Annotated in this window: 93 protein-coding genes (1 of these 93 only partly in view); 35 read left to right on the top strand and 58 right to left on the bottom strand. The window is 62.1% G+C overall.

The annotated features are described in order from the left end of the window. Positions 1–42 precede the first annotated feature (42 nt). On the top strand, positions 43–951 hold the full coding sequence (locus ACQY47_RS27635) for a MurR/RpiR family transcriptional regulator (RefSeq protein WP_017136418.1): 909 nt from the start codon (positions 43–45) through the stop codon (positions 949–951). An 84-nt stretch (positions 952–1,035) separates the two neighbouring features. Here the strand turns inward: ACQY47_RS27635 and ACQY47_RS27630 are convergent, their stop codons facing one another. From ACQY47_RS27630 to ACQY47_RS27610, 5 genes are all read right to left on the bottom strand, one after another. Then, positions 1,036–4,146 (bottom strand): efflux RND transporter permease subunit, encoded by a 3,111-nt coding sequence (locus tag ACQY47_RS27630; RefSeq protein ID WP_428553647.1) that lies wholly within the window; start codon positions 4,144–4,146, stop codon positions 1,036–1,038. After that, complete coding sequence (locus tag ACQY47_RS27625) at positions 4,143–5,372, bottom strand: efflux RND transporter periplasmic adaptor subunit (RefSeq protein ID WP_428553644.1); 1,230 nt, start codon at positions 5,370–5,372, stop codon at positions 4,143–4,145. Before ACQY47_RS27625 ends, ACQY47_RS27630 begins: the two co-directional genes overlap by 4 nt. Next, positions 5,365–6,603 carry a TolC family protein gene (locus ACQY47_RS27620; protein WP_169987713.1) on the bottom strand — a complete coding sequence of 413 codons (1,239 nt, stop codon included), beginning with the start codon at positions 6,601–6,603 and terminating at the stop codon, positions 5,365–5,367. The genes ACQY47_RS27625 and ACQY47_RS27620 overlap by 8 nt, the downstream gene beginning before the upstream one ends. A gap of 96 nt (positions 6,604–6,699) precedes the next feature. After that, positions 6,700–7,038 (bottom strand): hypothetical protein, encoded by a 339-nt coding sequence (locus tag ACQY47_RS27615; protein WP_428553641.1) that lies wholly within the window; start codon positions 7,036–7,038, stop codon positions 6,700–6,702. Between the two features lie 26 nt (positions 7,039–7,064). Further along, a complete protein-coding gene (locus ACQY47_RS27610) occupies positions 7,065–8,486 on the bottom strand; it encodes a PLP-dependent aminotransferase family protein (RefSeq protein WP_428553638.1) in 1,422 nt (473 codons plus the stop codon). Between the two features lie 94 nt (positions 8,487–8,580). On the opposite strand from ACQY47_RS27610, the gene ACQY47_RS27605 reads away from it, so the two are divergent. Next, a complete protein-coding gene (locus ACQY47_RS27605) occupies positions 8,581–9,807 on the top strand; it encodes a multidrug effflux MFS transporter (RefSeq protein ID WP_428553635.1) in 1,227 nt (408 codons plus the stop codon). A 146-nt stretch (positions 9,808–9,953) separates the two neighbouring features. On the opposite strand, the gene ACQY47_RS27600 is transcribed toward ACQY47_RS27605, so the two are convergent. Continuing rightward, a complete protein-coding gene (locus ACQY47_RS27600) occupies positions 9,954–10,859 on the bottom strand; it encodes a hypothetical protein (RefSeq protein WP_017136412.1) in 906 nt (301 codons plus the stop codon). A 411-nt stretch (positions 10,860–11,270) separates the two neighbouring features. Here ACQY47_RS27600 and ACQY47_RS27595 point away from each other — a divergent pair, with 411 nt between their 5' ends. Further along, a complete protein-coding gene (locus tag ACQY47_RS27595; protein ID WP_003219726.1) occupies positions 11,271–11,954 on the top strand; it encodes a response regulator transcription factor in 684 nt (227 codons plus the stop codon). Beyond that, a complete protein-coding gene (locus ACQY47_RS27590; RefSeq protein WP_017135358.1) occupies positions 11,932–13,323 on the top strand; it encodes a sensor histidine kinase in 1,392 nt (463 codons plus the stop codon). Before ACQY47_RS27595 ends, ACQY47_RS27590 begins: the two co-directional genes overlap by 23 nt. Positions 13,324–13,453: 130 nt before the next feature. Here ACQY47_RS27590 and ACQY47_RS27585 read toward each other — a convergent pair whose 3' ends face one another. From ACQY47_RS27585 to ACQY47_RS27575, 3 genes are read right to left on the bottom strand one after another with little or no spacing between them, the layout of a single operon-like run. Next, complete coding sequence (locus tag ACQY47_RS27585; protein ID WP_170040134.1) at positions 13,454–13,864, bottom strand: SRPBCC family protein; 411 nt, start codon at positions 13,862–13,864, stop codon at positions 13,454–13,456. A gap of 27 nt (positions 13,865–13,891) precedes the next feature. Then, positions 13,892–14,689 (bottom strand): SDR family NAD(P)-dependent oxidoreductase, encoded by a 798-nt coding sequence (locus ACQY47_RS27580; RefSeq protein WP_017135356.1) that lies wholly within the window; start codon positions 14,687–14,689, stop codon positions 13,892–13,894. A gap of 17 nt (positions 14,690–14,706) precedes the next feature. Then, complete coding sequence (locus ACQY47_RS27575; protein WP_428553628.1) at positions 14,707–15,711, bottom strand: aldo/keto reductase; 1,005 nt, start codon at positions 15,709–15,711, stop codon at positions 14,707–14,709. A 114-nt stretch (positions 15,712–15,825) separates the two neighbouring features. On the opposite strand from ACQY47_RS27575, the gene ACQY47_RS27570 reads away from it, so the two are divergent. Next, positions 15,826–16,716, top strand: a complete 891-nt coding sequence (locus tag ACQY47_RS27570) for a LysR substrate-binding domain-containing protein (RefSeq protein ID WP_017135354.1) — start codon at positions 15,826–15,828, stop codon at positions 16,714–16,716. A gap of 116 nt (positions 16,717–16,832) precedes the next feature. Here ACQY47_RS27570 and ACQY47_RS27565 read toward each other — a convergent pair whose 3' ends face one another. Genes ACQY47_RS27565 through ACQY47_RS27555 form a run of 3 tightly spaced genes read right to left on the bottom strand, consistent with a single transcriptional unit; the run spans position 16,833 to position 20,592 of the window. After that, on the bottom strand, positions 16,833–18,125 hold the full coding sequence (locus ACQY47_RS27565; RefSeq protein WP_428553624.1) for an NAD(P)/FAD-dependent oxidoreductase: 1,293 nt from the start codon (positions 18,123–18,125) through the stop codon (positions 16,833–16,835). Then, a complete protein-coding gene (locus ACQY47_RS27560; RefSeq protein WP_169987705.1) occupies positions 18,122–19,210 on the bottom strand; it encodes a polyamine ABC transporter substrate-binding protein in 1,089 nt (362 codons plus the stop codon). Before ACQY47_RS27560 ends, ACQY47_RS27565 begins: the two co-directional genes overlap by 4 nt. Before the next feature lie 23 nt (positions 19,211–19,233). Further along, positions 19,234–20,592, bottom strand: a complete 1,359-nt coding sequence (locus tag ACQY47_RS27555; RefSeq protein ID WP_017135352.1) for a glutamine synthetase family protein — start codon at positions 20,590–20,592, stop codon at positions 19,234–19,236. A gap of 139 nt (positions 20,593–20,731) precedes the next feature. On the opposite strand from ACQY47_RS27555, the gene ACQY47_RS27550 reads away from it, so the two are divergent. Continuing rightward, on the top strand, positions 20,732–21,628 hold the full coding sequence (locus tag ACQY47_RS27550) for a helix-turn-helix domain-containing protein (protein WP_099550140.1): 897 nt from the start codon (positions 20,732–20,734) through the stop codon (positions 21,626–21,628). Positions 21,629–22,140: 512 nt separating this feature from the next. Here ACQY47_RS27550 and ACQY47_RS27545 read toward each other — a convergent pair. The 9 genes from ACQY47_RS27545 to gspG form a co-directional block, all read right to left on the bottom strand. Continuing rightward, positions 22,141–34,758, bottom strand: a complete 12,618-nt coding sequence (locus ACQY47_RS27545; protein WP_428553619.1) for a filamentous haemagglutinin family protein — start codon at positions 34,756–34,758, stop codon at positions 22,141–22,143. Positions 34,759–34,985: 227 nt separating this feature from the next. Beyond that, complete coding sequence (locus ACQY47_RS27540; RefSeq protein ID WP_017139649.1) at positions 34,986–36,158, bottom strand: substrate-binding domain-containing protein; 1,173 nt, start codon at positions 36,156–36,158, stop codon at positions 34,986–34,988. 471 nt (positions 36,159–36,629) lie between these two features. After that, positions 36,630–37,841 carry a type II secretion system inner membrane protein GspF gene (gene gspF, locus ACQY47_RS27535; protein WP_017139650.1) on the bottom strand — a complete coding sequence of 404 codons (1,212 nt, stop codon included), beginning with the start codon at positions 37,839–37,841 and terminating at the stop codon, positions 36,630–36,632. After that, the gene (gspE, locus tag ACQY47_RS27530) at positions 37,841–39,259 is read right to left on the bottom strand and encodes a type II secretion system ATPase GspE (RefSeq protein WP_428553615.1); all 1,419 of its coding nucleotides are present in this window, start codon (positions 39,257–39,259) and stop codon (positions 37,841–37,843) included. The genes gspF and gspE overlap by 1 nt, the downstream gene beginning before the upstream one ends. Before the next feature lie 127 nt (positions 39,260–39,386). Next, entirely contained in the window at positions 39,387–41,711 is a 2,325-nt protein-coding gene (gene gspD, locus ACQY47_RS27525) for a type II secretion system secretin GspD (RefSeq protein WP_428553612.1), read from the bottom strand. Then, the gene (gspM, locus tag ACQY47_RS27520; protein WP_428553609.1) at positions 41,708–42,220 is read right to left on the bottom strand and encodes a type II secretion system protein GspM; all 513 of its coding nucleotides are present in this window, start codon (positions 42,218–42,220) and stop codon (positions 41,708–41,710) included. Before gspM ends, gspD begins: the two co-directional genes overlap by 4 nt. Then, positions 42,213–43,298 carry a type II secretion system protein GspL gene (gspL, locus tag ACQY47_RS27515; protein WP_428553606.1) on the bottom strand — a complete coding sequence of 362 codons (1,086 nt, stop codon included), beginning with the start codon at positions 43,296–43,298 and terminating at the stop codon, positions 42,213–42,215. Before gspL ends, gspM begins: the two co-directional genes overlap by 8 nt. After that, positions 43,295–44,200, bottom strand: coding sequence for a type II secretion system minor pseudopilin GspK (gene gspK / locus ACQY47_RS27510; RefSeq protein ID WP_395600951.1), 906 nt, complete (start codon positions 44,198–44,200; stop codon positions 43,295–43,297). The genes gspL and gspK overlap by 4 nt, the downstream gene beginning before the upstream one ends. Positions 44,201–44,208: 8 nt before the next feature. Then, positions 44,209–44,658, bottom strand: a complete 450-nt coding sequence (gene gspG, locus ACQY47_RS27505) for a type II secretion system major pseudopilin GspG (RefSeq protein ID WP_017139656.1) — start codon at positions 44,656–44,658, stop codon at positions 44,209–44,211. A 148-nt stretch (positions 44,659–44,806) separates the two neighbouring features. Here gspG and gspI point away from each other — a divergent pair, with 148 nt between their 5' ends. Continuing rightward, on the top strand, positions 44,807–45,172 hold the full coding sequence (gspI, locus tag ACQY47_RS27500; protein ID WP_017139657.1) for a type II secretion system minor pseudopilin GspI: 366 nt from the start codon (positions 44,807–44,809) through the stop codon (positions 45,170–45,172). Here gspI and ACQY47_RS27495 read toward each other — a convergent pair. Further along, positions 45,159–45,590 (bottom strand): type II secretion system protein N, encoded by a 432-nt coding sequence (locus tag ACQY47_RS27495; RefSeq protein WP_017139658.1) that lies wholly within the window; start codon positions 45,588–45,590, stop codon positions 45,159–45,161. The genes gspI and ACQY47_RS27495 overlap by 14 nt on opposite strands. A 93-nt stretch (positions 45,591–45,683) precedes the next feature. On the opposite strand from ACQY47_RS27495, the gene gspH reads away from it, so the two are divergent. Both gspH and ACQY47_RS27485 read left to right on the top strand, forming a co-directional pair. Next, entirely contained in the window at positions 45,684–46,136 is a 453-nt protein-coding gene (gspH, locus tag ACQY47_RS27490; protein ID WP_026013888.1) for a type II secretion system minor pseudopilin GspH, read from the top strand. Beyond that, a complete protein-coding gene (locus ACQY47_RS27485; RefSeq protein ID WP_017139660.1) occupies positions 46,133–46,744 on the top strand; it encodes a prepilin-type N-terminal cleavage/methylation domain-containing protein in 612 nt (203 codons plus the stop codon). The genes gspH and ACQY47_RS27485 overlap by 4 nt, the downstream gene beginning before the upstream one ends. Before the next feature lie 904 nt (positions 46,745–47,648). Here the strand turns inward: ACQY47_RS27485 and ACQY47_RS27480 are convergent. The 4 genes from ACQY47_RS27480 to ACQY47_RS27465 all read right to left on the bottom strand — a co-directional run bounded on the left by ACQY47_RS27480 (position 47,649) and on the right by ACQY47_RS27465 (position 50,186). After that, on the bottom strand, positions 47,649–47,906 hold the full coding sequence (locus tag ACQY47_RS27480) for a hypothetical protein (protein ID WP_428553600.1): 258 nt from the start codon (positions 47,904–47,906) through the stop codon (positions 47,649–47,651). Between the two features lie 117 nt (positions 47,907–48,023). Beyond that, a complete protein-coding gene (locus ACQY47_RS27475; RefSeq protein WP_428553597.1) occupies positions 48,024–48,950 on the bottom strand; it encodes a FecR family protein in 927 nt (308 codons plus the stop codon). 37 nt (positions 48,951–48,987) lie between these two features. Then, positions 48,988–49,533: an RNA polymerase sigma factor gene (locus tag ACQY47_RS27470; RefSeq protein ID WP_428553594.1), complete on the bottom strand. Its 546-nt coding sequence runs from the start codon at positions 49,531–49,533 to the stop codon at positions 48,988–48,990. Continuing rightward, the gene (locus ACQY47_RS27465; protein ID WP_428553592.1) at positions 49,530–50,186 is read right to left on the bottom strand and encodes a secretin and TonB N-terminal domain-containing protein; all 657 of its coding nucleotides are present in this window, start codon (positions 50,184–50,186) and stop codon (positions 49,530–49,532) included. Before ACQY47_RS27465 ends, ACQY47_RS27470 begins: the two co-directional genes overlap by 4 nt. Positions 50,187–50,388: 202 nt before the next feature. Here ACQY47_RS27465 and ACQY47_RS27460 point away from each other — a divergent pair, with 202 nt between their 5' ends. Beyond that, positions 50,389–50,700: a hypothetical protein gene (locus ACQY47_RS27460; protein WP_428553589.1), complete on the top strand. Its 312-nt coding sequence runs from the start codon at positions 50,389–50,391 to the stop codon at positions 50,698–50,700. Positions 50,701–50,704: 4 nt separating this feature from the next. Here the strand turns inward: ACQY47_RS27460 and ACQY47_RS27455 are convergent, their stop codons facing one another. From ACQY47_RS27455 to ACQY47_RS27445, 3 genes are read right to left on the bottom strand one after another with little or no spacing between them, the layout of a single operon-like run. Next, positions 50,705–52,027, bottom strand: a complete 1,323-nt coding sequence (locus ACQY47_RS27455; protein ID WP_099549187.1) for an MFS transporter — start codon at positions 52,025–52,027, stop codon at positions 50,705–50,707. A gap of 38 nt (positions 52,028–52,065) precedes the next feature. Further along, positions 52,066–53,601 carry a class I adenylate-forming enzyme family protein gene (locus ACQY47_RS27450; RefSeq protein ID WP_428553586.1) on the bottom strand — a complete coding sequence of 512 codons (1,536 nt, stop codon included), beginning with the start codon at positions 53,599–53,601 and terminating at the stop codon, positions 52,066–52,068. A 3-nt stretch (positions 53,602–53,604) separates the two neighbouring features. Further along, positions 53,605–54,783, bottom strand: a complete 1,179-nt coding sequence (locus ACQY47_RS27445) for an acetyl-CoA acetyltransferase (protein WP_428553583.1) — start codon at positions 54,781–54,783, stop codon at positions 53,605–53,607. 130 nt (positions 54,784–54,913) lie between these two features. On the opposite strand from ACQY47_RS27445, the gene ACQY47_RS27440 reads away from it, so the two are divergent. The 4 genes from ACQY47_RS27440 to ACQY47_RS27425 all read left to right on the top strand — a co-directional run bounded on the left by ACQY47_RS27440 (position 54,914) and on the right by ACQY47_RS27425 (position 58,860). After that, a complete protein-coding gene (locus ACQY47_RS27440) occupies positions 54,914–55,486 on the top strand; it encodes a LuxR C-terminal-related transcriptional regulator (protein ID WP_138453870.1) in 573 nt (190 codons plus the stop codon). 185 nt (positions 55,487–55,671) lie between these two features. Then, positions 55,672–56,565 carry a VOC family protein gene (locus ACQY47_RS27435; protein WP_169988373.1) on the top strand — a complete coding sequence of 298 codons (894 nt, stop codon included), beginning with the start codon at positions 55,672–55,674 and terminating at the stop codon, positions 56,563–56,565. Next, positions 56,562–57,953, top strand: coding sequence for an alginate export family protein (locus tag ACQY47_RS27430; RefSeq protein WP_428553579.1), 1,392 nt, complete (start codon positions 56,562–56,564; stop codon positions 57,951–57,953). Before ACQY47_RS27435 ends, ACQY47_RS27430 begins: the two co-directional genes overlap by 4 nt. An 88-nt stretch (positions 57,954–58,041) precedes the next feature. Further along, a complete protein-coding gene (locus ACQY47_RS27425; RefSeq protein ID WP_170040793.1) occupies positions 58,042–58,860 on the top strand; it encodes an alpha/beta fold hydrolase in 819 nt (272 codons plus the stop codon). A 61-nt stretch (positions 58,861–58,921) separates the two neighbouring features. Here ACQY47_RS27425 and ACQY47_RS27420 read toward each other — a convergent pair whose 3' ends face one another. Beyond that, complete coding sequence (locus ACQY47_RS27420) at positions 58,922–59,302, bottom strand: DoxX family protein (RefSeq protein WP_170040794.1); 381 nt, start codon at positions 59,300–59,302, stop codon at positions 58,922–58,924. A 186-nt stretch (positions 59,303–59,488) separates the two neighbouring features. On the opposite strand from ACQY47_RS27420, the gene ACQY47_RS27415 reads away from it, so the two are divergent. Then, positions 59,489–60,487 carry an NAD(P)H-quinone oxidoreductase gene (locus ACQY47_RS27415; RefSeq protein WP_169988369.1) on the top strand — a complete coding sequence of 333 codons (999 nt, stop codon included), beginning with the start codon at positions 59,489–59,491 and terminating at the stop codon, positions 60,485–60,487. 1,216 nt (positions 60,488–61,703) lie between these two features. Here ACQY47_RS27415 and ACQY47_RS27410 read toward each other — a convergent pair. The 3 genes from ACQY47_RS27410 to ACQY47_RS27400 all read right to left on the bottom strand — a co-directional run bounded on the left by ACQY47_RS27410 (position 61,704) and on the right by ACQY47_RS27400 (position 64,190). After that, complete coding sequence (locus ACQY47_RS27410) at positions 61,704–62,828, bottom strand: alkene reductase (RefSeq protein WP_428553573.1); 1,125 nt, start codon at positions 62,826–62,828, stop codon at positions 61,704–61,706. Positions 62,829–62,907: 79 nt separating this feature from the next. Continuing rightward, positions 62,908–63,585: a type 1 glutamine amidotransferase domain-containing protein gene (locus ACQY47_RS27405; protein ID WP_236462206.1), complete on the bottom strand. Its 678-nt coding sequence runs from the start codon at positions 63,583–63,585 to the stop codon at positions 62,908–62,910. Beyond that, positions 63,582–64,190 carry a TetR/AcrR family transcriptional regulator gene (locus ACQY47_RS27400; RefSeq protein WP_428553569.1) on the bottom strand — a complete coding sequence of 203 codons (609 nt, stop codon included), beginning with the start codon at positions 64,188–64,190 and terminating at the stop codon, positions 63,582–63,584. The genes ACQY47_RS27405 and ACQY47_RS27400 overlap by 4 nt, the downstream gene beginning before the upstream one ends. Before the next feature lie 186 nt (positions 64,191–64,376). Between ACQY47_RS27400 and ACQY47_RS27395 the strand changes: the two genes are divergently transcribed. After that, positions 64,377–65,321: a GlxA family transcriptional regulator gene (locus ACQY47_RS27395; protein WP_017134588.1), complete on the top strand. Its 945-nt coding sequence runs from the start codon at positions 64,377–64,379 to the stop codon at positions 65,319–65,321. Here the strand turns inward: ACQY47_RS27395 and ACQY47_RS27390 are convergent. After that, complete coding sequence (locus ACQY47_RS27390) at positions 65,299–65,805, bottom strand: GNAT family N-acetyltransferase (protein WP_026013489.1); 507 nt, start codon at positions 65,803–65,805, stop codon at positions 65,299–65,301. The two genes, ACQY47_RS27395 and ACQY47_RS27390, sit on opposite strands and share 23 nt — an antisense overlap. 178 nt (positions 65,806–65,983) lie before the next feature. Between ACQY47_RS27390 and ACQY47_RS27385 the strand changes: the two genes are divergently transcribed. Then, positions 65,984–66,856 (top strand): undecaprenyl-diphosphate phosphatase, encoded by an 873-nt coding sequence (locus ACQY47_RS27385; protein ID WP_428553565.1) that lies wholly within the window; start codon positions 65,984–65,986, stop codon positions 66,854–66,856. Here the strand turns inward: ACQY47_RS27385 and ACQY47_RS27380 are convergent. The 5 genes from ACQY47_RS27380 to ACQY47_RS27360 form a co-directional block, all read right to left on the bottom strand. Then, the gene (locus ACQY47_RS27380; RefSeq protein ID WP_428553562.1) at positions 66,853–67,815 is read right to left on the bottom strand and encodes a Dyp-type peroxidase; all 963 of its coding nucleotides are present in this window, start codon (positions 67,813–67,815) and stop codon (positions 66,853–66,855) included. The genes ACQY47_RS27385 and ACQY47_RS27380 overlap by 4 nt on opposite strands. 50 nt (positions 67,816–67,865) lie before the next feature. Then, entirely contained in the window at positions 67,866–68,684 is an 819-nt protein-coding gene (locus tag ACQY47_RS27375) for a sugar phosphate isomerase/epimerase family protein (protein ID WP_428553559.1), read from the bottom strand. A 1-nt stretch (position 68,685) separates the two neighbouring features. Next, positions 68,686–69,885 (bottom strand): NAD(P)/FAD-dependent oxidoreductase, encoded by a 1,200-nt coding sequence (locus tag ACQY47_RS27370; RefSeq protein WP_428553556.1) that lies wholly within the window; start codon positions 69,883–69,885, stop codon positions 68,686–68,688. 2 nt (positions 69,886–69,887) lie between these two features. Next, positions 69,888–70,208, bottom strand: a complete 321-nt coding sequence (locus ACQY47_RS27365; RefSeq protein ID WP_017134582.1) for a MocE family 2Fe-2S type ferredoxin — start codon at positions 70,206–70,208, stop codon at positions 69,888–69,890. A gap of 115 nt (positions 70,209–70,323) precedes the next feature. Next, the gene (locus ACQY47_RS27360) at positions 70,324–71,409 is read right to left on the bottom strand and encodes a fatty acid desaturase family protein (protein ID WP_428553553.1); all 1,086 of its coding nucleotides are present in this window, start codon (positions 71,407–71,409) and stop codon (positions 70,324–70,326) included. A gap of 161 nt (positions 71,410–71,570) precedes the next feature. Here ACQY47_RS27360 and ACQY47_RS27355 point away from each other — a divergent pair, with 161 nt between their 5' ends. Continuing rightward, positions 71,571–72,620, top strand: coding sequence for a LacI family DNA-binding transcriptional regulator (locus ACQY47_RS27355; RefSeq protein ID WP_099549164.1), 1,050 nt, complete (start codon positions 71,571–71,573; stop codon positions 72,618–72,620). Between the two features lie 131 nt (positions 72,621–72,751). Here ACQY47_RS27355 and ACQY47_RS27350 read toward each other — a convergent pair whose 3' ends face one another. Further along, the gene (locus ACQY47_RS27350; protein WP_428553549.1) at positions 72,752–74,734 is read right to left on the bottom strand and encodes a sigma-54 interaction domain-containing protein; all 1,983 of its coding nucleotides are present in this window, start codon (positions 74,732–74,734) and stop codon (positions 72,752–72,754) included. Positions 74,735–74,918: 184 nt separating this feature from the next. Here ACQY47_RS27350 and ACQY47_RS27345 point away from each other — a divergent pair, with 184 nt between their 5' ends. Genes ACQY47_RS27345 through ACQY47_RS27335 form a run of 3 tightly spaced genes read left to right on the top strand, consistent with a single transcriptional unit; the run spans position 74,919 to position 77,660 of the window. After that, positions 74,919–75,938, top strand: coding sequence for a Gfo/Idh/MocA family oxidoreductase (locus ACQY47_RS27345; RefSeq protein ID WP_428553546.1), 1,020 nt, complete (start codon positions 74,919–74,921; stop codon positions 75,936–75,938). Next, a complete protein-coding gene (locus ACQY47_RS27340; RefSeq protein WP_428553543.1) occupies positions 75,935–76,714 on the top strand; it encodes a TIM barrel protein in 780 nt (259 codons plus the stop codon). Before ACQY47_RS27345 ends, ACQY47_RS27340 begins: the two co-directional genes overlap by 4 nt. A 19-nt stretch (positions 76,715–76,733) precedes the next feature. Next, the gene (locus ACQY47_RS27335) at positions 76,734–77,660 is read left to right on the top strand and encodes a sugar ABC transporter substrate-binding protein (RefSeq protein ID WP_307418478.1); all 927 of its coding nucleotides are present in this window, start codon (positions 76,734–76,736) and stop codon (positions 77,658–77,660) included. 120 nt (positions 77,661–77,780) lie between these two features. Here ACQY47_RS27335 and yghU read toward each other — a convergent pair whose 3' ends face one another. The 4 genes from yghU to ACQY47_RS27315 are packed head-to-tail and all read right to left on the bottom strand — an operon-like array spanning position 77,781 to position 84,408. Then, on the bottom strand, positions 77,781–78,617 hold the full coding sequence (gene yghU, locus ACQY47_RS27330) for a glutathione-dependent disulfide-bond oxidoreductase (RefSeq protein WP_428553538.1): 837 nt from the start codon (positions 78,615–78,617) through the stop codon (positions 77,781–77,783). A gap of 2 nt (positions 78,618–78,619) precedes the next feature. After that, positions 78,620–80,065: an efflux transporter outer membrane subunit gene (locus tag ACQY47_RS27325; RefSeq protein ID WP_428553535.1), complete on the bottom strand. Its 1,446-nt coding sequence runs from the start codon at positions 80,063–80,065 to the stop codon at positions 78,620–78,622. Then, positions 80,058–81,227, bottom strand: a complete 1,170-nt coding sequence (locus tag ACQY47_RS27320) for an efflux RND transporter periplasmic adaptor subunit (RefSeq protein WP_176992597.1) — start codon at positions 81,225–81,227, stop codon at positions 80,058–80,060. Before ACQY47_RS27320 ends, ACQY47_RS27325 begins: the two co-directional genes overlap by 8 nt. A gap of 1 nt (position 81,228) precedes the next feature. Continuing rightward, the gene (locus tag ACQY47_RS27315) at positions 81,229–84,408 is read right to left on the bottom strand and encodes an efflux RND transporter permease subunit (protein ID WP_428553532.1); all 3,180 of its coding nucleotides are present in this window, start codon (positions 84,406–84,408) and stop codon (positions 81,229–81,231) included. Between the two features lie 275 nt (positions 84,409–84,683). Here ACQY47_RS27315 and ACQY47_RS27310 point away from each other — a divergent pair, with 275 nt between their 5' ends. Continuing rightward, entirely contained in the window at positions 84,684–85,154 is a 471-nt protein-coding gene (locus tag ACQY47_RS27310; RefSeq protein ID WP_178111042.1) for a MarR family winged helix-turn-helix transcriptional regulator, read from the top strand. Here the strand turns inward: ACQY47_RS27310 and ACQY47_RS27305 are convergent. Genes ACQY47_RS27305 through ACQY47_RS27290 form a run of 4 tightly spaced genes read right to left on the bottom strand, consistent with a single transcriptional unit; the run spans position 85,151 to position 89,277 of the window. After that, entirely contained in the window at positions 85,151–86,251 is a 1,101-nt protein-coding gene (locus ACQY47_RS27305) for an agmatine deiminase family protein (protein WP_099549157.1), read from the bottom strand. The two genes, ACQY47_RS27310 and ACQY47_RS27305, sit on opposite strands and share 4 nt — an antisense overlap. Positions 86,252–86,259: 8 nt before the next feature. Beyond that, on the bottom strand, positions 86,260–87,342 hold the full coding sequence (locus ACQY47_RS27300; RefSeq protein ID WP_428553527.1) for an extracellular solute-binding protein: 1,083 nt from the start codon (positions 87,340–87,342) through the stop codon (positions 86,260–86,262). After that, the gene (aguB, locus tag ACQY47_RS27295) at positions 87,339–88,220 is read right to left on the bottom strand and encodes an N-carbamoylputrescine amidase (protein WP_017134572.1); all 882 of its coding nucleotides are present in this window, start codon (positions 88,218–88,220) and stop codon (positions 87,339–87,341) included. Before aguB ends, ACQY47_RS27300 begins: the two co-directional genes overlap by 4 nt. 4 nt (positions 88,221–88,224) lie before the next feature. After that, on the bottom strand, positions 88,225–89,277 hold the full coding sequence (locus tag ACQY47_RS27290) for an agmatine deiminase family protein (protein WP_017134571.1): 1,053 nt from the start codon (positions 89,275–89,277) through the stop codon (positions 88,225–88,227). Between the two features lie 134 nt (positions 89,278–89,411). Here ACQY47_RS27290 and ACQY47_RS27285 point away from each other — a divergent pair, with 134 nt between their 5' ends. From ACQY47_RS27285 to ACQY47_RS27275, 3 genes are read left to right on the top strand one after another with little or no spacing between them, the layout of a single operon-like run. Beyond that, positions 89,412–90,278, top strand: a complete 867-nt coding sequence (locus ACQY47_RS27285) for a LysR substrate-binding domain-containing protein (protein ID WP_099549155.1) — start codon at positions 89,412–89,414, stop codon at positions 90,276–90,278. Further along, the gene (gene mug, locus ACQY47_RS27280) at positions 90,275–90,808 is read left to right on the top strand and encodes a G/U mismatch-specific DNA glycosylase (protein WP_428553522.1); all 534 of its coding nucleotides are present in this window, start codon (positions 90,275–90,277) and stop codon (positions 90,806–90,808) included. Before ACQY47_RS27285 ends, mug begins: the two co-directional genes overlap by 4 nt. A gap of 29 nt (positions 90,809–90,837) precedes the next feature. Next, positions 90,838–91,440, top strand: a complete 603-nt coding sequence (locus ACQY47_RS27275; RefSeq protein ID WP_017134568.1) for a glutathione S-transferase family protein — start codon at positions 90,838–90,840, stop codon at positions 91,438–91,440. A gap of 5 nt (positions 91,441–91,445) precedes the next feature. Here ACQY47_RS27275 and ACQY47_RS27270 read toward each other — a convergent pair whose 3' ends face one another. Next, positions 91,446–92,213 (bottom strand): SDR family NAD(P)-dependent oxidoreductase, encoded by a 768-nt coding sequence (locus ACQY47_RS27270; protein WP_017134567.1) that lies wholly within the window; start codon positions 92,211–92,213, stop codon positions 91,446–91,448. A 138-nt stretch (positions 92,214–92,351) separates the two neighbouring features. Here ACQY47_RS27270 and ACQY47_RS27265 point away from each other — a divergent pair, with 138 nt between their 5' ends. Beyond that, positions 92,352–93,500, top strand: a complete 1,149-nt coding sequence (locus tag ACQY47_RS27265) for an aldose epimerase family protein (RefSeq protein WP_428553517.1) — start codon at positions 92,352–92,354, stop codon at positions 93,498–93,500. Between the two features lie 403 nt (positions 93,501–93,903). On the opposite strand, the gene ACQY47_RS27260 is transcribed toward ACQY47_RS27265, so the two are convergent. From ACQY47_RS27260 to ACQY47_RS27235, 6 genes are all read right to left on the bottom strand, one after another. Then, on the bottom strand, positions 93,904–94,047 hold the full coding sequence (locus tag ACQY47_RS27260) for a hypothetical protein (protein ID WP_428553514.1): 144 nt from the start codon (positions 94,045–94,047) through the stop codon (positions 93,904–93,906). 503 nt (positions 94,048–94,550) lie between these two features. Then, complete coding sequence (locus ACQY47_RS27255) at positions 94,551–95,555, bottom strand: substrate-binding domain-containing protein (RefSeq protein ID WP_017136516.1); 1,005 nt, start codon at positions 95,553–95,555, stop codon at positions 94,551–94,553. 37 nt (positions 95,556–95,592) lie between these two features. Continuing rightward, positions 95,593–96,456, bottom strand: a complete 864-nt coding sequence (locus ACQY47_RS27250) for an SMP-30/gluconolactonase/LRE family protein (RefSeq protein WP_428553511.1) — start codon at positions 96,454–96,456, stop codon at positions 95,593–95,595. A gap of 14 nt (positions 96,457–96,470) precedes the next feature. Beyond that, positions 96,471–98,051 (bottom strand): aldehyde dehydrogenase (NADP(+)), encoded by a 1,581-nt coding sequence (locus ACQY47_RS27245; RefSeq protein WP_428553508.1) that lies wholly within the window; start codon positions 98,049–98,051, stop codon positions 96,471–96,473. Between the two features lie 10 nt (positions 98,052–98,061). Beyond that, on the bottom strand, positions 98,062–99,051 hold the full coding sequence (gene araD1, locus ACQY47_RS27240; protein ID WP_170040157.1) for an AraD1 family protein: 990 nt from the start codon (positions 99,049–99,051) through the stop codon (positions 98,062–98,064). 15 nt (positions 99,052–99,066) lie between these two features. After that, positions 99,067–100,389 carry an MFS transporter gene (locus ACQY47_RS27235; protein WP_099547906.1) on the bottom strand — a complete coding sequence of 441 codons (1,323 nt, stop codon included), beginning with the start codon at positions 100,387–100,389 and terminating at the stop codon, positions 99,067–99,069. A 192-nt stretch (positions 100,390–100,581) separates the two neighbouring features. Here ACQY47_RS27235 and ACQY47_RS27230 point away from each other — a divergent pair, with 192 nt between their 5' ends. From ACQY47_RS27230 to ACQY47_RS27220, 3 genes are read left to right on the top strand one after another with little or no spacing between them, the layout of a single operon-like run. Further along, positions 100,582–102,318 (top strand): IlvD/Edd family dehydratase, encoded by a 1,737-nt coding sequence (locus tag ACQY47_RS27230; protein WP_017136520.1) that lies wholly within the window; start codon positions 100,582–100,584, stop codon positions 102,316–102,318. Between the two features lie 48 nt (positions 102,319–102,366). Continuing rightward, on the top strand, positions 102,367–103,089 hold the full coding sequence (locus ACQY47_RS27225; protein ID WP_017136521.1) for a FadR/GntR family transcriptional regulator: 723 nt from the start codon (positions 102,367–102,369) through the stop codon (positions 103,087–103,089). Between the two features lie 42 nt (positions 103,090–103,131). Next, on the top strand, positions 103,132–103,809 hold the full coding sequence (locus ACQY47_RS27220) for an SOS response-associated peptidase family protein (protein ID WP_428553503.1): 678 nt from the start codon (positions 103,132–103,134) through the stop codon (positions 103,807–103,809). A gap of 4 nt (positions 103,810–103,813) precedes the next feature. On the opposite strand, the gene ACQY47_RS27215 is transcribed toward ACQY47_RS27220, so the two are convergent. Both ACQY47_RS27215 and ACQY47_RS27210 read right to left on the bottom strand, forming a co-directional pair. Next, positions 103,814–104,854, bottom strand: coding sequence for a GGDEF domain-containing protein (locus tag ACQY47_RS27215; RefSeq protein ID WP_428553500.1), 1,041 nt, complete (start codon positions 104,852–104,854; stop codon positions 103,814–103,816). Then, positions 104,844–105,734, bottom strand: coding sequence for a hypothetical protein (locus ACQY47_RS27210; protein WP_017136524.1), 891 nt, complete (start codon positions 105,732–105,734; stop codon positions 104,844–104,846). The genes ACQY47_RS27215 and ACQY47_RS27210 overlap by 11 nt, the downstream gene beginning before the upstream one ends. Before the next feature lie 324 nt (positions 105,735–106,058). Here ACQY47_RS27210 and ACQY47_RS27205 point away from each other — a divergent pair, with 324 nt between their 5' ends. From ACQY47_RS27205 to ACQY47_RS27190, 4 genes are all read left to right on the top strand, one after another. Continuing rightward, complete coding sequence (locus ACQY47_RS27205) at positions 106,059–106,934, top strand: bestrophin family protein (RefSeq protein ID WP_236447563.1); 876 nt, start codon at positions 106,059–106,061, stop codon at positions 106,932–106,934. A gap of 101 nt (positions 106,935–107,035) precedes the next feature. Further along, entirely contained in the window at positions 107,036–107,926 is an 891-nt protein-coding gene (locus tag ACQY47_RS27200) for a proline iminopeptidase-family hydrolase (RefSeq protein WP_428553495.1), read from the top strand. A gap of 312 nt (positions 107,927–108,238) precedes the next feature. Next, positions 108,239–110,647: a glucose/quinate/shikimate family membrane-bound PQQ-dependent dehydrogenase gene (locus ACQY47_RS27195; protein ID WP_236462288.1), complete on the top strand. Its 2,409-nt coding sequence runs from the start codon at positions 108,239–108,241 to the stop codon at positions 110,645–110,647. Between the two features lie 72 nt (positions 110,648–110,719). After that, entirely contained in the window at positions 110,720–111,985 is a 1,266-nt protein-coding gene (locus tag ACQY47_RS27190; RefSeq protein WP_428553491.1) for a carbohydrate porin, read from the top strand. A gap of 131 nt (positions 111,986–112,116) precedes the next feature. Here the strand turns inward: ACQY47_RS27190 and ACQY47_RS27185 are convergent, their stop codons facing one another. Beyond that, the gene (locus ACQY47_RS27185) at positions 112,117–113,298 is read right to left on the bottom strand and encodes a XylR family transcriptional regulator (protein ID WP_428553488.1); all 1,182 of its coding nucleotides are present in this window, start codon (positions 113,296–113,298) and stop codon (positions 112,117–112,119) included. Between the two features lie 139 nt (positions 113,299–113,437). On the opposite strand from ACQY47_RS27185, the gene xylA reads away from it, so the two are divergent. Together xylA and xylF are read left to right on the top strand one after the other, a co-directional pair. Then, positions 113,438–114,754 (top strand): xylose isomerase, encoded by a 1,317-nt coding sequence (gene xylA / locus ACQY47_RS27180; RefSeq protein ID WP_428553485.1) that lies wholly within the window; start codon positions 113,438–113,440, stop codon positions 114,752–114,754. Between the two features lie 242 nt (positions 114,755–114,996). Continuing rightward, positions 114,997–115,343, top strand: partial view of a D-xylose ABC transporter substrate-binding protein gene (xylF, locus tag ACQY47_RS27175; protein WP_428553482.1) — the beginning only. It continues 655 nt past the right edge of the window; only the first 347 of its 1,002 coding nucleotides appear in the window; its start codon is at positions 114,997–114,999; its stop codon lies off the right edge, out of view.

Here is a 115,343-nt window from a genome sequence, read left to right as displayed (position 1 = left end):
CACTCATCAGCGCATCAGACGAACACGCCAGAAGGATTGCCCATGTCCCGCACCGATCCCGAGACCACCCTGGAAGATACGATCGCCAGCCCTCCGATCAATGCCGAACGCCTGTTGCAGCTGATCACGGACGAATACGAAAGCCTGCCGCGCCAGCTCAAACGCATTGCCAGCTACATGAGCCAGCAGAGCGACCGCATCATGGTCGACCGCATCAGCGACATCGCCCGCGAATGCGAAGTACACCCTTCTGCCATCGTGCGGTTTTCCCAGCGCTTCGGTTTCAGTGGGTTCAGCGAGATGCAGGCGCTGTTTCGCGAGGCCTACACCCACAAAACCACGCCGGTGCAGAACTACCAGCAGCGCATCCGCAGCATGATCGCCAACAAGTCGCAGAAGGCCAGTGGCGGCGACCTGGCGCGTGAGTGCGTGAATGCCACCCTCTCCGGCATCGAGCGCCTGGGGCTGGAACTGGATGATGTGGCGTTTGAGAAGGCGGTGGACCTGGTGGTCAACGCCGACAATATCTACGTGGTCGGCGTGCGCCGCTCGTTTGCCGTGGCCGATTACCTGGTCTACAACCTGCAGCACACCAACAAGCGCATCCACCTGATCTCGGGCCTGGGCGGCAGTTATCGCGAACAGATGCGCAGCGTGCGGGCCAACGACCTGGTGATTGCGATCAGCTTTACGCCCTACGGCAAAGAGACCCAGCATTGCCTGCGCATCGCCCAGCATCATCAGGCCAAGACCTTGATCATCACCGACAGCAACCTGTCGCCCCTGGCCAAGCGGGCGAACGCGGTGTTGTTGGTGAATGAGGGTTCGTCGTTTGCCTTCCGCTCCTTGAGCGCCACGTTGTGCCTGTGCCAGGCGTTGTTTATTGCCGTGGCGTATCGGTTGGAATTGAAGGTGGATGAGATTCATGAGCAGGTCGGGTTTGACGACTGACGTGCCGATACTGAACGATCACACTCGGTGTGTCTGATACATCGAGCTGATGCTATCGCAGGCAAGCCAGCTCCCACATTTTGTTCAGCGCTTGGCTTTTGGGCGGCGCATCAGTTGGTAGGCTGCCGGAATCACAAACAGCGACAGCAACGGCGCCGTCAACATCCCACCAATCATCGGCGCAGCAATGCGGCTCATGACTTCGCTGCCAGTCCCACCTCCAAGCAGAATCGGCAACAACCCGGCGATGATAACGGCCACGGTCATCGCCTTGGGCCTCACCCGCAACACCGCCCCCTCAGTAATGGCCGCCAGCAAATCACCATCCTTACGCTCAGCCCAGGCGTTTTTCAGATACAACAGCATGATCACCCCAAACTCAGCCGACACCCCCGCCAGCGCAATAAACCCCACGCCCGTGGCCACCGACAAATTGAAGCCCAGCCAGTAGAGCAACCACACACCGCCAGTCAGTGCGAACGGTAAGGTGCCCAGAATCAGCACCGCCTCATCCACGCGGCGAAAGGTCAGGTACAGCAGCACAAAGATGATCAGCAAGGTAGCCGGCACCACCAGCTTCAAGCGCTCATTGGCCCGCTCCAGAAACTCGAACTGCCCCGAATAACTGAGGCTCATGCCCGGCTGCAAGTGCACCTGCTGCTCAATCGCCGCACGCAAGTCCTTCACCACTGAAGCCAGGTCACGGTCACGCACGTCGATATACACCCAGCCGGAAGGCCGTGCGTTTTCGCTTTTGAGCATCGGCGGGCCGTCACTGATCTTGAGCCTGGCCACCGTGCCGAGGGTGATCTGGCTGCCCTGCGGCGTGTAGATCGGCAGGCTGCCCAGCGCCTGCAGCGAGTCGCGCCACGCCTTGGGGTAACGCAGGCTGATGGGGAACCGCGCCAGGCCTTCGACCGTTTCGCCAATGGTTTCACCGCCAATCGCGCCCGCCACAATCGACTGCACATCGGCGATATTCAGCCCATATTGCGCAGCGGCCGAACGGTCGATATCCACGTCGATATAGCGCCCGCCGGTCAACCGCTCAGCCAGTGCCGAACTCACACCGGGCACGGTCCTGGCAACCTTCTCCACAGCCTGGGTCACCGCGTCGATCTGCATCAGGCTGGCGCCCGCGACCTTCACACCAATCGGGCTTTTGACGCCGGTGGCGAGCATGTCGATACGGTTGCGGATCGGCGGGATCCAGATATTGGTCAGGCCCGGCACCTGCACCACACGGTCCAGCTCCTTCACCAGTTTTTCCGGGGTCATGCCGGGGCGCCATTGGTCCTTGGGCTTGAACTCAATCGTGGTTTCAAACATCTCCAGCGGTGCCGGGTCGGTGGCGGTTTCGGCGCGACCGGCCTTGCCGAACACGTGCGCCACTTCCGGTACGGTCTTGATCAGCCGGTCAGTACGTTGCAGCAACTCACCGGCGGTTTGCGTCGACAGCCCCGGCAGCGCCGACGGCATGTAGAGCAAGTCGCCCTCGTCCAGCGGCGGCAGGAACTCACCCCCAAGTTTCGTCACCGGCCACAGCGCGCTCGCCACCATCAGCAGCGCCACCAGCAAGGTCAGGCGCGGCCAGCGCAGCACCGCATCAAGGGCCGGCTGGTAGAGTTTGATCAAGCCACGATTGAGCGGGTTGCGCTGCTCATCGGGAATGCGCCCGCGAATCCAGTAGCCCATCAACACCGGGACCAAGGTCACCGACAACCCGGCCGCTGCCGCCATGGCGTAGGTCTTGGTGTAAGCCAACGGGCCGAACAGCCGGCCTTCCTGGGCTTGCAACGTGAACACCGGAATAAACGACAACGTGATGATCAGCAGGCAGAAAAACAGCGCAGGCCCTACTTCCACCGCCGCGTCGGTCATGACCCTCCAGTGGTCCTCACCTTTCAGTTCCCGGCCAGGATTGGCGTGGTGCCAGGCCTCGATTTTCTTGTGGGCGTTTTCAATCATCACCACCGCCGCATCCACCATTGCGCCGATGGCAATCGCGATGCCGCCGAGCGACATGATGTTGGCGTTGATGCCCTGAAAGCGCATGACGATAAAGGCGATCAATACGCCCACCGGCAGCGAAATAATCGCCACCAGAGATGAACGCAGATGCCAGAGAAAAATCCCGCACACCAGCGCCACCACCAAAAACTCCTCCAACAGCTTGTGGCTGAGGTTATCCACGGCGCGGTCGATCAACTTGCTGCGATCGTAGGTGGTGACAATATCCACGCCGGGCGGCAGGCTGCTTTTCAGTTGTTCCAGCTTGGTCTTGACCGCTGCAATGGCCTCACGCGCATTTTTGCCGCTGCGCAGGATCACCACGCCGCCGACGGCTTCGCCCTCGCCGTCCAGCTCACTGATGCCCCGACGCAGGTCCGGGCCAAGTTGAATGTTTGCCACGTCGCCAAGGCTCACCGGCACGTTGTTGGTGCCGAGCCGCAGGGGAATCGCGCGAAAATCCGCCAGGCTTTTCAGGTAGCCGGAGGCGCGCACCACGTATTCGGACTCGCCCATGTTCAGCACCGAGCCGCCGGTTTCCTGGTTGGCCTTGTCGATAGCCTCTTTAACCTGCGCCTGGGTAACGCCGCGACTCGCCATGGCCAGCGGGTCGAGCTGTACCTGGTACTGCTTGACCTGGCCGCCGATGGTCGCCACTTCGGCCACATTCGGCAGGGTCTTGAGTTCGAACTTGAGGAACCAGTCCTGCAGCGCACGCAGTTGCGCCAAGTCCTGCTGGCCGCTGCGGTCCACCAAGGCGTACTGGTAGATCCAGCCCACCCCGGTGGCGTCCGGCCCCAACGATGGCTTGGCCGATGCGGGCAGCCGCGCCTGCAATTGGCTGAGGTATTCCAGCACCCGCGAGCGCGCCCAATACAGGTCAGTGCCTTCGTCGAACAGCACGTACACATAGCTGTCGCCGAAGAACGAAAAACCGCGCACGGTCTTGGCGCCCGGTACCGACAGCATGGTGGTGGTCATCGAGTAAGTGACCTGGTTTTCGACAATTTGCGGCGCCTGGCCCGGGTACGGCGTGCGGATGATCACCTGCACATCCGAGAGGTCCGGCAAGGCATCCACCGGCGTATTTTGCACCGCCCACACGCCCCACGCGGTGATGAACAAGGTCGCGAGCAGCACCAGAAACCGGTTGGCCACCGACCAGCGAATCAGCAAGGCGATCATGGCTGGGCTCCTGGCTGCATGCTCATGCCCGACATGTCGGATGTTGGCGCGGTTATGCCGCTTAAACTGGCTTCGGAATCGAGCAGGAATTGGCCGGAGGCGACCACCTGCTGGCCTTCTTGCAAGCCGCCGAGGATCACGGTTTGGTCCTGATTTTCTACGCCCACTTCAACCTCTACCGGGCGATAGCGCCCGCCCTCCTCGGCCAGCATCACCAGCACGCGCTTGCCGGTGCGGATCAAGGCTTCGCTGGGCACTTGCAACACCGCTTGCCCGCTGGTTTGCGCCAGGCGCACCTGCGCGGTCATGCCGGGACGCAGGTTGCCGTCGGGGTTGGGCAACTCGACACGCACTTGCACAGTACGGCTGTCCATGGCGGTGGCCGGCAAAATCGCGCTGATGGTGCCGTCGACGGTTTTGCCCGGCAAACCGACAAAACGGCTCTGCACGGTTTGCCCCACGGCCAAGGTCGAGCCTTGGGCTTCGGGCACGGCAACCTGCAGCCACACCTGATCCAGGCCATTGATACGCGCCAGGGTCTGCCCTGCCGCCAGCGTCATGCCTTCGCGCACCTCCAAACTTTGCAGGGCGCCGCTCAACGGGCTGGTGACGGTCAACACCGACTGCACCCGGCCGCTGCGCTCCATCTGCTGGATCAACCCGGTCGGCATGCCGCTCAGACGCAACCGTTGCCGGGCTGCCGCGATCAACCCACTGTCGCCGCTGTGGCGCAGGCTCAGAAATTCTTCCTGGGCTGGCGCCCATTCGGGGATCAACAGGTCTGCCAACGGCGCGCCGGCCTTGAGCACATCACCCGGTGCCCGCGCATAGACGCGCTCGACGAACCCGGCAGCCCGCGCCTGCACCACCGCCACGTCACGGTCGTTGAACGCGAGGATGCCCGACAGCTCCAGGGTCGACGTCAGCACACCCCGGCTGACGCTCGCCAGGCGCACGCCGATGTTCTGGGTTTGCCGTGGGTCAATCTGCACTGCCGGCGTATCCGCAGCCGCCGTGCCTTCGGCATAACGCGGCACCAGTTGCATGTCCATAAACGGTGACTTGCCGGGTTTATCGAACTTCTGCTGCGGGTACATCGGGTCGTACCAGTACAGCGCCGGTTTGTCGTCCCTGGGTGCAACAGACGCCACCGAGTGAAATTGCGCCAGCCCATAGCCCGCGCCCAGACCCAGCAGCACCAGTGCTGCGACAATTGGATTATTCATGGCTGGGTTCCCCGTAAGCGAAATACAGCTGGGCGCCGATCAGGGCGCGCTGTTCGATGGCATCAATCTGTTTGAAGCGGGCCTCGACCAGCTCACGGCGAGCGCCGACCACCGTGAGCAAATCGCCCTTGCCGGCGCGGTAACCGGCCAGGCTGAGTGTGACTTTTTCTTCGGCCAGCGGCACCAGGCTGTCCTGGCTGCGCTGCACGGCGCGGTCCAGGCGCTGGTAAACCGCCAGGTCGTCGTCGAGCATCTGCGTGTGTTCGCGGGTGGCGGCTTCGCGTTCGGCGTCGAGTTGGTCCAACTCGGCCTGCTTGGCCGCGATGCCTGGGTTTTGTCGGCGACCGGGAAAGATCGGCAGGTCAAAACTCAATTGCAGCGTGACCATGTCGCCGTACTCACGGCTGCGGTGCCCGTAGTCGACTTCCCAGCTCCAGTCCGAGGTCTTTTGCGCCTTGGCCTCCTGCACGCGCGCCTGCGCCTCGCGGGTGCGCGGCACGAAGGCTTGCAGTTCGGGGTGTTGATGCAGGTTGTGGCTGTAGCCGTGGCTGTCGATGCTCCAATTGGGTAACTGGCCGCTGGGGGCTTGATTGGCGGCGGCGCCGATCCAGCGCTTGAGGGCGGCGCGGGCCTGGGCACGTTGCTGGGTCAGCTCGTCCTCACGGCCCGCCAATTCGGCGGCTTCCTGTTTGGGAATCACCGCATCGGACGCCTGGCCGCGCCCGCCGGCCAACTGCGCGCGCACGCTGTCTTGCAGCAGGCGGTTCTGCTGATAGAAGTCTTTGAACAAGGCCTCTTTGCGCTCCACCGCGTAAGCACGGATCCACGCCTGGGCGGTGGCCTGGCGCACGTTAAGGCGCTCGATGCGCCCTTCGGCGGCGGTGCGTTCTATGGTTGCATCAGCCAGCTCGACCCGGGCTTTGCGCTTGTCGCGGCTGGGCACCTGTTGCTGCAGGCCGATCATTTGTTGCGTCATGTCATCGCCATACAACGTGCCGCGATTCGGCCCGCCGATGGGAAAATTCTGCAGGCCCACCAGCAGTTTCGGGTCGGGCAATTCGCCGGCCGGAATCGCCGCGTGTGTCGCGGCTTGCAGCTTGGCGGACTCGGCCACCAGCGAAGGCGCGTTGTTCTGCGCCAGGCGCAGGGCCTCATCCAGGGTCAGCGCCGAGGCGAGCGCAGGCCACACCAGCACGCCCACCACCAGGGCGCGCACATAGAGGGAATTCATCGTAAAGATTCCTGATCTGTTCCACTGCTCGCCGCGTTATGCGGCCCACAGCAAGGCCATCCCGCAGTAGGGATGGATGTTCAGATGCAACAGGAATCAGCTACGCGGCGGGCGCCAGACGCCGGAGGGCGTGCGGTCGGGGATAAAATCAGATATGTGGCCGATGGCCAAAGGATGAGCGCGTGCCAGCGGTGCCTTGAGCACCGCCAGGGACAATTGCAGCAGGCCGCCGGTCTTGCATTCCTGGCCCGGCTTGCAGACTTTGCCGTGATCAAAGCCGTCCTGGCAGCAGTCGGGGCTCATGTCGGTCATCACCTGCATGTCTGCCATCTTCATCGGGCACGGCTCGGTGCTCGACGGCACTCCCGCCATCCCGGTCAGGGGAAGCGTGAGGCTTAACAGCATGACCAGGATTAAACGCAGGAGGCGGCTCATGGGGCGCGAGTCTAGCCAAGGGGCGGTTAAGCCGCCATTAACAATTTCGTGAGAACTCGGCCGTGAAAACGAATCTGCGCCAGGGTCAGCGCGGTGTAGCCGATGATCACCGCAGGCGACAGGCTGGCCTCGTCACAGAACTTGCCCAACGGCTGCAAAGTCAGGCCGACGGCGGCAGCGCGGCTACAAAAATCCGCCTCGCAGACGCCTGCCGGCAACCACAGCACAAAATGCAACCCGGCCTGCTGGCCGCTGACCGTGCAGCCGTCCGGCAGGCAGGCGAGCAATGCATCGCGGCGCGCCTGATAGGCTTGGCGTGAAGCGCGCAAATGCCGCACAAACGCCCCACTGCCCAGGAATTCGACCAGGCCCAATTGATCCGTGGCGCCCACCGAATGCCCGGTCCATTGTGAAGTGTGCAATAACGCGGGCCGCAGCGCCCTGGGCACCACCATGAAACCCACACGCAAGCCGGGAAACAGGTTCTTGTTGAAGCTGCCGCAATAGATTACCCGGTCGCCGGAATCGAGGGATTTGAGCGCGGCCAGCGGAGCGCTGTTGTAGTTGTATTCGCTGTCGTAATCGTCTTCGACCACCCAGGCGTCAGCGCGTGCGGCCCAGTCCAGCAATGCCAGGCGGCGCGAGACCGACAAGGTCATGCCCAAGGGCGCCTGGTGGGCAGGCGACACGTAAGCCAACCGCGCCGTGGCTGGGAGTTGGTCGGTGTCGAGGCCTTCGGCGGTGACCGGGATCGATTGAACCTGCGCGCCAGCCAGGCTGAACAGGCGCCGCGCAGGCTTATAGCCTGGGTCTTCGACGCATGCCGTGTCGCCGGGTTTGAGCAGCGTGCGCGCGATCAGGTCGAGGGCGTGACGAATGCCCGTGGTGACAATCACCTCATCCGCCTCACAGTGCATGCCGCGGTAACTGCGCAGGTAGTCGGCGATTTGCTCGCGCAACGCCGGTAACCCGGCCGGGTGCGCGGCCTCCAGCGCACCCGGCCCCGCCAACAGCAAGCCACGGGAAATACAGCGTGCCCAGGTTTTCAAGTCGAACAGACTGGCATCCGGGCGCCGGGCCACAAAAGGCACGTGGCTTTGCACGCCGGCGTCGGGCTGATCAGGCACGGCCAGGCGGCGCGGTTTGCTGCTCGGCGCCGGGGCCGCGATAAACTCCTCGGGGATCACTGCACTCACCCGCGTGCCGGAGCCCGCCACGCGCTCGACATACCCCTCGCTGTGCAAGCGCTCGAACGCCGCCTCCAGGGTGCCACGCGACACCAGCCAGCGTTCGGCCAGGTTGCGGGTCGAGGGCAAGCGGCTGCCCACCGGCAACTGGCGATTGAGGATGGCGGCGCGCAACGCGTCATAGGCGCCCTGCTGCTTGCTGGCGTCCAGCGTATCCGGGCGCGGCAAGTCCAAGATGGCGGCGGTTTTTCCTCGGCGCATAAGTGGTCCAGTGTTTTAAGCAATAAGCGGCTCAAAGAATTAAACCACAAAGTCGTTAGAGTTCAGGCTCTACTCGTTAGCAAAGAAGCTTCCCATGACTCAACGCGCCCTCTCCACCGGGTTCTGGCTGGTCCTGCTGACCGTGCTGATCGCCCTGCCCCGCATCACGCTCGACCTGCATCTGCCAGCCTTGCCCGCCATGGCCGACTACTTCCACAGCAGCGACAGCCAACTGCAACTGACCCTCACGCTGTACACCCTGGGCTCGGCGATTTCCCTGCTGGTCAGCGGCCCGTTGACCGACCGTTTCGGTCGGCGCCCGGTCTTGCTGGCCGGGCTGCTGCTGTACGTGGTGGCGACGGTGACCTGCGCCCAGGCCGACAACCTCGGCGTGCTGGTGATCGCCCGGCTGTTCCAGGCCCTAGGCGGTTGCTGTACCACGGTGATCGGTCGAGTGATCGTGCGCGATTACTTCGACCGCCACGAACAAGCGCGTCTGCTCGGCCTGATCTCCATGGCCATGGCCATCTCGCCGATGGCCGCGCCAGTGCTTGGCAGCCTGATGCTGCCCTTGATCAACTGGCGTGGCTTGTTTGTGCTGCTGGCCGTGATCGGCGCCGTGCTGTGCCTGGTGGTTTACCGCCGCCTGCCGGAAACCCGCCCGACCGAAGTTGCCGCTGCGCCGCCGAGCAACCTGCTGCGCGTGTATGGCCAACTGCTGCGCGACCGCTATTTCCTGCGGTACGCCTTGGCCATCGGCTGTGTGTACAGCACGTATTTTCCGTTTATCAGCGAGTCGTCTTCGCTGTTGCAACGCGGCTACCAACTGACGGCCACGGAATACGCGCTGGTATTCGCCGCGACGATCAGCGGCTACATGCTCGGGGCGAACCTGTTTTGCCGTTTGGTATTGCGCTTCGAGCCCGACCGCTTGATCAACGCTGGGATCGGCCTGAATGTGCTGGGCAGCGTTTTGCTGGCGATGGCGACCCTCGCGCTGCCGGGAGAATGGCTGGCGATTGTGCTGCCGATGGTGGTGATCATGGTGTCGGTGGGGATGGTGATTCCGGCCTGCCAGCTGTCGGTGCTGCAGCCCTATGGCGCGATTGCGGGAACGGCGTCGGGGTTGTTCTTTTTTATCCAGATGATCCTGACGGCGGTGAGCAGTTGGGTGACAGGGTTGTTATCGGATGGCACTTCACTGCCCTTGATGATCATGACCGCAGCGGCGAGCGCCTTGCTGATCACAACCTGGCTGACATTACACAAAACCAAATGTGGGAGCGGGCTTGCCCGCGATAGCGGTGTGTCAGTTAGATAAACCATCAACTTACACTCCGTCATCGCGGGCAAGCCCGCTCCCACAGTTAACCTGAATCAGTGCATAAAGATCGCGATCAGGATGATCACCGGAATCGGCACGCCGAGGAACCACAGTAGTAATGAGCGCATGATGTTCTCCTTGAATTAACGAACGTAGTTTTCGGTTTCGACGTACACCACAGCATCCCGACGACGACCGCCGAAGGTTGCTGCGAAGCTGGCAAAGAACGCGCCGATCAACAGGGCCACAAAGGTCCACAGCGAGGTGTAGGCAGCGACTTTGGCGGCAGTATCGGCCGCTTGCTTGGCTTTGAGCTTGGCATCGTCAATGGCTTTACGGGCTTCCCCGTAGACCTTGTCGATACGCGCTTCGGCGTCGGCCTGGCTGAGGTTGGTGCGCTGGCTGATCAACTGGGCCAGGTAGGTACGGTCCTCCGGTGCCAGTTGGCCGTCGTTGCTCAGGGTGCGGGTGAGAATGCGTGCGACCACGCCGTGTACCGCGTCATCGCTGACGGCAGCTGGGCGGTCATCGCGGAACAGGCTGTCGACGTAGTAGTCGAAGTCGCCGCTGTTGGCGCCCTTGGCTGCGCTACCGGCGGCCTGGCTGATGCCGCTGGCGGCACCTGCTGCGACACTGGCACCGGCTTTCACGCCGCCACTGACCACGCTGCTGACCGAACCGACCACCAGTACTGCGGTGACCAAAGTGGCGACGGCCCAGGCGAGGAAACCATGGGCCGTGTCGCGAAAGTACACTTCATCGCCATGCATATTCGCCCACTTCACACGCAACCGGCCGGCAATGTAACCGCCCAGGCCCGAAGCGACGATTTGGGTGAATGCCAGCCAGATAATCGTGGAAATACCCAGCCCCTTGGCGCTCATGCCGCTGTCGGCCCACGGCGACACCGCCGAAAAGCCCAGGCCGAAGCCCAGCAGCACCAGGATAAGCGACAGTGCAGCCGCCGCAGCGGCCCCGGCAAAGATTGCGCCCCAGGAAACCCCAGAGCGCGCGCTTGACTCTTGCAGCGTGGATGACGATGTGATCATTGTTGTTTTGCTCCCGGCAGGAAAAATAGTGTTACAAGTCTCAAAAGGGACAGTGCAGGCAGCGTGCCAGCCGGGGGAAAAATTAAAATCCTGTTATTTCAACGAGTTAAGTAATTTGAACTTCGCAGGACCGTGCAACTTGCAAGAAACAGCAGTGACGGGCGTGCTTTATGCAATCTCCCTGCAAACCCGCTCACTGTGGGAGCTGGCTTGCCTGCGATAGCGGTCTTCCAGGTTGATATTTTGTGTCTGACACACCGCTATCGCAGGCAAGCCAGCTCCCACAGTGGAGGTGTGCAACCCGGAAATTTGTGGTGGTTTTGCCAAGATGAAGTTTAATTTAGGAAACATTCAGCTACTTCTTGGCAAAATGACCCCACTTCTAGTGTGAATCGCTCACCAGGTAATCCTATGACCCGTATTTTGACCATCGAGGATGACGCCGTAACGGCCCGCGAGATCGTCGCAGAGCTGAGTAGCCATGGACTGGATGTGGATTGGGTGGACAACGGCCGCGAAGGCCTGGTCCGTGCTGTGAGTGGTGATTACGATCTGATCACCCTCGACCGGATGCTGCCGGAGTTGGATGGCCTGGCCATCGTCACGACCCTGCGCACCATCGGGGTGTCGACTCCGATCTTGATGATCAGCGCCCTCTCCGATGTCGATGAACGCGTGCGCGGCCTGCGGGCCGGTGGTGATGACTACTTGACCAAGCCGTTCGCCTCCGACGAAATGGCCGCCCGTGTCGAAGTGCTGCTGCGGCGCAAAAGCACGGTCAAGGAGTTCGAAACCGCCCTGCGCGTGGCCGACCTGGAACTCAACCTGATCAGCCGCGAGGCCAGCCGTGCCGAGCAGCCGCTGAGCCTGTTGCCCACCGAATACAAATTGCTCGAGTTCCTGATGCGCAACACCGGGCAGATCCTGTCGCGGATGATGATCTTCGAGGAAGTCTGGGGTTATCACTTCGACCCGGGCACCAACCTGATCGATGTGCACATCGGTCGCCTGCGCAAGAAAATCGATCCACCGGGCCTCACGCCGCTGATCCGCACGGTACGAGGTTCCGGTTATGTCATTGCTGAACCCCTCTAAGGGCTGGCGCTCCTCCAGCAGCCGCTTGCTGGCGCTCTACAGCTCGCTGTTCGTGGCCTGGAGTTGCATCCTCATGGGGGTGTTGTATTTCGAAGTGTCGGGTTACCTGGGCGACCTGTCCCGCCACTCGCTGATGCAGCGCCAGCACTTGTTTCAGCGTTTCGACGGCGAAGAACTGGTGGAAGCCCTGACCACCAGCATGACCTTCGACATGAAGGGCGTGGACGCCTATGGCCTGTTCGATGAGCAATTTCGCCCCCTGAGCGGGCCGATTCGCGCCGTGCCACCGGACTTGCCGCTGGACGGCAAGATCCACGCGCTGGCCAATTGCGTCGAGTCCGACGACCCCAAACTGCCCAAAGACAGCTGCGACGCCGTCGCCACCCACACCGAAGACGGCCGCTGGCTGGTGCTGGTGCGGGCCAACGGTTCGCTGTTCGGCGTCACCCGGATCATCTGGCATGCACTGCTGTGGGCGCTGTCGCTGACCATTATTCCGGGCGCGGCCGGTTGGCATTTGCTGCGCCGCCGCCCGCTGCGGCGTATTCGCGGGATCCAGGCCAGCGCCGAGGCTATCGTCGCCGGCGACCTGACCCACCGTTTGCCGCTGTCTAATCGGCGTGACGAACTGGACATGCTCGCGGCCATCGTCAACGCCATGCTTGACCGCATCGAGAAGCTGATGAACGAGGTCAAGGGCGTGTGCGACAACATTGCCCACGACCTGCGCACCCCGCTGACACGCTTGCGCGCGCAGCTTTACCGCATCAAGCAGGAAGCCGAGGAAAACTCGGTGTACGCGGTGAAGCTCGACGACGCCATCGCCGAGACCGACACGCTGATGGCGCGCTTTCGCGGGCTGTTGCGCATCTCGGAGCTGGAAGACCACCAGCGCCGCTCGGGTTTCCTGGTAATGGACCCGTTGCCACTGCTGCGCGAGCTGCATGACTTTTATCTGCCGTTGGCCGAGGAAGGCGAATTGCAGTTGCGCCTCGAAGTGCCCGAAGCGCTGCCGTGGATCACCGGCGACCGTGCGCTGCTGTTCGAAGCCTTGGCCAACCTGCTGAGCAACTCGATCAAGTTCTCGCCCGCCGGTGGCGAGGTGATCTTGCGTGGTGTGAATGACGGCGGCAGCACGCGCATCGAAGTGCACGACTCCGGGCCGGGTATTCCGGCGGCGGAACGTGATGCGGTGTTCCAGCGCTTTTATCGCGTGGATGAAAGCGACCAGCAAGGCGGCTTCGGTTTGGGCCTGTCGATTGTGGCGGCGATCATCAACTTGCACGGGTTCAAGCTGGAGGTTGGCAGCAGCCAGCGTGGCGGTGCGCGGTTGGTGCTGGAGTGTCGGCAGCAGTTGATGCCCGAATAGTCCAGGCGCTACAAAACCGTGTGGGAGCTGGCTTGCCTGCGATGACGATGTACCCGGCAAATTTGCATTGCCTGACACTCCGCTATCGCAGGCAAGCCAGCTCCCACATTGGAACGGCTTTGCCAGTTAGTTAGAAGTTGGCGCGCAGCGCTTCGAGGCCGCCGCTGTACACTCCTGTGAACAACTCTTCCACCGCCGCGTCCGTGGTCCCGGCTGCCGGGGTGAACACGCCGGACCAGGTCACTTTCGCCGAGCTGTCGGTGAGCGCCTCAACCTGCAAGGTCGCCAGGTAAGCACTCACCGGAAATGGCGATTGCTCGATGGTGTAGCTGTAGCTGCGCGCCACGTTATCAAAACGCTGCAAACGCTCGACCACCACACCGCCATCTGCGGTTTGCAGGTGGCGCACGCGCCCGCCCTCGCTCGGCTCGCTCTTGACGATAAACGGCAGCCAATCCGGCAGCGCGTTGAAGCCACCGACCAATTGCCAGACCTGATCGGCCGAAACCGGGATTTCAATTACAGAAGAAGCTGTCGCCACACTAAATACTCCAGGAAAAATAAGACTTCAGATCGCCATGCTGTCGACAACACCACCGTCGACCCGCAGCGCAGCGCCTGTGGTTGCAGAGGACAGCGGTGAAGCAATGTACGCCACCAGGTTCGCCACTTCATCCACATTCGCCGCGCGCTGGATGATCGAGGTCGGCCGTGCGTTACGTACAAATACGTCGGCCTCGTCCCGCGCACTGCGCCCGGACTTCTGTGTGGCGTCCTTGAGCATCTGCTCCAGGCCGTCGGTAAAGGTCGGCCCCGGCAGCACTGCGTTAACCGTCACGCCGGTGCCCGCCAAGCGCTTGGCCAGGCCATGGGAAACCGCGAGGTTGGCGCTTTTGGTCACGCCGTAGTTGATCATGTCGGCCGGTGTGGCCACGCCGGACTCCGACGACACGAAGATCACCCGCCCCCAGCCCTGCTCGACCATGCCTGGCGTGTAATGCCGTGCCAGGCGCACGCCGGAGATCACATTGACCTCATAGAAGCGCGTCCACTCGCTGTCGGGCGCATCAAAGAAATCCACATCGTTGAAGATGCCGAGGTTGTTGACCAGGATGTCGGCACGCGGTTCGGCGGCGAACAGTTTCGCGGCGCCTTCGGCGGTGCCAAGATCCGCCACCAGCCCGCGCAGATCAGCGCCCGGCACCGCCTGGCGAATGCTTGCCAGCGCGTCGTCGACCTTGCCCGATTCGCGCCCGATCACCACCACGGTGGCACCGCAGGCGGCCAGCGCCTGGCTGATGCCCAGGCCAATACCGGCGGTGCTGCCGCTGACGATAGCTACTTTGCCGCTTACATCAATGTTCATCGGTGGTACTCCTGAAGTTAGAGCGGCAGAGGCGCACGGGCCGAAATCAACCGGGCCTCGCGCAGCGCCTGCCAGAAGGCTGCCGGGATCTTCTCTGACAACGCTGCAACGTCTTCGGCAATCCGCCCCGGACGACTGGCACCTGGAATCACCGCCGCCACGGCCGGATGCGCCAGGGAAAATTGCAGGGCTGCGGCTTTTATACTTACCCCAAACGCCTGGGCAATCGCCTTGATCTGCTCGACTTTATCGATGATCGCGGGGCTCGCCTGCTGGTATTCGAAGTGCGCGCCACCGGCCAGAATGCCGGAGCTGTAAGGCCCGCCGACGACGATCTCGACGTTCTGCGCCAAGGCTGCGTCCATCAAACGCTGCAAGGCGCGTTCGTGGTCGAGCAAAGTGTAGCGGCCGGCCAGCAGGAAGCCATCGGGCCGGGCTTCGTTGAGGTCAAGGGTCAACTCGCAGGGTTCAACGCGGTTGACGCCCAGGCCCCAGGCCTTGATCACGCCTTCTTCGCGCAGGCGGGTCAGCACCTTGAAGGCGCCGGTGCGGGCCTGGTTGAAGTAGTCCAGCCATTGGTCGCCGTAAAAGTCCTGGGCGATGTCGTGAATCCACACGATGTCCAGGCGGTCGGTTTGCAGGCGCTCGAGGCTGTCTTCGATGGAACGCAAGGTGGCGTCGGCACTGTAGTCATTGAGCATCTTGTTGGGGCGGCCGTGTTCGAACACGCCGCTTTTTTCGCCGAGGTCGCGGGCGCTTTCTTCGACTTCATCGAGAATCACCCGGCCAACTTTGGTGCTGAGCACGAAGTCATCGCGGTTGTACTGCGACAGCGCCTGGCCCAGGCGGATTTCCGACAGGCCCGAGCCGTAAAAGGGAGCGGTGTCGAAGTAACGCACGCCGTGGTTCCAGGCAGCCTCGACGGTGGCCTGGGCTTCGTCTTCGGCAATTGCGCGGAACATATTGCCCAGCGGTGCGGTGCCAAAGCCCAGCGGGCCGGGCAATTTGTCTTTCAAGCTCATGGTGGGTCCTCAATAGGTTGTGAGTCGCTGTGACCGTTGAGCAGATCCTAGATTGCATAGATCGGACCGTCCAAGACATACTGCGATCAACTTGAGTCCTGAAAGGTCTTACACATGATTGATCTTCGCCAACTGCGCTACTTCGAAGTGGTCGCGGAAGAAGAACATGTCGGCCGTGCCGCCGAGCGCCTGCATATCTCGCAGTCACCGCTGAGCCGCCAGATCGCCCAGCTTGAAGAGCGCCTGGGCCTGACCTTGTTCGAACGCAGCCAGCAGCGCATCCGCCTGACCCGCGATGGCCAGACGTTCCTGGCGGAAACCAAGGCGCTGTTGACCCACGCCAATCGCTTGGAATCCCTGGGCAAACGCCTGGGACGCGGCGAAGAAGGCGGCTTGTGCATCGGCTACATCGAAAACGCGATGCACGCCGGCGTGCTGCCCAATGCGTTGCGCGTATTGAGGGATGACCGGCCTACCGTGCATATCAAGCTGTACAACTTGCCGTCGCTGGAACAGCTCGAAGGCTTGCGTCAACGCAGCCTCGACATTGCCCTGGTCGGCGAGCCACCGGCCACCGATGACCCGGACCTGACGGCGCTGCAGGTGCTGGACGACCCGATGCTGCTGGCGCTGCCGGAACATCATGCATTGGCGCGCCACAGCGAGTTGTTACCCGAGCATCTGGCTGATCAGGAGTGGATCGGCGTGCAACGCAAGCCTGGCGCCAACCCGGCGGATGACTTTGTGGCTGCGTGCATTCGTGCTGGTTTTACGCCGCAGATTCCCATGGAAGCCAGTGAGCCGTTTACCGCCCTCGGCCTCGTCGCCTCGGGGTTGGGTGTGGCGATGGTGCAAAAAGGGTTGAGCCGCAATGCGCCGCCTGGCGTGGTGTTGCGTGAACTGCCATGGCTGACCTACACCACGCCGCTGTGGGCGGCGTGGCACCGGGTTAATTTGCGGCCTTTGGTGGAAACGTTCAGGAAGGTGCTGACTGAAAGCCTGTGAAGGCCAGGGCAACGGGTAACCTCATCGCCCCGGACATACTCGGTCCAATGTCAGCCACTCACGCCCTTACCTCAATCTTTCCCCCTCAGGCTCATCCGGTTAAACGCGGCTGCCAGTCAGAGCATTTCTCGCAACCGATACCACAGCATCCCCAACGCCAGCAGCGGCGAGCGCAGGGCCTTGCCGCCGGGGAAGGTCATGTGTGGCACTTGGCTGAAGATATCCAGGCCGTGGCTTGCACCGGCGTGAATGCCTTCGGCAAGCAGGCGCGCGCACCAGTGCGTCACGTTCAGGCCATGCCCGGAATAGCCCTGGGCATAGAACACATTCGGGTACTGCTTGAGGCGCCCAACCTGGGGAAAGCGGTTAGCGGTGATGCCGATCTTGCCGCCCCACTGGAACTCGATGGCGGTGCCTGCCAACTGCGGGAACACCTTGAGCAACTTGGGCTGCATATACGCGGCAATATCCGCAGGGTCACGCCCCGAGTAATGGCAGGCGCCGCCGAACAGCAGGCGTCGGTCAGCCGAGAGCCGGTAGTAATCGAGCCCGACTTTCTGATCGCACAGGGCGAGGTTTTGCGGAATCAACTGCTGGGCCAATTCGACCGACAGAGGCTCGGTGGCGATGATGTAGCTGCCCGCCGGCAGTACCTTGCCGCTCAAGCGCGGTTCCAGTTCCTCCAAGTGCGCGTTACAAGCCAGTACCAGATTAGCCGCACGCACCGTGCCGCCGGCGCAACGCACCTGCACCGTATCGCCGTGTACAAGCTCCAGCACCTGGGTCTGTTCGAAAATCTTCACCCCCAGCGACTCGGCCACCAGCGCCTCGCCGAGCACCAGGTTCAGCGGGTGCAAGTGCCCGGAGCCCATGTCCACCAGGCCGCCGGCGTAGACGCTGGAGCCCACCACCTGCGCCATGTCCTGCGGGCCGACCAGGCGGGTTTCAGGGGCATAACCCAGCGCTGCCAGGCCCGCCTGCTCGCCCTTGAACGCGGCAAACTGCGCCGGGGTGTTGGCCAGTTCGCAAAAGCCCCAACGCAAATCGCAGTCAATGTTGTGCTGGGCGATACGCTCGCCCACCAGCGCCACCGAGTCGATCCCGGCGCGCTGCAGGTAACGCACGCCCTCCTCACCCACATACTTGGCAAACCCCGACACGTCATGGCCGATACCACGGATCAATTGCCCGCCATTACGCCCACTGGCGCCCCAGCCGATGCGCCGGGCCTCCAGCAGGATCACCGAGAGCCCGCGCTGGGCCAGTTCGATGGCGGTGTTGACGCCGGTGAACCCGCCGCCGATCACGCACACATCGGCGCTCAGGTTGGCGCCCAGTGACGGGCGCTCCGGCATGGTATTGGCCGAAGCCCGGTAATAGGACCGGGCGTGGTCATTGGACGGGATCATTTGTTGGTCTTCACTTTGCTCCAGGCGCGGGTCATCAGGCGCATGGTCGCCGGAGTCGGCGTGGTGGAAATATAGAGTTTGTCGAGCACTTCCTGGGACGGGTACACCTCAGGGTTGTTGACCAGCTCCGGCGCCATAAAGGGCTTGGCCGCCGGGTTGGCGTTGGCATAACCGACCGCGGCACTGACCTTGGCGATCACCTCTGGGTCGAGCAAATAATTGATGAAGGCGTGGGCCTCTTTCGGGTTGCCGGCGTCGGCCGGAATCGCCAGCAAGTCGAACCACAGGTTGGAGCCTTCCTTGGGAATCGAGTAGGCGATGTTCACGCCGTTCCTGGCTTCCTTGGCGCGGTTGGCGGCTTGAAATACGTCGCCTGAATAGCCGAAGGCCACGCAGATATCGCCGTTGGCCAAGTCCGAGATGTACTTGGACGAATGGAAGTAGGTGATGTACGGGCGCAGCGTCAGCAGCTTGGCTTCGGCCTGTTTGTAGTCCTCGGGGTTTTCGCTGCGCGGGTCTTTGCCCATGTAATTGAGAATCGCCGGGAACAACTCATCGGCTGAATCGAGAAAAGCCACGCCGCACTCGTGCAGCTTCTTGATGTTCTCGGGCTCAAACAGCACCGCCCATGAGTCGATATGGTCGATGCCCAGCACTTGCTTGACCTTGTCGACGTTGTAGCCGATGCCGTTGGTGCCCCACAGGTACGGCACCGAGTGCGCGTTGCCGGGGTCGTTTTTCTCCAGCAGCTTGAGCAGTTTGGGATCGAGGTTCTTGAAGTTGGGCAACTGCGAACGGTCGAGTTTCAAGAACGCGCCGGCTTTTACCTGGCGTGCCAGGAAGTGGTTGGACGGCACCACCACGTCATAGCCGGTGCGCCCGGCGAGCAACTTGCCTTCCAGGGTTTCGTTGGAGTCGAACACGTCATAGATCACCTTGATCCCGGTCTTGGCCTGGAAATCGGCCAAGGTGGTCTCGCCTATGTAGTCGGTCCAGTTATAGACGCTGACCGTCTGGGCGGCCTGGCCGCTGCTGCTGAACGCCGCGACGAGAGCCAGCGGGAGAAGCTTTTTCACAAGACGCATATCGACACCCCTTTATTGGTTTTTTAGACGCTCAACAGCAGGAACTCACGCTCCCAGGAACTGATCACTCGCTTGAAATTCTCGTGCTCGGCGCGCTTGACCGCCACATAGCCACGCACGAACTTATCGCCCAGGTACTGCTTGACCGTGTCGCAGTCCTCCATGCGCGCCAGCGCATCTTCGAGGGTAAACGGCAGGCGCAGGTTGCGGCGCTCATAGGCACGGCCTTCCACCGGCGCGCTCGGCTCAATTTGCTCGATCATGCCCAGGTAGCCGCACAGCAAGCTCGCGGCAATCGCCAGGTACGGGTTGGCATCCGCGCCCGGCAGGCGGTTTTCCACGCGCATCGCGTCGGGGCTGGAAGTCGGTACACGCAGGCCGACGGTGCGGTTTTCTTCGCCCCACTCCACGTTGACAGGCGCCGAGGTGTCCGGCAAAAAGCGGCGGAACGAGTTCACGTTCGGCGCGAACATCGGCAGCAGCTTGGGGATGTACTTTTGCAAGCCGCCGATGTGATGCAAGAACAGCTGGCTCATCTTGCCGTCGGCGTCGACGAACACCGGCTTGCCGGTGGCGATCTCCACCACGCTCTGGTGCAGGTGCATGGCGCTGCCCGGTTCGTCGGCCACCGGTTTGGCCATAAAGGTCGCGGCCACATTGTGCTTGAGCGCGGCTTCACGCAGGGTGCGTTTGAACACGGTGATCTGGTCGGCCAGGTCGAGGGCGTCGCCATGGCGGAAGTTGATTTCCATCTGCGCCGGGCCGTCTTCGTGGATCAGTGTGTCGAGGTCCAGGCCCTGCAGTTCGCACCAGTCGTAAACGTCTTCGAAAAGCGGGTCGAATTCGTTGGCGGCGTCGATGGAAAACGACTGGCGCCCGGTTTCGGCCCGGCCCGAACGGCCCACCGGGGTTTTCAGCGGCAGGTCCGGGTCTTCGCAGCGCTGGGTCAGGTAGAACTCCATTTCTGGCGCGACAATCGGCTGCCAGCCTTTGTCGGTGTACAGTTGCAGGACTTTTTTCAACACGTTACGCGGCGACAACTCGATGGGGTTGCCCTGCTTGTCGAAGGTGTCATGGATCACGATGGCGGTGGGTTCGATCGCCCACGGCACCACGTAAGTGGCGTTGGACACCGGGCGGCAGATCATGTCGATGTCGGCAGGGTCGAGCAGGTCGTAGTAGATATCGTCGTCGACAAAGTCCCCGGTCACCGTTTGCAGCAGCACACTCTCCGGCAGGCGCATGCCTCGCTCATGCAGGAACTTGTTGGTGGGCGCAATTTTGCCGCGTGCGATGCCAGTCAAATCACTGATCACGCACTCGACTTCGGTAATCTTGTGTTCTTTCAGCCAGGCGGACAGCTGATCGAAGGGGGCGTTCATAAGGACCTCGTCATGGGTTGGTTGCACGCGCCGACTTGTACTCCCGGCGCATTGAGGTCTATCTTGGGCCAGCCTTCAAACGGCATCTATCCACTTTGCACGAACCATAACGCACCAATAGAGTGCGCCCAGGTTACCCATGACACAGGCAACAGCTTTGCGCGTACAGGCCTTCACCACCGGTGATGTGGCCGCTCAATGCAGTGCGACACCCGGTTGGGTGCAGCAGTACCAGCAGATGTCCCCAGGGCATTTTGCCGGGCAGATCCGCTACCTCGACCTGCACGGCGTCGAGGTTTACGAAGAGTGCATGAACACGCGCGTGGAGCAGCATTTCAATGCGCCACCGGGCTCCCTGGCGTTCTGTTTCGATGGCAGCGACAACGCGCTGTACATGCTCAATGGCGAGAGCCGCAACACCTGGATCACCCCGGAAAACTACCGCGAAGTGGCGGTGGTATTCGGCCCTCAGTTCGTGCAGCGCCATGGTTTGGATGTGGCGAAACTTGAGGGGTTGTTCATGGCACCGTTGACGTGCCAGCAGAACGCGCTGTTCACCCGTTGGCTCAGTGGCACGCTGACACGGCTGTCTGCGCTGACTGACCCTATCAGCCGTGATGCCCTCACCCAGCAATTGCTTGATGACTGCCTGTTTATTCTCGACAACGCTTGTGTGTGCCTGGACCGCAGCTCGTTGCAGCGGCGCAGCGACGAGCGCCTGTTGATGGCGCGTATCGGTGAATGGGCGGCGGATGCGCCGGATGAAACCGCCAACCTGCTGGAACTGGCGCAGATCGCCGGTGTGCCGTTACGCCAATTGCAGCAAGGCTTTAAGACCTACACCGGAATGAGCCCGGCACAGTGGTTGCGCTTGCGCCGGTTGAACGGGGCGCGGCGTGAGTTGTTGAGCTCGACTCGGGCTACGGTGGCTGAGGTGGCGATGAACTGGTCGTTCTGGCACTTGGGGCGGTTTTCGCAGAGTTATCGGGCGTTGTTTCGCGAGTTGCCCAGTGAGACGCTCAGGCGTTTGGGTTGACGGATGTTTTTGGTACTGACCTGGGGGCCAAAGGATGTAAGAGCCGCAGCAACAGCAGAGCCATACTCGGTCAAAGGTGGGAGCTGGCTTGCCTGCGATGGCATCAACCGGTTGTACCTGATGTACCGAGGTGTCTGCATCGCAGGCAAGCCAGCTCCCACAGAAAAGCAGCTCTTCAGTGTATGCAAATCCGCTTTTCGCTTTTGATTCAACCACTCAGGTCGGCTACTAGGCCGCCGTGCTGTAGATTTTGATCTTGATCTGAGGCGCCCCGTTAACCACGGATTCAAGCCTTCGTTCTGGCACACCGAGCATTAGCGAGGTGCCGAGTGGTGGGGCACAGACCTTTTGGTTACTTTTGGCTGGGCCGGCATTCCGGGCGTTTGCCAAAAGTGACCCGCTGTAAAAGCGGAACCCTAGGTCGCTATCACCCAAATAACGGATATACACGCAAAAAAAAGGGGCAATCACCGATCGCCCCAAACCTACAACGAGAGGTCCCGCAAAAACCCTTACAAACTAATCTGCCTACGCTCCTCGTCAGTCAACCGCGCCCGCGCCTGTTCACTCAACGGCCCCGCGCCCAACACCTGCACCGGACTGCCGGGGTTATACCCCGAGGTCTTTTGCTGGCCCGCAGGCTGCGGTTCACGCTCCACCGGCTCAGCGCCAAAACCCAACACCTCCACCGTCACGATCGAAGCCCTGCCCTGCTTCGCCGCCGCCTGCTGACTGCGCGCCGCGTCCTCCGCCGCCTGGGACGCCGCCGCCCCCGCCGCACTCGCCGAGGTCATCGCCCCAGTGTTGACCGCCGCCGTCACCGGCACCCCGGACGACTTGCCCTGGGTCTGGATATTGGCCGCGTTCACCACGCGCAACGCCGCAATGTTGACGTTGCCCGAAACACGAATCCCCGCCTCGCCCGCATCAATGGTGCCCGCCGGCGCCAACAGGTCGATATCACCGGCCGGCACTTCGGCAATCGGCGCCAACGTCGCAATACCCGCCCCCGCGCTCGGCACGTTGGGCGACAAGGTCACATTGCCCCAGTTGTCATACACCCGCTTCGGCGGGGTATAGAGCACGGTGGTTTTCGAACCCCGACCGGCGTTGATATCACCGGCATCGGACCACGCCAGAATCGAGCCGCCAAAGGTGGTCATGATGCGGCTCTGGCCCAACAGGATGCTGCCCTGGGCATACAACTGAATATCTCCGGCACCCTGGGTCAGCACCCCGGCAGTCGCCGGCGGCGCAGTCCCTTCAATACCGAACACCTGCTGCCCGCCAGGGCTGAGCATCTGGATATCGCCGCCAAACCGGGTATGCACCCCGGCACCGCCATACAGGGTGATATCGCCGTCATACACGATCGGGTTGCCCGCCACGTCCTTGCTCGGCAACAGCCCATCGATCGCCGCGCGGCTGCGCAAAAAGCTGCCGGAACGCGGGCCTGCGCTCAGGTTGAATTCACGTCCGCCCGCGCGCACTTCGGCGAAGTACACCGAGCGCGCAAAAATGCGTTGCTGCTCGGGCCCCAGGCCGGCGAAGTACGCCCGCGCCTGGTCGGCATCGCCACTGAAGGCATAGCGTTCCTTGAGCCATTGCAGCAGTTCGGTCTCGTAGGTTTTCACCACCTTGCCCGTCTGCCCGGCCAGGGGCACACCGTCGAGCGCTTGGTTGGCGCGGTCCAGGTAAGGCGTGACGAACTTCAGGTAATCCAGGCCGTTAGGCCCTACCCCGGCTTCCAGCACGATAGACGCACCTGGTCGCGAATCCCCCACCGCCACCGGGCCCAGGCTGGTGATGGAGGCTTTGTCTTCCATCAACAGATTACGCCCTGCACTGACTTCCAGGGTGCCGGGGCCGGCGACGTTGAAGCTGCTGTAGATAATGTCGCGTCCGGCAGACACCACCGAGACATCCTCTGGACGGTTGTGTACGAACAGGTTGCCGCGGCTTTCGCCTGTGTAGTCGCCGTTGTCAGCAAGCAACGCCGGAAACACCGTGGATGTGCCCAGATACGTGCCTGAGCCGACAATATCGCGCCCCGCTCGCATCCACACCGGACCTGCAGATTCATAGCGGACCTGCCCTTGCCGACCGCTGCTGAACGTGATGATTTCACCACTGCGCAAGCCGACGATATCGCCTTGATTGGCATAAAACCTGGCCGGCTGTGTCTGGGCTGGCGGGCGCGCAAGATCGGTTGGGCTGCGCAAGGCAAACAAGGAAAGATCAGCCTGTATCGCGTCACCGCCCAGGTTGTCGATGACGCGATTGAACCCGTTCCTGCCAACAAAGGCTGGCGCCAAAGGCGTCGCTATGGAACTCAGGCTGTCACCCGACTGGTTGACTGCATAGCCACTGGCGTAGATGGAATCGCCGGCCAACATCGCCAGCCGCCCCTGGCTCGATGGCGCCAGCAATAACGAGTAAACGGGATTATTGGGCAGCGGGCCAACGCCCAACGCGGACGCACCGAGATAGATGCTGCCATTGGCTGCCACCACACCCAGTTTGGAAGGGAAGATAAAACGCCCATCGGAGCTTGAGTAGTTCTGCCCTTGCAAAGGCGCAAGGATGCCTGACCTGGCAAGCGACATGCTCTGCACGCTAGGCGTCAAACTGCCACCTGCGGAAAAAAGGTCAATGGCCGTGCGATCGGTCCACAGCGAGAACCAGGTGGTCCCATTGCCATAGTCTGTGCCGTTGTAACTGAATGCCTGGGTATTTTCGGTAGAAACACGTCCTGGATCGCCTGTCCCCGCCAGCACCAAGTCACCTCGGGTCGACAGGTTGGCCGTGGCGTCCCCCAACATCAACGTGATACCGCCCGTGGCCGTGCCCAGGCTGGCGGTGTACGGTGAGTAAGCACGGCTGTCCTTGGCATCCTGAGATCCGGGCACTTCACCGTAGTTCAAGGCAATGCCCCCCAGGCTGCCTGCTTGCAGGTTCAATGCACCACGCAGGTTGGTCAGTACGCCGTTGAGGCTGAGCACCTGCGCTTTATAATCGGCTGACAACGTAGCGGATTTATCACGGCTCGCGCGGGCATCCAGCCCGGGGTTCAAATCACCGCCCATGCGCACATCCAGATCACCGCCACCGGTGAGCAGCAATCGCCCGTCGACCACCCGGCCAGTGCTGCCAACAGCCAGCACCAACCCTTCGCTGCGCGGTGCTCTGACTGCACCGGGATCGCCGCGACGAACGAGCATGCCGGCATCGCTGCCCAAGTCCAGGGTCAGGTTGCCACCGCCCAGGGTGCCTACACCTGTGAACCCCACCAGGCGTGGAAGCAGGTTTATCTGTGCGCGGTCTTCGAGTTCGATGTTGGCACCACTGTCGCTTTTAACGTAAGTACCAAAATTGATCCACCAACTGGCAGGTGTCGGGGTCACACCCGCAGTGTTTCCGGTACCTTGGCGCCACAACCAATTGCCCAGGTTCGCACTGTTGAGTTGAGTGCGACCGTCATTGGGCATGATCGCGTCGGTGAGCGGCGTCCAAACATCGCCTGTCAGGCTACCACCCGTGCGCAACAACACATTGCCGCCCCCATCGGGATACCAAGCGGCATAGGGGCTGCTTTTATCGACAAGCGTTTCATACGCCTTGGCCGCGCTGCCCAGCACCGTTCCATCCGCTGAGGTGGCGCGAGCGCGATCAAACTCAGCGGCGGCACTGCCTGCACGAGAAGCACTGGAGGCGCCGGCGGTATAAATACCATAGGGCGACTTCATCGCCACATTGCCCGCGGCTATCAAGTCCAGATCCCCGGTGCCGGTGCGCAGCACGCTAAAGTGCTGGCTCACGGGTGAGACCCGTTTCACCGGCCCGATGGTGACCTGCTCAGGTATTGCTGGAATCGGTTCGCCCAGGGAAACGCACAAATCAGGGTCGCAGGTGCCTTCGTCCTGAGGCGATACCGGCTGGCCCGGTACAAAGCCGAAGAGTTCCCCGAGGTCGCTCCATACGTACTTGACGCGAATACACATGTCGGGTTCATCACACAATCCCGACTCGGACTGCGACACTGGAGTCCCTGCCTCGTAACCGAACAGCTCGGCGGCCAAATCACTCCAGTACCATGCCCCACCCGGCCGCGCCGGTTGCGCCGGGATGATGATTTTGTCGTGGGTCTCATAGATTCCGTAGTGCGTGTCGGCCAGGGTCAAGTCGCCGGCGTAGGCTGGCTGGATCGCACGGGTATCAGCCGCCTGGGTATCGGCACCGGACACCAGGCGCAATGACCACGACTGCGAGCCCTCGGCCAGCATCGGTGCCACGGCCCAGTTCTGGCGCGCCGTGGCGCCGGTCACGGTGCGCAACGGTACCGACACCGCAGCATTGGGCAACTTGACGTCTGTACCATACGGAATCAGCGCCCCGACCTTGAGGGCCAGGTCACCGGCCAGCAACACACCGTCCGTTGCACTGCCCGTCACGCCCCCACGGCTGGGCAGTGGCACGCCCGCCGGCCAGGTCATGGCGCGCAGCGAAGCCGCGCCGGCCAAGACCGTGCCCGCCTCCAGTTGTGTTCCGGCCGCCAGCACCACAGGCTGCTGCAATAAGGTGCCCGCGGCGTACAACAGGTTGCCGCCACTGTCGCGCACCGTCGCGCTCAACACCGTGTTGGCCGGCAGGGTCAGTGGCGCGTCGAGTGTGCCTCGGGTCGGCAGCACAGTGCCTTGGGCCAATGCAGTGGCCTGGATCGGTAACGGGTAATTGAGGGTCTTGCCCGTGGGGAATGCGCTGCCGTTGGCGAGTACCACGCCAGGGCCGGGCACAATCACATCGGCACCGAACCCTTGCAGCCCCGGCGTCAGCACCCAGCCATTATCGTCGGGCGTCTTCGGTGGCGGCGCAAAGCCATCGTTGATGCTGCCGTAGACATCCAGGTTGCCACCGGCACGCACCACCAGGCTGCCCACCTCGCCCGAGCCGTACACCGAAGTCTTCGGCGTGTTGGGGTTGACGCTGGCGTAACGGTAGCCGGAAAGGTCCAGGTCGCCGCTCACCACCAGGTCGCCCTGGGTGACGATCTCCACACCTGGGCGCAAGTGGAACGCCTCGGTATAACGGCTGTTATTCAAGCCCGCGAGCTTGCCCTGCATCAGCCCGGCGTTGTTAAGGGCGTTGTTTATGAAAGCCTCGGCAAGCGCGTGCTTTTGCGTGAGGTAGTTCTGGTCAATCACCTGATACGGTCGGCCACTGGCCGACGGTTCTGTGCCCACCGGCGCATCGCTGTAACGGGCCACCGCGTTGACTGCAATGGCGCGGGCGCCCTGGATGTTGACCTGCCCGCTGGCGTCGATGGCCACGTCATTGGCATTGAGCCGCGGTGCGTTCAATTCCAGCGTGCCCCGGGCCACGCCGTCAGAGTGTCCCGGACCACTGCCCGGGGCCGCAGCGGTGCCGTGGCGCAGGTCGATACGCGCGCCATCGGCCAAGGTCAATTGACCGTCGCCACTGTTGAGTTCCACCATCGCTCGGTTCGGCGCATCGATGATCTTGCCGTAGCTGTCGACCCGCAATACGCTGCCGTGCGCATCCAGCAGCGCGCTGCCGGCAAGGGTCACGCCCTGCTTGCCAGCCAGGCGAATACTGCCGACCCGCTCGCCACTGGCATCGACCGTGCCCAGCACCGTCAGGCTGCCGTTATCCACCGAGACATTGACTTGATTGGCCTTGAGTTCATCGCCAATCACCAGGTTGCCCTGCTTGAGCTGGAAGCTGCGCGAGCCAACGACCTGGCCCTGGTTCAAGCGCTGGTTCAAGGCGGCAAAGTCCCCTACCTGCTGCGCGCGGATATCCACACCACCGGCTTTGTACGGCACCAGGGTGCCACCGGCATCGTAATAACCGCTGCTGCCGGCGCGAACCTGCCCTTGCAAGTCGACCTGCCCGGCACCGGCGTCCACCGCCACAGCCTTGAGCAAGCCGCCCTGATTGAATTGCGCAGACACGTCGATCAACGCGCCTGTCGCCTGGCGAATGTTGCCATGACGGCTTTCCAGGCTGACATCACCGCCCCAGCTGTATTTACTCACATCGCTGATTTGCACTTTGCGACCACTGAGGTCCAGGCGTGAAGCCGCGCCAAGGGTCAGTTCTTCATCGGCACTGAGGGTGAGCTTGCCGCTCGGCAGCACCACCGAGGTATCCAGCGCCACGCTGCGACCGGACAGCAGCAGCTCGGCGCCCAAAGCGTCGATGGCCGCTGCATTTACTGGCGCTGTGCCGCTGGATGGAGCCTTCACAGTCAACGCGCCCCCGACGCTGATGCGATTGACCGAGCCGGCTTCGCCGGTCAACAACGGCGTGCTGATGTTCAGATTGCCGCCGCTGTAGGCAAAGCCTTTGCCCGCCTCGTAAGCACCTTGCGACTGATGTACCGTCAGGCTGCCTTTGTGGTTGGCAGTGACACGCTCGCTGGCGTTGAGGTTGACCGTGGCAAAGCCCAGCGTCATGCGGCCATTGTTGGCCAGGCTGTCGGGCTGGGCGTCCCGGCCATAACCGAACGCAATGCGCCGGGCCTGCAACTCCAGGGTGCCGCTGCCGGTGCCCGCACCATTGCTGATTACGGCTGGCGGCGTGCTGGTGGCGCCACCCCATACCAGGGTGCCGGTCTGGATCAGCGCCACATCACTGGCGCTGCCATACCCATAGATCGCGGGCGTGGTCAGCAGCAACTCATCGAGCAGCGACTTGCCCGAACTGTCGAGGGTGCTCAGCGTGGTGTTGCCATAAAAATTCAACGCTTGCCCAGCGGTCAGCGCCAGGCTTTGCAAGGCCGGCGCACCGCTGGAAGCATCGCCGCGCAGCAGGCGGTCCAGCACCTGCTGGTTGAGGGTCAGGCCCGACGGCAGCACACCCCGCGCAGCGGCGTCGGCCAGCGCTTGGGCACTGCCGACGTTGATCCCACCCACCGCCAGGGCCAGATGGCGGGTGCCATAGCGCACGCTGTCACTCAAGGCAAACCGGTTGGTGGTGGCAAAGGCTATCGAGCCTTCGGAATAGAGTGATGCGTCGCCGCTGCAGGCACTCAGGCTGCATTGGCCGATAAGAATGCTGCCCGGCCCACTGGGGCCGTCACCGTTTACCGGCGCCAGCATCTGCAAACGTCCATTGGAGACTGCCAACACGCTGCGGGTGCCCGGCCGGTAGATAAAACCATCATCGGAGTCATAGGCGGCCTTGCCGCGCCCCAAGGTATTGATCGACGCACCTTGCTCGATTTCAATCGCGCCCGATGACCTGCCCGACACCAGGAATACTTCCGGCGCCGCCAGGGTCGCGTCCTGGCGCACAACCACCGAGCTCGCGGTGATGGCTGCCAGGTCGGACCTGACAAAGTTGCCACCTTGGCCATACACCACCGTCAGTTCACCGCCCACCACCAAACGGGCAGCCCCCAAGGCATTCAAGTCGCTGGCCCGCACCGACGCCATCAATGCAGCGCTACTGGCCGTTGCGGTGTCAGAAACCACTTCTATGTCGCCACTGGACAGCACCGCAACAGTGGCACCAAAACCGCCCTGTGCGGGTTTGAAGCGCCCCTCACCATCAAAGCTGAACCCCAGGTCTTTTTGACCGCCCACCAGTCGCAATCTCAGGGTTTTGGCATCGGCTTCAAGCGCAGCACGTGGCACACCCAGGCGTGCCGCGTCCGCGCGAATAAAGTCTGCGTAAGCGGTTTCGTTGTACTGGGAATAACGGCGCAATACCTCAGCCGGAGTGACAATCAACTGGCTCGATAAACTGTCACGAATGTGAGTACCGGCAACCGACAGCAAGCCTTCGGTTGACCAGGAACCGTTATTCATGGCCGCGGCGCTGTGCATCGCGCCGCTGGCGAACGGCGCGGCCAAGCCGTTGATCTCCAACCGAAACGCCCCTGGCAACAGGGCGTAAGTGGACGGCAGCAAGGTGTAGGTCCCCTGTGGCAGGCCAGGCACACCCGCACCGATATTGATTTGCTGGCCGACCAGAGGCTGGGTCGCGCCCGCTTCGCCGCCGCTCGGCGCTACCCAGGGCTGGCTGCCGGGGACAATCGCATAGATGGGGTTGGTGGCCAGGCCCGGTAAGGAAAAGCGTCCGTCCGCTCCGATTTGCACCAAGGGGTTGTAGCGCGCATCCGTGGAACCGCCGCGCCCGGAAACGAATGCCGCGCCAAGCAATTGGCCGCCACCGGAAAGGTCCAGCACTGCGTCCCGTTGCACATTCAGCGAGCCGCCCGCCAGTTGCACACCCACCGCCGCATTACCTGTACTGCGGGTGCCGCCAACGCCCAACAACTCTACCTGCTTGCCGTCGTAGCGCCACGTCACGCCGTCGACTGTTCCACCATAAGGCAGCACCAGGCCACCTGCGCTGACAGAGGTCAGGCTGCCCGGCAACAGATTGATCACTTTGGTAGCGCGCGTAATACCACCGTCCACACCCAAGCTGAGACTGCCCATAGGCGCGCGAAGCACACCGCCTTGCTCGATGGTCGAGGCGTTCAGCGATAGGCTGCCGAACACTGAGTAAGGCAGCGCCGGGTCCGTACTGCGCACCCGGCCAATGCGCAACGTACGCGCCGGGTCAAATTCACCGCCGGTGTTACCTGCCGTCACCTCGGCAACGGCCCCGGTCGCCGGGTAAATCTGCGCGGCGATCAGGTTCAGGTCGGCTTGGGTGGTCAGGGCGGTTTGGGTTTTGTCGGCGCTTCGGGCCAGAAAGCGCATATCCCCCTGGCTGACCAAATGAGCCTGGTCAAAGGCACGCCGGTCAATACCGTTGGCCAACGCTTTGGAGCGCTCGGCATGGGCGCCGAAATTGACGCTATCACGCACATCCAGCACGTTCGACGCTTCGACGCTCAACAGGCCAGCCGTACCTTGAGTGGAAACGCCGCCCTGGACCGTCGGGCGCACCAGGCTGTCGGTGGCGCTGTTGTTGTTGCCCACCCCGGCAAGGCGCACATAGGGTGCGGTCAAAAACACCTGAGACGGCTTCGCGGCGCTATCGGTCAAAGCCATGGCCCCTGAATACAGGCTCAGGCTCTGCCCCAGACGCAAGGCCACATCACCGTCAAAGCTGATCAGGCCGTTGCTCAGCAGCGACAGGTTGTCGAAACCGCCGGCGCTGACCTGGTTGGCCGTCAGCCGTCCGTACCCGTAGGTCAAGCCGCCCGCCACCGCTTCGGGCGTACTGCCGATCGGTAAAGGCGCGCCTGAATCGGCGGCACTGACGATCAATTCACGCGCCTGGCGCACACGGGCAACGGCGGTATCGAGGTACAACGGCGCTTCCAGGGCCACGTTCAGGCTGCCACCCGCCGCACCGGCGCCGCCACTGTTGGCGCTAAACGTGCCGTCCAGATAAAGGCCGTTGCTGGAAGCCAGGGAGATGTTGCCGCCACGGCTGGCGACCACCGTGGGGCCAGCACCGGACATGTCCAGTAGCGCCTGGCTACCAGAGGCGTCCAGGCGTGCGCCTTTGCGCACCACCACAAACAGGTTGGCCGCGCTGGCGATTCCGGTGGCCGGGTCGATCAGCCCGCCAATCACGATAGTGCCGCCCTGGCCCACCACGCCGTAGCGCCGCCCCAGGCTGTCGACAGCCGTGGCTGCGCGTGCGGCCACGTCCAGCACGGCGTGTTCGCCGACCCAGATCGAACGGTCGTGACCTTTGGCCTCAACACCATCGGCCACCGTGGGCTGCACGCTGACGCCACCCAGGGTGATAGTGCCGCCCCAGGCATTCAACGTGCCGTCCACGGTCAACTGGCCAATGCTGCGCACGCCGATGGACTGGCCCGGATCCACGTTGATCACCGCACCCTGGCCAATGCGCGCCTGCACCGCCGCCATCTGCGCCGCAGTGGACAATGCGGTACCTGCTTGCAAGCTCAGGCTCGCGCCTTTGCGCAGGGTCAACTGGCCCTTGGTGGGGGTGTCGCGGTATTGCGGCGGCGTCCAGATTTGCAATGCGCTGCGCGGGTCGGCGCCGCTCACCAGGTTTTGCGCGGTGTCATTGAGGCGGTAAACCGGCGCAGTCACGTCGACCTGAGTACCGTCGGCCACTAACAAACCTTCGTTGCCGGTGATGTCGTAGGCACCAAAGCCTTTGTTGAAGAACCCGCTGTCGAGTTGCAGCGTGCCCGCCTGGGGCGCGGCCGGCTGATCACTGATCAGCACCTTGCCGGCCTGCACACTCAAGCGCCCGCCGCCACTGACGCCATAGCCGAGCAACTCGCCGTTGAGGGCCAGGTTGCCGCGGCTGCCTGCACTGTTGGCGTTGGCCGCAAGCGTGACGTCGCCGCCCTTGCCACCGATCAGCTGGTTCCTGGCATCCAGGGCCGCGCCGGAAGACACGTCCACCCGGCTGCCGGCTGCCAGGCTCACATCGCCACTGCTGCGCAAGGCCACGTTGCCGCCGTTGAGGTAAGGCAACCGGCTGCTGTCGCTCACACTGAGCAACTGGTTGCTCCACAGGCCGCTGGTATCCAGCGACACGCCAGCATTGACAACCAAGCTGCCGCGACCACCAAGGGTCACGTCGTTCTTGCCGGTCGGCGTAATCTGCGCCTGCACGTTGCCCAGCTGCAGGCTGCCGGAGTGCGCGGTGAGGTTGGCATTGACCTCGATCTTGGGACCAAACAAGGTGATGTCACCGGCGGGCTCCACCTCCAGTGCGCCATTGACCAGAATCGAGCCGGTGCTGGCGACCTTGATCGACCCCAGTTTCGTCGCGCTCAACGCCTCACTGTCCAGATACAACGTGGACACCCGCTCAGCCGGCAGTACGCTGTTCAATTCCAACCCGGCCGCGACCGCAGCGGCCCTTGGCCCCAACACCACGTTCTTCACCATGTTGGCGTCTGCGCCCAAGGCATACTGCAACTGGGCGCTGTCCTTGACGTAATACGGCACATAGCTGCCCACCATCAGGGCGGCGCCACGGGCCACGGCTTTTTGCGATTGCAGGTAACCGTCCAGGCCTTTTTGCGCGGCCTGGGTCTGGCGCTCACCCTGGTAGGTGTCGCCGACAATTTGCCCTTCCAGCACGGCGCCGGCGGTACTGACGACCAGGCGCCCGGCATCCCGCCCGACGGTATAGCCGGCTTCACTGCGCTCGCGCGGTGCGATCAGCGGGTTGTAGTAATAGTCGGTCACGCCCCAGCGCTGGCTGTGGTCTTCGTAACCCTTGTAGATCCCGGTGTAGAGCAAATCCCCCGGCGCACTCGACAGTTCGTACAAGCGTCCATCAGGGCCTTTGAGCCAGGTTTGCTGAATCTTGCCAGCCTGCACATCAAGGGTGCCGCCCGACAGGTTGATCTGCGAACCTTGCCGGGTCACCACGTCCTTGCCGCTGAACGTCACGGTGCCGCCCTGGGCCATCCATTCGCCAATGCCGTGGTTGCGCGTGCCCAGATAGCCGCCCACTTCCAGCAGGCCGCCCGCCGTGTACCAACGGTCGGTGGCATAACCGTTGGTGCCGGCCGGCACAAAAATCAGGTCGCGGACATCCACCCACACATCGTTGTTGTTCAGCGCTTTGCCGTCACGGTTGACCGCCGCATCGCGCTGCTCGTTACCCTGGATATTGACCTTGACGCTATTGGACTCCATCGCCAACTTGACCCCGATGGCGCCGGACACGTCGATCACTGCGCCGTCACGCAGCAAGGTGCGCTGCGCGGCCTTGACGCCGACCTGGCCACCCGTCGCCAGCGTCAGGGAGCCGCTGCGAAAATCCACCGTGCCGTCGCTGGTGATTTCCACCAGGGATTGGTCGCGGCGATACACGTCAGCCGGCACGACGTTACCGGCCTGGTCAGCCGCCGGGGTGATCAACCCGGCGCGCTGGCTGTCGAGGGCGTTGCTGCTGTCGAGCACAATGGCGCTGAGGCTGCCCTCGCCCAGGCTTACGCTGGCGTTGCTGCCGGAGCCCTTCAAATGCACGGTGCCACGTGCTTCCACCGAGGAGCTTGAAAGCACCACGCCGTTTTGCAGCACCTGCTGGCCGGTCAACGTGATGTCCCCCGTAGAGGCCTGGATCAACCCCGTGTTGCTGGCCTTGCCACTGCCGGTGACGCTGACTTCGTTGCCGCGTGTAGTGGAGGTGACATTGCCGTCGGTGCTGTAGCCCTTCTTGATCACAAAACTGTCGCCCGCCGCCAGCACAGTCTGGCCGCGTGCAGTGGAAATGCTCCCGGCGTTTGCCACCTCTTTGCCCAGCAACAGCACATAACCGCCACCCGCCGTCGATGTCGCGGGCACCTGGGTCTGGATCTGCGCGCCGCGCTCGACCGTCACATTGCCGGCGGCCTGGGCAAAACTCGGCGCGCTGTTGCTGGCGCTGTACAGGCCCCTGGCGGTGAATTGCTCATCGCTGAACCCGGTGGCTGCCGCCACCAGATTGCGCACATTGACCTGGCTGCTGCCGCTGAACACCACGCCGTTGCCGTTGACGATCATCACCGTGCCGTCGGCCTTGATCGCCCCCTGGATCTGGCTAGGCGCGGTGCTGTTATTGATCTTGTTGAGCACCGCCCAATCGCTGTTCTGCTGGAACTGCACGGTGGTGTCGCGGCCCACGTTGAAGGTTTGCCAATTGAGGATCGCCTTGTCGGCCGTCTGCTTGATCGACACCAGCGTCTTGCCGTTGGCATCGGTCTGCACCGGCCCTTCGGCGTTGACGAACAGCGGCTTGCCATCTGCGCCAATCACCACATTCAAGCCATTACCACCCAGGCCGTTGTGGATGCTCTGCGGCCCCGCGCTCGCGCTGCTTCTGGCAGCGGCCTGCACGGCCTGTTGCGCGGCAATCGCGGCGACGCTGGTATTGAGGTTCTGCAAGGAGCGCTGCAACTGCTCGTTGCCGCGCTGTTGCTGGGACAACGGCGGCGGCGTTCCCGGCATCACCACACCCGGTCGTGCGCTGCCGGCCGTTTGCGCTGCGCCCTTGGCCGCAAACCAGCCCGAACTGAACGCCTGAGGCTGCGCCGCGTGGGCACCACCGGCAAACACCAGCAGCGCAATGACCTGGGCCAGGGGTTTGAGCAGCAACACTTGACCTGAGGTGGCAGGCACCTTGTCGGCACGGGTAGCAGGCAGCTTCAGTCGGGAACGCATCACTTACAGGTCCTTTTGACGGGTCAGGCGAACGACGGGCACGCAAACACTGCGCGGCCACGTGTCGGGGTTATTGCTTAAGGCAGTTGCCGGGGGGCGCGACCGAACTGTTGTCACACAATGTTCACGCAGTGCGGTTCAACTGGCTGGTTGGGCGAGGAAACGACAAAACCGGCAATGACGCGAAGTCATTGCCGGTTGTGGGGCAAACCCTGTCGAGACGGGGCTTACTGCGGACGGCCAATACCGTTGCAGGTGTTGGTGTCGCCCAGGCGCAGGGCGCTGGTGGTGGCGTAGAAGTTGTCGTGGACAGCTTTCTGCCAAGTAGCGGACAACGGGATGAACGAGTGGCTGCTGGTGGTTGCGTTGTTCAAACCGGTGTAGTGACGGTTCAAGAACACACGGATACGCGCGGTGTCAGTGGTGTCTTTGTAGCACTGGCTGAAGACCAGGTTGGTGTAGCCCACAATGGGGTAGCCTGCGGTAGGGTTAGGAAACGTAGGGACCCAGTTCAAAGGATTTTTGGCTTCGTCGCTGCCAAGAACCGGAGGTACAACACCGTCAAGGCTGGCTTGAACGTTGACTTCAGTCGGCAGGAAACCGTTGACCGAAGCAACAGCGGCAGCGCTGTTGAACTGTGCATAGTCAGGGCTGACGTAACCGATGGCACCGTTGTTGTTGGTAATGGCAGTGGCAACACCTTGACTGCCGGTGACCGCGATGTAGCTTGAGCCGGCCGGAGCGCTGGTGGCTGGGTCAAAACCGATGGCGGTGACGAAGCTGTTGCTGACAGCCGGCACCGAAGCAGGTTTTACCGCCTTGAGGTGGTTGGTCAAGATCTCGGTAGTGCCGCTGGTTTCCTGGCGATAGACCACTTTGATCTGCAGGTTTGGACCCGCAGCCCCGTTGAATAGCACCTGGTTCCAGTTAGTGATTTTGCCGGCAAAGATATCAGCCAACTGGCCACTGCTGAGCTGCAGCGATGTCTTGCCGTCGATGTGGTAAGGCACTGTCACCGACGTGGCCTCGGCCGGGATTTGAATCAACGGGCCGTAGGCGGCACGGCCGTTCACGGCGTCAGCATTATAAGCCGCCAGTTCCGCAACGCTAACGATCGAGTCACTGCCCGCATAGTCAACGGTGATGCCGGCAGCCAGTTTCAGCTTGGTCGAATCATTACCGAAGAAGGCCTTTTTGCCGTCGCCGCTGCCTACACCGATATAGGGGTTAAAACCAGGGACGGTGGCAGAGAGGATGCCGGTAGCCGTGGTCGAAGTGGCCGTGCTGCCGTAGAGTTTTTCCGGCAGGGTGGCACCGCCACCGACCACTGCGGCCATGGATTGGGCGGAAGCCAATGCTGCAACTACCAAAGAGGCTGCGATCATAGTGCGCTTAAACATGAAGAATCTCCTTTCGTCGTGTTTGTACGTTTGGGTAGAGGGCTCTTGCATGACGCTATGGCTTCGGTCCCAAGCCGTGTTCCGGGGGTGGCTGGGGTTGAGGCCATGGGTAGGCAATTTCGCAGCATCCGATGACAGCAAAAGGAAAAAACCTCGGGAGGAAGCGCTTGATTTTACGAAAGATTCTCGGGTGTTTCGGTCATGCTTTTGAGCGGTTTGGGGGCAAGTGACAGCGGGGTTTCAGCGGGGTTTTGCTGGATGCGGTGTGGGCTGTGTCGCGGTGGGTTGGATGTGACGGAATGAGGAACCCGAGGTTGCAGTGATGCATATAGGGAGCGAGCAGAATCAACTGAATAAAACCGACCCAGATGTGGGAGCTGGCTTGCCTGCGATGCAGATACCTCGGTACATCAGGCACACCGAGTTGATGCCATCGCAGGCAAGCCAGCTCCCACATTTGACCGGGTGCAATCAGGTCACCAGTTGGTTGATCTCGATGATCGGCAACAACACCGCCATCACAATCACCAGCACCACCGCCCCCATCACCACAATCATCAGCGGCTCCAGCAACGCCGTCATGCCCATCGCCCGGCGTTCGATATCGCGGGACAAGGTCTGCGCCGCACGTTCAAGCATCGGCGGCAGTGAACCGGTTTTTTCGCCGCTGGCAATCAGGTGAATCAACACCGGCGGGAAGACCTTTTCCACTGCCAATGCAGGCGCCAGGTTAACGCCTTCGCGAACCTTGGCGGTGGCATCGTTGACGCACTGGCTGAGGCGGTCATTGGACAAGGTCTGGCGCGCCGCCTCCAATGCCCGCAGCAACGGCACGCCGGCGCCGCCGAGAATCGCCAGGGTCGACGCAAACCGCGCAGTATTGAGCCCCAACACAAACCGCCCGATCAGCGGCAAGCGCAGCACCCGGCTATGCCAATTGAGCCGCGCCAGCGGGTTGCGCAGGTACAGGCGCCAGCCCCAAAACCCACCGACAATCAAGGCAAAACACAACCAGCCCCAGGCGCGGATAAAGTCGCTGGCATTGAGCATCGCCAGGGTCAGCCCCGGCAGGTCCTGGCGCGCCTGGGAAAACGCGCTGACCACCTGCGGCACCACATAGCTCAACAGGAAAATCACAATGCCAATGGACACCAACCCGACCACGCCGGGGTAGATGAACGCCGTCATGATCTTGCCGCGCAGGTTGTTACGCTCCTCAATGTAATCGGCCAGGCGCTCCATCACCTGGGCCAGGTCACCGGACTCCTCCCCCGCCGCAATCAAGGCACGGTAGATCGATGGAAAATCCCGTGGCCGCGCCGCCAAGGCGTCGGCCAAACGCATGCCGCCGCGTACATCGCCGCGCACGGCGGCCAGGGTCTGGGCGATGTGTTTTTTCTCGGCCTGCTCCACCGTGGCACTCAGCGCCGCCTCCAACGGCAGGCTGGCGCCCAGCAAACTCGCGAGTTGCCGCGTGGCCCAGGCCAGATCGTTGTCCGACAGTTTGGGCGTGAACAGGCTGCCGCCGCCGGCCGCCGCTTGATTACCCTCAATCTGTACCTGCAACGCGGTCAAGCCACGGCTGCGCAACTGGGCAAACGCCGCGCTCTGGCTGTCGGCTTCCACGTGCCCGGCTTCGATTTTGCCGCTGGCATCGGCGGCTTCGTAACGATAGCGATTCATCAGGCGTCCCGTGTCACGCGCAGGATTTCTTCGACTGCGGTGGCGCCGCTGCGTACCCAGCGCTCGCCATCCTCGCGCATGCTGAACATGCCGGCGCGACGTGCAGCCAGGCGCAAATCCTGCTCGCCGGCGCCTTGGTGGATCAGGCTGCGCACATCGTCATCAACGCAGAACAATTCATGGATGCCGGTACGCCCGCTGTAACCGATCTGGTTGCACTGCGCACACCCCACCGGCCGCCAGGTGCCAGGCGCCGCCGGGTCTTCTTGCTTGCAATGCGGGCACAGGCGCCGCACCAGGCGCTGGGCCAATACGCCCAACAATGACGAGGCCAACAGGAACGGCTCGACGCCCATATCGATCAAGCGGTTGACCGCCGACACCGCGTCATTGGTGTGCAAGGTGGCGAGCACCAAATGCCCGGTCAACGAAGCCTGCACGGCGATTTGCGCGGTCTCCAGGTCGCGGATCTCACCAATCATGATGATGTCCGGGTCCTGGCGCAGAATCGCCCGCAGTGCCAGGCCGAAGGTCATGTCGATCTTGGCGTTGACCTGAATCTGGCTGATACCGGGCAAGTCGTATTCCACCGGGTCTTCGACGGTGAGAATATTGCTGGTGCTCGCATCCAGCCGCGCCAGGGCAGCGTATAGGCTGGTGGTCTTGCCGCTGCCGGTCGGCCCGGTGACCAGCACGATGCCGTGGGGCTGGCGGATCAAGGTATCCAGGCGCGCCAGCAGTTGCGGCTGCATGCCCAGGGTTTCCAGCTGCAAGCGCCCGGCCTGTTTGTCCAGCAGGCGCATCACGACCCTTTCGCCATGCCCCGTCGGCACGGTGGACACGCGAATATCAATCGGCCGCCCCGCCACCCGCAGGGCAATACGACCGTCCTGGGGCAAGCGTTTTTCGGCGATGTCGAGCTGGGCCATGATCTTGATCCGCGACACCAGCGCGCCATGCAGCGCCTTGCGCGGCGACACCACATCACGCAGGGTGCCATCGACGCGATAGCGCACCACGGAATGGGTTTCGTAGGGCTCGATGTGAATATCGCTGGCTTCATCGCGCGCAGCCTGGGTGAGCAAGGCGTTGATCATGCGGATCACCGGCGCGCCGTCCTGGGTGTCGAGCAGGTCGGTGATTTCGGGCATGTCCTGCATCAGGCGGTCGAGGTCGACTTCGTTCTCAGCCGCGCCAACCACCGCCGCCGCACTGCCGGTGTCGGCATAGGCACTGGTGAGCAGGCCGTCGAGTTCGTCGTCGCGCACATGCTCCAGGCGTGATTGGCCGAACTGGCGCTGGACCTCGCTGATCGACCAGCCGGGGGTTGAGGGGCAAACCGTCAGCAACATGCCTTCATCGCTGGGGCGCAGGAGGATGCGCTGGGACTTGGCCCAGACGTAGGGGAGCAAACTCATACACCACCGTACATGTGGGAGCTGGCTTGCCTGCGATAGCGGACTTTCAGCTGAAAAATGTTCAACTGACCCACCGCCATCGCAGGCAAGCCAGCTCCCACAGTTTGATCTTCATACTTCAGGTAGATCACGGCCGCACCTGCGAAACCGGCACTGCCCGAATCACCGCCCTTGGCCCCTGCTGCTGCGCCCCGGGAATCGCCTTCTCCACCGAAGGCAACTGCGGCGCCTGCACATCCGGCAGCGCCCAACTGTGCTCCGGCTGCAACCCGCCCTGGGCGCGGCGCATGAATTCATAGCGGTTCAAGGTGATACTGCGCCCAGCGCCACTGTCGCGAATAATGTAGGGGCGTAAAAACACCATCAGATTGGTCTTGGTGACGCTGCGCTTTTCATTGCGAAACAGCGCCCCCAACCCAGGGATATCCGCCAGCCACGGTACCGCGTCATTGCTCTGGCTATAGCCGTCCTGCAGCAACCCGCCGAGCACCATGATCTGCCCGTCATCCAGCAAAATACTGGTGTCGATCGCGCGTTTTTGGGTCACCGTGCCCGCCTCCACCGAGGCGCGCGTGTCGACGCTGCTGACCTCCTGGTAAATATCCAGCTTCACCGTGCCGCCTTCGGAAATCTGCGGCCGCACGTTCAGCTTCAGCCCCACCTCTTCGCGCTGTACGGTCTGGAACGGGTTGTTGCTGGTGCCGCCGCCACCGGTGACATAACTGCCGGTGACAAACGGAATGGTCTGGCCGACAAAAATGCTCGCTGCTTCGTTGTCCAGGGTCAGCAGGTTCGGCGTGGACAGCACGTTGGTGCCGCCTTTGCTCTTGAGGGCGCGGGCCAGCACCTTGAGGTCGAGCACCTTGCCGATCCCCGGAATATCCACGCTGCCGTTGACCAAGCCGACATTCAGCCCTTTGGGCAACACATCAATGCTGGTCTTGCCGCTGGTGACCAGCCCACTGCCGCCCAGGTTAACGCCGCCAAAACCGCCCTTGCCGCCCAGGTTGCCAGCCTGCCATTGCACGCCGAACTCACTGGCGTCGTCTTCGCTGACTTCAACGATCAGGCTTTCGATCACCACCTGGGCACGGCGCTGGTCGAGCATGTCGATCACTTCGCGCAGGTTGCGGTACAGCGGGTCGGGCGCGGAGATCAGCAAGGTGTTGGTGGTAGCGTCCGCCTGGATCGTCACACCACCGGCGCTGAACGCAGTGTTCTGATCGCTGGGGGTGCTGCTGTTGGCGCTGCTGCCCGAATTGTTCGACTGGCCGTAGCCCGACGACTGCACACCACTGCCGGTGGGCGTGCCGCTGCTGTTCTGAGTATTACTGCCCTGGTTGTTCTGGGAGCCGCCGCCCATCGAGCTGAGTTTGCCACGGGCCTCATCGCTGACCCCGGACTCGCTCTCACCGGTCAACAGCCCGCGCAACGACTGCGCCAGCTTGCCCGCCTGGGCGTTGCGCAGGTACACCACGTGCATATTGCTCGGGTTGCTCTGGGCATTGTCGAGTTTGTAGATCAGGTTACGCGCCAGCTCTGTGCGCTCGGGGCTGCCGGAACGAATGATGATCGAGTTGGAACGCGGGTCGCCCACCACGTTGATCTTTTGCGTCTGGTCGGCACCCTGGGTTTCCAGCAATTCAGCGACCATGGCCGCGATATCGACGGCGATGCCGTTCTGGATCTTCACCACATCGGTGTCGATGGCGCTGGGCGTGTCGATGCCGTGGATAATCTGCGCCACCCGCGCCAGGTTTTCAGCATAGTCAGTGATGACGATGCTGTTGTTGCCGGGGTAGGCGTTGATCGGGTTATTCGGCGACACAATGGGACGCAGCACCGGAATCAGGTTGACCGCATTTTCATATTGCAGCCGAAAGGTACGCGTCTGCATGCCGCTGCTGCCAGCGCTGTAGATCGGCCCGCCGAGCAGCTTGGCATCGGCCTCGGGCACCACCTGGGCGACGCCGCCCACATCCACCACGCTGAAGCCCTGCATGCGCAGCGCCGCCAGCAACATCTCGTAGGCCTGATGCGCCGGCACCTGGCCTTCGCTGACCAACGTGAGGTTGCCCTTTACACGCGGGTCCACCAGAAATTGCTGGCCGGTGGCGCGGGACAAGGCACGCACCACCGCCTGGATATCGGCGTCCACAAAATTCAGCTGTACCGGCTGGTCACCCAGCGGGTTGCGCGCCTTGAGCACCGCCGGGGCATGGCCACGGGCGCTGTTGGTCACCGGGTGCTGCACGCGGGGGGCCGGCGCCGGTTCGCGCTGGCGGTCCAGCACGGTTTCGCCGCTGCGCCGCGTGTCGGCCAATGGCTGGCCCAGCTCGCTGTCCACCAGCAAAGGCTTGGGTGACTGCGGGTTACTGCACGCGCTCAGGGCCAGCAATAGCAGCGGCGCGACTTTGCGAAAAGGCGCGGAGTTGGGGACTGACCACTTCATGAAGCTTCCTTAGCGCCAAGCGCCTGATCCATGCGAACGGTCCCGGACACAGTGCCGGCCGAGTTGTCGACGGTATCCGGGGCGCGTTGCAAGCGTGCCTCGGACACTTCCAAAGAAAACGAACGGGGGTTACCCAGCAGCCAGTCCACCACAAGGTCGGCCGGGGCCTTCTCGAAGGTCAGCCGCCAGCCACCAGAAGCCAGCGCCTGCAGTTGGTAATGACCTTGCAGGCCGGCGCCGTCGAGGGCTTGGCGCAGCGCGGTTTCATCCGCCTGACGCGGCGCCGCGACGCCCTGCAACAGCACCTGCAAGGCTTCGGCCTGGGAACGCAGCTTCGGGGTTTCGACCTGCCAATAGTCGATTTTTTTTAGCGCCGGCTGAACCAGCACCAGCCAGGTCAGCAGGCTCGCCAGGATCAGCCCGGCACCTGCCAACATGCGTCTTTCACGCACGGCCAGGCCAGTCCAGAACACATGGGACTGACTGCGCACCTGCTGCCACTTATTCATCGTCGTCCTCCTCCGGGGTGACGGTGTTGTCTGCCGGCCCCAGGGTCCAACCTTGCTCATCACGGGTCGCGGCAAAACCGGCTTCCGCCAACGCCGCCTGCCAGTCGCCTTGCGCCGCCGGGCTATGGCTGTCGGCCAACAGGCCCAGGTGCAAACGGCCCTGCTCAAAGCTCAGGCTGTCGACACTGCCGACCATAAACGGCAAGTGGCTGCCCGCCAGTTGCAGCAGGCTGGTAAAGCGTTGGCCGGGATCAGCGGCCGCCCCGCTTTGCCGCGCCGCCAACTGTTGGCGCACCTGCTGCAGAGGGTTGAGGATCACCGGCAGCTCGGGAAAGGCCTGGCGCACCTGTTGGCTCATCAGCGCCTTCAGCCGCTGGCCTTCTTCAGCCTGGCGGGCGGCGTACAGGTTCAGGCCAACGGTCCAGATAACGACGGCCAGCGCCGCACAGGCCAGCGCCCTGCCCCAGCCGCCGGTAGCACGTTGATGGAGATGCCCCTGCAAGCCCCAGGCGGGCACTGCGCCGCTCCAGCGCTGCGCAGCCTCGACCAGCTGCACATCAAGGGTTTGATCCAGGGCGTGTTGCCCCAGTGGATGCACGGTGGCTTGTTGCAGGCTATGTCGCGTGAGCAAATGCCCATCGTCCAGCGCCGCCGTGGCCACCGGCAAGGCGTACGGCGCCGGGTACAGGCCGCGCAGCTTGAGCGGCACCTGCGCCAGTACCTGGCCCAGTTGCGCCAGCCCGGCCTTGGGCACCCAGGCCACCTGCACAAGACCGTCGCTGCCACGCGGGCCGTGAGCCACCTGCATCTGATCGATTGGCCCAAGAATCAATGCCTGCGCGGCGCAGGCCACGGCGGCAGCGGTTTTGGCGGCGGGTAATGGCGGCAACTCCAGGCTGGTCAACAGGCTGTCACGCGGGTGCAGGAAGCAGTCCACTGGCTGGCGGTGCTTGCCCAATTGCTTCAGGCTTTCGCGGCCCTCGGCGATCACCCTGCCAGCGTCCAGCCAGGCGAAGCTCACCGGGCTGTCGACCGTCAGTTGATCAAGTGGCGGCAAGGCAATGCGCAAACGCTTCATACACCCACCCGCGACCAGATCACCTGCGGCTGGCGGTCTTCGGGCCGGTGCAACAACGCCTCGATCGTCACTCGGCGTTGCTCGCGACGGGCCTGGCCCTGCAAACGGAACCACTCGCTGGTAATACCCACCTGCACCGAATCCATCGCCACTTGGGGCATGCGCAGACGGTTAACAAAGTCGCCACGGTTGATAAACCAGCGCCCGCTGTCGCGCTCGGCCACCAGTGCCTGGGCCTGGGCCAGGCTGAGCAGCGGCACCACCGCACTGAGCACTTCGGCGCTGGCGGTATTGCCGTTGACCCAGGTGTTGCCGGGCAGCACGCTGACAAAAGCGTGCAGGCGCCGCAGCACCTGTGGGTCGATGCCTTCAATACCACTGAGGTCATCGAGGCTGCGCAACATCGGGTATTTAGCCGGCAGCCGCTCATCCGACGCGCCTTTGTGTACAACGCGCTGGTCATAGGAGCCGATCACCCGCTGGCTGATGCGACGGCTCAGGGCCGGGTCGACGCCGATCAGCCGACACAAGCGCTCGAAGTGCTGCAATTGCTCGTCATCTTGTTGCTGGCGATTGACTAGGTTGCGCAGGTTGAACTTGCCCTGTTCATCCTCCAGCCGCCCTTCAAACACACCACCCTGGGCGCGTGCCCACGGCTGGTCGAGGCGGGTCAACACATCCTTTTTACGCGCGTCCCACAGCAACAGGCGGCTCTGTTCCAGCGCGCCCAGCAACAGCCACTGGCCCTGCACGCGCTGCTGCTCGGCCTCAAGGCTACGGGTGAAGACGGTCTGGCGTGTGAGCATGGCGCCGGCGATCACCGCCACCACCGCCGCGATCAGCAGCGCGCTGATAATCGCCATGCCGCGCTGCTTCGCCGCTGCGGGCGAATGCCTGTTCATGGCGGGCCTTACAACTGCCAGGAGCCGATATCGGCATTCACGCCGTCGCCATCCGGTTTGCCGTCGGCACCCAGGGAGAACACATCGACCTCACCATTGGCGCCGGGGTTGAGGTAGTGATAAGGGTTGCCCCACGGGTCGTTGGGCAGGCGCTCCAGGTAGGCGCGCCAATTACTGTTCTTGGCGTCGGCCGGGCGTTCTACCAGCACTTTCAAGCCCTGGTTCATGCTTGGGTAGCTGCCGTGGTCGAGGCGATAGAGTTTCAGCGCCTGCATCAACCCACCGATATCCTGCTTGGCCGCCGTGGCCCGTGCCTGGTCGGGCCGATCGAGCACTTTGGGCACCACCATCGCCGCCAGAATCCCGAGGATGACCACCACCACCATGATCTCGATCAAGGTGAAGCCACGTTGGCCGCGCGGGCCTGGCAATGGGGACGTTAGGGGCGCGATTTCCATCTCGACATTCCTTGGCTTGGGTGCATTTCGTGGCGCAGTGTTGCAAGAACACATGTCAGTCGTATTGAAAATCCTCGGGAGGTTTGGTCGCTAATCGGTCAACTGCCGGCGCTAGTCTGCGGGCCTGTTTCCCGGCTTTGAGAGCGCCATGTACAGCCGCCGCAAGGAGCAAGGCTTTACCCTGATTGAAGTGCTGGTGGCGCTGGCGATCATTGCTGTGGCCATGGCGGCCGCCGTGCGCGTGGCCGGGTTGATGACCCAGAGCAACGGCCTGCTGCGCGACAAATCCATCGCGTTGCTGGCCGGGCAAAGCCGGTTGGCGGAGCTGCGGTTGGGCGGACAGCTACGCAGCGGCAAAAAGACCTTCGACTGCGACCAGGGCCGACTGAAGCTGCGCTGTGAGCAGACCATCAACGCCGAGGGCCGCCTGTTTCAGGTCAGCCTGCTGGTGCTCGATGCCAGCCGCGAAGCGCCGCCGCTGGCGCGTCTGGCGACCCAGGTCATGGCCGAGTGAGTGACGGTAATGCGGGCGCGTCCGGCAACTTGTCGAGGTTGACGCGCAGCTTCTCGCCGCCGCGCTCGATCTCCACGCCATCACCTTCAATGGCCGTCAGCCGCACACCGGGGCTCAAACGCTCGCCGAGCAGGAAGCTGCGCGGCGGCCCATCGTTAAGGCTGAGGATCGCCACCGCGCCACGCGCGCCGGCGAGCACGCCCGAGACTTTGACCTGCAACGCCGAGGGCGCGCTGGCAAACCACTGCAACGCCGGGTTGTCACTGCGCGCCGCCAGCGTCTGGGGCGCGGCCTGGGGCGTGTGGGACTCGGCGGATGTCAGCAGCAACGGCGTCCACACCGCCACCCCGGCCAGGGCCGCCAACAAGGCCAGCGCCTGCACACCGTGGGCGGGCGAAAATCGAAGAGCAAATGCCATGAGCGGGACCTCCTGTCTGTGCGTGCTTTCAGCCTACAGGCCAATTCGCACGTTTTTATTTCACAAGCTCACCAGTTGTTCAGGAGTCGGGCGATGAAACAGCAAGGCTTTACTCTGATCGAGTTGATGGTGGTGCTGGTGATCATCGGCATTGCCAGTGCCGCCATCAGCCTGACCATCAAGCCCGACCCGCTGCACCTGCTGCGCAAGGATGCCGAACGCCTGAGCCAACTGCTGCAAGTGGCCCAGGCTGAAGCCCGTGCGGACGGGCGCCCCATCACCTGGCGCGCCGACGCCAAGGGCTTTGGCTTCAACCGCCGCAGTGATGACGGTTCAGGTATCGAGACCTTCAAGGGCGACAGCCAACTGCGCCCGCGCCCGTGGGAACACACGCCGATGCAGGTCTCAATCGAACCCGGGCGGGTGCTGGTACTCGACGCCGAATGGATCAGCCCGCCGGTGCGCGTGGTGCTGTCCGATGGCCAATACAGCCTCAGCCTGCAGCGCGATGCGGCCGGGCTGATGCGTGTGGTGACTCAACCATGAACCCATCCCAGCAAGGCTTCACCCTGATCGAAGTAATGGTGGCGATCATGCTGATGGCGGTGGTCAGCCTGATCGCCTGGCGTGGGCTCGACAGCGTGACCCGCGCCGACCAGCACCTGCAGGCCAGCACGGAACAGACTGAAGCGCTGTTGCGGGCGTTGAACCAGCTGCAACGCGATGTCAGCCTGCGCGCCAGCGTGGAACTGAGCGCGCCTGGCCCAACCGAAGACGACACCGCCAAACCTGCCGGGTTGGCCGCCGTGACGGTGCGCAGCTCCGACAGCAAGGGTTTTACGCTGGAGGTGATTCGCAGTGCACCGGTGGCCGGAGATGGATTGCAACGCGTGCGCTGGTGGCTCAAGGGCGACAGCCTGTACCGTGCGGCGGCGCCTGCGCGGGAGCGCTTTCCGTTGCCGGCGGCCAAAGGCGGGGTTGTGGTGTTGAGCGGGGTCAGTGATGTGCAGGTGCGGGTGTGGGAGGCGGACAAGGGTTGGCGGCAGTTGAGTGGCAATCGGCGGGAGGATCCGTTGGGCATGGAGATCAGCCTGGTCAGGCAGACGCCCCAGGGGGTGGAGCGGTATCGGCAGGTGTTGGGGCCGTTGCGTTAGCTTTACTGCCTTGGCGCGGTGGGCGGTGGGCGGTGTACATATCCGTTGCTGCGGTAACGGCGGCCTATGGTTCCGCTCTTACAGCGGGTCACTTTTGCAAGGACGCAAAAGTAACCAAAAGGTCCTCGCCCCAACACTCGGTGCCTCGCTGTGGCTCGGCATGCCCGCAATCCGACAGTGATTTGGGGGGCCGCCGCCACGCGCCATCCATGGCGCGGGGCGGCTAAACCGGCATCCCTGCCGGTTTACCCCCCAAATCACTGTCAGATTCCGGCCATCGTGTTTGACGGGGCGATTTCAGATCAAGATCAAAAGCGCAGATCAAAAGACCGCTGACTTCGTCATCGAAAAGGATGTAAGGGCCGGAGCAACAGCAACAGCAACAGCAACAGCAACAGCAACAGCAACAGCAGAGCAATACTCGGTCAACTGTGGGAGCTGGCTTGCCTGCGATGGCATCAACCGGTTGTACCTGATGTACCGAGGTGTCTGCATCGCAGGCAAGCCAGCTCCCACAGAAAAGCAGCTCTTCAGTGTATGCAAATCCGCTTTTCGCTTTTCGCTTTTGATCCAACCACTCAGGTCGGCTTTCAGGCCGCCGTGCTGTAGATCTTGATCTTGATCTGCTTTTGATCTCAGGCGCCCCGTTAACCACGATGGCCGAACGCAGGCTTGAATCCGTGGGTAACCCGGCAGGACGCCGGGTTAGCCGCGCTGGGCCAAGGATGGCCCATCGCGGCGGCCCACGGATTCAAGCCGGAGTGAGGGCATGCCGAGCCTAAGCGAGGCACCGAGTGGTGGGGCGAAGACCTTTTGGTTACTTTTGGGGCGTTTGCCAAAAGTGACCCGCTGTAAGAGCGGAACCAATAGCCGCCGTTACCCAAATAACGGATATACCCCCAACCTACGGCTCCCCCTCCCCAGTCTCAAGCCAGAACCTGCTCAAACTCAACGCGCGCGCCAGCCCCTCCAGATGCACATCCGGCAAACCCCGCAAAAACCAATTATTCAAACGTTGCGGACTAGTAGTACGCAACCACTCGGCAAACGCCGTCGGAGGAATTTCGCACGTTTTGAGCGCCACCCGCAGGCCGTGCCCCGAATGTGAAAGACAAGCTGGCTGTACTGCCTGCCCCTGAAGATGCTTTTTGCGGATATTCATGAATGATCGGCTCCCTGCCGTGTTTTTTCCCAGCAGTCCATAGAGGCTGAAAAAACACAACGAGAAGACACCTACAAACACCGAGGAAAAAATCCTACGCAGAACGCGGGAACGATCTCAGCTGAGCAACACCACCCCACCCGGCAGCTCAGTACACTTGGCCCCATACGCATCCCGAATCAACAGCGCCACGCCTGCCAATTGCTGCAAACTGAACCGCGCCTGCACCCGCCGCTGCCCCAGTTCCTTGTTAAGCAACACCAACATCCCCGGCCGATAACGATTGATCTCATCCACCACCGTCGCCAATGTCGCGTTGTTAAATACCAGCACCTGTTCACGCCAAGCGACGACCGCCTGCGCATCCACCCCAATCGGCTCGCCTACACCACCCGCGCCATAAGTCAGTTGCCGGCCGCTGTCCAAGCGCACGCTGCGCCCGGAAACATCCACCGTCAGCGAACCCTCGATACAGGTCACGCACACATTGCGGTCGGTGTTGCGCACATTGAACCGCGCCTGCGCCGCAGTCACCCAGCCCTCGCCGGCCTGCACCTTGAGCGGTTGCGCCAGCTGTGCAAGCACTTCGACTTCGCCTTCAAGCAACTCAATCCCCTGCCCGACCCGGCTGATACGCGTCTGTGTGTTGAGCTCCAGGCTGACGCCTTGGCTCAACAGCACCTGGCGCTGCTCACCCACCTCGGTGCGATAGTCGGCCCTCAATCCGGCAAACCCGCCCGGCACGCCCACACGCACCATCACCACTGCCGCCGTGGCCGCAATCGCTCCACCCAGGAACGCACGACGCCCAAACTGACGGTGCGGCGCCGACTGTTCGGTGGCCGCGCCCAATTGCCGCCACAACAGCTTGGCCTGCTCGAACGCCTGGGCATGCGCCGGGCTTTGCGCGACCCAGGCCTGCAGCACCTTGGCATCAGCCACGGTGGCCCGGCCCGAGGTCAGCAACAGCAACCAATCACGGGCTTGTTCGTGCACAGGGTCAGCGGGCGATTGCCGGGTGGAAGGGAAACTGAAAATGTTCAAGCGCGCACATACTCACGGTTTTATCAGGGACTCGACACTAAGACGGTTTTCCGGCCCCGGGACCGAACCGCTGAATCACTTTTCTTTCCAGGCGCTTGGCACAATGGCCCAACGCAGCCTTGATTTCCTTCTCTACCATGCGCGTGGAAATACCGAAGCGCTGGGAGATTTCCAGGTGCGGCGCTTCTTCCAGGCGCGCAGCGATCAGGATCTTGCGTCGGCGCGCCGGCAGTTCGTACAGGGCTTTGACCAACGACTGGATCTCTTGCTGGCCACCCACCACCCGCGAAGGGTCCTGGGCCTCATCGGCGCTTAGCAGCAACGCCTCGACTTCACTGCCGGTGAGCAAGCGCGCATCCGCCTGGCGGCGGTCGGCGGCGATGTTCAGGGCCATGCGGTACAGGTAGGCGTTGGGTTGTTGCAGGTTCGACGGCACGTCCATGCGGTCGACCCGCAGGTAGGTTTCGTGCAGCACATCATTGGCCAGGTCCTCCGAGCCCAAGCGTTTGCGCAGGCGCACCTTGAAGTCTTCATAGGAGGCCAGAAACAGACTGACCATCGCACTGTGCCCGGTGTTCTTCATGCGCCCGCGGCTCCCGTCCCTGCTGTGCATTCCATGCGTATTCCTGTTGTGTCGGGCATCAAAAGTAACGTCACCGGCTGGCGCACCGCGCTGGGTGCCGGGCGTTCGACCCGGGTTGTCCCAAGGCTGCGCACCAGTGCTTCATCGCGTTGTTCATCGCCGGTGGAGCTGACCAGCCGGCTGTGTTCAATCACGCCATCAGCGTTGACCCACACCTGCACCAACGCCCGAAAGCTGCCGGGCCGGGTCAGTGGTGAGCGGCACAGGCTGGCTTCGATCGCCTGTTGCAGTGCGGCGGCGTAACTGGTGTTGATGCGTGCCGTATTGCGCGCTGACGCTCCCCGCAGCAAAGGCGCCGGGGTCGGCGGGACTTGCAGGGTGACCGCATCATCACGTGCATAACGCGCCATCAGCCCACTCCCCGTCAGCAGCACCGCCAGCGCCTCCTGCGCAGTGAACCGCCCGCGCACACCGATGGAGCGCCGGCCCCGCGTCAACTCACGGTCGACCAGCACCGCCATCCCGGTGGCGCGGCTGTAGGCATGCAGTGCGTGTTCCAGGTCCTGCGCGGGCAGGTCCAATGTCAGCAGCGATGGCGCGGCGCTGGCGGGCGTTATGCCAACCAACAGCAACAGCAAGGCCAGGGCACCCATGGCGCGCTTCCAGCCTCCCTGTTCACCCCCCACGCGGCATCGCTGCACGGCTGACGTGTCCTTGAAAACCGTCATCCTGAGGCCCGTTTATGAACCTGATGTTACGGTGATAGCAAAAAAAACATCACGGTGACGGCAAGCCCGCTGAACTACACTTCGCAGCACTAACGGCCCCTCTGTGCGGGCCTGCCAGGAGGCTCCGATGAAGCGTTTCACCCCATTCGCCGGCCTGTTGCTGTGCGTCGCATTGCCATTGGCCGCCCACGCCGAAACCGCTGCCAAAGGCTGCACGGAAGTCACGGTAGATGGGTACAAGGCGCCCGACTATGGCTGCCTGAGCCAGCAAATGGGCAATGACCCGGACGCGGCCAAGGCCACGCAAAAGAACCGCGAGGCGCAGAACCTCCCGGTACACAAGCGGCCGCCGAACCAGGTGGGGTTGGCCACGCCGGCGGCGACCAGTAACCGCATGGGCAATACGTTCGGGACGTCGGTAAAACCCCAACGCCCCTGAGCAATCAGGCCAACGCCGCAGCCGCAGGCGGCACAACCACCGGGCTACCGCTGGCAACAAAATCTTCTTTGCGCAACACCACCAGGGCAATCAGCGATACCACACCGGTGGCCACGTAGAAGTACCACGGTGAAGTAATGTCGCCCGTCACTTTGATCAGCCAGGTGGAGATCAGCGGCGCGCTGCCACCAAACACCGCGACCGGCACGTTATAGGCCACGGCAATCCCGGTGGAGCGGATGCGCGTGGGCAGCAACTCACTCATCAGCGCGTAGGTGGATGAGGCGTACAGCCCGAACAGGATCGCCACGGCCATCAACGGCGCGAAGAACGACGCGGGCGTTGCGGTGGGTGCCGACTTGAACAGCCAGAACATCGCCAGCGTGGCCAGGGTGCCGATCACCATCAGAAACGGCTTGCGCCCGTATTTGTCAGTGAAGGCGCCACCAAACGGCATCACGAATGCCGCCGAGAAGCTGGCGACAAACACATAGAGCAAGGTGGTGCCGCTGTCGAACTTGAGGATCTTGGCCATGTAGGTCGAGGCGAAGGTCAGCACCAGGTAAAAGATCGAGCTGTGCAAGGTGATGATGAAGAACACCAGGGCGATGGCGCGTTTCCACTGCCAGACCTCGCGCAGCGGCGCGCGGGAGGTTTGCCCGGCGCGTTGCAGGGCCAGAAACTCCGGGCTGTCTTCGAGCTTGAGGCGGATATACATGGAGATAAACCCCAGCGGCGCCGCGATCAGGAACGGCACGCGCCAGGCCCATTCCTGCATCGTGTCGGCGCCCAGGATCCAGGTCATGCCGTTCGCCACGGCGCCACCCAGCAGCAGGCCGAGCACGGCGGTGACCATCAACCAGCACGTGGCAAAACCGCGGCGGCCGGGGCCGGCGTATTCGGAGATAAAGCTGGTGACCGTGCCGATCTCGCCGCCCGCCGAAAAGCCCTGCACGCAGCGCACCAGAATCAGCAGGATCGGCGCGGCGATGCCCAGGGTCGCATAAGTGGGCAACAGGCCCAGCATTACAGTGGAGCCGGTCATCATCACCAGCGCCATGATCAGGGTTTTGCGCCGGCCGATCTTGTCCGCCAGCGGGCCGAAGAACAGCCCGCCCAACGGCCGGATAAAGAAGCTCAGGGCGAACGCCGCGAAACTGGCAAGCAGGCTGGTGGTGGGGTCGTCGGAGACGAAAAACGCCTGGCCGATGTACACGGCGAGAAAGCCGTAGACGCCATAGTCGTACCACTCGATCAAGTGGCCGGAGGTGGCACCGAGAAATGCACGGCGGCGCTTGCGCTGCGTGTCTTGCGCTGTATTGCCCATCGAAGGGACTCCTTGTCGGTTGTTCTGTCCATGAAAAGCTAGGAAAGCGCGGCGATACTCGCTGCTTTCAACCACTGCCGCAAGTCGGTCTTGAGGGTTTTGCCGTAGCTGTTCTTCGGCAAATCGGCCCTGAACACATACTTTTTGGGTTTCTTGAATGACGCCATGCGCTGCAGAAACCACGCGGTGAGTTCGGCCTCATCCAACGCCTGCCCGCTGCGCGTGACCACAAAGGCCACCACTGACTCGCCCCATTGCGCGTCCGGCTCGCCCACCACACACACCTCGGACACGTCGGGATGCTGCACCAGCACTTCCTCGACTTCACGCGGGTACACATTGCTGCCGCCGCTGATGATCACGTCTTTGGAGCGGTCGGTGAGGGTCAGGTAGCCGGCCGGGTCGAGAAAGCCGATGTCGCCGGTGAGCAACCAGCCATCCACCAGGGTTTGCGCGGTGGCCTGCGGGTTGCGCCAATAACCTTGCATCACCGTGGCGCCGCGCACGGCAATCTCACCGCGCTCGCCGGTCGACAACGGCTGATGCCGGGCATCCAGAATACGGATTTCGACACAGGCTTGCGCATGGCCAACGGAGGCCGCCAGGGTTGACCAGCCTGGGCGCTGGCGGTCCGCGATCAGAGCGCGTGGCAATACGCTGATGGTCATTGGGCTTTCACCCTGGCCGTAGATCTGCACCAAGCGCGCGCCGAAGGTGTCGAGCGCCTCGCACAGGTCGGCCAGGTACATCGGCCCGCCTCCGTAGACGATGGTCTTGATGCCGTCGCCGCCATAACCCTGGCGCCGCGCCTGTTCGACCATGCGCTTGACCATGGTCGGCGCGGCGAACAGCGATACATTGCCCAGCTCCGTAGCCAGACCAAATAACTCGCCGGCATCAAAACCACCGGAAGCCGGCACCACATGCCGGGCGCCGCAGCGCACATGGATGAAGTTGTACAGCCCCGCACCGTGGGACATCGGCGCGGCATACACGGCTGCATCGTCGGCACTCACCGGGTCGACATCCGTGGGGTAACACAGCGACATGGCGACCAGGTTGCCGTGGGACAACATCACGCCCTTGGAGCGCCCGGTGGTGCCGGAGGTGTAGAACAACCAGGCCAGGTCCTCGTCCAGGCGCGGCACCGGCTGCTCCAGCGTCGGCCAGCCACGGGTCGGCGGCAGCGTGTGAGCGTCCAGCTCCTTGCAGCGCGCAGGCAAGTCCCGGGATGACGCGAAGACCCGGCCGCCGTCGGTAAAGATCAAGCGGGCCTCGGCATGGGTGGCAATCCACGCAGCCTCTGCCGGGTGCAGTTTGGCGTTGATCGGCACCACCACGCCACCCAGCCACCAGACGGCGTAGAGCACTTCCAGGTAGTCGCAGCTGTTCTTCATCAGCAGCGCTACCGCATCGCCCGGCACCAGGCCATATTGATCGACCAGTTGCGCAGCGCGTTGACGGACATGGGCGGTGAAGGTCGCGTAGTCGGCGACTTGCCGCGTGCCCTCAAACAACGCCGGGCGTAGCGGATCGCGGCGCTGGGTGTCGTGCAGCCAGTTGGCAATGTTCATGGTTCAGCTCCGACGCGCGTGCAGCACCGAGGCATAGTTGGCCACGGCCATCCCGCCCATATTGAACACCAGGCCGAATTCGGGGTTGGGTACCGCCAGGCCGATCGGCTCGCCGGTCAACTGGCGAAACGCCAGGGCATGCATCGACACACCGGTGGCGCCCACCGGATGCCCCTTGGCCTTGAGCCCGCCGGACAGGTTCACCGGCAACCGCCCGCCCGCGCGCACCACACCGCTGTCGAGCACACGGTGCCCCTCACCTTTGGGCGCCAGGCCCATGGCCTCGTAGATCAGCAGCTCAGCGATGGTGAAGCAGTCATGCACCTCGGCGAAGCTCAGGTCGGCCAGGGTGATATTCGCCCCGCGCAACGCCGCATGAATCGCGCGTTGCGGGCCTTCAAAGGCGAGGATGTCGCGCTGGGCAATCGGCAGGCAATCGTTGACCTGAGTCAGTGTACGAATCTGCACATCACGGCGGAACGCTCGCGCGCGCTTGGGCGAGGCCAGGATGATCGCGGCGGCGCCGTCGCTGATCAGCGAGCAGTCGGTAAGGCGCAGCGAATCGGCCACAAACGGGTTGCTCTTGGACACGTTGTTGCAGTGCTCGAAATCCATCACCCGGTGCATCTGTGCCAGCGGGTTGGCCATGGCGTTGGAGTGGTTCTTGGTGGCGATGGCCGCCATCGAGCCCAACGGGCAGTGGTAGCGCTCGGCATACTGGCGCGCCGCACGGCCGAACAGCTGCGGGAAACTCAAGCCCGCTTCGGCCGGGTCGTTCTGATAGCCGGCGCCGGCCAAGGCCTGGGTCACCTCGGCGGTGGTGGTGTGGGTCATCTTTTCCGCGCCCACCACCAATACCAGCTCGGCGCTGCCGGACAGGATCGCCTGGACTCCGGCCAGGATTGCCGCCGAGCCGGACGCGCAGGCGTTTTCACAGCGGGTCGCCGGTTTGAAGCGCAGCCCAGGGTCGGCCTGCAACAGCAGCGAGGCCGGGAACCCGTCGGGCACCAACCCGGAGTTGAAGTGGCCAAGGAACAACGCGTCGATCTCGCTCGCGTCAATCGCCGCGTCCTTCAGGGCTTCGCGGGTGACCTGTACGATCAGATCCTCCAGGCTGGTGCCTTCAAGGCGACCAAAACGTGAATGACCGGCAGCAACAATGGAGACGCAATCAGCTGGCATAATCAATTTCTTCTATTTTTGGTGCGGACATTTACCTACAATGACCCACCGTTGGGCGCGCGCCAATTCGTGCAACTACTTACATGGCTAAGTAGCCCCAGTTGAGAAAAGCGAAGAGGCAGGATGCCCAATGAACGCGTTTGCACAGCAGTTCCACGACATAGAACGCCTGGCGTTCCAGCTCTCCCCCGCGCCGCAACTGGTCACCCGCAACCGCGTAATGGTCGACTGTAATGAGGCTTTCCTGCAGTTGTTCGGCTATTCGCGCGACGCATTGGTCAACCAGCTGACGCTGCTGATCTACCCTTCCCAGGCTGACTACCACGCCATTGGCAAGCGCAGCCATGAATGGCTGCTGGAAAGCGAAAACGGCTTTTACTCCGACGAGCGTTTCATGCAGCACCACAACGGCGAAGTGTTCTGGGCCAGGTCCCACGGCTACACCCTCACGCCCAAAGACCCGTTCAAGCTGATGATCTGGCACTTCGAACGCCTGGACCGCACCCACCAGGGCACCGGCGACCTCACGCCACGGGAGCGGGAAATCGCCATGCACATCGTCAATGGCCTCAAGTCCAAGGAAATCGCCTTGCGCCTGGCGATCTCACATCGCACGGTAGAGGTGCACCGCGCGCGCTTGATGAGAAAGTTGCAGGCCAAGACGGTGGTGGAGTTGGTGTCGAAAATTATTATGGTGGCGTGACGGAGGTGGATTTTTGTCGGGTTGCGATATCACTCGAAGCTACAGCAGTGTCCCGCGCTGAAAAACGCACCTGTCATGCCCTGTGACTTTCCTGCCTCAAGTGTTCCATCAAGCACGCCCGTACAATTCGCATCCGTGCCGGCCCCCTAAGCTCCTGACTTTCCAAAAACGACTGGAGAGCAGGCATGGGTAGAAACGCGAATACGGTAAGCCTGGCATTGACGCTGTTGGTCGGGGCCATGATGAACAGCGCTTTTGCGGCAACGCCGAGCGTGGCAGTGGCACCGCAATACGACACCAGCCACGTCTACGTGGCACCCGCTGATGTGGACCGCTTTGCCACGAGCTTCCTCGCGACTTTCGGTGGCAAAAGTACCCCACAAGTGGTGGTGAACGTACTGCCAGTGCCAAGCAGCACTACCTCGCAATTGCTGCAGACGCCAGTCGGTACGGTGTCACTGTTCGGCTTCAGCACACCTATCCCGCATCCGTTTGGCCAAGAGCGCAACGGTTATCTGGTCAAAGACATGGACGTGGCACTCAAGGCCGCACGGGAAAATGGTGCAGCCGTAATTGTCAGTGACTTTCCCGACCCCATCGGCCGCGATGCCGTGGTGCAGTGGCCAGGCGGTGTGAACATGCAGCTCTACTGGCACACCCAGGCGCCGAACTACGCAGGGTTCCAGACGGTGCCGGAAAACCGCGTATACCTGCCAGCCGAGCGGGCCGAGGCGTTTATCAACGCTTTCCTCGGTTTTTCCCATGGCAAGGTCCTGGCTGACGACAAACACGCGCCGGGTATCGATATCGGCCAGGGCGGCCTCTACCGGCGTGTCGACCTGCAATCGCCGTTCGGACGCATGGCCGTACTGGTGACCAATGGCCAACTGCCCTACCCGTTCGGCCATGAGACCACCGGTTACCAAGTCGACGACCTGACGGCTACCCTGGCCAAAGCCACAGGCTCTGGCGCCACTGTGCTGGTACCGGCGTTCGCGAGCAAAGGGCGGCGCAGCGCAATGGTCGAATTTCCCGGTGGATACGTCGCGGAAATTCACCAGCTCAGCGCGACAAAATGAATCGTCATACCCCCTGGGGCTTGGCCGTGCTGTGGCCGCTGCTCACCGCCAGCGCCCACGCCGAGGAGCAAGCCACCCGTCCGGTGCTCAAAACCAACCGCTGGCAGGAAAACTGGTCGGTACTGCAAGACCCGGTGCTGCGCACGCAACCGCTGGACAACTTGAAGTACATCCCGCTGTCAAGCACCAACCCGTTGACGTACCTGTCGTTGGGCGCGAGCTTGCGCGAACGTTTCGAGATGAACGATGCCAGTGGCTTCGGCGTGCGCGATGTGAAGCGTGATCGCTACCTGATCCAGCGCTTTGAGATCCACGCGGACCTGCACCTGGACGAAAACTGGCGGGTGTTCACCCAACTCGAAGATGCTCGGGCGTACGACAAAACCACAGTGGGTGGTGCCGATCAAAACCGTGTCGACTTGCGGCTGGCATTTGCCGAGTACGTGAACACCTTCAGCAGCGGGACGTTCAAGGGCCGTATCGGCCGCCAGGACTTCGCCTTCGACTTGCAGCGTTTTATCTCGTCGCGGGATGGGCCGAATGTGCGCCAGTCGTTCGACGCGCTCTGGGCCGACTGGGAAACCACCCATTGGCGTTTTATCGCGATCGCCAGCCAGCCGGTGCAGTATCAGGACGAGAGACACTTCGACGACCGCTCCAACAGCGACGCTCGCTTTCACCTGCTGCGGGTCGAGCGACTGGTAGGCGGCAGCAATGAGTTGTCGGCCTACTACGGCGTGTATGAACGCAGCGCTGCGCATTACCTGGACGCCGACGGCGAGGAAACCCGCCAGCTGTTCGACGCCCGCCTGGGCGGTGTGGCCCAGGGCTTCGATTGGGACCTCGAGGCGATGCTGCAAAGGGGGTCGGTTGGGAGCAAGTCGATTCGGGCGTGGGCCGCTGGCAGCCGTACGGGCTACACGCTTGACGGCCTGGCATGGAAACCACGGCTCGGCGTGCAACTGGATATCGCCTCCGGCGACCGCAAAGCGGGTGACGCTATCGTCGGCACGTTCAACCCGCTGTTTCCCAACGGCTACTATTTTTCACTGGCCGGCTATACGGGCTACAGCAACCTGATCCACGTAAAACCGTCGATCACCGTCAAGCCCATTGCCAAACTGAGCGTACAGACTGCCATTGGTCTGCTCTGGCGACAGACCACCGACGATGCGGTCTATACCCAACCGAACTTGCCCGTGGCCGGCACTGCAGGCCAAGGCGAACGCTGGACTGGCGCCTACGCTCAGTTGCGCACCGACTATGCCTTCACAGCGAACCTTGCCGGCGCGGTCGAAGCCGTGCACTACGCGGTGGGCCGCACCCTGCGCGAGGCCGGTGGTGACGACAGCAATTACCTGGGAGTCGAGCTCAAATTCAGTTGGTAAACCCAAGCAAGCACACGTGTACAAGCCCTTCGACACGTGCAGGGCAATAGTAACTCGCAGTCATCCCCCCTCAATCAAGGAGTTATGCATGAGCACATTCGTTGCCAAAGATGGTACCCAGATCTACTTCAAGGACTGGGGCAGCGGTAAACCTGTATTGTTCAGCCACGGCTGGCCGCTGGATGCGGATATGTGGGAATACCAGATGGAATACCTGAGCAGCCGCGGCTTTCGCACCATCGCTTTCGACCGCCGTGGTTTTGGCCGGTCCGACCAACCATGGACCGGCAATGACTACGACACCTTCGCCGACGATATTGCCCAGTTGATTGAACACCTGGACCTCACCGACGTGACCCTGGTGGGCTTCTCCATGGGCGGCGGCGACGTCGCTCGCTACATCGCCCGCCATGGCAACGCACGCGTAGCCGGCCTGGTATTGCTGGGTGCCGTGACGCCGATCTTTGGTCAGAAAGCGGACTACCCGCAAGGTGTGCCCGCCGATGTATTTGACGGTATCAAGGCCGGGCTACTCAAGGACCGCGCGCAATTTATCAGCGATTTCAATACCCCGTTCTTTGGCATCAACCAGGGGCAGAAGGTCTCGCCGGGCGTGCTTACCCAGACCTTGCAGATCGCCTTGCTGGCATCGCTAAAATCGACGGTTGATTGCGTCACGGCATTCTCCGAAACCGACTTCCGCCCGGACATGGCCAAGGTCGATGTGCCGACCCTGGTGATCCACGGTGATGGCGACCAGATCGTGCCGTTCGAGACCACCGGCAAAGTGGCGGCGCAGATGATAAAAGGCGCGCAATTGAAGGTGTACAAGGATGCGCCGCATGGTTTTGCCGCCACTCACACCCAGCAGTTGAACGAAGACCTGCTGGCCTTCCTCAACCGCTGAAACAACGGCGTCACCCTCTCCTTTCTTTGGCCGGGCTTGCCCGGCCTTTTTTCATTCAGGCTCAACCGTGATCAAGTGCCAGGCGACCCGGCCCTGCGATCAGAATGCTGGAAAACAGGATCAACAGCAGCCATCCAAACTGCCCTTCAAACAGCGACCACTGCGGGTGCACTACCAGCAAAGCCACCAGCAGCACTGCAAGGATCGGCAAACAGGCCAGGCGCACCCAGACCCCGGCGATAATCAACAACGGGCAGACGACCTCAGCGCCAATCGCCAGGCATAACGTGACATTGGCACCCAGGTGGAACGGATCTTCGATCAGCGTCAATTGTTGGCTGTAGTGGAGCAGTTTGGGCAGCCCATGTACCCACAGCAAGAACAGCGATGCACTCACTCGCAGAAACAGCAGCCCAAGCGCCTGACTTTTTGATTCATTCATCTGCAACGTCCATAAAAGAAACCGACGTCGATTGTGTCCGCAGAGCCGCGCCCGAGCTTGCAAGCCTGTGCTGACCTTATGGCAAAGAGCCGGCTATGCTGGGCGCCACACAAACTACCCCGGTTGAATCAACCACCCCAGGCTGCGGTCCCACTTCATACGCTCATCGCTACAGGAATCGTAAACATGACTCTGCCCCACGACATGACCCAGATTGAAATCACCACCTTCGGCGGCCCTGAGGTGCTTCAGCCCCGTCAGGTTGCAGTGCCCTCACCCGGCCCCGGCGAAATTCTGATCCGCGTGCATGCCGCCGGGGTCAACCGTCCTGATGCCCTGCAACGCGCCGGCAAGTACCCGATGAAGCCCGGCATGAGCCCGATACCGGGCCTGGAAGTGGCCGGCGAAGTGGTTGCGCTGGGCGACGGCGTCAGTGAATACAGCCTGGGCGACAAGGTCTGTGCCCTGACCAATGGCGGCGGCTATGCACAGTTCTGCGCCGTACCCGCCAGCCAGGCCCTGCCGATTCCTGAAGGCATGGATTGGATTCAAGCCGCTGCCGTGCCAGAAACCTTTTTCACTGTCTGGGCCAACCTGTTCGGCCTGGGTGGCGCGCACACAGGCCAACGCGCGTTGATCCACGGCGGCACCAGCGGCATCGGCACCACCGCGCTGATGCTCTGCCAGGAGTTCGGCATCCAGGCGTTCGCCACCGCCGGCAGCGCCGACAAATGCGCGGCGATTGCCAAACTGGGCGCCGAGCCGATCAATTACCGCGAGCAGGACTTTGCCGAGGTCATCGCCAAGAAGACCGGCGACCAGGGCGTCGACGTGATCCTCGACATCATGGGGGCCTCCTACCTGAACAACAACCTCAAGGCCCTGGGCATGGACGGGCACTTGGTGATGCTGGGCTTCCTCGGCGGCGGCAAAGCCAATGACGTCGACCTGCTGACGATCCTCGGCAAACGCGCAGTCATCACCGGGTCCTTGTTGCGCGCTCGCACCAAGGACGAGAAAGCCGCAATCGCTGAGCAACTGCGCGAATACATATGGCCGGTGCTGTCCGCCGGGCGCTGCCTGCCGATCATCGACAAGGTGTACGCATACACCGACGCCGCCCAGGCCCATGCGCGCATGGAAGGCGGGGATCATATTGGCAAGATCGTGTTGCAAGTGAAGTAATCGAGCCCCGGCGAGGCGGCGGCACAGGCGACATACAAGTTGCCTGACCCACCGCTTTCGCAGCCTCGCTAAAGCTCGACAGCTCCCACAGTAGATCGGCTTTGTTGCTTAGCTCTCTATCAGCAGGGCCATCGCGTCGAACGCAGATTTTGCCAGCGACAAAGCTTAAATGTGGGAGCTGTCGAGCCCCGGCGAGGCTGCGAAGGCGGCGCCACAGGCGACCTATTAGTTGCCTGACCCACCGCTTTCGCAGCCTCGCTGAAGCTCGACAGCTCCCACAGTAGATCGGCTTTGTTGCTTAGCTCTCTATCAGCAGGGCCATCGCGTCGAACGCAGATTTCGCTAGCGACAAAGATCCAATGTGGGAGCTGTCGAGCCCCGGCGAGGCTGCGAAGGCGGCGCCACAGGCGACCTATTAGTTGCCTGACCCACCGCTTTCGCAGCCTCGCTAAAGCTCGACAGCTCCCACAGTAGATCGGCTTTGTTGCTTAACTCTCAGTCAGCAGGGCCATCGCGTCGAACGCAGATTTCGCTAGCGACAAAGATCCAGTGTGGGAGCTGTCGAGCCCCGGCGAGGCTGCGAAGGCGGCGCCACAGGCGACATATTAGTTGCTTGACCCACCGCTTTCGCAGCCTCGCTAAAGCTCGACAGCTCCCACAGTAGATCGGCTTTGTTGCTTAACTCTCAGTCAGCAGGGCCATCGCGTCGAACGCAGATTTCGCTAGCGACAAAGATCCAATATGGGAGCTGTCGAGCCCCGGCGAGGCTGCGAAGGCGGCGCCACAGGCAACATACAAGTTGCCTGAACCACCGCTTTCGCAGCCTCGCTAAAGCTCGACAGCTCCCACAGTAGATCGGTTTTATTGCTTAGCTCTCTGTCAGCAGGGCTATCGAGTCGAACGCAGATTTCGCTAGCGACAAAGATCCAATGTGGGAGCTGTCGAGCCCCAGCGAGGCTGCGAAGGCGGCGGCACGGGCGACATATAAGTTGCCTGACCCACCGCTTTCGCAGCCTCGCTAAAGCTCGACAGCTCCCACAGTAGATCGGCTTTGTTGCTTAGCTCTCTATCAGCAGGGCCATCGCGTCGAACGCAGATTTCGCTAGCGACAAAGATCCAATGTGGGAGCTGTCGAGCTTTAGCGAGGCTGCGAAGGCGACGGCACAGGCGAAACATTAACCACCTGAACCACCGCCATCGCAGCGGCTTGGCGCACTTACCCGGCATACACCGGGTAATCGGTATAGCCCTGCTCAGAGCCGCCATACATGCCCTCAGCCCGCAGCGGGTTCAATGGCCAGCCGTTGAAAAGCCGCTGTGGCAAGTCCGGGTTGGCGATGAACGGGCGACCGAATGCGATCAGGTCTGCCAGCCCCGCCTCCAGCAGCTTTGCACCGCGCTCAGCGGTGTAGCGCCCGGCGTAGATGATGCGCCCGCTGAAGGTGTTGCGCACCGCCTGGCGGAAGGTTTCCGGCAGGTCAGGCGCGTTGTCCCAGTCGGCTTCGGCGATGGACACATAGGCAATGCCGGACGCCTCCAGCACCTTGATCGCCTCGATATAGGTGTGATGTGGGTCTTCCTCCACCAGGCCGATATACACGCGGTCCTGATCAGTGCCGCTGAACAACGGCGAAAAACGCACGCCAAGACGCTCCGGCCCAACCACGGCCGTCACTGCTTCAACGATCTCGCGCAAAAAGCGCAGGCGATTGTGCAACGAGCCGCCGTATTCGTCGTCGCGCTGGTTGGCATGGGCAGAGATGAACTGGTTGACCAGGTAACCATTGGCAGCATGGATTTCCACGCCGTCAAAACCGGCGTCCAAGGCATTGCGCGCAGCCTGTGCGTAATGCCCAACCAACTCCTCAATCTCCAGCACGCTCAATGCGCGCGGCACGGGCGGCTGTTTCAATTCACCGACGCCAGGGCCGGTTTCGATGAAAGCTTTTGCCTGCTCAGCCGGCAACGCCGAGGGCGCGACCGGTGCCAACCCTTCTGGCTGCAGGGCGTTATGGGACACACGGCCAACATGCCAGAGCTGGGCGAAAATCACCCCGCCATCGGCATGCACCGCCTCGGTGACTTTGCGCCAGCCGTCGATCTGCGCGGGCGTGTAGATACCCGGCGTCCACGCATAGCCCTGGCCCCGAGGTTCGATCTGTGTGCCTTCACTGACCATGAACCCGGCGCTGGCGCGCTGGCGGTAATACTCGGCCATCAGGTCGGTGGCGATATCACCCGGTTGCGCACTGCGTTGACGGGTCAAGGGCGGCAGCACAACCCGGTTATTGAGGCTGTGATGCCCCAGCTTTACCGGGGTATTTAAAACACGCATGGTCATGAGTAAAAGTCCAAATTCAGGGCGAACAAAAGCATTGGCGGCTCTTGAGAGCCGCCAATGCCTACAACGGTTAGTTAATTTAAGCGGTGAGTTTCAGCAGGGCCTTGGCCACATCGCTGGAGCTGGCAGGGTTCTGCCCGGTCACCAGCAAACCATCTTCAAGCACAAAGGATTGCCAGTCGGCGCCCTTCTCATACAGGCCACCGAGCGCCTTGAAATCATCTTCAATCAAAAACGGCACCACATCGGTCAGGCCCACGGCGGCTTCTTCGGAATTGGAGAAGCCCGTCACACGACGGCCCTTCACCAACGGCTCGCCGTTGACCGCCTTCACGTGACGCAGCGCGCCCGGCGCATGGCAGACAAACCCGATCGGCTTGCCGGCGCGCTCAAAGGCTTCGATCAGCGCGATCGACGCTTGCGATTCGGCCAGGTCCCACAATGGCCCATGACCACCTGGGTAAAACACCGTGTCGAAGTCGGCAGCATTCACCGAGTCCAGCTTGACCGTGTTGGCCAGAGCCTGCTGCGCGGCCGAATCGGCGGCAAAACGGCGTGTATCGTCGGTTTGCGCATCCGGCTGATCACTGACCGGGTCCAGCGGTGGCTGGCCACCGGCCGGCGATGCCAGCACCAGTTCGGCACCGGCGTCCTTGAAGGTGTAATACGGAGCGGCAAATTCTTCGAGCCAGAAGCCGGTTTTACGACCGGTGTCGCCCAGTTGGTCGTGAGAGGTCAGTACCATTAATACTTTCATTTTCCAGTGCCTCGATCGATGGGTTGCAGTAGGTGTTGAGTCAGTAACAGCGCCTCATCAAACGGCGCGGAGGTTCGGGTGATCTTGCTCATGACGCTGGTCCCCAGCCACAACGCATACAGGCGCCGGGCCAGGCTTTCGGGGTGTGACTGTGCCGGCAGCGAGCCGTCTTCAACGCCGTGCTGCAAGGCCTGGGCAAGCAATTCAATGGTGCGTGCAGTGCCGCGCTGCAGGGCCAGACGCATCGGCTCTGAAAGGTCTGACACCTCGGCACCGAGTTTGACGGCAAGGCATTTGCCCGTGTCGGTGCAGCTGGTCTGGTTGTCGACCCAGGAGTGCCAATAGCGCATCAACTTGGCAAAACCGGACAGCCCAGGCTGATTGAACAACTGCTGCATGCCGTTGACGTAGTGGTCAAAGTAGCTGTCGAGCAAGACCACGCCGAAGGCATCTTTGGAGTTGAAGTAGTGATAGAACGAGCCTTTGGGCACCTCGGCGGCTTGCAGTATTTCGTTCAAGCCCACCGCAGAAAAGCCCTTGCGGCCGACAATCACTTGCGCCGTGTCCAGAATGACCTGCCGAGTACTTTTAGCTACGTTGTTCATCACGATTCCCGTCCGATTAGACCAGTCGTCTAGTTCGTTGAGGGGATGTTAGGCGCCACGCAAACCTTCAACAATGTCAGATGCGCAAGGATTCCGGACATGCCACAAAGCCGGTTGCCGTTTACCCGGCACGCGCCGACAATCACCCCTCCCGAGCCCTTGGCCCGCGTTTTTTGGAGAACAATGATGCACAGCGTTGCGCTGATGGTTTACCCGAACTTTCAATCCCTGAGCCTTAGCCTGGGCTCGGTATTTGAATGCGCGAACCTGCTGCGCGGCGAACCGGCCTATGAGTTTCACTTGGTGTCCGAAAGCGGCGGTGCCGTGATGACCTCCCAAGGCTTTTCGGTGAACACCACGCCGATCCGCGCGCAGGGTTATGACACGCTGATCGTCAGCGGCTATCTGGAATTTCGCTTGCCGGAAGCCAACCTGCTCGAACTGGTCAAGGCCGCCTCCGCCCAATCACGGCGCGTAGCCTCGTTGTGCATGGGCATCTTCGTGTTGGCCGAAGCCGGCTTGCTCGAGGGCAAGCGCACCACCACCCACTGGATCCACGCGCCCGCCTTTCGCAAGCGCTACCCGCACATCCAGCTTGAGGAAGACAAACTGTTCGTGGTCGACGGCCAGATCTGGACCGGCGCCGGCATGAGTGCCGGCGTCGACCTGGCACTGGCCATGGTCGAGGCTGACCTGGGCAGCGACCTGGCCCGGCGCATCGCCCGCAAACTGGTGATCGCCCAACGCCGCGGCAGTGAGCAGTCGCAATTGTCAGCCCTGCTGGAACTGGACCCCAAATCCGACCGCGTGCAGCTGGCCCTGGCCTATGCCCGCGAAAACCTGACCCACGACCTCTCGGTCGAAGCCCTGGCCGAGGTTGCCCGCCTGAGCCCGCGCCAGTTCAGCCGGGTGTTTCGCGAAGAAACCGGGCAAACACCGGCCAAGGCCATCGAATCACTGCGCGTGGAAGCGGCCCGGGCAATGATGGAAACCAGCCGTCACCCGGTCGAAGTGGTGGCCCGTGAAACCGGCTTTGGTGACCGCGAACGCATGCGCCAGGCGTTTCTGCGTGCCTTCGGGCAGCCGCCACAGGCCATGCAACAGGCCTTTAATGCAGGACCGCTCGCGTAATCAGGTAACTCACCAACTGCGGGTCATCCTCAAGCTCCAGGGTCTGCACCGGGCGCGGCAAATCATCCAGCACCGCACGCCAAAACGCCTGGGACACTTCATCCTGGTCATAGAAACGCACCAGCCAATCGGCCTGGCCGCTGCTCAACACCTGGGTGGCGATGGCACGGCCAATGCCTTTGCGGCGGTAGCGCTTGAGAATGAACAGGTCGGCCAGTTCCAGGGCGTCGATGCCTGGCAGTTCGCTGCCTTCAATCAGCAGGAAGCCGGCGATATAACCGTCCACCAGCAGCAGGTTGGCGCTCCATTGCGGGTCGTGCCAGTAACGGGTCAGGTGCTCATCGTGGATGTAAAAGCGGCCATCCGCCTCGACATCTTCCTGTTCCCAGTCCGAGGACTCATAGGCGTAATACTGGTAAAGGTTGCGGATCAGCTCGGACTCTTCGGGGCCAGTCTGGATCAGTTCAACGGTGGTTTCAGGCATGGGGCTCTCGGTGACAAAACGCAGGGCGCCATTGTTCACAAAACACGCGCGCAGGCCAATACATTGCATAACCTTTCTGTTTGCTGAACCGATTGCGGATTTGCCCCGCCCAGCCCAAAATCCTGAAACATTTAGAATAAACTTCGTCAGCTTCGATCTTTTCTCAAGGACCTTTATTTTGACCAACGTCTGTTCCGCCGGCCTGGATGTGGGCTTTGCCTCCCTGGATTACCTGCAGATTTTCATCCTGGGTGTGATCCAGGGCATTACCGAGCTGCTGCCGGTGTCGTCCACCGCCCACATGCGTGTGGTGCCCGCCCTGCTCGGCTGGCAAGACCCCGGCTCGGCGTTTTCGGCGGCGATGCAGTTGGCGGCGCTGGCGGCGGTGGTCAGTTATTTCTGGCGCGATGTGCGCCAGGTCACCACGGGCAGCATCGGTGCGGTACGCCGGGGCGACTACAACGACCCGTGGTTCAAGCTGGCGGTGGCGATTGTGCTGGCGACCATCCCCATCGGCATTGCCGGCCTGGCCTTGTCCTCGAAACTCAACAGCTGCAACTCGCCGTTGCGCGGCCTGATGGTGATCGGGATTTCCTGTGTGGTGATGGCGGTACTGCTGGCGGTGGCCGAAGTGCGTGCACGCCACACCCGGGACATGGGCCAGATGCGCCTGCGCGATGCACTGATTGTCGGGGTTGCGCAAATTGGCGCGCTGATTCCCGGCGTATCGCGCTCGGGTTCGACGCTGACCGCTGCGCTGTTCCTCAACTTCAAGCGTGAGGAAGCGGCGCGTTTTTCATTCCTGCTGGGCCTGCCCGCCATCGCGCTGGCCGGTTTGAAAGAGCTGTGGGTGCTGCTGCACGCCGACATGCCCGCCCACGCCTGGCCGCATTTGCTCTTCGGCCTGGTGGTGGCAAGTATCTCGGCGTTCTTCGCGATCTGGGGCCTGATGAAGTTCCTGGAGCGGTTCTCCACCTGGCCGTTTGTGATTTATCGCGCGCTGCTGGGAGTCTTCTTGATTGTGGCGGTCAGCACCGGGTTGCTCAGTTAAGCCCCCGGTTGACGGTCGGCCAGCTCTTCAAGCAAATCGGCCGAAGGCACAAAAAACAGGCCGCCGGTCACGGCGGTACTGAAGTCCAGCAAGCGGTCGTAGTTGCCGACCGGGCGGCCGACGAACATGTTTTCCAGCATCAACTCCAGGGGCTGCGGCGAGCGCGCGTAGCCGATAAAGTAGGTGCCGAACTCGCCGGCGCCTGGGCGGCCAAAGGGCATGTTGTCGCGCAGGATTTTCACTTCTTCGCCGTTTTCGTCGGTGATCACGGTCAGGGCGCTGTGGGAGTTGCTCGGCTTGGTCTCTTCATCCAGTTCGATGTCGGCCAGTTTGGTACGCCCGATCACTTTCTCCTGGGCTTCCACCGTCAGCTCGTTCCAGGCGCTCATGTTGTGCAGGTACTTCTGCACCAGCACGTAGCTGCCGCCTTCAAATTCCGCGTCTTCATCGCCGACGATGGTAAAGCCGACGGCCTTGCGCCCCACCGGGTTCTCGGTGCCGTCGACAAAACCGATGATGCTGCGCATATCGAAGTAACGGAAACCCTGGACCTCATCCACCACCTTGACGCTGTCGCCCAGGGCCACCATCAACTGCGTGGCCAATTCGAAGCACAGGTCCATCTGCTCGGCGCGGATATGCAGCAGGATATCGCCGGGCGTCGACGGCGCCATGCGCCCTGGCACGCCGAACTCGCGAAACGGGTGCAAGGCCGCCGGGCGTGGCCCGCCGAACAGCCGGCTCCAGGCATCCGAGCCGAACCCGCAGACGCAGGTCAGGTTGCCCGCCGGCACGCGCTTGCCCACCGAACGCACCAGCCCGGCGATACCGCCGCACCAGGCGCGCACCTGGTCTTCACTGCCGGGAGCGACGGTTGCAACCATGAAGATCGCGCTGCTGGTGATGGGATGGCAGACGGACTGCGGCTCAAGAGGTGGCTGAACAGGGCAAGTCTTCATGATGAAAGTCCACAGGCTAAGGGCGGTTTTAACCCGCGCAGATTAGCAGATCATCGCTGGCAGCTCTCCCACACCTGGCGAATCAGGGTTTTCAGCTTCAGTGCCTCGGCCCAGCGGTCGCTGATTTCACCGCCGTTTGCATCCGTGATTGCATAGGGCGGCGGGCCCAGCTCACAGGTGAACGACAGGCTATTGGGCGCATCGGGCCGGGCCAGCCAGTCTTCAATCCCGTAGCGCCACCAACCGGTAAAGCGTTCTACCCAGGCCTGGTGTTGGGGGAAATCCACAGAGACCTGCACCTGTTCACTGCTGGCCACTCGCCCGTGAAAGCCCCAGCTGTGGCGCAATATCGTGCGTATCTGCTCGTCGTCCTCGAACGCGCCCGGTTCCGGTAACTCCCGGCCGACGACGTAATGGGACAGGTCGGCGAGCAGTTTCAGGTCGGGCATCTGTGCGAGCAGGTCGAGGGTAAACAGCAGGTCGTTGGTAAGGCGGTAGCGATGGGTTTCCAGCAGGATCGGAAAGTCCACCTGTTCGGCCAGGCGCTGCCAGCCTTCGACCAGCCGGGCCGCCTCGGCCAGCGTGCGCGGGCGCACATCGGCCTGCAGGGTGAGGTGGTGGCAGCCGTAGCGGCTGATCACATCCAGCGCGGCGGCCAGGTCATCCACCGATTGCGGGAACAGTTGGCCTTCGATCTGCAAGCTCCTGGCGCTGGCGGCAGCGTGCAGGCGCGCGACCTCGGCGGGTTTCCAGTAATGATCGGTGATACCGTCGAAGCCGGCGGCGGCGATGCGATCGAGCTGGGCTTCCAGCGGCCCCGGTTCGGTCTGCATGGCCCAGAGGGATTGGAACACCAGCAATTGGCGCATATCAGCCTCGCAGCAAATGTTTAAGGGAAACGTCCGGGTTGGCCAGGTCGGCCGTATTGAGTGCAATGCGCGCGCTGATCAAGCGTTCGCACAGCTTGATGTCCTTGGCCACGCCATTGCCGAGCGCCCAGCCGCAAGCGCCTTGCAAATGCCCGTCGGTATCCAGGTGGAACAACAGCAAACCACCGCCCGGCAGTGCGCGGCTGACCGTCAGCGGGGTCATCACGCCAACGGTCTGCAAGCCCCAGTCGTACTGGTCGGACCAGAAACCCGGCAGCGCCTCGAACGGCAACTCCCGGCCCAGCATATTCAGGGCGGCGTGACGGCCTTGGGCTTCGGCATTGCGCCAGGTTTCCTGGCGTTGATACAGGCCTCCCAGGCGAAACTCACACACATCGCCCGCCGCATAAATGTTCGGCGCACTGGTGCGCAGTTGCGCATCGACGCGAATGCCCTGCCCCACTTCCAGCCCCGCTGCTGCAGCCAGTTCGAGATTGGGTTGCATGCCAATGCCGACCACCACCCGATCACACGGCAAGCGCTGCCCATCGACCAGTTGCACCGCGTCGGCGTCGATGGATTCGAGTGCCACATTCAAGCGCACCTCAACGCCTTGCTGGCGGTGCAAATCCAGCAGCGCTTCGCTGATCACCGGCGGCAGCACCCGGCCCGCCAAGCGTGGGCCAGCTTCGAGCACCGTCACCTGGCAGCCCAGGCCGCGCGCGGTCGCCGCCACTTCCAGGCCGATAAAACCACCGCCGACCACCACCAGCCGCGTGCCGGGGCGCAAGGCGTCGCGCAGGGCCAGCGCCTCATCATGGGTGCGCAGGTAAAGCACGCTCGCCTGCTCCACAGGCCAGCGTCGCGCCCGGCCGCCGGTGGCCAGCAGCAAACCGGCAAAGTCCAGCCATTGGCCGTCAGCCAGTTGCAGCCGGTGCTGGTGCGGCTCCAGGCGCGTAACCGGGTTGCCGGCGATATGTTCGATGCCCAGCGCGGCCATGCGCTGGCCGTCACACAGGCTGCAACCCGCCAGGTCCGTGCTGCCTTGCAGCAAGCCCTTGGATAATGGCGGGCGCTCGTAGGGCAAGTGCGGTTCATCGCCGATCAGGATCAGGCGCCCGGTGTAGCCTTCTTCGCGCAAGGTCAGCGCCGCACGGCCACCGGCATGGCCGGCGCCGACGATGATCAAGGGTGCGTTCATGCTCACGCCGTCACGGCGAGCAGAACCCGCCCCGCTTCGACCCGCACCGGGTAGGTTTTGAGGTTGACGCACACCGGCGCGCCGAGGGCTTTGCCGGAGCGGTAATCGAAGCGCCCGTTGTGTTTGGGGCACTCGATCACGTGGTCCATCACCAGGCCGTCGGCCAAGTGGATTTTCTCGTGGGTGCACAGGCCGGCAGTGGCAAAAAATTCATTCTCGGCCGAGCGGTACACCGCGTAGGTGTGCGGCCCATGGTCGAAGCGCAGCACGTCTTCTTCGTCTATTTCGCCCACGGCGCAGACGTCGATCCATTGATCGTTCATGGCGTTGTTCTCTCTATGCATGGCCTTCCTTGTGGCGAGCGAGCCTGCTCGCGCCGGGCTGCGAAGCGGCCCCAAGGTCGGCAGTCGAGTATTGTCTGAAAGAATGCGGTGGTTTTTATTGGGGCTGCTGCGCAGCCCAGCGCGAGCAAGCTCGCTCGCCACTGTGAGTGGCGCGCTGCACGAAGTAGGTCGGATCGCTGCGCTGCTTCCAGATCGTCGGCAGGATTTCCTTGTACGCCTCAAGAATATTCGCGTACGGCGGCGGGCAGTCGCTGCGGATCTCTTCGTGCAGTTGCGCCAAGGCGTGGTACGGCACCATCGGGTACATGTGGTGTTCGAGGTGGTAGTTCATGTCCATGTAGATAAAGCGCAACACGCGATTCATGTAGATGGTGCGGCAGTTGCTGCGATGGTCCAGCACATCCTCGGCCAGGCCCACATGCTGGGTGAGGCCGAACAGGTAGCCGAGCCAGGCGCCATACAGGCTCGGCAGGCCGACCAGTATCAGTGGCAGCCAGCTGTGCAGGTACAACGCGGTGCCGATCACCAGCGCATAAATGCCGACCCAGATCCGCGCAGCGCGGAACACCTTGGGCCATTCAGACTCGGGGATGAAGTCCTGTTCCTGGGCGCTCATCTTGCCGATCGCATGGCGCGCCACGCCGCTGAAGGTTTTCCAGGCCAGGGGCAGGTTGAACAGGCTCAGCCCCATCATCAACAGGCTTGGCGGGCGCGGCTCGACGATCTCCGGGTCACGCCCCACCACGATGGTGTCGGTGTGGTGCCGCGCATGGCTCCAGCGCCACACATGCGGCTCGAAAATGCACATGAAACTTGCCACCTGGTACAGCCCATCATTCATCCAGCGGGTCTTGAAAGCGGTGCCGTGGCCGGTCTCATGCCAACGCGGGTTGGACGCCGTGCCGTAGAGCACGCCGTAAGCCATAAAGAACGGCACGCACGCCCACGAGCCCCAGAACCAGTAGCCGCCAAACCCCGTGACCAGCAACGCCGACACCCACAGGGCTGTGTCGAGCAACGCCGGGCCGTCGCGGCGCTGCATCAGTTCTTTCATGCGTTTACGCGAGATCGGCGATTGATACCAACTGGCCGAGACCAGTCCCTTTTCAGCGGCGCGGGCAGCTTCAGGGCCGGTGAGGCTGTAGTCGCGCCGGGCGCGGTGAGGCGTGTGTTCAGGCATTGTTATTGTTCTCCGCAAGCGTTGGGTAACAGGTGCTTTGCGAACCAACCATAGAGCGCGGATAAATCCGCCTCAAGGCCTTGAATCCATTCCCTATCAAGCTATCATCCAGGCCCAGCGAGGCTTGATAGTTTTCTATCAAGACGCTTGAGAGGCCTGTCATGAATAATAATAAACGCCCGACCATCGCCACTGTCGCCGCCCAGGCAGGCTTGAGTGTGGCCACCGTCGACCGCGTACTCAACGCCCGTGCGCCGGTGAATCCGCAGACCGCCGAGCAGGTGTTCCAGGCCGCCGAAGCCGTGGGTTATTTTGCCGCACGGCTGATCGGCCAACGCATTCGTGAGCGGCGCCCCACCTACCGTTTCGGCATCCTGCTGCTGGGCACCGCCCAAGCGTTTTACGCCAACCTGGCGCAGTCGATCAGCACGGCCGCGCAGCAGCACGCTACAGCCAACCTGACCTGCCAGTTCGACTACATTCTCGACCGCACGCCCAGTGCCATCGCTACGCAAATCGAGCAACTGGCGGTGCAATGCGACGCGCTCGCCGTCGTCAGCTTCGCCCACCCGTTGATCAACGCCACACTGGCGCAGGTTCGCGAAGCCGGCGTTCCGGTGGTCGCGTTACTGTCGGATATCCACGAACAAGCCTTGGAGCCGTATGTGGGCCAGGATAACCACGTGGTCGGGCGCACCATGGGCTGGCTGCTGGCGCGCACCTGCGGCGCACGCAAAGGCAGCGTCGGCATCCTGTTGGGCGGCCATCGTTTTCTCGGCCACCAGGCGCGGGTTGAAGGCTTGCACAGTTACCTCGCCGAGCATGCGCCGGGGCTCAAGCCGCTGGAGCCGCTGATCAACCTGGACAACAGCGACATCACTGAAGAAGCCACCCTCGACCTGCTCACCCGCCACACCGACCTGCGCGGGCTATGCGTGGTGGGCGGCGGTGGTGACGGCGTAATCAATGCCCTGGCGCAACTGCCCAAGCGACCGGCGCTGTGCTGCATTTTGCAGGAGTCCACCGCGTTGTCGCGTGAGGCGCTGAGCCGGGGTTTGATTGATGTGGTGATGGACTCACAGCCTCGGCAGACGGCGACCGCGCTGATCGAATTACTGGTGGAGTTGCAGGCCGCCGAGGCCTTCGACCCGCTGCGGCACAGAGTGCATATCCCTCCGCAGATCGTGACCTCGGAGAACCTGTCCAACTGATACACAACGATCAAAAAACTGTGGGAGCTGGCATGCCTGCGATAGCGGTGGGTCAGTTACACATTTATCAACTGACACTGCGCAATCGCAGGCAAGCCAGCTCCCACCTTTGACCGGGTTTGGCTAGAGATTTACGGCACGCGAAAATCCCCGGCGCTCAACCCGAACCGGCTCATCTTGTTGTACAGCCCGCCACGCGACACGTTCAACTGCCGCGCAGCCAGACGGATATTGCCGCCGGCTGCGGTAAGCGCGGCGACGATAGCGTGCCGCTCATGGCTGCTCAGGTCCTGCGCGGGCTGAGGTTCGTAAGGGCGCAAGGCGGCACGCTGCTGGGTTTCAAGTGGCAGATCGGCAGCCTGGATCAACTCACCCATCGCCAGGTTGGTTGCCCGCTCAATGCTGTTTTCCAGCTCACGCACGTTGCCGGGCCAGCCGTAGGCCGAGAGCAACTCCAATGCATCCGGCGAAAAACCCTGAACCGCTTTGCGCATCGAACGGGCGCACCGATTGAGGAAATGCCGCGCCAGCAGCGGGATATCGTCACGGCGCATGCGCAACGGCGGTACGGTCAGGTTCAAGACATTGAGGCGGTAGTAAAGGTCTTCACGAAACGCGCCCTCCGCCACCGCCTGGCTGAGGTTGCGATGGGTGGCGGCGATAATGCGCACATTCACTTGGCGGGAGTTTTTTGCGCCGACGCGGGTAACTTCACCTTCCTGCAATACTCGCAGCAAACTGACCTGGGCGTCGAATGCCATGTCGCCAATCTCATCGAGGAAAATCGTGCCGCCATCGGCCAGTTCAAACTTGCCCGCCGAGCCGCCACGGGCGGAGCCGGTGAATGCGCCCTCGACATGCCCGAACAGTTCGCTTTGCACCAGGTCCCGTGGAATCGCACCGCAATTGACTGCCACAAACGGGCCTTTATGCCGCTCGCTCCCATTGTGAATCGCCTGGGCAAACAGCTCCTTGCCGGTGCCGCTTTCGCCGAGAATCAAGGTGGTGGAATCGCTGCGGCTGGCGATACGCCCCAAGTGCAACGCGTCCTGGATCGCCCGCGAATTACCCTGGATGGTTTCAAAGGTATAGCTGGCCTGGGTACCGATAATGCGCCGGGTAATTTCGCGAATACGCCGGCTTTCGCGCAGCGACACAATCACCCCGCCCTGCTCCAGCGGGCATACCGACACCAGGCACGCCAGTTGGCTGCGGTCGTGCAAGTGGAAGGTGCAGTCAAGGTCACGCACGCCCTCGCCGGCCCGCAGCAACATGGCATCGCTCAGCTCACTGCGGCCCAGGCGCTGGAACGGGCTGCCGAGCAGTTCCAGGCCGACGCGGAATAATTGCCGGGCGTAGCGATTGAGCGCCTTGATGCAGCCGCGCTCATCGAGCACCACCAAGCCTTCGTTGAGCACCTCGAGCACCGTCTGCTGTTCCTCCAGCAGCGCTTGCAACGCCATCTGCCGCGCCACCGCCTCGGCGGCCGCTTGCACGGTGCCCAGGGTGTGGAAGTGAAACCAGCCGGGCTCGGCAGTGAGCGTCAGCATGGCCAGGGTATGGCCCTGGGCATTCTTGATCGGTGCGGCGGCACAATGCATGCGGCGTTCACGCAGGCCACGGCCAAAATTCTCCTCGGCCAGCACGTACACCAGGCGGTCTTCGGCCAGGGCCAGGCCGGTGCAGTTGGTGCCCTGTACCGATTCCAGCAGGCGGCTGCCGATGGGCGTGATATCCAGCCCGCAAAAATACAGAGTGGTGCCTTCAGCGTCGGTGAGGTTGATATGCCCGCGCGGGTTGTAGGCCAGCAAGCCGCGCATGACCTGCGCCGCCGCCGCGATCAGCACGCGGTGGGCCGCCAGGGTGGCCGCCAGCGCGTCGGCGGCGACAAAACGGTATTGGCTGTCATCCGGGCTGATACCCGCCTCGACACTGCGCCGCCATGAATCCCAAATCACCTGCCGAACGTCGGCCGGGCGTTCGACCACGCCCGCCAGACACGCCCGCCATGCCTGTTCCAGCGCGGGAATCGGGCCGTCGTTCAGCGAAGCCGGCCCCAGGGCCGTAAGGTAGTCGAGGTCTTGCACGCTGAAAGCCATGGGAACGGAGGTCATTGCTGCAGTCCATGTTCATGTTTTTGACATGTCAGTATAGGCATGTCATCAGAATGAACACTTTTTGTTTATAGAATTTTATAATCTTTTAAATATCAACAGCTTAAATATTGGCACAGTGCTTGCTCCTACCCCATAGCCGCTGACAAATGTCCTGCGGCCAACAATAAAAAGGGGTCATTGCATGAGTACACAAAACATCCGCCTGGGTTTGATCGGTGCCGGTCGCATGGGCAGTTTCCACGGGCTGACGGCCGCCCGACACCTCCCCGGCGCCTGCCTCGCCGCCATCGCCGACCCCACGGCCGGCCAGGCCGCACGCCTGGCGGCGGAGCTGGGCGTGAACAAGTTCTACACCGACCCACAGCAGTTGCTCGACGACCCGGATATCGATGGTGTTCTTATCGCCGCCCCTGCACGCAGCCACGCCGAACTGGTGATCAGCGCTGCCCGCGCAGGCAAGGGCATCTTCTGCGAAAAACCCATGGCCATCACCCTCGATGAAGCCGACCGCGCCATCGCCGCTGCTGCCGATGCCCGTGTACCGCTGCAAGTCGGTTTCAACCGGCGCTTTGCCAAGAGCTTTCGCACCGCACACCTCGATGTGGCGGCCGGGCGTATTGGTACGCCACAATTGCTGCGTTCGCTGACCCGCGACCCGGCGCTCAACAACCCCGCCAACTCGCCACAGTGGGTGATCTTCCTCGAAACCCTGATCCACGACTTCGACACCCTGCGCTACCTCAACCCGGGAGCCGAGGCGGTGCAGGTCTACGTGATGGCCGATGCGCTGATTGCACCGCAATACAAAAGCAAAGGCTTCCTCGACACCGCCGTGGTCACGATTCGCTTCGACAATGGCGCCATCGCCACCGCCGAAGCCAACTTCCAGGCGGTCTACGGCTACGACGTGCGCGGCGAAGTGTTCGGCAGCGCAGGCATGCTGAGCATGGGCAGCCTCAACGAATCTGACCTGGTGCGCTACCTGGCCCAAGGGATCCAGGCCGACACTCAGCGCATGGACACCGAACTGCTGCGCGACGCCTACATTGCCGAGCTCAACCACTTCGTCGAGTGCCTGCGCACCGGCGCCAAGCCTCTGGCCAGCGGCGAAGACGCACGGGCGGCCCTGGCGATTGCCCGCGCCTGCATCGAGTCGTTCGAAACCGGCAAGGCCGTGGCCGTGCCAGGAGCCGGTCGATGATGCCGTTTAAACTGGCGGTCAGCGCCGAGATGGTGTTTCTCGACCTGCCCTTTATCGAACGCGTAAAGCGCATTCATGCCCTGGGTTTCAGCGCCGAAATCTGGAGCTGGACCCACAAGGACATCGGCGCACTGGCCGCCACCGGCGCCGACTTCACCTCCATGACCGGCTACATCAGCGGCACCCTCACCGACCCCGACGGCATCCGCCAATTGCTCGACAGTGCCCGCGAGTCCCTGGGTGTCGCCGCACGCCTGAACTGCCCCAGCCTCAACCTGCACGGCACCGGCCTGGGTGACGGTGGCCTGCCGGTGCAGCCGGTGGCCCAGACCACCGGGCGCATGTGGCTGAGCGCGTGCAAGACCCTGGAAAAAATCGCGCGCCTGGGCGAAGACGCCGGCCGCGTGTTTCTGCTGGAAAACCTCAACACCGACGTCGACCACCCCGGCGTGCCGTTTGCCCGTGCCGACGACACTCTGGCACTGATCGAAGCCGTCGGCAGCCCGCACCTGAAGATGAACCTGGACCTGTACCACGCGCAAATCGGCGAGGGCAACCTGATCGAACTGATCCAGCGCGCAGGCAGCGCCCTCGGTGAAATCCAGGTGGCCGACGTGCCAGGACGCAAGGAGCCCGGCACCGGCGAGATTCACTACCCGGCCATCGCCAAGGCGCTGCACGCCATCGGCTACAGCGGCGTGGTCGGCCTCGAAGGCTGGGCCAGCGGCGACAGTGAGTTGGCGCTGCAACGTTTTCGCCAAGCCTTCACCCTATAACAATAAAAGGAACCGCCTCATGCCTCGTTACGCATTGATCGTCGCTGCTTTTTTACTGCTGTTCAGCCAATGGACCTTCGCCGCCTACCGCATCGGCGTGAGCATCGCCCGGGTTGACGATAACTTCATGACCTACGTGCGCACCGGCCTCGAAGCCGCCGCCAAACAGCAGAATGTACAGATCCAGTTCGAAGACGCCCAGGGCGACGTGGTGCGCCAGCTCAATCAAGTCGAAGGCTTTCTGAACCAGAAAGTCGACGCGGTGATCGTGCTGCCGGTGGACACCGCCGCCACCGCCAACATGACCCGCGCCGCCGTGGCCGCGAAGACGCCGCTGGTGTACGTCAACCGCCACCCTGACGAACGCACGCTGCCCAAAGGTGTGGTCACGGTGGCCTCCAACGACATCGAAGCCGGGCAATTGCAGATGCGCTACCTGGCGGAAAAACTCGGCGGCAAAGGCAATGTGGCGATCATCATGGGCGACCTCGCGCAGAACGCCACCCATGACCGCACCGAAGGCGCCAGGCAAGTGCTCAAAGACTTTCCGGGAATCAAGGTGGTCGAGCAGCAAAGCGCCGAATGGCAACGTAGCAAAGGCATGGACCTGACCAGCAATTGGCTGCTGGCGGGCACACAGTTCGACGCCATTGTGGCCAACAACGATGAAATGGCGATTGGCGCGGCCATGGCGCTGCAACAGGCAGGCAAGGCCAAGGGTGAAATCGCGATTATCGGTATCGACGGCTTGCCCGATGGCCTGGCGGCGATCAAGCGCGGCATGCTCACCGCCTCGGTGTTCCAGGACCCCAAGGCACAGGCCACACAGGCCGTGGAGTCAGCGATTCGGATGATCAAGGGCGAGCCAATTGAATCGGAAGTGTGGGTGCCGTTTGAGTTGATCAAGCCGGAACAGGTGGCGGTGTTTGAGCAGCGCTACAAATAAAAGTCGGGTGCCCTCAACTGTGGGAGCGGGCTTGCCCGCGATAGCGGTGGGTCAGTTGCAAATTTATCGACTGACACTCCGTCATCGCAGGCAAGCCAGCTCCCACAATTTGCCCGGGTTTCAGTCCAGATCGGTGGCGTCGTGGCGCTCAGCCAGTTGCTCCTCAGGTGCCCCGGACACCCGATTCACCCGCCGCCCACGCTTCACCGCCGGACGTGCTTCAATCGCCTCGGCCCAGCGCAGCACGTGCTTGTACTCGTGCACCGACAAAAACTCCGCTGACGCGCCGTACAAACGGCCTTTGACCAAGCCGCCATACCACGGCCAGATCGCAATATCGGCAATGGTGTACTCATCGCCGGCAATGTACTCACTCACCGCCAGGCGCTGGTCGAGCACGTCCAGTTGACGCTTGGTTTCCATGGCGAAGCGATTGATCGGGTATTCCATCTTGCTCGGCGCATAGGCGTAAAAATGCCCGAAGCCGCCGCCCAGGTACGGCGCGCTGCCCATCTGCCAGAACAGCCACGACAAACACTCAGCCCGCGCAGCAGGCTCGGTGGGGAAGAACGCGCCGAACTTCTCGGCCAGGTAGTGCAGGATCGCACCCGACTCAAATACGCGAATCGGCGTGTCACCACTGTGGTCCATCAACGCCGGGATCTTGGAGTTGGGGTTGACTGCCACAAAGCCGCTGCCGAACTGGTCGCCATCGCCGATCTTGATCAGCCACGCGTCATATTCCGCGCCGGTGTGCCCCAGGGCCAGCAGTTCTTCGAGCAGGATGGTGACCTTCTGCCCATTCGGCGTGGCCAGGGAATACAGCTGCAACGGGTGTTTGCCGACCGGCAACTCTTTCTCATGGGTCGCACCGGCAATGGGTCGGTTGATGCTGGCGAAAGTGCCGCCACTTTCGGTGTCCCAGGTCCACACCTTCGGGGGTAGGTAGTCGGTCATGCTCACTTCTCCTTGATTTGAGTACTGTTCGATGCAGCCAGTTGGGCCACGTTCCATCCGCCGCCCAGCGCCTTGATCAGGCCCACATTAGCGCTTAATTGCTGGGTTTGCAGTTGCAGCACACTGCGCTTGGCTTCCAGCGCAGCCACTTGGGCGGTGACCACATCCAGATAGGCCACGGCGCCCTGGCGATAACGCGAGGTCGACAGGTCTTCGGCGTATTGTGCGGCAGCGGCCGCGTCACGCTGGTCATCCAGGGCGCTGCCCAGGCCCGCAATCTGCGACAGGTTGTCTTCCACTTGCTCGAAAGCGCCCAGCACCACGCCACGGTATTTGGCCGCGGCTTCGTTAGTGGCGGCCTTGGCAATATCGACCTGGGCCTGGCGCGCGCCGCCATCAAAAACTGTGCCGACCAGCGACGGGCCGATGGCCCAGAACAGGTTGGGTGCGCTGAGCAAACGGGCAAACTCGTCACTCTGATAGCCGCCCTGGGCGCTCAAGGTGATTTGCGGGAACCATGCGGCCTTGGCCACGCCGATCCGCGCATTGGCCGACGCGATGCGACGCTCGGCAGCGGCAATATCCGGGCGGCGTTGCAGCAGGCTCGACGGCACGCCCGTGGGCACGTTGGGCAATGCAATCGGCGCCACATTCACGGCGACGGTATAGGTTGAGGCGGACTCCCCCAGCATGGCCGCAATCGAATGCTCCAGCAGCGCCCGTTGCACCAGGCTCTGGTTCAATTGCGACTTGACCGTCGACAGCTGCGTGCGCGCCCGCGCCACGTCCAGCCCGGACACGATCCCGCCGCCGTGCAAGCCTTCGGTCAGGCTAAGGGCTTTGGTGTAGGCGTCGCGGGTCTGTTCCAGCAGTTGGTTCTGCCAGTCGATACCGCGCAGGCGGATGTAACTGTCAGCCAATTGCGCTTGCAGGCTCAGGCGTACCGACGCCAGGTCGGCCCTGGCCGCCTCCGAGTCACTGGTGCCGGCCGCAACCGTGTCGCGCACGCGGCCCCACAGGTCGACTTCATAATCCACCTCCAGGCCCAATGTCGCGGAATTATAGACGTCCGGCGAGGTGGCCGAGCGCAGCGGTTTGGTGCCCGACTGGCGAATACGCTGGCCGCTGCCGATGGCCGAGAGCTTGGGGAACAGCCCCGAACGGTCCTGGGCCAGGAACCCCTGGGATTGCTGGTAATGCGCGAATGCCGCGCTCAGGTCCGGGTTGTTTTTCAGCAACTGCTGCTGCATCGCATCCAGCTGCGGGTCGTTGTAGATGCGCCACCAGCCGTCTCGGTTGGCCTGGTCGTCGGGCGCGCCGACGGTCCATGGGCCTTGGGTGTGAAACTGCGCGGCGACAGGTGTTTGCGGCACTTCAAGCGGCGGCGCCAACGAGCAGGCACCCAGGCTCAAGGTGGCGAGCAGGCCCAGCAAGTTGCGCTTAGCCATGGGGTTTGGCCTCGACGGAAGCGGCAGCCAATTGCACCGAATCATCATCGGCCAGGCCATCCGGCGGCGTATCGATCACGCGGTCAGCCGCTTGCAGGCCGCTGGCGATCTCCACGCTGTCGCCAAAGTCACGGGCGATGGTGACGGTCTTGAAGTGCACATGGTCCTGGCTGTCGAGGGTGGCGACGCGCATACCCTTGTCATCGAACACCAGGGCACTGGACGGTACGCGCAGCACGTCGGCCTGCACCGGCAAATCAAACTGCACGCTGGTGTAGCCACCGGGCAGCAGGCGGCCGCCGGGGTTGTCCACCAGCAGTTGCACCAAGGTGCTGCCGGACGCGGCGTTGACCGCATCGGCAGTGGCGATCACCTTGCCGGTAAAGGTTTCGCCGCGATACTCCGGCACGCTCAGGCGCGCCGTAGTGCCTTCGCGAATCTGTGGAGAGAAGGTCTGCGGCACCTGCACATACACGCGCAGACGGCTGACATCGGCCACCGCAAACAGCTCTTTGCCGGCGGTGCCCCCGGCGCTGATCAACGCGCCCACGTCGGTACTGCGCGCGGTGACTACACCGGCAAACGGCGCGACCAGATGCTGGAAGCCCTTGGTCGCCACCAACTGCTCGACATTGGCTTTGGCCGCCGTCACTTTGGCCTGCTTGGCGGTCAGGTCGCCGGTGCGCTCGTCGACGTCCTGACGCGACACCGAGTCGGTCGCGAGCATCGCCTGCCAGCGCTTGGCGGTGGTATCGGCCAGGTGTTCATCGGCCTGGGCTGAGGCCAAAGTGGCGCGGGCTTGCAGCAGTTGCTGGTCGAGTTCCGGGGTGTCGATTTCGGCCAATACCTGGCCGGCTTTGACGCGCGTGCCGATGTCGACATTCCAGGATTTCAGGTAGCCATTGACCCGGGCAAAAATCGACGCACGCGAATAAGCCTCCATCCGCCCCGGCAAGTTGAGTACCGGGCCTTGCGCTTGCACCACCGGCTTGACCAGGTTGACGCTGGGCAGTGCCTGCGCGTCGGTCCAGGTCTTGAGGTCACGGGACTCACTGGCACGCACGCTCAGGCCGACACCGACGATGACCACCACCGTCACCCCGCCCACGATCAGCCACAAAAGGCCACGGGACGGCTTTTTTTCAGCAATAGAAACGGACATGTCAAACCCCTTGGGAAACGGTAGTCGCCAGCGTGGCGTGTTGGCGACGCCCGTGGACCAGACTGAAAATCAATGGCACCAGAATCAACGTGGCGATGGTGGCAAACGCCAGCCCGCCGATCACCGCACGGCCGAGCGGCGCGTTCTGCTCGCCGCCCTCGCCCAGGCCCAAAGCCATGGGCGCCATGCCGATAATCATCGAGATGGCGGTCATCAACACCGGCCGCAGCCGCGTGTAACCGGCCTCCAGCGCGGCCTGCACGGCATCGCCATGCACGGCCAGGCGCTCACGACAGAAGCTCACCACCAGAATGGCGTTGGCGGTGGCCACGCCCATGCACATGATCGCCCCCGTCAAGGCGGGCACCGACAGCGGCGTATGCGTGACAAACAGCATCCACACAATGCCCGCCAATGCCGCCGGCAACGCGGTAATGATCACAAACGGGTCGGCCCAGGACTGGAAGTTGACCATGATCAGCAGATAGATCAGCACCACTGCGCCCAACAGGCCGAACAGCAAGCCACTGAAGGCCGCGTTCATGGTCTGCACCTGGCCCTGCAAAATCACCTTGGAGCCGGTCGGTACTTCACCGGCGTGGGCCGCGATGATTTTCTGGATATCGGCGGCGACGCCACCCAAATCGCGGTCCTGAATCGCCGTCAGCACCTCAACCACCGGCTGGATATCCGACTGGCTGAACACCGAACTGCTGTGGCTGCGCTGGATATTCGCCAGGCCGCCCAAGGTCTGGTCGGTGGCCGCGCCATTGCTGCCGCTCAGCGGCAAGTTGTGCAGTGCGGCCAGGCTTTCCAGGTTGTATTGCGGGGTTTGCATCACGATCGGGTAGGAAATGCCGTTGGCCGGGTTCAACCAGAACGTCGGCGCTACCTGGCTGGAGCCCGCCAAGTTGACCACCAGGCTGTTGGTGACATCGCGCTCGGTGAGGCCGACCAACTGCGCACGGGTGCGGTCCACGTCGATATTGAACGTCGGCAATTGCCGCGACTGCTGGATGCGCGCATCCACCACCCCCGGCACCCGGCGAATATCACGCAGCAGCGCGCTGGCATAGGCGAAGTTAGCCGCCAGGTTATTGCCGTTGATTTGCAGGTCGATCGGTGCTGACGAACCGAAGTTGAGAATCTGCCCGACAATGTCCGAGGCCGGGAACGAGAACACCGCGCTCGGGAACTCCCGTGGCAGGGTTTCGCGCAATTGGCGCATGTACTCGGCGGTCGGGCGATGGCCTTCGTTGAGGCTGATCTGGATATCGGCGTCCTGGGAACCCACGGTGCCGGTGTTGTTGTACACCACGTTGATACCGCTGATGGACAGGCCGATGTTGTCGACCAAGGCTTTAAGTTCCTGGGCCGGGACTTTACGCCGGATCGCGTTTTCGATGTCGGCAATCAGGTGCGCATTACTCTCCACCCGTGTGCCCACCGGAGCGCGGACGTGCAACAGGATCAACCCGGAATCGACCTCGGGGAAGAAGTTGCGGCCCAGGAACGGCACCAACGCAAACGACACGGCGACAAACGCCAGCAAGCCGATCACCACCGCGCGACGATGGTGCAAGGCGCTGTGCAATACGCTGTGGTAACGCTCGCGAAAGGCTTCAAAACGCTTTTCGAAACCGCGCTGGAAATTCACCAGCGGGTTGCGCGACGGTGCGTGCCCGTCGTCGCCGTGTAGATGCGGCTTGAGCAGGTAGTTGGCCAATGTCGGCACCAGGGTCCGCGACAGCAGGAACGAGGCGATCATGGCAAAGATCACCGCTTCGGCCATCGGCACGAACAGGAAGCGCGCCACACCATCAAGGAAGAACATCGGCACAAACACGATGCAGATACACAGCAGCGAGACAAACGCCGGCGTCACAATCTGCGCCGCACCGTCGAGGATTGCCGTCTGCACCGGTTTGCCCTGCTCCAGGTGCCAGTTGATGTTCTCGATGGTTACCGTGGCATCGTCCACCAGGATGCCCACGGCCAGCGCCAGGCCGCCGAGGGTCATGATATTCAGGGTTTCGCCCAGCGCCGAAAGCGTGGCTATCGAGGCCAGGATCGCCAGCGGAATCGAGGTGGCAATGATCACCGTCGAACGCCAACTGCCGAGGAACAGCAAAATCATCAGGCTGGTCAGCGCCGCCGCGATCAAGCCTTCACGGGCCACGCCGCTGATGGCCGAACGCACGAACAGCGACTGGTCGCCGATCAAATCGATATTCAAGTTGGGCGGCAACGCAGCCTTGTTGTCGGCAAGCTTTTCCTTGATGCCCGCGATCACGCCCAAGGTCGATGCCGAACCGGTCTTGAGCACCGGCAGCAGCACCGAGCGGTTGCCGTTCACATGCACGATGTTGGTTTGCGGCGGGTTGCCGTCGCGCACGGTGGCCACGTCCCGGATCAGCACGGTGGTGCCGTCGGCGGTCTTGATCGGCAGGTTTTCCAGGTCATGGAAGTCCGAAGGTGAGTTGTTCAGTTGCAGGTTGAATTCGTAGCTGCCGATCTTCTGGGTGCCTACCGGGGTGATCAGGTTCTGCGTGGCCAGGGCAGTGGCGACGTCCTGTGCCGACAGGCCACGGGCTTGCATGCGCGCCGAATCGAGGTCGATCTGCACTTGCCGGCTCTTGCCGCCAAACGGGTATGGCAGTGCTGCGCCGGGCACGCTGGTGAGCATCAGGCGCACCTGGTTCAGGCCGATATCACCCAAGCGCTGTTCGCTCAGCCCCGGCCCAGAGAGTGCAAGCTGCACAATCGGCACGGTGGAGGCGCTGTAGTTGAGCACCAGCGGCGGCACGGTGCTGGGCGGCAATTGCCGCAGGATCGCCTGGGACACCGACGTCACCTGGGCGTTGGCGGTGCTGATGTTGACGCCGGGCTGGAAGAAGATCTTCACAATCCCGTAGCCGTTCATCGACTGCGCTTCGATATGGCGAATGTCGTTCACGGTGGTGGTCAGCACCCGCTCGAACGGCGAGGTGATGCGCCCCGCCATCTGGTCCGGCGGCAAACCGGTGTACTGCCAGATCACCGCAATCACCGGAATGCGGATTTCCGGGAAGATGTCCGTCGGCGTGCGCCAGGCCGCCAGCGGCCCGACAATCAGGATGAAAATGGCCAATACCAAAAAGGTATAGGGGCGCAGCAAGGCGATGCGCACGAGGTTGAGCATAGGAGGTGATCCAGACAGGAGATTGTTTGATCAAGCAGGCTTCGCCATGCCGTTTTCCCGCCTCGCCCCATGCACGTCCTGGGGTTTTTGTAACGACATCCCGGTCACAAAGAGGCATATGCCACGATATCGAACTTAGTGGCATACGCAACTAATTTGTTTCAAGCTGTCTCAGCTTTCATCTGGAACGTCAGTTCGGTCCGAAAGGCCTTGTCCTGACAGGTCGCGCAGGCATAATCAGCCGCGTCGTGTTTTGTATCAGAGAGTATCTGCCCTTGAAATCTGCCCCGCCTTGCTCCGAGAGCCCCAGCGCCTGCGTCAACGGTGCCGTGCGCCGCACCTCGCGCCGCCTGGGCCAGATCTATGACGAAGCGTTCGCGCCCTGCGGGCTCAAAGCCACGCAATACGCGCTGCTCAACCGCATCGCCAAGGCCGGCACGCCGAAAATGGGCGAGCTGGCACAAACCCTGGTGATGGATTTGTCCGCGCTCGGCCACACGCTCAAACCGCTGGTACGTGACGGCCTGGTGGAGCTGCGCGTGGACGAACTCGACCGGCGTACCCGGCGCGTGCTGCTGACCGAACAAGGCAAGCGCACCCACCTGGCGGCCAAGCGTATTTCCACGCAAATGGCCGAACGCTTCGATCAGGCATTCGGCCGTGAAGCGGCGGCGCAACTGCGCCAGACCCTGGACTTTATCGCCTCCGACGAATTTGCCCGCACCCTGCTGGCCAAGGACGATTAAGCCATCGGCTGGTGGTTAGTGACGCAGTGAATGCCACCGCCGCCCGCGGCAATCGCATCGATATTGAGTTGCAGCACTTTGCGGCTCGGGTAGAGCCGTGACAGCAGGTCCAATGCCTTGCGGTCCGCCTCCGGGTCGCCGAATTCAGGCGCAATTACCGCGCCGTTGATCACAAAATAATTGATATACCCAGCGGCGAAGTCCTCGTTACCCTTGCTGAACTTGTTTTTGCGCGGGTTCAGCGGCGGCGATACGGTGTGCACCTGCAACGGGCGGCCGTCGGCGTCAGTGGCGTTCTTGAGGATTTCCAGGTGCGCAAGGGTGACTTTGTGGTCGTAGGACTCGGGGTCGGTATCGAGGTTGGCCAGCACCACGCCGGGCGACACAAACCGGGCGTAGAAGTCGACGTGGGCGTCGGTGATGTCCTTGCCCTTGATGCCCGGCAGCCAGATGATCTTGCGCAGCCCCAGGCGTTCCTTAAGTTCGGCCTCCACGTCGGCCTTGCTCCAGTCGGGGTTGCGGTTGCGGTTGATCCAACTGCTTTCGGTCATGATGCCGGTGCCCAGGCCATCCACTTCGATTGCCCCACCCTCGCCCACCAGCTCACTGCGAATGTGGCGCGCGCCGGTTTCTTCGGCCACCAGCGCCGCCAACTGCGCGTCATCGGCATGTTGTTGTTTGTTGCCCCAGCCATTGAAGTTGAAATCCACTGCGCCTTCGCCACCGGTGCCATCGATGACGAAATTGGCGCCGGTGTCGCGCATCCAGATATCGTCCAACTCGGTTTCGACAAAGGTGATATTGCGCGTGCCGCAGTGTTTTTCCGCCAATGCGCGCTCGTCTTCGCGACAGAACACAGTGACCGGCTCATAGTTGGCAATCGCCCTGGCGATACGGCCCAGGGCCGCTTGCACATCAGCGGTAAAGTCTTCCCAGATAGCGTCCTGGGCGCCAAAGGCGATAAAGGCTTGGCGGTGTTTTTCGCCTTCGTCGGGCATGTAGAAACGGCCTTTGACAGCGGCACGTACATGGGTGGTGAGTAAGGTCATGGCACAGACCACGCTGGCTTGTTTGATGAAGGTTCGACGGGTTGGCATGGGGGTCTCTACTTGGTGGTCGCTGTCTTGAATTTAGTCCACATGCGCATGCGCGCACGCATATCCGCCTGGGGGATGTCTTTGCCGGCAATCAACCGCTCGAAGGTGGCTGCATCCGGGTAAATTTGCGGGTTATCACGCATGGCTGCCTCCACCGCCGGGCGGGCCTTGGCGTTGGCCGTAGGGTAGCCGGTGAAGTTGGTGATGGCGGCCATGTTCTGCGGGCGCATCACGAAGTTGATAAAAGCATAGGCGTATTCCGGGTGCTGGGCGTCGACGGGAATGGCCATGGTATCCATCCATACCGTGGTGCCCTCGCGAGGGATGTGATAACCAAAGGTCACCGATTTGCCGGCCGCATCGGCGGCGCGCTGGGCTTGGGTCATGTCACCGCTGTAGCCGAGAGACAGGCACAAATCACCGTTGACCAAGTCGGTCACCGGTTGCGACTGGAACTTGCGGATATACGGGCGCAGCTTGAGCAGCAAGTCACTGGCAGCGGCCAGGTCTTCACGTTTGGCGCTGCGCGGGTCGCGCCCCAGGTAGTTGAGCACCACGGCCAGCACTTCATCCGGTGAATCGATCAGCGAAATGCCACAGTCGGCGAACTTGGCGGCAAATTCGGGCTTGAACAGCAGGTCGAGACTGTTGACCGGCGCGTTCGGCAAGCGCTGCTTAATCTGTGCGGTGTTGTAGGTCAGGCCGATGGTCCCCCAGGTGTAGGGCACCGTGGCTTTGTTCGAGTTGACGTAGTGGCTGCGCAACTTCTGCAAACCCGGCTCGATATCATCCATCGCAGTGAGCTTGGCAGGGTCCAGCGGTTGCAGGCTGCCGGCGCGCATCAGGCGCTCGGCCACGGTGTCGCCGGGGAAGATCAGGTCGTAGCCGCTGCCGCCGGCCATCAACTTGGCTTCCAGGGTTTCGCTGCCGTCCATCACGTCGTAGATCACCTTGATGCCGGTCTCGGCGGTGAAAGCCGACAAGGTGTCCGGCGCAAAATAGTCCGCCCAGTTGTAGAGTTTCAGCGTCTTGTCATCGGCCGTGGCGCAGGCGCTGGTGAGGATCAGGGCACAGCTCAAAAGCAGTCTCATGATGGGCGTCCGTCCAGGGTCAGCAGTGCGTCATACATGTGCGGGCGGCGGTCGCGGAAGATGCCCCAGGTCCGGCGTTCTTCGCGCATCGCAGACAGGTCCAGGGAGTGCACGAGTACGCCAGTGGATTCGCGATCAGCTTCGACCAGCAGCTTGCCTTTGTGGTCGCAGATAAACGACGAGCCATAGAAATCCATTTGCAGGCTCGCATCCGTTGTCGCCACTTCACGGCCTACGCGGTTGGCCGCCACTACCGGCACCAGGTTGGCGGCGGCGTGACCGCGCATGGTCATTTGCCAGTGGTCACGGGAGTCGAGCGCCGCGCAGCCGGGTTCCGAGCCGATGGCCGTGGGGAACAACAACACTTCAGCACCCTGCAACGCCAGGCAGCGGGCGGTTTCGGGGAACCACTGGTCCCAGCAGATACCGACACCCAGGCGCCCGAACGCCGTGTCCCAGACGCGAAAACCGGTGTCGCCGGGGCTGAAATATTCCTTCTCCTGGTAGCCGATGGCGTTGGGAATATGAGTCTTGCGGTACACGCCCATCAACTGCCCATCGGCATTGGCCACACTCAGGGAATTGAAGTAGGCATTACCGGCCTTTTCGAACCAGCTCAGCGGCAGCACCACGCCCAGTTCCTTCGCCAATGCGGCGAAACGCTTGAGCACGCGGCTGTGCTGATACTCCTCGGCCAGTGCCAAATGTTTGTGATGCTGCTCGATACAGAAATACGGCGTGGCGAACAGCTCCTGCAGCAGGATGACCTGGGCGCCCTGTGCGGCGGCATCGCGCACCAACCGCTCGGCGCGGTCGAGGTTACCCGGCAAGTCCCAGGTACACGGCATCTGGGTAGTAGCAATCGTCAATACAGTCATGGCATTACCCCTTTAACGGCCAGGCCGGTTGCTGTTGCGTGATGCAATGCACCCCGCCGCCGCCGTGGGCCAAGTGGTTGATCTGCACCGGCACGATTTCACGGCCCGGGAACGCCTGGGCCAGCACCTCGGCCGCTACCTGATCAGCCTCAATGCCGTAGGCCGGCATGATGATTGCGCCGTTGGCAATGTAGAAGTTGGTGTAGGAGGCGCAAAACACTTCTGCATCGGTGTCCACTGCGTCGGTGGCCTCATACAGTTCGATCAGTTCGAAACGGCGGCCATGGGCGTCGGTGGCCAGTTCCAGGGCGCGACGGTTTTCGCGTACTACTTGGGCGTAGGTCGAGTGGTGATCGTGGGTGGCATCCACCAGCAGCAGGCCAGGGCGGGCGAAGGCACACACGCCGTCGACGTGGCCGTCGGTCATATCGCCAGTGACGTAATCCGGGTCGCCGGGCAGCCAGATAGTCTTTTTGATCCCCAGCAGGCGCGCGAAGACCTCTTCCATCTCGGCCTTGGTCATACCGGGATTGCGGTTGGGGTTGAGCAGCACCGATTCGGTGGTGATCAAGGTGCCCTCGCCGTCCACATGGATCGCGCCGCCTTCATTGCTCAGCGGCGTGCCGAAGCATTCCAGCCCCAGGTGATTAAGCACCCGGCGCGCCAGGCTTTCGTCCAAGTCATGGGCCGACTTGCCGCCCCAGGCGTTGAAGCGCCAGCTCACACCCGCCGCACCCTGTTGCGGGTGACAAATGAAGGTGGGGCCGGAGTCGCGGCACCAGCTGTCATTGACGGCCTCAGCGATCAACTCGATGCCAGGGCCACACAGGGCTTTGGCACTGGCGATTGCCGAAGGGTCGACAATCATTTTTACTGGCTCAAAACGTGCGATGGCATTGGCGACCCGCGCAAAATCCTGCTGCACCAATGCCAAAGTCACACCCCAGGTGCTTTCCCACAGCGCCTGGTTATGCGGCCAGACCATCCAGGTCGCCACATGATGGGACCACTCCGCGGGCATACACCAACCACTGCTTAAAATTTCACTACGCTGCATGACAAGCACCTTTGAGTTAAGTCATTGTGTTCAGTGAAAACTGCCCACGGAGTCTTGGCGCACATGCTACGTAGGCTGAAAAGACCAAACAAACGATGGATTTTGTAGAAAACTGATTAGCGGAGCTTATCGATATGCTCAACCACTGGCCGCCCCTCGGCACCCTGCGCGGCTTTGAAGCCGCCGCCCGGCTAGGCAGTTTCCACAAGGCTGCCGAAGAACTGCACCTGACCCAATCGGCGATCAGCCAGCAGATCCGCAGCCTGGAGGCTTACCTGGAGCAGCCGCTGTTTTTACGCAGCGGGCGCAGCGTGAGCCTCACCGACGCAGGTTATGACTTCCTCAGCACCACCCAGGCGCTGCTGCAACAACTGGCGGTGGGCGTGCGACGCCTGGGGCAGTACCGCAAACCCAATCAACTGGTGCTCAACACCACGCCGACCTTTGCTCGTCACTGGCTGCTGCCACGCCTGGCGGACTTTCGTCAGCGGCACCCGGAGGTAGACCTGTGGATCTTCAGCACCGATGAAGTGCCTGACATGGCCAGCCAGACCATCGACCTGGCCGTGCGTGACGACATCAGCTCCCAGGCCGAATGCAGCTTCAAGGTGCTGCATGCCGACCGCCTGTTTCCGGCTTGCCATCCCAAGCTGCTGTCTGTGCCTGCGGCGCAGCGCACCACGTTGCACGGCGAGCGAGAGATGGACTGGAGCCATTGGGCCGTGGAGGCCGGTATTGATGTGGGCCAACAGGACCACGGGCTGAATTTTTCCGATCCAGGTTTACTGCTGGATGCCGTGTGCAGCGGGCTGGGCATCGGCCTGGTCAGCCAACTGCTGAGCCGCCAGGCCCAGGCCGATGGTTTGCTCACGCCGCTGGTCGAAGCCACCATTCGCGGTCCCAGTTGGGCGCTGTTGACCCACCGTGACAGTGAAAACGACCCACTGGCCCGCAGCTTTACCGAATGGCTGCTGATGCGTTTGCAGATAGACCCGACATGAGCGACAGACTTGAAGACATCCTCACCGAGCACTTGAACGTGATGTTCTGCGGCATCAACCCCGGCAAAGGCTCCGCCGCCCTCGGCCTGCACTTCGCCAACCGCAGCAACCGCTTCTGGCGCACGTTGCACCTGGCCGGCTTCACGCCCCATGAAATTCACCCCGAAGAGGGGCGCACCTTGCTCGACTACCACTGCGGCCTGACCACACTGGTGGAGCGTCCGACGGCGAGTGCGGGGGAATTGGCGCGGCATGAATTCAACGACGCCGCGGTTGCGTTTGAGCAAAAAATCCGCCGCTGGCAGCCACGCTTCGTGGCCTTTCTGGGCAAGGTCGGTTATAGCGCCGTGTCCGGCCAACGCGAGGTTGCCTGGGGGTTGCAGCCGCTGTTGTTGGGCGGCGCAGCGGTATGGGTGTTGCCCAACCCCAGCGGGCGCAATTTGGCGTTCAACCTGGAGCAGTTAGTGGATGCCTATCAGCAACTGCGCAAGGCCATTGCGCAGGACAATCATGTGCCCTTAATCTCCTGATCCCATCACCTGAAAGCAACGGAGGCTTCATGAAACTGATAGGCATGCTTGACTCGCCTTACGTACGCCGCGTGGCAATTTCCCTGGACCTGTACGGCGTGGCGTTTGAACATCAGTCGGTGTCGGTGTTCAGCACCTTCGAGCAGTTCCACGCGATCAACCCGGTGGTCAAGGCGCCGACCCTGGTGCTGGACGACGGCACCTTGCTGATGGACTCCAGCCTGATCCTGGATTATTTCGAAGCCCAGGCCCCCACCGACAAGAAGCTGCTGGCACAAGCGCCGGGCGCCCGCGCCCACGAACTGCACCTGCTCGGGCTGGCCCTGGCGGCCTGCGAGAAAACCGTGCAGATCGTCTATGAGGACAATCTGCGCCCGGCAGAAAAACGCCATGAACCGTGGATAGACCGCGTGACCGGTCAACTGTTGGCCGCCTATTCGCTGCTGGAAAAGCACCTTGCCCAAACCACCGACGCGCCACTGACCCAGGCGGCGCTGACCGCGGCAGTCGCGTGGTCGTTCACCCAACTCAAACTGCCGTCGGTGCTCGACCCCAAGGCATTCCCTAACCTGCAACGTCACGCCGACCAACTGGAACAGCACCCGGCGTTCAAGCGCTACCCCATCGAGTAGCAGGCCTAGACCCAGCCGCCATCCACAATAAAGTTCTGCGCCGAACACATCGCCGAGGCATCGGAGGCGAGAAACAACGCCATATTGGCGATGTGTTCCGGCAGTACGCTGCCGGGCAGGCACTGGCTGCGGCTGATCAGCTCCTTGGCCGCATCATCGACCCACATTGCCAATTGTTTTTCGGTCATGACCCAACCGGGCACCAGGGTATTCACGCGAATATGGTTCGGCCCCAGCTCACGTGCCAGGGCGCGGGTCATGCCATGGGCCGCCGCCTTGCTGGCGGCGTACACCGGGTAGCCAGCAGACGCCATCATCCACCCCACCGAGCCCAGGTTGATGATCGCCCCGCCACCAGCGCGTTTCATCATCGGCACCACGGCCTTGGCAGCAAAGAACGCGTGCTTGAGGTTGACCGCGATCAGCCTGTCGAACATCGCCGAATCGACTTCTTCCAGGGTGTGACGCACATCGTTGGCCGCGTTATTGACCAGTACGGTGATCGGCCCCAACGAGTGCTCAAAGCGTTCGATCGCCGCTTTATAGGCGATTTCATCGGTGATGTCGCAACACACGAACTCAACCTTGTAGCCCTGGGAATGCAGCAGCGCGGCCAGCCGCTCACCCTGGCTTTGCGCCCGGTCCACAAAACCCACCTTGGCGCCCTGCGCGGCGAACGCGCGCACCAGGAATTCGCCGATGCCTGAGGCACCACCGGAAACCAGAACGGTCTTACCCTCAAGGTCGGGGTAAACAGCCTGCTGAGTGGTCATATAAAGGTTGCCTCACTTAATTAGTCTTATTTTATTTTGCAAACAGGCCGTAAAAGGCTATAAATCTGCTGCTGCAACGACAAAATATCGCACATTAGTAGAACTATTCCACTGAAAACAACAAAAGGAAGTTCGACCATGAAGCACCCTCGTCACCTGCTTTCCGGCCTCGCCTTGTCCCTGCTGATTGCCAGCGGCGGCGCCCAGGCTGCGGGCCTCACCAGCGAACACAAACCCTTCGGTAAAACCAATGACGGCACCGCCGTCGAGCAGTACATCTTGCGCAACAGCCACGGCATGCAAGCCACGGTGATCACCTACGGCGGCGTGTTGCAGTCACTGCACGTGCCGGATAAAAACGGCAAGGTCGATGACGTGGTACTGGGTTTTGATGACGTGCAGGGCTATCAGAGCGGCACGGCATTTTTTGGCGCGACCATCGGGCGCTTCGGCAACCGCCTGGCGGGCGGTGCGTTTGAGCTTGATGGCAAGCGCTATCAGGTGCCGCTCAACGACGGGCCAAATTCGCTGCACGGCGGCGCCCAGGGGTTTGACAAGCACGTTTGGCGAGCCGAACCCGTCAAGGGCAAGGACTCGGTCGGCGTCAAGCTCAGCTACCTGTCCAAGGACGGTGAAATGGGCTTCCCTGGCAACCTTAAAACCGAGGTCACCTACAGCCTCAACGATAACAACGAACTGCATATCGACTACAAAGCCAGCACCGACAAACCCACCGTGCTCAACCTCACCAACCACAGCTATTTCAACCTGGCGGGCGCGGGCAATGGCGACATTCTCAAGCAGGTCGCGACCTTGCATGCCAGCCATTACACACCGGTGAATGCCACCCTGATTCCGACCGGCGAGCTGGCACCGGTCAAGGGCACGCCGATGGACTTTCTCAAACCCACGCCGATCGGCCAGCATATCAAGGACGAGCATCCGCAGCTCAAATTTGCCGAGCCGAAACAAGGCGGGTTTGACTTCAACTGGGCGCTCGACACCCAGGGCGATATCAAGCAACTCGCCGCCGAAGTACACGACCCTGCGTCTGGCCGGCGTTTGAAGCTCTACACCAGCGAGCCTGGGGTGCAGTTCTACACCAGCAACTTCCTCGATGGCACGGTGAAGGGCAAAGCAGGCAAGACGTATCAGCACTGGAGTGCTTTTACCCTCGAGACTCAGCATTTTCCTGATGCGCCCAACCAGCCCAAGTTTGCTTCGACTCGGTTGAATCCTGGGCAGACTTATAGCCAGAACACTGTGCTCAAGTTTTCTGCCGACTGAGTGTTGGTGCAACCGGGGTGTGGACGCCGCCGTTTTCCTTGTGACCGGGGGGATACCGGGGCGGTTTTAGGTCTGGGGTTGACTCAGGATTGCTGAGTACATATCCGTTATTTAGGTAACGGCCGCCTATGGTTCCGCTCTTACAGCGGGTCACTTTTGCAAGGACGCAAAAGTAACCAAAAGGTCCTCGCCCCAACACTCGGTGCCTCGCTATGGCTCGGCATGCCCGCAATCCGACAGTGATTTGGGGGGCCGCCGCGATGGGCCATCCTTGGCCCAGCGCGGCTAAACCGGCATCCCTGCCGGTTTACCCCCCAAATCCCTGTCAGATTCCGGCCATCGTGTTTAACGGGGCGATTTCAGATCAAGATCAAAAGCGCAGATCAAAAGACCGCTGACTTCGTCATCGAAAAGGATGTAAGAGCCGGAGCAACAGCAACAGCAACAGCAACAGCAACAGCAACAGCAACAGCAACAGCAACAGCAACAGCAACAGCAACAGCAACAGCAACAGCAACAGCAACAGCAACAGCAACAGCAGAGCCATACTCGGTCAAAGGTGGGAGCTGGCTTGCCTGCGATAGCATCAACTCGGTGTGCCTGATGTACCGAGGTGTCTGCATCGCAGGCAAGCCAGCTCCCACAGAAAAGCAGATCCCAAGTGTATGCAAATCCGCTTTTCGCTTTTGATCTAACCACTCAGGTCGGCTTTCAGGCCGCCGTGCTGTAGATCTTGATCTTGATCTGCTTTTGATCTCAGGCGCCCCGTTAACCACGATGGCCGAACGCAGGCTTGAATCCGTGGGTAACCCGGCAGGACGCCGGGTTAGCCGCGCTGGGCCAAGGATGGCCCATCGCGGCGGCCCACGGATTCAAGCCGGAGTGAGGGCATGCCGAGCCTAAGCGAGGCACCGAGTGGTGGGGCGAAGACCTTTTGGTTACTTTTGGGGCGTTTGCCAAAAGTGACCCGCCGTAAGGGCGGAACCCTAAGTAGCCGTTACCGCAGCAACGGATATGTACTCCGTCCGATCCCCCCCCGCCAAGCCTACCTCACTGCCACAACCCAATCTTCGTCAGCTCTTGCTTGAAGTTCTCCCGTGTAATCAGCGTCACCTCGTCCATCGCCGTGTACTTGGGCGGCTCCGTCCCCTTGGTGACCCACTCATACATCATCAGCGCCGTGTTGTAGCCCTCGATATGCGGGCTAGGCAGCATCGAACCGAAAAATCCACTGTCAGCCTTTTTCAGTTCGCCAATGGCATCCGTACCATTGATGCCGATACCAATCACATTGGCCGCGGCAAAACCGGCCGTTTCGGTTGCGCGCACGCCACCGAGCACCGTGTTGTCGTTCATACCGCCGATAATCAGGTTCTTGGCACCGCTGGGCAGCTTGACCAGTGCCGAGTTGGTGGCGTCCATACTGCCCGGTACATCGAGCGTCTTGGCCGCGGTGAACAGAATGTGGTCTTTAGGAAAACCGGCATCTTCCAGGGATTTAACCGAACCGTCAGTGCGTTTTTTACCCGTGTCGAGTTCGTTAAAGGTGTTGATCACCGCATAGGTGTCCTTCCAATCCCAACCGCGTTTTTTCGCCTCCGCCGCCATCGCCGCGCCCTGCTTCTGGCCCACTTCAAACGCGGCCATGCCCAGGTACGGCACGTCCTCCATGAAGTTGCCCTTGGCATCAACGAAGCGGTCATCCACCGCAATCACTTTCAGGCCGTTGGCCTTTGCCTTGGCAACGATGGCCGGGCCCAGCGACACATCCGGCGGGCAGATCACAAAGCCCTTGGCGCCGTTGGCCGCCAGGCTGTCGATGGCCGAAAGGGTTTTCTCGCCATCCGGCACGGCGATCTTGATCACGGTAAAGCCATGCTCCTTGCCGGCTTTTTCGGCAAACGCCCATTCGGTCTGGAACCACGGCTCTTCAGCCTGCTTGACCAAAAAACCAATCTTCACGGCTTCAGCGGCCTGCAACAGACCGCCCAAGCTCAGGGCCGACACCGCCACAGCGGCGCAGCACAGGGAACGCATACCTCGACGACGATTCATACGGGTGACTCCTTGTTATTGTTTTCAGGTCTTGGGTTTATCCGGCAAAGCGGTGACAGCGTGTGCCCGGCACATCAACTTCGATAGCCAGCACCGCGCCATCCAGCGGGTGATCGAGTGGGCTGGCGGCGCTGGTGATGTAGAGCGTGGTGAGGTGGGGGCCACCGAACACGCAACTGGTGGGGCGGCTGACGGGCAACTCAATAATGCGGTCGACTTCACCCAACGGCGTCAGGCGCAGCAGGCAACTGCCGTCCCAACGGGCGTTCCAGATATAGCCGTCTGCGTCCATCGCCGAGCCGTCCGGGCCGCCACGCTCATGCGGGCCGAACCAGACCTGGGCTGGATCGAGTTGGCCATCGGGTTGGATCGCATGCCGGTACAAGGTGCCGTCCAGGCTGTCGCCAAAATGCACCTGCGCGCCGCCATCGCTCCACACCAAGGTGTTGGGAATGCCCAACCCTTGCAGCAGCGGCGTGACGTGTGCGTTGGCATCGATCCGAAACAGGCCGCCGGAACGCCGCGTAATCGGCAGGTCTTCACCCTGCTCACCAATGTTGTTCTGCATGGTGCCCAACCACAGGCGGCCCTGGGCATCGCAGCGCGCTTCATTGCCACGGTTACCCGGTTGCGGGTCGGCCACGCACAGCAGCGTGAGGGCTTCGGTTTCCAGGTTCAGCCGGTACACGCCGCTGCTCAGCGTCACCAGCGCATCGCCACTTTCACAGGGGATAAACGCCGAGACATGCTCGGGCAACTGCCAGATCTGCAACTGCCCGCCCATCAGGCGCAGCGCCTGTTTGCCGGCGATATTCACCCAATACAGCGCCTGGGTCGGCACATCCCAGAACGGGCCCTCCCCCAACTGCGCACGGTGCGCAGTGACTGCGGTACACGACATAAAACCTCCTGGTGTTACAGCGGGTCGCGCGATGGCGTGCCATCCACCAGCCGCTGGATGCGCAACGGGTTGGCGTTTTTCAACGCGTCGGGCAGCAGGCTATCAGGGTAATTCTGCAAGCACACCGGGCGCAGGAAACGGTCGATCGCCAGGGTGCCGACCGAGGTGCCACGGGCATCGGAAGTGGCCGGGTACGGGCCGCCGTGAACCATCGAATCACAGACCTCCACGCCGGTCGGGTAGCCGTTGAGCAGGATGCGCCCGACTTTCTGTTCCAGCAGCGGCGTCAGTTCAGTGAACTGCTGCAGGTCGGCCGGTTCAGCAATGAGCGTCGCAGTGAGCTGACCATGCAGGCCGTGCAAGGCGTCGCTGAGCTGGGCCTGATCGGCGACCTCGACAAACACCGTGGCAGGGCCGAACACCTCTTCCTGCAACACCTCATCACCGTCGATCAGCAAGCGCACGTCGGCTTTGAACAGCTGCGGCTGCGCCTGACTGCCCACTTGAGCGCTGCCCGCCAGGTGTTGGATGCCGGGGTGCGCCAAGAGTTTTTCCAAGCCTTTGCCATAACTGCCGAGGGTGCCGGTATTGAGCATGGTTTGCGCCGGCTGTTCACCGATCAGTTGCGCCACCTGTTGGGTAAACGCGGTGAACTGTGGCGAGGCAATACCGATCACCAGGCCAGGGTTGGTGCAGAACTGGCCACAGCCTTGCACCACCGAGGCAGTGAGGTCGCGGGCGATGGTCGCGGCCCTGGCGTGCAAGGCCTGGGGCAGCACAATCACCGGGTTGATGCTCGACATCTCGGCAAATACCGGGATCGGCTGCGGGCGTGCCGCCGCCATATCACACAAGGCACGGCCGCCCTTGAGCGAGCCGGTAAAACCCACGGCCTGGATCGACGGGTGCTTGACCAGCGCCTCACCGACGCCGCCACCGAAGATCATGTTGAACACACCCGCCGGCATCTCGGTGGCCTCGGCCGCCCGGATGATTGCATCGGCCACCCGCTCGGCCGTCGCCATATGCCCGCTGTGGGCCTTGAACACCACGGGGCAGCCGGCTGCCAGTGCGGCAGCGGTGTCGCCGCCGGCGGTGGAAAATGCCAGGGGAAAGTTGCTCGCACCAAACACCGCCACCGGGCCGAGGCCGATGCGGTATTGGCGCAGGTCCGGGCGCGGCAGGGGTTGGCGCTCGGGCAAGGCTCTGTCGATACGCGCGCCGTAAAAATCACCACGACGCAATACCGTAGCGAACAGGCGCATCTGGCCGCTGGTGCGCCCGCGCTCGCCTTTGATGCGCGCAGCAGGTAATGCCGTTTCGCGGCACACCAACTCGATAAATTCATCCCCCAGCGCATCCAGCTCATCGGCCACCGCCTCCAGGAACTGCGCCCGCCGCGATGCACTTAATGCCCGGTACGCGGGATAGGCGGCAGCGGCGGCCTTGGCGGCGGCATCCACCTCGGCGGGCGTGGCCTGATAGAAATCCTGAGGCAAGGCCTCGCCGGTGCTGGCGTCGACGCTTTTCAGGGTGATGCTGCCCTGGGCGCTGCGCTGGCCGCCGATGTAGTTGTGGCCGAGAAACGGATTCATGCTGATCTCCTTAAAGGCTGATGACAGTGCCAGGTGCGAACGCCGCCTCGGCGCTGCCGACCTGATTGACCAGCGGCGCGCCGAACTCGGCCTGGCTGATCTCGAACACATCCCCCGGCTGGGTACGTATACCGTCGGCGAATGACAAGGTGGCGGTGCCGAAGAAATGAATGTGCACGTCGCCCGGGGTCAGGAACTGGCTGTATTTGAAATGGTGGTACTCGAGGTTTTCCAGGCTGTGGCACATGTTCGCCTCGCCACTGAGAAATTCGCTTTCCCATATCACTTGACCGTCTCGGCGGATGCGGCTGGTGCCGGCCAGATGCTCGGGCAACTCACCCACACGCAACTCCGGACCATAGCTGCAACTGCGCAACTTGGAATGGGCCAGGTACAGGTAATTCTTGCGCTCCATGACGTGGTCGGAGAACTCGTTGCCCACCGCAAAACCCAGGCGGTAGGGTTTGCTGTCACGGCCGATCACGTACAACCCGCCGATTTCCGGCTCTTCACCGGCGTCTTCAGCAAAGGGTGGCACCGGGAACGCCTGGCCTGGGCGCACGACAATATTGCCATCGCCCTTATAGAACCATTCCGGTTGCACGCCGGCCTGGCCGGCCGGCGGTTTGCCGCCCTCCACGCCCCATTTGAAGATACGCATGGTGTCGGTCAAGGCACTGTCGTCACCGGCCTGATGCATTTTATCGCGGGCCGAGGCGCTGCCCAGATGCGTGAGGCCAGTACCGCTGATCAGCATGTGCGCGGGGTCGGGATGGTCGAGCGGCGGCAGGACTTTGAGGTCCGCCAACAGCGCGGCGTAGTCGTAACTGTCGCCCAGCCCGAGGCTGTCGACCTGTTGCGCCAGGCCCACACCGGCATCGATGGCGGCCAGCGCCAACTCACGCACGCTGCGCGCGGTGTGCACTTCGCGCAGTGTGTTGCCTTGCACCACGCCGACACGACGCTCACCGTTACGCAATTCGAACTGAACTAAACGCATCAAACTTCTCCAGGATTAAGTACGTGTGGCGCCTCGGGCGCTGGCGGCAAACTGGTCGGCGGGCAGCACATGCTTGCGCTCCAGCACGCGGTACACCACAGCGGTCAAGACCAGCCCGAACACCATGACGCCAGCCAAAAAATACAGGCCCGAAGCCAGGTTGCCGGTGTATTCCTTGAGCGCGCCGATCACGAACGGGCCGATATAGCCGCCCAGGTTGCCCACCGAGTTAATCAAGGCAATGCCCGCCGCCGCACTGGCGCCGGCAAAGAACCGCCCCGGCAAGGTCCAGAACACCGCCGTGCAGGAAAACAAGGCGAATGCCGCCAGGCACAGCGCCGCCATTTGCAGCACCGGCATACTCAGCCAGGCGCTGCAAAACAAGCCGATGGCGCCGAGCACATAGAGCACGGCAAGGTGGCCATAACGATCGTTCAAACGGTCGGAACTGCGCGGGATGATCAGCAGCCCGATGATGCCGAAAATGTAGGGTACCGCCGAGATAAAGCCGGTCACCAAGTCAGTGCCGCCGAACTGTTTGATCAAGGTCGGCAACCACAGGCCCAAGCCATAGATGCTCAAGGTCACCGGCAGATAGAACAGCGCCAGCAACAACACGCGCTTGTCCTTGAGGGCATGCAGCGGGTTGCCGTGGCGGGTCTGGCCGTAGGCTTGCAGGTCTTTGGCCAACTCAGCGGTCAGCCAGGCTTTTTCGTCTTCGCTCATCCAGTTGACCTGCTTGGGGCCGTCCGGCAGAAAGCGCAGCACCGGCCAGGTCAGCAGCAACGCCGGCGTGCCGATCACGATAAACAGCCATTGCCAGCCGTGCAGACCAAGGATGCCGTCCATGCCCAGCAGGCCGCCGGACACGGGCCCGGTGATCATCATGGCAATCGGCTGGGAGAGGATAAACAGCCCCAGGATCTTGCCGCGATGGCGCACCGGGAACCACTGGGTGATGTAGTACAGCACGCCCGGAAAGAACCCGGCTTCGGCCGCGCCAAGCAGAAAGCGCATCACATAGAAACTGTGCGGCCCCTGCACAAAGGCCATACCAATGGTGATGGCGCCCCAGGTGAGCATGATCCGTGCAAACCAGCGCCGCGCGCCGAAGCGGTCGAGCATCAGGTTGCTGGGGATTTCAAACAGGAAGTAGCCAATAAAAAACAACCCCGCCCCCAGACCATAGGCGGCATCGCCGATGCCGACGTCGGCGCCCATGTGCAGTTTGGCAAACCCCACCGCCGAGCGGTCCACGTAGGCGATCAGGTACAGCAGGATCAGGAAGGGAATCAGTTTCAGCGTGATACGCCGAACAAGCCGCAATTCCTGGCTCATGGGGTCGATCTCCGATTGTTGTTTTTATAGAAGCTCGGGGGCTGCCTCTCGCGAAAATCCGCCAGGGTCAAACCTCAATTAAGCTGGACTATATAGTATGACTATTTGCAAAACAACACTTCCAAAGCTGCGTTTTTGCGCTTATGTTTAAGCAAATATAGAACATATAGTCATACAATAAGAGAGTCGATCATGCCTGATAAAAAGCCCGCCCTACGCTCCGCCCAGTGGTTTGGCACCGCCGACAAGAACGGTTTCATGTACCGCAGCTGGATGAAGAACCAGGGCATTGCCGACCATCAGTTCCATGGCAAACCGATCATTGGCATTTGCAACACCTGGTCGGAACTGACCCCATGCAACGCGCATTTCCGCCAGATCGCCGAGCACGTCAAACGCGGTGTGATCGAGGCCGGTGGTTTCCCGGTGGAATTCCCGGTGTTCTCCAATGGCGAATCCAACCTGCGCCCCACCGCCATGCTCACCCGCAACCTGGCGAGCATGGATGTAGAGGAAGCCATTCGCGGCAACCCCATCGACGGCGTGGTGCTGCTCACCGGCTGCGACAAAACCACCCCGGCGCTGCTGATGGGCGCGGCCAGTTGTGACGTGCCGGCCATCGTGGTCACCGGCGGGCCGATGCTCAACGGCAAGCACAAGGGCCAGGACATCGGCTCGGGTACGGTGGTGTGGCAACTGAGCGAGCAGGTCAAGGCCGGCACCATCACCCTTGACGATTTCCTTGCGGCCGAAGGCGGCATGTCGCGCTCGGCGGGCACCTGCAACACCATGGGCACTGCGTCGACCATGGCCTGCATGGCCGAAGCACTCGGCACTTCCCTGCCCCACAACGCGGCGATTCCGGCGGTGGATGCGCGGCGCTATGTGCTGGCGCATATGTCTGGCATGCGCGCGGTCGAGATGGTGCGTGAGGATTTGAAACTGTCGAAAATCCTTACCAAGGAGGCGTTTGAAAACGCGATCCGGGTGAATGCGGCCATCGGCGGTTCGACCAACGCGGTGATCCACCTTAAAGCCATCGCCGGGCGTATCGGTGTCGAGCTCGACCTCGACGATTGGACCCGCATGGGCCGTGGCGTGCCGACCATCGTCGACCTGCAGCCGTCAGGTCGTTTCCTGATGGAAGAGTTCTACTACGCCGGCGGCCTGCCGGCCGTGCTGCGGCGCCTGGGCGAAGCCAACCTGATCCCGCATCCGAATGCCTTGACGGTCAATGGCAAGTCGTTGGGCGAGAACACCCAGGACTCGCCGATCTACGGCCAGGATGAGGTGATCCGCACCCTCGATAACCCGATCCGCGCCGATGGCGGTATTTGCGTATTGCGCGGCAACCTGGCGCCGCTGGGCGCCGTGCTCAAGCCTTCCGCCGCCAGCCCCGAGTTGATGCAGCACCGTGGCCGCGCGGTGGTGTTCGAGAACTTCGACATGTACAAGGCACGCATCAATGACCCGGCGCTGGACGTGGATGCCAACTCGATTCTGGTCATGAAAAACTGTGGCCCCAAGGGTTACCCCGGCATGGCCGAAGTCGGCAACATGGGCCTGCCCGCCAAGCTGCTGGCCCAGGGCGTGACTGACATGGTGCGCATTTCCGATGCACGCATGAGCGGCACCGCCTACGGCACGGTGGTGCTGCACGTGGCACCGGAAGCTGCCGCCGGTGGGCCGCTGGCCACGGTGCAGGAAGGTGACTGGATCGAGCTCGACTGCGCCAACGGCCGGTTGCACCTGGATATCCCCGACGCCGAACTGGCGGCGCGCATGGCTGACCTTGCGCCAGCGCAAAACCTGATCGTCGGCGGCTACCGCCAGCTGTATATCGATCACGTGCTGCAGGCCGATCAAGGCTGCGACTTCGACTTCCTGGTGGGCTGCCGTGGCGCTGAAGTCCCCCGGCATTCCCACTAATTGGGATGCTATGATGCCGCGAACCTAAGCCAGAGCCTCCCCGTCGTTATGGATCACCAGCCGCCCAAGCCGCGCAAGAGCCAGCATGCCCAGATCGTTCAGGACTTGGGCATGCACATCGTTTCCGGTCGCTTCAAGCCCGAAGAACGCCTGCCCATGGAAGCCACGCTGTGCGAGGAATACCAGGTCAGCCGCTCGGTGTTGCGTGAAGCGACCCGCGTGCTCAGCGCCAAGGGCCTGGTGTACTCCAAACCACGGGTGGGCGCGGTGGTGCGTCCACGGGTGAAATGGCATTTGCTTGACCCGGACGTGCTGTCCTGGCTGATGCAGTCCACGCCCCACAGCGAATTCTTCAACACCCTGGCCGGCGTGCGGCGCATCCTCGAACCGGAAATCGCCGCCATGGCCGCGACCACGGCCACCGCCGAAGACATCGCCACCATCGAAACCGCCTACCGGGGCATGGAAACCGCCAAGACCCACGATGACCTGCTGCAGGCCGACCTGGACTTCCACCGCGCCATCGCCGACGCGACCCGCAACGACTTGCTCGCCTACATGTGCAACATGCTGTCGTTGCCGCTGCGCGAGTCGATCAACATCACCAACCGCCGTCCTGACATCCAGGGCCTGAGCCTGCCCCGCCACAAAGCGATCCTCACCGCCATCCAGAACCGTGACGCCCTCGGCGCCCGGCACGCCTCGCTGGTGCAACTGGATGACACGCGGGTGGCGCTGGACACGGTGATGAACGTGCTCACGCCGCTGTAAATTGATCGTCTACGCTCAGGGAGTCAGTTCGAGGAACCGGCCATGTGCGGACGACTTTCGCAGTACCGCGGTATTCATGACTTTGTGGCGGCGCTGAGCATGCCCAATGCGCTGGCCAATAGCGTGGGCGACCAGCCGCTTGAGCGCTACAACGTGGCGCCGACCACCCCCGTGGCGTTACTGCACCTGGACAATGATCTTTTGCACGCTGACCCGGTGCGTTGGGGCTGGCGCCCGCACTGGAGCAAAGAACGCCTGCTGGCGATCAACGCGCGTGTCGAGAAGGTCGCGCACGGCGCGTTCTTTCGCGCGATCTGGCCGCATCGCGCAATTGCGCCGGTGGACAACTGGTTTGAATGGGTGGATGAAGGCGGCGCGAAAAAACAGCCTTACCTGATTCGTCGCCGCGACGGCGCGCCGGTATTCTGTGCCGCCATAGGCCAACTGCCCGACGCCGATGAGGGCGCGCACGCGCACGATGGCTTCGTGATCATCACCGCCGACAGCGCCGGTGGCATGGTCGATATCCACGACCGCAGGCCGGTGGTATTCACCCCTGAGCTGGCCCGTGAGTGGCTGGACCCGGCCACCTCCCGAAGTCGCGCCGAGCAGATGGTGCTGTTGCAGGGCGACCCGGCAGACGTGTTCGAATGGTTCAAGGTCGACAGTGCCGTGGGCAACACACGCAACCATGGGCGAGCGTTGATCCAGCCGCGCTGAGCACTCATTGGGCGACTGCGCACCCGTGCGGATTAATCGGCCTGCCCTCCAGATAGGCCCGGTCCTTGCCATTTTGCTTGGCGCCATACAGGTTGCGGTCAGCGTCCTTAAGCACTGCCGACATCTCGTCCCCCGCCGAAAACCGCGCCATTCCCGCGCTGCACGTGTAATTGTGCGGCGCCGCCACACTGTGCCGGATAGCCTGCAACAAATCCCGTGCGAACTCACAGGCGACAGCCGGGTCGTCGCCCAACAGCAGCACGCCGAATTCTTCGCCGCCGATCCTGCCGAAACTGTGGCTGCCTTTGGCGGTTTTCAGGCAGGTGGCCATGGCACAAAGAATGCTGTCGCCCACATCGTGGCCATACCGGTCATTTTTGAGTTTGAAACTGTCGATATCCAACATCATGAAATAGCCGCTGTGGCCGCTGGCGATCAACGCGTCAAAGCCCTGCATGAAGGCGCGCCGGTTGAGAATGGAGGTCAGGTAATCCGTCTCTGCCAGCTCGCGAAACTCACTTTCTACCAGCAACACCGAGCGCAGGTTCTTCAAATAGGAAAAACTCAGGATAAAACCGATGGCCACCGACGCGACGCAAAAAATATACAGATAGACCTGGGCATCGCCGTAAATGTCCGCCTGGATGCACGGCCATAAAATCAACCAGACCAACGTGGCGCAGACCAGATAATCCTGCACACTGATAAACAGGATGGCGCTGCTGATCACCAGGATAACCGCCAGCGGCAAGCCAAACAGGCGCAACTCTCCATGCGCGCTGATGACATAGGCAAACCCCACGGACAGTAGCACGACATACACAACCCCGAGCGCACGCCACAGGTAAAAGTGGGGGGTCATATGGTGCAGTCGACACACCGCCATCAGGCACAGGCTGATCGCCACCAGATATATATCCAGCTGCATGTCCGGATGAATCAACAACACCCCGAGCCAGGCAATAATCCCGATTAACTCGGCCTGGGTGACCGCTGGCGACAGTAACCGGCGCATCCGTGGCCTTAACTTCAAATTAGCAGGCATCCCTTTCCCCTCTTTCAACCGCGTGCAGGCCAACCGCAAATGAAAACGCCATAAACCGTCTTACCAGGCAAACAAAAGCCGGCAGCACTTCCAGCTGTTTTTTCGCATGCACTTTGAAATAGCCCTTCTCGACACCCTCCCGGACCATTCTAATAATATGGGTTTTTGATACCGACAGCTGCTGGGCGAGCGCAAGATAAGATGACGATTTGAAGGTCATGCGCTCGTTTTCCGGTGAAAAGGCATCGTTATATATCGCCAGCATCAACAAATGGCCTGCATCTTTCTTCACCAGCCAAAAACAGTCGGGCAGCAACACATCAACGGTCATTTCGTCGGCCAGGATCTGAGCGAAGCCTTTGAAATAAAGGGCTAGAAAACTGCGGTCGTCCATCTCGCGCATTGTGCGAAAACGCTCCTTCTCAGGGCACATCAGCGCCAGTGAGTCGGTAATGGACGTCAGCATCAGCCGCACTTCCCGGCAGGCTTCATCCGAGGGCGCATACACCCTGAACCGGCTGTCCTCCGGGTGTGCGTCGACCACCATGAACCCCAGCGCCCGAAACAGCAGGAAGATCGACTCCAGGCTGTTTCTTGAGCAATACCCCCGCGCCACACAAAAGGCTTTCACCTCGCAAAGCAAGGCTGTCGGTTTGGAAAAGTACTCGCTGAACAGTGCAAATGAGACCATCAAACGGCTGTATTTCATTGCACTTTTGTAGAAAAACGGGCGTTTCGAGTAAGGGCCAAGAAGCACCTGATAATGTGCCCGAATACAAGATTCAAAGTCCTCATGACGTTCAAGTGCTTGTGCAGTATTACCGATATCCAACTTTAACGAACTGACACGCATGAAAGAACCCTGATCAACCAACTTCATCCCACTGATCTAGACTACAAAGTTCACGTAGTCAGGTCCCAAAACAAATCACGTCGTAAAACGGCCCCTGATGGCGCTTTGCCTTTGGGGTCAATGTACAGTGATTGCCGCGTGGCACAGCATCATTACCAAAGTTGTTCCAACTGCACTTCCTGGGCTATTTGCTAACGCGCAAGCGGTGAACTTGCTTGAAATAGCAGTGCAAAGATTGCGTGTGAAGCAGAGCCAATAAATGGCGCCAGAAATATGACCGCGAACCTTTCACCGCCCCCGGGCGTCCGAGCTAGGGTATTTATTGCCCATTGCTCGCCGTGAGGTCCTCGCTTGAAAGCCGCCATCATCAAAAAGTACCGCCTGATTATCAAAACCATGGGCTATGTGGGTTGGGCCTTGTTCTGGCTGTTGTTGTGGGATGTGGCCGTCACGGTCGATTTCATGTTGTTCCTGACCACCAAGATCAACTTGCCGCTGATGCCGCTGACCCTGCTGGGGTCGGCGCTGGTGGTGTTGATCAGCTTTCGTAACAGCAGTGCCTATAACCGCTGGTGGGAAGCACGCACGTTGTGGGGCGCGATGGTGAATAACTCGCGCAGTTTCGCCCGCCAGGTGCTGACACTGCTGGATGACCCCGAGGGCGAGGTAAACCCGGTCAAGGCCACCCTGTTGCGCCGCCATGTGGCCTATGTGAATTGCCTGGCGGCGCACCTCAAGGGCCGCCCGTGCCCGGATGAAGTACGTGCGTTTATCCCCGCCGAAGAGTTTGCGCGCAATGGCGCCACCAACAACTTTGCCAATGACATCCTCACCGGATCAGCGACGTTATTGGCCCGCGAATACAAGGCCGGGCACATGGACAGTATTCGCCTGGCGCGACTGGAGTCGACCCTGGTAGACCTGTCCAACGCCCAGGGCGGCATGGAACGTATCGCCAATACGCCGCTGCCCTACCCTTACGTATATTTCCCTCGGCTGTTTATCTCGCTGTTTTGCCTGATCGTACCAGTGGGCCTGGTGGAGTCCCTGGGCTGGTTCACCCCGCTGGCGTCAACGGTAGTGGGGTTTATGCTGCTGGCGATCGAACGCATCGGCACCGACCTGCAAAGCCCGTTTCATTCCAGCGAACATCAGATCCAGATGGAAACCATCTGCGAAACCATCGAGAAGAACCTGCAGTCGATGCAGCGGGATGCGCTGGCTTAAGCCCAGGGTGCTTTTAATTCAAGAACCTATCATTTTTACCAGTGCCCCTGACGCGCGGTTTTGACTAGCCTGTAGCGCATCTATCCAAGGAGGCACACAGCATGCAGGTTCGCGAAGGTTATGCCGATTTCCGTGGCTACCGGACATGGTTCCGGGTCACTGGCGATTTGAGTTCCGGGCGCTTGCCCTTGATCGTCGCGCACGGCGGCCCCGGCTGCACCCATGACTACGTCGACAGTTTCAAGGACCTGGCCGACACAGGGCGCGCGGTGGTGCACTACGACCAGTTGGGCAATGGCCGCTCCACTCACCTGCGCGACGCATCTGCTGACTTCTGGAACGTGGCGTTGTTCCTGGCGGAACTGGACAACCTGATCGAGCATTTGGACATCAGCGACTACGCGCTGCTGGGCCAGTCCTGGGGCGGCATGCTTGGGGCTGAACACGCGGTACGCCAACCCGCCGGCTTAAAGGCATTGATCATCGCCAATTCGCCCGCCTCCATGGACCTGTGGTGCGCCGCCGCGAATGAGCTGCGCCAGGCATTGCCCACCGAAGTGCAGGCCACCCTGCTGCGCCATGAGGCGGCAGGCACCACTGACAGCGCCGAGTACCGCGCAGCCTCGGATGTGTATTACGCCCGCCACGTCTGCCGCGTCCAGCCGGAGCCCGCCGAAGTGCTGCGCACCAATGCCGCCATCGAAGACGACCCGACCGTTTATCACACCATGAACGGCCCCACTGAATTCCACGTGATCGGCAGCCTGCGCAACTGGAGCATCATCGAGCGACTGCCACGCATCCAGGTGCCGACGTTGTTGATCTCCGGGCGCTTTGATGAAGCCACACCCGCCACGGTACAGCCGTTTGCCGATGGCATCCGCGACGTGCGCTGGCAGATTTTTGAGCAGTCGAGCCATATGCCGCATGTCGAGGAACGTGAGGCGTGCATGGCGTGTGTGGGGGTGTTTCTGGCGCACGTGGAGCAATAGCCAAATTGAGCTTTGTGGCTGACGCTCTACACTAAAGCCAATGTGGAATGGGGCTGGTGTGGGAGCTGGCTTGCCTGCGATGACATCAACTGGGTGTACCTGATGTACCGAGGTGTCTGCATCGCAGGCAAGCCAGCTCCCACAGTTGGTTTTTGTCGCTGGGGACATCTGTGTTCGCATCGGCGCCCTGCGAACCAGGGTTTTGCTGTTGTACCCACATTTGTAAAAGACTATTACGCAGCACAATGTACTAACTGGTTACTTATATTGCTAAAATCGCGTCTTTGCCCTCTCACCTTCGAGTCTGTCGACATGAAAAGAGCATCGCGCGCCGCTGGCGCCTCTAGATTTCTCCTGCTGGGCCTGGGCGTGGTTATCGCCCTGCTCGGCGTAGCGCTGGCTGTGGGCGGCGCCAAGCTGGTCAGCCTGGGCGGTTCCTGGTACTTCCTGGTCGGTGGCGTGGCCATGGCCGTTTCCGGCATGTTGATCGCACGGCGCAAGCCCGCGGGCGCCTGGCTGTTCGCCGCGTTCCTGGTTGGCACCGCCGTGTGGGCGATTGCGGACGTGGGCCTGGTGTACTGGCCGCTGTTCTCGCGGCTGTTCATGTTTGCCGTGATCGGCCTGGTGGTGGCGCTGGTGTATCCGCTGCTGGCCGGCCGACCGGCGCGTGGCGCCTATGGCGTTGCCGCCGTGCTGGCAGTCGGCGTAGCGGTGGCGGCGGGCAATATGTTCGTTGCACACCCAAGCGTTGCGCCCACCGGCAAAGGCCCTGGCGTCACGCCAGTGGCCGCCGCCGATGCGCAGAAGGACTGGGCGCATTACGGGAACACCGAAGGTGGCAGCCGTTTTGCGGCGCTGGATCAGATCAACCGCGACACCGTCAATAAACTCAAAGTGGCGTGGACCTACCACACCGGCGACGTGGCGATCAGCGACGGCAACGGTGCCGAAGACCAACTGACGCCCCTGCAGATCGGCAACAAGGTATTCATCTGCACCCCGCACAACAACCTGATCGCCCTGGATGCCGACACCGGCAAAGAGCTGTGGAAGAACGAAGTCAACGCCAAATCGGCGGTCTGGCAGCGTTGCCGTGGCATGGCGTATTTCGATGCCACTGCGCCGATTGCCCAGCCCACCCAGCCAAACAGCTCGCCGATCATTGCTGCCAGCGTACCGGCCGGCGCGCAATGCCAGCGCCGCTTGCTGACCAACACCATTGATGCACGCCTGATCGCAGTGGATGCCGACACCGGCAAGTTCTGCGAAGACTTCGGCACCCACGGCCAGGTGGACCTCAAGGCCGGCCTGGGCAATGTACCGGACAGCTACTACCAGCTGTCCTCTGCGCCCTTGATCGCCGGCACCACCGTGGTGGTTGGCGGCCGCGTGGCAGATAACGTGCAAACCGATATGCCCGGCGGTGTGATCCGCGGCTTCGACGTGATCAGCGGCCAGATGCGCTGGGCCTTCGACCCGGGCAACCCCGAAGACAAGCAAGCCCCGGCAGCCGGCAGCACTTATGTACGCAGCACGCCGAACAGCTGGGCACCGATGTCTTATGACCCGCTGATGAACACGGTCTTCCTGCCGATGGGCAGCTCGTCCACCGACATCTACGGCGTTGAACGTACCCAACTGAACCACAAATACGGCGCTTCGGTGCTGGCGCTGGACGCCTCCACCGGTGCAGAAAAGTGGGTGTACCAGACCGTCCACAATGACCTGTGGGACTTCGACCTGCCGATGCAGCCGAGCCTGATCGACTTCACCCCGCCGGGCAGCGACAAGGCCGTACCGGCGGTGGTGATCGGCACCAAGGCCGGGCAGATCTATGTGCTCGACCGCGCCACCGGCAAGCCGCTGACCGACGTGAAGGAAGTACCGGTCAAGGCCGCCAACATCCCCAACGAGCCTTACTCGCTGACCCAGCCTAAATCGGTGGGCATGCCGCAGATCGGCGCGCAGACGCTGACCGAATCGGACATGTGGGGCGCCACGCCGTTCGACCAATTGCTGTGCCGTATCGACTTCAAGGGCATGCGCTACGAAGGGTTGTACACCGCACCGGGCACGGATAAATCGCTGAGTTTCCCGGGCTCTCTGGGCGGCATGAACTGGGGCAGTATTTCCACCGACCCGGTGCACGGCTTTATCTTCGTCAATGACATGCGCCTGGGCCTGTGGATCCAGATGGTGCCGTCGCAGAACAAGGCCCAGGCCGCGTCCGGTGGTGAAGCGCTGAACACCGGCATGGGCGCCGTGCCGCTCAAGGGCACGCCGTATGCGGTGAACAAAAACCGCTTCCTGTCCGTGGCTGGCATCCCGTGCCAGGCGCCGCCGTTCGGCACCCTGACCGCCATCGACATGAAGACTCAGCAGATCGCCTGGCAAGTGCCGGTGGGCACTGTTGAGGACACCGGCCCGCTGGGCATCCGCATGCACCTGCCGATCAAGGTCGGCCTGCCGACGCTGGGCGGCACCTTGTCGACCCAGGGCGGGCTGATCTTTATCGCCGGCACCCAGGACTTCTACCTGCGCGCCTTCAACAGCGGCAACGGTGATGAAGTCTGGAAAGCCCGCCTGCCAGTGGGCAGCCAGGGCGGCCCGATGACCTATGTGTCGCCAAAAACCGGTAAGCAATACATCGTCATCACCGCCGGCGGTGCTCGCCAGTCCACTGACCGTGGCGACTACGTAATCGCCTACGCCCTGCCGTAACGCCCCTCTGTTCGCGCGGTGCTCTCCTGCACCGCGCGCGCCTTTCTATACATGCCGTTTGGAAGACCCCGCATGACCCTCACTTCTCCTATGCCCTTCGGCCGCCTGGCGCTGGGCCTGGCTTTGGCTGCCGCCCTGCCCGTTCAAGCCGACGACACTACCCTGACCGGCGACTGGGGCGGCCTGCGCCGTGAACTCGACGAGCAAGGCATCCGCTTCACCGGCGACTACAGCGGCGAGACCGCCTACAACGCCGACGGCGGCCAACACCGCTCGGCGCGCTACTCGCAAAACATCAAGCTCGGTGTGCAGTTCGACCTCGGCAAGCTCTACGGCTTCACCAACGGCGACCGCATTCAGCTGACCATCAACGACCGGCGCGGCAACAGCGCCTCCGAAGACCTGGTAGGCAACCGCCTGCCGATCCAGGAAAACTACGGCGGCCTCTACACCCGTCTCACCGAGCTGAGCTATGAGCGCACGCTGTTCACGCCCGCGCTGAACATCAAGCTCGGTTACATGGCGATGGGCAACGACCTCGGCGGCCTCGACAGCGGCATCCTGTGCAACTTCATGAACGCCGGTTTCTGCGGGCACCCGCTGAACATGTCCGGCGGCAGCGGCTGGACCAACTACCCGAATGCACGCCTGGGTGCGCGGGTGAAATACGACTTTTCGCCAAACTGGCAGCTGCGTGTGGCGGCATTCAATGTCGACCCCGACAGCAACGGCAACTCCAGCCGCGCCTGGCGCCTGGACCCCAAACACACCACCGGCACCGTGGTGCCGATCGAGCTGGTGTACAAACATGCGGGCACGCTGCCGGGTGAGTACAAGCTGGGCTATTACTACGACAGCTCCAATGTGAAGCGCATCGGCAGCAACAAAGATGTCAACGGTCGTGACGGCCACTACCTGCTGATCGACCAGGCCGTCTGGGCCTCCAGCACATCCGCAGGCCGTGTGCTGCACGCTTTCGGCCAATACTCGGCCGCCAGCGAAGCCGCCTCGCCGTTCAGCAAGTGGTATGGCGCGGGCGTGGTGCTGTACAAGCCGTTTGAAGGCCGCCCACGCGACACAATCGCCTTGGGTTATGGCCGTGCGGTGCCCAACCCACGCAGCCGTGACGTGCAGGAATTGGCGGCGTTCAATGCGGGGACGGACTACCCCAACCTGAACAATGCCGAGCAATTGATCGAACTCAGTTATGGCTACCAGGCCACGCCGTGGCTGACGCTGCGCCCGGATGTGCAATACATCATCGAGCCTGGGGCGTTCTCCGGTGAGAGCATCGATAACGCGCTGGTACTGGGGTTGCAGGTCAAAGCCGTATTCTAAAAGCCTGAACACCGTCGAAAATGTGGGAGCTGGCTTGCCTGCGATAGCGCAGTGTCAGTCAGAACACCTGGCGCTGACACACCGCAATCGCAGCGATGCGGCGACCCGACAAGCCAGCTCCCACAGTTGTTCTACGGTGTAATTGCGCCATGCTGGTACTCGCGCGGCGTACAGCCAAACTCTCGCCGAAACACTGTATGCAGGTACTGCGCCGATTTGAAGCCGCAACCCTGGGCAATGTCGGCGATCGCCAGCGCGTGGTTTTCCAGGCTTTTGGCCGCCGCCGCAAGTTTGAAGCGCAGAATCTCGTCATGCACGCTGCACCCACGCACCTTGCGAAAGTGCGACTCCAGGGATGAACGCGACACCCCCACATACGCCGCCACCTGCGCGGTCTTGATGCCCTGGCAGGCGTATTGGCGAATAAACAGCAACGCCTGCATCACATACGGATTGCCCAACGGTTGATGCAGGCTGGAGGCCTGCACATTGATTGCATCCGGCGGCACCAAAATCTGCGTGCCCGCACAGGGTTTGCCGTGCAACATCTGGTGCAGCAGCGCGGCGGCCGTGCGGCCCATGGTCTCGGTACCCTGGATGACCGAGCTGAGCGGCACGCGCGTAAGCGTGCGGGTCAGCGGGTCGTTGTCGATGCCGATCAACGCGACCTGTTCCGGCACGGCGATGCCGGCAGTGAGGCAGGCTTGCAGCAATTGCCGGGCGCGGGCGTCGGTGACGGCGATGATGCCGATGGGCTTGGGCAAGGCTTGCAGCCAGGCGATCTGCTGCTCCACCGCGCTGTCCCACAGCGGCGCACTGGTGCCCAGCCCACGGTAAACCTCAACCTGCAAACCATCGCGTTGCATCAGGCGGCGAAAGGCTTTCTCGCGCTCCTGCGCCCAGCGGTTGGCCTGGGCTTCGGGCAAGCTGAAGCAGGCAAAGCGGGTCAGCCCCGCCTCAATCAAATGTTCGTACGCCAACTTGATCAGTGCATGGTTATCGGTGGCCACATAGGGAATGCCCTTGGGGTAGGCGCGTGCATCCTGATAGGAGCCGCCCACTGCCACCACCGGCAAATGAATATCGGCCAGCGCCTCACCGATCAGCGGGTCATCGAAGTCGGCAATGATGCCGTCGCCCTGCCAGCGCTCGATGCCTCTTAAACGGCACAAAAAGTCTTCCTCCAGGAACAAGTCCCAGGACACACGCGTGCTGCTCAGGTAATTGCCGATGCCGGTGATGATGCCGCGATCGTAGATTTTGCTGCCGTTGAACAACAGGGCAATGCGGTGCACGGGCGGTAGGGTTTTCATTGTTTTTATCCTGGGGCCGGTCGCTACAGACTAGCCCTGGCTGGTCAAAATCGCACTACGTCTTGGTGATTTTCATAATCGGCAGTCCCGATGCCGTTGCTAGTATCGGGGCACCGCCAAGAACAATAAGGAAAACGCCATGCCGTACTTCCCAGGTGTCGAGAAGGTTCGCTTCGAAGGCCCCAGCAGCGACGCCCCTCTCGCCTTTCGCCATTACAATGCCAACAAACTGATCCTCGGCAAGCTCATGCGTGAACACCTGCGCATGGCCGCCTGCTACTGGCACACCTTCGTGTGGCCGGGGGCGGACATGTTCGGCATGGGCACCTTCAAGCGCCCGTGGCAGCGCAGCGGCGAGCCGATGGACGTGGCCATCGGCAAGGCTGAAGCGGCGTTCGAGTTTTTCTCCAAACTGGGCATTGATTACTACAGCTTTCACGACACCGATGTGGCGCCCGAGGGCAGCTCACTCAAGGAATACCGCAACCACTTCGCGCAGATGGTCGACCACCTTGAGCGCCATCAGGAACAAACCGGTATCCAGTTGCTGTGGGGCACCGCCAACTGCTTCAGCCACCCACGCTTTGCCGCTGGCGCCGCCAGCAACCCGGACCCCGAGGTATTCGCCTACGCGGCCGCTCAAGTGTTCAGCGCGATGAACGCCACCCAGCGCCTCAAAGGTGCCAACTACGTGCTGTGGGGCGGTCGCGAAGGCTATGAAACCCTGCTCAACACCGACCTCAAGCGCGAGCGCGAACAGCTCGGGCGATTTATGCGCATGGTGGTGGAGCACAAGTACAAGATCGGCTTTAAGGGTGACCTGCTGATCGAACCCAAGCCCCAGGAGCCGACCAAACACCAGTACGATTACGACAGCGCCACGGTGTTCGGCTTCCTGCATGAGTTCGGCCTGGAACACGAGATCAAAGTGAATATCGAGGCCAACCACGCCACCCTGGCCGGGCACAGTTTTCACCATGAAATTTCCACCGCCGTGTCCCTGGGGATTTTCGGCAGTATCGACGCCAACCGCGGCGACCCGCAGAACGGCTGGGACACCGACCAGTTCCCCAACAGTGTCGAGGAGATGACCCTGGCCACCTATGAAATCCTCAAGGCCGGGGGCTTCAAGAACGGCGGCTACAATTTTGACTCCAAGGTGCGCCGCCAGAGCCTGGATGAGGTTGACCTGTTCCACGGGCATGTCGCCGCCATGGATGTGCTGGCCCTGTCTCTGGAGCGTGCGGCGGCCATGGTGCAAAACGACCGATTGCAGCAGTTCAAGGACCAGCGTTATGCCGGCTGGCAGCAGCCCTTGGGCGAGGCGGTGCTGGCCGGTGAGTTCAGCCTGGCATCGTTGGCCGAGCACGCGTTTGCCCATGAGCTGAACCCGCAGGCTGTGAGTGGCCGTCAGGAGATGCTCGAAGGCGTGGTCAACCGGTTTATCTACACCTGACCGCCTGCTGATTTTGTGGCGAGCGGGCCTCTGTGGCGAGCGGGCTTGCCCCGCGTTGGGGCGCGAAGCGGCCCCTGTTACTGGCAACTCGGTTTTAACAGATACACCGCATCGCCTGGTTTCAGGGCCGCTTCGCAGCCCAACGCGGGGCAAGCCCGCTCGCCACACAAGCCCGCTCGCCACAGGTACGGTACATTCATCAAGTCAGTGTCTTTCCAACAACAATAAAAGGACGCACCACCATGAAAGCATTCAAACGTTCCCTGCTCGCCACTGCCCTGGCCCTGCTTGCCCTGCCGGTGATGGCCGACTCCGCCCACCCGAAAATCGGCTTTTCCATTGACGACCTGCGCCTGGAGCGCTGGTCCCGCGACCGCGACTACTTTGTCGCCGCCGCCGAAAAGCTCGACGCCAAGGTGTTTGTGCAGTCGGCCGATGCCAACGAGCAGAAGCAAATCTCGCAGATCGAAAACCTCATCTCTCGCGGCGTTGACGTGATCGTCATCGTGCCGTTCAACGCCACCGTGCTGACCAACGCCGTCGCCGAGGCCAAGAAGGCCGGGATCAAGGTGGTGTCCTATGACCGCCT

The organism is Pseudomonas edaphica, assembly GCF_965277385.1.
Lineage (GTDB): Bacteria > Pseudomonadota > Gammaproteobacteria > Pseudomonadales > Pseudomonadaceae > Aquipseudomonas > Aquipseudomonas edaphica.
Note: the sequence above shows the minus strand (reverse complement) of the source record. Positions and strands in the feature narration are given on the sequence as shown.

Bases quoted from the DNA above. Each gene is read 5' to 3' on its own strand.
- ACQY47_RS27635 (WP_017136418.1), top strand. From the start codon at position 43: ATGTCCCGCACCGATCCCGAGACCACCCTGGAAGATACGATCGCCAGC.
- ACQY47_RS27630 (WP_428553647.1), bottom strand. From the start codon at position 4,146: ATGATCGCCTTGCTGATTCGCTGGTCGGTGGCCAACCGGTTTCTGGTG.
- ACQY47_RS27625 (WP_428553644.1), bottom strand. From the start codon at position 5,372: ATGAATAATCCAATTGTCGCAGCACTGGTGCTGCTGGGTCTGGGCGCG.
- ACQY47_RS27620 (WP_169987713.1), bottom strand. From the start codon at position 6,603: ATGAATTCCCTCTATGTGCGCGCCCTGGTGGTGGGCGTGCTGGTGTGG.
- ACQY47_RS27615 (WP_428553641.1), bottom strand. From the start codon at position 7,038: ATGAGCCGCCTCCTGCGTTTAATCCTGGTCATGCTGTTAAGCCTCACG.
- ACQY47_RS27610 (WP_428553638.1), bottom strand. From the start codon at position 8,486: ATGCGCCGAGGAAAAACCGCCGCCATCTTGGACTTGCCGCGCCCGGAT.
- ACQY47_RS27605 (WP_428553635.1), top strand. From the start codon at position 8,581: ATGACTCAACGCGCCCTCTCCACCGGGTTCTGGCTGGTCCTGCTGACC.
- ACQY47_RS27600 (WP_017136412.1), bottom strand. From the start codon at position 10,859: ATGATCACATCGTCATCCACGCTGCAAGAGTCAAGCGCGCGCTCTGGG.
- ACQY47_RS27595 (WP_003219726.1), top strand. From the start codon at position 11,271: ATGACCCGTATTTTGACCATCGAGGATGACGCCGTAACGGCCCGCGAG.
- ACQY47_RS27590 (WP_017135358.1), top strand. From the start codon at position 11,932: ATGTCATTGCTGAACCCCTCTAAGGGCTGGCGCTCCTCCAGCAGCCGC.
- ACQY47_RS27580 (WP_017135356.1), bottom strand. From the start codon at position 14,689: ATGAACATTGATGTAAGCGGCAAAGTAGCTATCGTCAGCGGCAGCACC.
- ACQY47_RS27575 (WP_428553628.1), bottom strand. From the start codon at position 15,711: ATGAGCTTGAAAGACAAATTGCCCGGCCCGCTGGGCTTTGGCACCGCA.
- ACQY47_RS27570 (WP_017135354.1), top strand. From the start codon at position 15,826: ATGATTGATCTTCGCCAACTGCGCTACTTCGAAGTGGTCGCGGAAGAA.
- ACQY47_RS27565 (WP_428553624.1), bottom strand. From the start codon at position 18,125: ATGATCCCGTCCAATGACCACGCCCGGTCCTATTACCGGGCTTCGGCC.
- ACQY47_RS27560 (WP_169987705.1), bottom strand. From the start codon at position 19,210: ATGCGTCTTGTGAAAAAGCTTCTCCCGCTGGCTCTCGTCGCGGCGTTC.
- ACQY47_RS27555 (WP_017135352.1), bottom strand. From the start codon at position 20,592: ATGAACGCCCCCTTCGATCAGCTGTCCGCCTGGCTGAAAGAACACAAG.
- ACQY47_RS27550 (WP_099550140.1), top strand. From the start codon at position 20,732: ATGACACAGGCAACAGCTTTGCGCGTACAGGCCTTCACCACCGGTGAT.
- ACQY47_RS27545 (WP_428553619.1), bottom strand. From the start codon at position 34,758: ATGCGTTCCCGACTGAAGCTGCCTGCTACCCGTGCCGACAAGGTGCCT.
- ACQY47_RS27540 (WP_017139649.1), bottom strand. From the start codon at position 36,158: ATGTTTAAGCGCACTATGATCGCAGCCTCTTTGGTAGTTGCAGCATTG.
- gspF (WP_017139650.1), bottom strand. From the start codon at position 37,841: ATGAATCGCTATCGTTACGAAGCCGCCGATGCCAGCGGCAAAATCGAA.
- gspE (WP_428553615.1), bottom strand. From the start codon at position 39,259: ATGAGTTTGCTCCCCTACGTCTGGGCCAAGTCCCAGCGCATCCTCCTG.
- gspD (WP_428553612.1), bottom strand. From the start codon at position 41,711: ATGAAGTGGTCAGTCCCCAACTCCGCGCCTTTTCGCAAAGTCGCGCCG.
- gspM (WP_428553609.1), bottom strand. From the start codon at position 42,220: ATGAATAAGTGGCAGCAGGTGCGCAGTCAGTCCCATGTGTTCTGGACT.
- gspL (WP_428553606.1), bottom strand. From the start codon at position 43,298: ATGAAGCGTTTGCGCATTGCCTTGCCGCCACTTGATCAACTGACGGTC.
- gspK (WP_395600951.1), bottom strand. From the start codon at position 44,200: ATGAACAGGCATTCGCCCGCAGCGGCGAAGCAGCGCGGCATGGCGATT.
- gspG (WP_017139656.1), bottom strand. From the start codon at position 44,658: ATGGAAATCGCGCCCCTAACGTCCCCATTGCCAGGCCCGCGCGGCCAA.
- gspI (WP_017139657.1), top strand. From the start codon at position 44,807: ATGTACAGCCGCCGCAAGGAGCAAGGCTTTACCCTGATTGAAGTGCTG.
- ACQY47_RS27495 (WP_017139658.1), bottom strand. From the start codon at position 45,590: ATGGCATTTGCTCTTCGATTTTCGCCCGCCCACGGTGTGCAGGCGCTG.
- gspH (WP_026013888.1), top strand. From the start codon at position 45,684: ATGAAACAGCAAGGCTTTACTCTGATCGAGTTGATGGTGGTGCTGGTG.
- ACQY47_RS27485 (WP_017139660.1), top strand. From the start codon at position 46,133: ATGAACCCATCCCAGCAAGGCTTCACCCTGATCGAAGTAATGGTGGCG.
- ACQY47_RS27480 (WP_428553600.1), bottom strand. From the start codon at position 47,906: ATGAATATCCGCAAAAAGCATCTTCAGGGGCAGGCAGTACAGCCAGCT.
- ACQY47_RS27470 (WP_428553594.1), bottom strand. From the start codon at position 49,533: ATGAAGAACACCGGGCACAGTGCGATGGTCAGTCTGTTTCTGGCCTCC.
- ACQY47_RS27465 (WP_428553592.1), bottom strand. From the start codon at position 50,186: ATGGGTGCCCTGGCCTTGCTGTTGCTGTTGGTTGGCATAACGCCCGCC.
- ACQY47_RS27460 (WP_428553589.1), top strand. From the start codon at position 50,389: ATGAAGCGTTTCACCCCATTCGCCGGCCTGTTGCTGTGCGTCGCATTG.
- ACQY47_RS27455 (WP_099549187.1), bottom strand. From the start codon at position 52,027: ATGGGCAATACAGCGCAAGACACGCAGCGCAAGCGCCGCCGTGCATTT.
- ACQY47_RS27450 (WP_428553586.1), bottom strand. From the start codon at position 53,601: ATGAACATTGCCAACTGGCTGCACGACACCCAGCGCCGCGATCCGCTA.
- ACQY47_RS27445 (WP_428553583.1), bottom strand. From the start codon at position 54,783: ATGCCAGCTGATTGCGTCTCCATTGTTGCTGCCGGTCATTCACGTTTT.
- ACQY47_RS27440 (WP_138453870.1), top strand. From the start codon at position 54,914: ATGAACGCGTTTGCACAGCAGTTCCACGACATAGAACGCCTGGCGTTC.
- ACQY47_RS27435 (WP_169988373.1), top strand. From the start codon at position 55,672: ATGGGTAGAAACGCGAATACGGTAAGCCTGGCATTGACGCTGTTGGTC.
- ACQY47_RS27430 (WP_428553579.1), top strand. From the start codon at position 56,562: ATGAATCGTCATACCCCCTGGGGCTTGGCCGTGCTGTGGCCGCTGCTC.
- ACQY47_RS27425 (WP_170040793.1), top strand. From the start codon at position 58,042: ATGAGCACATTCGTTGCCAAAGATGGTACCCAGATCTACTTCAAGGAC.
- ACQY47_RS27420 (WP_170040794.1), bottom strand. From the start codon at position 59,302: ATGAATGAATCAAAAAGTCAGGCGCTTGGGCTGCTGTTTCTGCGAGTG.
- ACQY47_RS27415 (WP_169988369.1), top strand. From the start codon at position 59,489: ATGACTCTGCCCCACGACATGACCCAGATTGAAATCACCACCTTCGGC.
- ACQY47_RS27410 (WP_428553573.1), bottom strand. From the start codon at position 62,828: ATGACCATGCGTGTTTTAAATACCCCGGTAAAGCTGGGGCATCACAGC.
- ACQY47_RS27405 (WP_236462206.1), bottom strand. From the start codon at position 63,585: ATGAAAGTATTAATGGTACTGACCTCTCACGACCAACTGGGCGACACC.
- ACQY47_RS27400 (WP_428553569.1), bottom strand. From the start codon at position 64,190: ATGAACAACGTAGCTAAAAGTACTCGGCAGGTCATTCTGGACACGGCG.
- ACQY47_RS27395 (WP_017134588.1), top strand. From the start codon at position 64,377: ATGCACAGCGTTGCGCTGATGGTTTACCCGAACTTTCAATCCCTGAGC.
- ACQY47_RS27390 (WP_026013489.1), bottom strand. From the start codon at position 65,805: ATGCCTGAAACCACCGTTGAACTGATCCAGACTGGCCCCGAAGAGTCC.
- ACQY47_RS27380 (WP_428553562.1), bottom strand. From the start codon at position 67,815: ATGAAGACTTGCCCTGTTCAGCCACCTCTTGAGCCGCAGTCCGTCTGC.
- ACQY47_RS27375 (WP_428553559.1), bottom strand. From the start codon at position 68,684: ATGCGCCAATTGCTGGTGTTCCAATCCCTCTGGGCCATGCAGACCGAA.
- ACQY47_RS27370 (WP_428553556.1), bottom strand. From the start codon at position 69,885: ATGAACGCACCCTTGATCATCGTCGGCGCCGGCCATGCCGGTGGCCGT.
- ACQY47_RS27365 (WP_017134582.1), bottom strand. From the start codon at position 70,208: ATGAACGATCAATGGATCGACGTCTGCGCCGTGGGCGAAATAGACGAA.
- ACQY47_RS27360 (WP_428553553.1), bottom strand. From the start codon at position 71,409: ATGCCTGAACACACGCCTCACCGCGCCCGGCGCGACTACAGCCTCACC.
- ACQY47_RS27355 (WP_099549164.1), top strand. From the start codon at position 71,571: ATGAATAATAATAAACGCCCGACCATCGCCACTGTCGCCGCCCAGGCA.
- ACQY47_RS27350 (WP_428553549.1), bottom strand. From the start codon at position 74,734: ATGACCTCCGTTCCCATGGCTTTCAGCGTGCAAGACCTCGACTACCTT.
- ACQY47_RS27345 (WP_428553546.1), top strand. From the start codon at position 74,919: ATGAGTACACAAAACATCCGCCTGGGTTTGATCGGTGCCGGTCGCATG.
- ACQY47_RS27340 (WP_428553543.1), top strand. From the start codon at position 75,935: ATGATGCCGTTTAAACTGGCGGTCAGCGCCGAGATGGTGTTTCTCGAC.
- ACQY47_RS27335 (WP_307418478.1), top strand. From the start codon at position 76,734: ATGCCTCGTTACGCATTGATCGTCGCTGCTTTTTTACTGCTGTTCAGC.
- yghU (WP_428553538.1), bottom strand. From the start codon at position 78,617: ATGACCGACTACCTACCCCCGAAGGTGTGGACCTGGGACACCGAAAGT.
- ACQY47_RS27325 (WP_428553535.1), bottom strand. From the start codon at position 80,065: ATGGCTAAGCGCAACTTGCTGGGCCTGCTCGCCACCTTGAGCCTGGGT.
- ACQY47_RS27320 (WP_176992597.1), bottom strand. From the start codon at position 81,227: ATGTCCGTTTCTATTGCTGAAAAAAAGCCGTCCCGTGGCCTTTTGTGG.
- ACQY47_RS27315 (WP_428553532.1), bottom strand. From the start codon at position 84,408: ATGCTCAACCTCGTGCGCATCGCCTTGCTGCGCCCCTATACCTTTTTG.
- ACQY47_RS27305 (WP_099549157.1), bottom strand. From the start codon at position 86,251: ATGCCAACCCGTCGAACCTTCATCAAACAAGCCAGCGTGGTCTGTGCC.
- ACQY47_RS27300 (WP_428553527.1), bottom strand. From the start codon at position 87,342: ATGAGACTGCTTTTGAGCTGTGCCCTGATCCTCACCAGCGCCTGCGCC.
- aguB (WP_017134572.1), bottom strand. From the start codon at position 88,220: ATGACTGTATTGACGATTGCTACTACCCAGATGCCGTGTACCTGGGAC.
- ACQY47_RS27290 (WP_017134571.1), bottom strand. From the start codon at position 89,277: ATGCAGCGTAGTGAAATTTTAAGCAGTGGTTGGTGTATGCCCGCGGAG.
- ACQY47_RS27285 (WP_099549155.1), top strand. From the start codon at position 89,412: ATGCTCAACCACTGGCCGCCCCTCGGCACCCTGCGCGGCTTTGAAGCC.
- mug (WP_428553522.1), top strand. From the start codon at position 90,275: ATGAGCGACAGACTTGAAGACATCCTCACCGAGCACTTGAACGTGATG.
- ACQY47_RS27275 (WP_017134568.1), top strand. From the start codon at position 90,838: ATGAAACTGATAGGCATGCTTGACTCGCCTTACGTACGCCGCGTGGCA.
- ACQY47_RS27270 (WP_017134567.1), bottom strand. From the start codon at position 92,213: ATGACCACTCAGCAGGCTGTTTACCCCGACCTTGAGGGTAAGACCGTT.
- ACQY47_RS27265 (WP_428553517.1), top strand. From the start codon at position 92,352: ATGAAGCACCCTCGTCACCTGCTTTCCGGCCTCGCCTTGTCCCTGCTG.
- ACQY47_RS27260 (WP_428553514.1), bottom strand. From the start codon at position 94,047: ATGGCTCTGCTGTTGCTGTTGCTGTTGCTGTTGCTGTTGCTGTTGCTG.
- ACQY47_RS27255 (WP_017136516.1), bottom strand. From the start codon at position 95,555: ATGAATCGTCGTCGAGGTATGCGTTCCCTGTGCTGCGCCGCTGTGGCG.
- ACQY47_RS27250 (WP_428553511.1), bottom strand. From the start codon at position 96,456: ATGTCGTGTACCGCAGTCACTGCGCACCGTGCGCAGTTGGGGGAGGGC.
- ACQY47_RS27245 (WP_428553508.1), bottom strand. From the start codon at position 98,051: ATGAATCCGTTTCTCGGCCACAACTACATCGGCGGCCAGCGCAGCGCC.
- araD1 (WP_170040157.1), bottom strand. From the start codon at position 99,051: ATGCGTTTAGTTCAGTTCGAATTGCGTAACGGTGAGCGTCGTGTCGGC.
- ACQY47_RS27235 (WP_099547906.1), bottom strand. From the start codon at position 100,389: ATGAGCCAGGAATTGCGGCTTGTTCGGCGTATCACGCTGAAACTGATT.
- ACQY47_RS27230 (WP_017136520.1), top strand. From the start codon at position 100,582: ATGCCTGATAAAAAGCCCGCCCTACGCTCCGCCCAGTGGTTTGGCACC.
- ACQY47_RS27225 (WP_017136521.1), top strand. From the start codon at position 102,367: ATGGATCACCAGCCGCCCAAGCCGCGCAAGAGCCAGCATGCCCAGATC.
- ACQY47_RS27220 (WP_428553503.1), top strand. From the start codon at position 103,132: ATGTGCGGACGACTTTCGCAGTACCGCGGTATTCATGACTTTGTGGCG.
- ACQY47_RS27215 (WP_428553500.1), bottom strand. From the start codon at position 104,854: ATGCCTGCTAATTTGAAGTTAAGGCCACGGATGCGCCGGTTACTGTCG.
- ACQY47_RS27210 (WP_017136524.1), bottom strand. From the start codon at position 105,734: ATGAAGTTGGTTGATCAGGGTTCTTTCATGCGTGTCAGTTCGTTAAAG.
- ACQY47_RS27200 (WP_428553495.1), top strand. From the start codon at position 107,036: ATGCAGGTTCGCGAAGGTTATGCCGATTTCCGTGGCTACCGGACATGG.
- ACQY47_RS27195 (WP_236462288.1), top strand. From the start codon at position 108,239: ATGAAAAGAGCATCGCGCGCCGCTGGCGCCTCTAGATTTCTCCTGCTG.
- ACQY47_RS27190 (WP_428553491.1), top strand. From the start codon at position 110,720: ATGACCCTCACTTCTCCTATGCCCTTCGGCCGCCTGGCGCTGGGCCTG.
- ACQY47_RS27185 (WP_428553488.1), bottom strand. From the start codon at position 113,298: ATGAAAACCCTACCGCCCGTGCACCGCATTGCCCTGTTGTTCAACGGC.
- xylA (WP_428553485.1), top strand. From the start codon at position 113,438: ATGCCGTACTTCCCAGGTGTCGAGAAGGTTCGCTTCGAAGGCCCCAGC.